102 protein-coding genes and 1 other RNA gene (2 of these 103 cut by a window edge) are annotated in these 114,487 nt (G+C 63.0%); 68 read left to right on the top strand and 35 right to left on the bottom strand.

What is annotated here, in order from left to right:
• The 6 genes from J3B00_RS24805 to J3B00_RS24780 all read left to right on the top strand — a co-directional run.
• On the top strand, positions 1-63 hold the final stretch of the coding sequence (locus J3B00_RS24805) for a DUF3649 domain-containing protein (protein WP_209873576.1). Its footprint begins 243 nt before the window's first position; only the last 63 of its 306 coding nucleotides appear in the window; its start codon lies off the left edge, out of view; it ends in the stop codon at positions 61-63.
• On the top strand, positions 60-1,634 hold the full coding sequence (locus J3B00_RS24800) for a PepSY-associated TM helix domain-containing protein (RefSeq protein ID WP_209873572.1): 1,575 nt from the start codon (positions 60-62) through the stop codon (positions 1,632-1,634). Before J3B00_RS24805 ends, J3B00_RS24800 begins: the two co-directional genes overlap by 4 nt.
• Positions 1,634-1,960, top strand: a complete 327-nt coding sequence (locus tag J3B00_RS24795) for a DUF3325 domain-containing protein (RefSeq protein ID WP_209873569.1) — start codon at positions 1,634-1,636, stop codon at positions 1,958-1,960. The genes J3B00_RS24800 and J3B00_RS24795 overlap by 1 nt, the downstream gene beginning before the upstream one ends.
• A 21-nt stretch (positions 1,961-1,981) precedes the next feature.
• On the top strand, positions 1,982-2,536 hold the full coding sequence (locus J3B00_RS24790; RefSeq protein ID WP_209873566.1) for an RNA polymerase sigma factor: 555 nt from the start codon (positions 1,982-1,984) through the stop codon (positions 2,534-2,536).
• Positions 2,536-3,519 (top strand): FecR domain-containing protein, encoded by a 984-nt coding sequence (locus J3B00_RS24785; protein ID WP_209873562.1) that lies wholly within the window; start codon positions 2,536-2,538, stop codon positions 3,517-3,519. Before J3B00_RS24790 ends, J3B00_RS24785 begins: the two co-directional genes overlap by 1 nt.
• 127 nt (positions 3,520-3,646) lie before the next feature.
• Positions 3,647-6,034: a TonB-dependent receptor gene (locus J3B00_RS24780; protein ID WP_209873559.1), complete on the top strand. Its 2,388-nt coding sequence runs from the start codon at positions 3,647-3,649 to the stop codon at positions 6,032-6,034.
• Between the two features lie 182 nt (positions 6,035-6,216).
• On the opposite strand, the gene J3B00_RS24775 is transcribed toward J3B00_RS24780, so the two are convergent.
• Complete coding sequence (locus J3B00_RS24775) at positions 6,217-7,092, bottom strand: AraC family transcriptional regulator (protein ID WP_209873556.1); 876 nt, start codon at positions 7,090-7,092, stop codon at positions 6,217-6,219.
• A 137-nt stretch (positions 7,093-7,229) separates the two neighbouring features.
• Here J3B00_RS24775 and J3B00_RS24770 point away from each other — a divergent pair, with 137 nt between their 5' ends.
• On the top strand, positions 7,230-8,132 hold the full coding sequence (locus J3B00_RS24770) for a DMT family transporter (protein ID WP_209873553.1): 903 nt from the start codon (positions 7,230-7,232) through the stop codon (positions 8,130-8,132).
• 193 nt (positions 8,133-8,325) lie between these two features.
• Here the strand turns inward: J3B00_RS24770 and J3B00_RS24765 are convergent, their stop codons facing one another.
• Together J3B00_RS24765 and J3B00_RS24760 are read right to left on the bottom strand one after the other, a co-directional pair.
• The gene (locus J3B00_RS24765; RefSeq protein WP_209873550.1) at positions 8,326-9,300 is read right to left on the bottom strand and encodes a D-glycerate dehydrogenase; all 975 of its coding nucleotides are present in this window, start codon (positions 9,298-9,300) and stop codon (positions 8,326-8,328) included.
• A 193-nt stretch (positions 9,301-9,493) separates the two neighbouring features.
• A complete protein-coding gene (locus tag J3B00_RS24760) occupies positions 9,494-10,441 on the bottom strand; it encodes a LysR family transcriptional regulator (RefSeq protein WP_209873547.1) in 948 nt (315 codons plus the stop codon).
• Between the two features lie 182 nt (positions 10,442-10,623).
• On the opposite strand from J3B00_RS24760, the gene J3B00_RS24755 reads away from it, so the two are divergent.
• From J3B00_RS24755 to J3B00_RS24740, 4 genes are read left to right on the top strand one after another with little or no spacing between them, the layout of a single operon-like run.
• Positions 10,624-12,150 (top strand): efflux transporter outer membrane subunit, encoded by a 1,527-nt coding sequence (locus J3B00_RS24755; RefSeq protein WP_209873544.1) that lies wholly within the window; start codon positions 10,624-10,626, stop codon positions 12,148-12,150.
• A complete protein-coding gene (locus J3B00_RS24750; RefSeq protein ID WP_209873541.1) occupies positions 12,147-14,324 on the top strand; it encodes an FUSC family protein in 2,178 nt (725 codons plus the stop codon). Before J3B00_RS24755 ends, J3B00_RS24750 begins: the two co-directional genes overlap by 4 nt.
• Entirely contained in the window at positions 14,314-14,514 is a 201-nt protein-coding gene (locus J3B00_RS24745) for a DUF1656 domain-containing protein (protein ID WP_209873537.1), read from the top strand. Before J3B00_RS24750 ends, J3B00_RS24745 begins: the two co-directional genes overlap by 11 nt.
• 10 nt (positions 14,515-14,524) lie before the next feature.
• On the top strand, positions 14,525-15,385 hold the full coding sequence (locus J3B00_RS24740; protein ID WP_209873534.1) for an HlyD family secretion protein: 861 nt from the start codon (positions 14,525-14,527) through the stop codon (positions 15,383-15,385).
• A gap of 61 nt (positions 15,386-15,446) precedes the next feature.
• On the opposite strand, the gene J3B00_RS24735 is transcribed toward J3B00_RS24740, so the two are convergent.
• Positions 15,447-15,911 carry a universal stress protein gene (locus J3B00_RS24735; protein ID WP_209873532.1) on the bottom strand — a complete coding sequence of 155 codons (465 nt, stop codon included), beginning with the start codon at positions 15,909-15,911 and terminating at the stop codon, positions 15,447-15,449.
• 279 nt (positions 15,912-16,190) lie between these two features.
• Between J3B00_RS24735 and J3B00_RS24730 the strand changes: the two genes are divergently transcribed.
• From J3B00_RS24730 to J3B00_RS24710, 5 genes are all read left to right on the top strand, one after another.
• Complete coding sequence (locus J3B00_RS24730) at positions 16,191-17,099, top strand: LysR family transcriptional regulator (RefSeq protein WP_209873528.1); 909 nt, start codon at positions 16,191-16,193, stop codon at positions 17,097-17,099.
• Between the two features lie 217 nt (positions 17,100-17,316).
• Positions 17,317-18,858, top strand: a complete 1,542-nt coding sequence (locus J3B00_RS24725; RefSeq protein ID WP_209873517.1) for an MFS transporter — start codon at positions 17,317-17,319, stop codon at positions 18,856-18,858.
• Between the two features lie 28 nt (positions 18,859-18,886).
• Positions 18,887-19,948: an HlyD family secretion protein gene (locus J3B00_RS24720; protein ID WP_209873514.1), complete on the top strand. Its 1,062-nt coding sequence runs from the start codon at positions 18,887-18,889 to the stop codon at positions 19,946-19,948.
• A complete protein-coding gene (locus J3B00_RS24715) occupies positions 19,945-21,417 on the top strand; it encodes an efflux transporter outer membrane subunit (RefSeq protein ID WP_209873511.1) in 1,473 nt (490 codons plus the stop codon). The genes J3B00_RS24720 and J3B00_RS24715 overlap by 4 nt, the downstream gene beginning before the upstream one ends.
• A gap of 28 nt (positions 21,418-21,445) precedes the next feature.
• Positions 21,446-21,949 carry an SDR family NAD(P)-dependent oxidoreductase gene (locus tag J3B00_RS24710; RefSeq protein WP_209873507.1) on the top strand — a complete coding sequence of 168 codons (504 nt, stop codon included), beginning with the start codon at positions 21,446-21,448 and terminating at the stop codon, positions 21,947-21,949.
• Positions 21,950-21,972: 23 nt separating this feature from the next.
• Here the strand turns inward: J3B00_RS24710 and J3B00_RS24705 are convergent, their stop codons facing one another.
• From J3B00_RS24705 to J3B00_RS24640, 14 genes are all read right to left on the bottom strand, one after another.
• The gene (locus J3B00_RS24705) at positions 21,973-22,797 is read right to left on the bottom strand and encodes an SDR family oxidoreductase (protein WP_209873504.1); all 825 of its coding nucleotides are present in this window, start codon (positions 22,795-22,797) and stop codon (positions 21,973-21,975) included.
• 153 nt (positions 22,798-22,950) lie between these two features.
• Positions 22,951-23,415, bottom strand: coding sequence for a multidrug transporter (locus J3B00_RS24700; RefSeq protein WP_209873501.1), 465 nt, complete (start codon positions 23,413-23,415; stop codon positions 22,951-22,953).
• A gap of 179 nt (positions 23,416-23,594) precedes the next feature.
• Positions 23,595-25,049, bottom strand: coding sequence for a mannose-1-phosphate guanylyltransferase/mannose-6-phosphate isomerase (locus tag J3B00_RS24695; RefSeq protein ID WP_209873498.1), 1,455 nt, complete (start codon positions 25,047-25,049; stop codon positions 23,595-23,597).
• 32 nt (positions 25,050-25,081) lie between these two features.
• A complete protein-coding gene (locus J3B00_RS24690) occupies positions 25,082-25,738 on the bottom strand; it encodes an alginate O-acetyltransferase AlgF (protein WP_209873495.1) in 657 nt (218 codons plus the stop codon).
• A gap of 17 nt (positions 25,739-25,755) precedes the next feature.
• Complete coding sequence (locus J3B00_RS24685; RefSeq protein WP_209873491.1) at positions 25,756-26,913, bottom strand: alginate O-acetyltransferase; 1,158 nt, start codon at positions 26,911-26,913, stop codon at positions 25,756-25,758.
• A 13-nt stretch (positions 26,914-26,926) separates the two neighbouring features.
• Positions 26,927-28,384, bottom strand: a complete 1,458-nt coding sequence (locus J3B00_RS24680; RefSeq protein WP_209873487.1) for an MBOAT family protein — start codon at positions 28,382-28,384, stop codon at positions 26,927-26,929.
• Between the two features lie 222 nt (positions 28,385-28,606).
• Positions 28,607-29,710, bottom strand: coding sequence for a mannuronate-specific alginate lyase (locus tag J3B00_RS24675; protein ID WP_209873484.1), 1,104 nt, complete (start codon positions 29,708-29,710; stop codon positions 28,607-28,609).
• Positions 29,711-29,718: 8 nt separating this feature from the next.
• Complete coding sequence (locus J3B00_RS24670) at positions 29,719-31,164, bottom strand: alginate O-acetyltransferase (protein WP_209873481.1); 1,446 nt, start codon at positions 31,162-31,164, stop codon at positions 29,719-29,721.
• Positions 31,165-31,177: 13 nt separating this feature from the next.
• Positions 31,178-32,737 (bottom strand): mannuronan 5-epimerase AlgG, encoded by a 1,560-nt coding sequence (gene algG, locus J3B00_RS24665; protein ID WP_209873477.1) that lies wholly within the window; start codon positions 32,735-32,737, stop codon positions 31,178-31,180.
• A 16-nt stretch (positions 32,738-32,753) separates the two neighbouring features.
• Complete coding sequence (locus J3B00_RS24660) at positions 32,754-34,232, bottom strand: alginate export family protein (RefSeq protein ID WP_209873474.1); 1,479 nt, start codon at positions 34,230-34,232, stop codon at positions 32,754-32,756.
• Positions 34,229-35,656, bottom strand: coding sequence for an alginate biosynthesis TPR repeat lipoprotein AlgK (gene algK, locus J3B00_RS24655; protein ID WP_209873471.1), 1,428 nt, complete (start codon positions 35,654-35,656; stop codon positions 34,229-34,231). The genes J3B00_RS24660 and algK overlap by 4 nt, the downstream gene beginning before the upstream one ends.
• 220 nt (positions 35,657-35,876) lie before the next feature.
• On the bottom strand, positions 35,877-37,043 hold the full coding sequence (locus J3B00_RS24650) for an alginate biosynthesis protein Alg44 (protein WP_209873468.1): 1,167 nt from the start codon (positions 37,041-37,043) through the stop codon (positions 35,877-35,879).
• A 37-nt stretch (positions 37,044-37,080) separates the two neighbouring features.
• On the bottom strand, positions 37,081-38,562 hold the full coding sequence (locus J3B00_RS24645) for a glycosyltransferase family 2 protein (RefSeq protein WP_209873465.1): 1,482 nt from the start codon (positions 38,560-38,562) through the stop codon (positions 37,081-37,083).
• 62 nt (positions 38,563-38,624) lie between these two features.
• Entirely contained in the window at positions 38,625-39,941 is a 1,317-nt protein-coding gene (locus J3B00_RS24640; protein WP_209873462.1) for a UDP-glucose/GDP-mannose dehydrogenase family protein, read from the bottom strand.
• 984 nt (positions 39,942-40,925) lie between these two features.
• On the opposite strand from J3B00_RS24640, the gene J3B00_RS24635 reads away from it, so the two are divergent.
• From J3B00_RS24635 to J3B00_RS24605, 7 genes are all read left to right on the top strand, one after another.
• On the top strand, positions 40,926-41,351 hold the full coding sequence (locus J3B00_RS24635) for a hypothetical protein (RefSeq protein ID WP_209873459.1): 426 nt from the start codon (positions 40,926-40,928) through the stop codon (positions 41,349-41,351).
• Positions 41,352-41,465: 114 nt separating this feature from the next.
• The gene (locus J3B00_RS24630) at positions 41,466-42,239 is read left to right on the top strand and encodes a hypothetical protein (RefSeq protein WP_209873456.1); all 774 of its coding nucleotides are present in this window, start codon (positions 41,466-41,468) and stop codon (positions 42,237-42,239) included.
• Positions 42,236-42,901, top strand: a complete 666-nt coding sequence (locus J3B00_RS24625) for an ABC transporter ATP-binding protein (protein WP_209873453.1) — start codon at positions 42,236-42,238, stop codon at positions 42,899-42,901. The genes J3B00_RS24630 and J3B00_RS24625 overlap by 4 nt, the downstream gene beginning before the upstream one ends.
• On the top strand, positions 42,891-44,069 hold the full coding sequence (locus J3B00_RS24620) for an ABC transporter permease (protein ID WP_209873449.1): 1,179 nt from the start codon (positions 42,891-42,893) through the stop codon (positions 44,067-44,069). The genes J3B00_RS24625 and J3B00_RS24620 overlap by 11 nt, the downstream gene beginning before the upstream one ends.
• Entirely contained in the window at positions 44,062-45,525 is a 1,464-nt protein-coding gene (locus tag J3B00_RS24615) for a TolC family protein (protein ID WP_209873447.1), read from the top strand. The genes J3B00_RS24620 and J3B00_RS24615 overlap by 8 nt, the downstream gene beginning before the upstream one ends.
• Positions 45,518-45,910 (top strand): biotin/lipoyl-binding protein, encoded by a 393-nt coding sequence (locus tag J3B00_RS24610; protein ID WP_209873445.1) that lies wholly within the window; start codon positions 45,518-45,520, stop codon positions 45,908-45,910. Before J3B00_RS24615 ends, J3B00_RS24610 begins: the two co-directional genes overlap by 8 nt.
• Entirely contained in the window at positions 45,907-46,122 is a 216-nt protein-coding gene (locus J3B00_RS24605; protein WP_209873443.1) for a hypothetical protein, read from the top strand. The genes J3B00_RS24610 and J3B00_RS24605 overlap by 4 nt, the downstream gene beginning before the upstream one ends.
• A gap of 132 nt (positions 46,123-46,254) precedes the next feature.
• On the opposite strand, the gene yaaA is transcribed toward J3B00_RS24605, so the two are convergent.
• A complete protein-coding gene (gene yaaA, locus J3B00_RS24600; RefSeq protein ID WP_209873440.1) occupies positions 46,255-47,034 on the bottom strand; it encodes a peroxide stress protein YaaA in 780 nt (259 codons plus the stop codon).
• Between the two features lie 136 nt (positions 47,035-47,170).
• Here yaaA and J3B00_RS24595 point away from each other — a divergent pair, with 136 nt between their 5' ends.
• Complete coding sequence (locus J3B00_RS24595; RefSeq protein WP_209873436.1) at positions 47,171-48,310, top strand: polysaccharide deacetylase family protein; 1,140 nt, start codon at positions 47,171-47,173, stop codon at positions 48,308-48,310.
• Between the two features lie 306 nt (positions 48,311-48,616).
• Entirely contained in the window at positions 48,617-50,011 is a 1,395-nt protein-coding gene (locus J3B00_RS24590) for a PhoH family protein (RefSeq protein WP_209873433.1), read from the top strand.
• A gap of 166 nt (positions 50,012-50,177) precedes the next feature.
• Here J3B00_RS24590 and J3B00_RS24585 read toward each other — a convergent pair whose 3' ends face one another.
• A complete protein-coding gene (locus tag J3B00_RS24585; RefSeq protein ID WP_245362945.1) occupies positions 50,178-52,532 on the bottom strand; it encodes a TonB-dependent receptor in 2,355 nt (784 codons plus the stop codon).
• Positions 52,533-52,899: 367 nt separating this feature from the next.
• Between J3B00_RS24585 and moaC the strand changes: the two genes are divergently transcribed.
• Genes moaC through moaE form a run of 3 tightly spaced genes read left to right on the top strand, consistent with a single transcriptional unit; the run spans position 52,900 to position 54,064 of the window.
• On the top strand, positions 52,900-53,370 hold the full coding sequence (gene moaC / locus J3B00_RS24580) for a cyclic pyranopterin monophosphate synthase MoaC (protein WP_209873427.1): 471 nt from the start codon (positions 52,900-52,902) through the stop codon (positions 53,368-53,370).
• Complete coding sequence (gene moaD / locus J3B00_RS24575; RefSeq protein ID WP_209875152.1) at positions 53,370-53,615, top strand: molybdopterin converting factor subunit 1; 246 nt, start codon at positions 53,370-53,372, stop codon at positions 53,613-53,615. Before moaC ends, moaD begins: the two co-directional genes overlap by 1 nt.
• A 2-nt stretch (positions 53,616-53,617) precedes the next feature.
• Positions 53,618-54,064, top strand: coding sequence for a molybdopterin synthase catalytic subunit MoaE (moaE, locus tag J3B00_RS24570; RefSeq protein ID WP_209873424.1), 447 nt, complete (start codon positions 53,618-53,620; stop codon positions 54,062-54,064).
• A 942-nt stretch (positions 54,065-55,006) separates the two neighbouring features.
• Here moaE and rhlB read toward each other — a convergent pair.
• Both rhlB and J3B00_RS24560 read right to left on the bottom strand, forming a co-directional pair.
• The gene (gene rhlB, locus J3B00_RS24565; RefSeq protein WP_209873421.1) at positions 55,007-56,440 is read right to left on the bottom strand and encodes an ATP-dependent RNA helicase RhlB; all 1,434 of its coding nucleotides are present in this window, start codon (positions 56,438-56,440) and stop codon (positions 55,007-55,009) included.
• A 101-nt stretch (positions 56,441-56,541) separates the two neighbouring features.
• Positions 56,542-57,198 (bottom strand): alpha/beta fold hydrolase, encoded by a 657-nt coding sequence (locus J3B00_RS24560; protein ID WP_209873418.1) that lies wholly within the window; start codon positions 57,196-57,198, stop codon positions 56,542-56,544.
• A gap of 336 nt (positions 57,199-57,534) precedes the next feature.
• Here J3B00_RS24560 and J3B00_RS24555 point away from each other — a divergent pair, with 336 nt between their 5' ends.
• From J3B00_RS24555 to J3B00_RS24540, 4 genes are all read left to right on the top strand, one after another.
• Positions 57,535-58,563 (top strand): amino acid ABC transporter substrate-binding protein, encoded by a 1,029-nt coding sequence (locus J3B00_RS24555; protein WP_209873413.1) that lies wholly within the window; start codon positions 57,535-57,537, stop codon positions 58,561-58,563.
• 68 nt (positions 58,564-58,631) lie between these two features.
• Positions 58,632-59,810 (top strand): amino acid ABC transporter permease, encoded by a 1,179-nt coding sequence (locus J3B00_RS24550; RefSeq protein ID WP_209873410.1) that lies wholly within the window; start codon positions 58,632-58,634, stop codon positions 59,808-59,810.
• Between the two features lie 10 nt (positions 59,811-59,820).
• Complete coding sequence (locus tag J3B00_RS24545) at positions 59,821-60,918, top strand: amino acid ABC transporter permease (RefSeq protein WP_209873407.1); 1,098 nt, start codon at positions 59,821-59,823, stop codon at positions 60,916-60,918.
• 10 nt (positions 60,919-60,928) lie between these two features.
• Positions 60,929-61,693: an amino acid ABC transporter ATP-binding protein gene (locus tag J3B00_RS24540; protein ID WP_186553836.1), complete on the top strand. Its 765-nt coding sequence runs from the start codon at positions 60,929-60,931 to the stop codon at positions 61,691-61,693.
• 36 nt (positions 61,694-61,729) lie between these two features.
• Here the strand turns inward: J3B00_RS24540 and algW are convergent, their stop codons facing one another.
• Positions 61,730-62,890 (bottom strand): Do family serine endopeptidase AlgW, encoded by a 1,161-nt coding sequence (gene algW / locus J3B00_RS24535; protein WP_209873403.1) that lies wholly within the window; start codon positions 62,888-62,890, stop codon positions 61,730-61,732.
• 216 nt (positions 62,891-63,106) lie between these two features.
• On the opposite strand from algW, the gene J3B00_RS24530 reads away from it, so the two are divergent.
• From J3B00_RS24530 to cysN, 3 genes are all read left to right on the top strand, one after another.
• Positions 63,107-63,865, top strand: a complete 759-nt coding sequence (locus J3B00_RS24530; protein WP_209873400.1) for a Nif3-like dinuclear metal center hexameric protein — start codon at positions 63,107-63,109, stop codon at positions 63,863-63,865.
• Between the two features lie 168 nt (positions 63,866-64,033).
• Positions 64,034-64,951, top strand: a complete 918-nt coding sequence (cysD, locus tag J3B00_RS24525) for a sulfate adenylyltransferase subunit CysD (RefSeq protein WP_209873385.1) — start codon at positions 64,034-64,036, stop codon at positions 64,949-64,951.
• Between the two features lie 16 nt (positions 64,952-64,967).
• The gene (gene cysN, locus J3B00_RS24520) at positions 64,968-66,869 is read left to right on the top strand and encodes a sulfate adenylyltransferase subunit CysN (protein ID WP_209873380.1); all 1,902 of its coding nucleotides are present in this window, start codon (positions 64,968-64,970) and stop codon (positions 66,867-66,869) included.
• A gap of 213 nt (positions 66,870-67,082) precedes the next feature.
• Here the strand turns inward: cysN and J3B00_RS24515 are convergent, their stop codons facing one another.
• Entirely contained in the window at positions 67,083-67,562 is a 480-nt protein-coding gene (locus J3B00_RS24515; protein ID WP_209873377.1) for an Lrp/AsnC family transcriptional regulator, read from the bottom strand.
• Between the two features lie 127 nt (positions 67,563-67,689).
• Between J3B00_RS24515 and J3B00_RS24510 the strand changes: the two genes are divergently transcribed.
• Positions 67,690-68,880 carry a methionine gamma-lyase gene (locus tag J3B00_RS24510; protein ID WP_209873374.1) on the top strand — a complete coding sequence of 397 codons (1,191 nt, stop codon included), beginning with the start codon at positions 67,690-67,692 and terminating at the stop codon, positions 68,878-68,880.
• 204 nt (positions 68,881-69,084) lie between these two features.
• Here the strand turns inward: J3B00_RS24510 and J3B00_RS24505 are convergent, their stop codons facing one another.
• Complete coding sequence (locus J3B00_RS24505; protein ID WP_209873371.1) at positions 69,085-69,522, bottom strand: DUF1043 family protein; 438 nt, start codon at positions 69,520-69,522, stop codon at positions 69,085-69,087.
• Positions 69,523-69,675: 153 nt separating this feature from the next.
• Here J3B00_RS24505 and J3B00_RS24500 point away from each other — a divergent pair, with 153 nt between their 5' ends.
• From J3B00_RS24500 to zapE, 3 genes are all read left to right on the top strand, one after another.
• Positions 69,676-70,311 (top strand): alpha/beta fold hydrolase, encoded by a 636-nt coding sequence (locus J3B00_RS24500; protein ID WP_209873368.1) that lies wholly within the window; start codon positions 69,676-69,678, stop codon positions 70,309-70,311.
• 25 nt (positions 70,312-70,336) lie between these two features.
• The gene (locus tag J3B00_RS24495) at positions 70,337-71,686 is read left to right on the top strand and encodes a tryptophan--tRNA ligase (RefSeq protein WP_209873365.1); all 1,350 of its coding nucleotides are present in this window, start codon (positions 70,337-70,339) and stop codon (positions 71,684-71,686) included.
• Between the two features lie 83 nt (positions 71,687-71,769).
• Positions 71,770-72,864 (top strand): cell division protein ZapE, encoded by a 1,095-nt coding sequence (gene zapE, locus J3B00_RS24490; RefSeq protein WP_209873362.1) that lies wholly within the window; start codon positions 71,770-71,772, stop codon positions 72,862-72,864.
• A 132-nt stretch (positions 72,865-72,996) separates the two neighbouring features.
• On the opposite strand, the gene J3B00_RS24485 is transcribed toward zapE, so the two are convergent.
• Together J3B00_RS24485 and J3B00_RS24480 are read right to left on the bottom strand one after the other, a co-directional pair.
• Positions 72,997-73,893, bottom strand: a complete 897-nt coding sequence (locus tag J3B00_RS24485) for a GlxA family transcriptional regulator (RefSeq protein WP_209875149.1) — start codon at positions 73,891-73,893, stop codon at positions 72,997-72,999.
• A 249-nt stretch (positions 73,894-74,142) separates the two neighbouring features.
• Entirely contained in the window at positions 74,143-75,183 is a 1,041-nt protein-coding gene (locus tag J3B00_RS24480; RefSeq protein WP_209873357.1) for an NADP(H)-dependent aldo-keto reductase, read from the bottom strand.
• A 260-nt stretch (positions 75,184-75,443) separates the two neighbouring features.
• On the opposite strand from J3B00_RS24480, the gene rplM reads away from it, so the two are divergent.
• The 7 genes from rplM to J3B00_RS24445 all read left to right on the top strand — a co-directional run bounded on the left by rplM (position 75,444) and on the right by J3B00_RS24445 (position 80,312).
• Positions 75,444-75,872 carry a 50S ribosomal protein L13 gene (rplM, locus tag J3B00_RS24475; protein WP_209873343.1) on the top strand — a complete coding sequence of 143 codons (429 nt, stop codon included), beginning with the start codon at positions 75,444-75,446 and terminating at the stop codon, positions 75,870-75,872.
• Positions 75,873-75,886: 14 nt separating this feature from the next.
• Positions 75,887-76,279, top strand: coding sequence for a 30S ribosomal protein S9 (rpsI, locus tag J3B00_RS24470; RefSeq protein WP_119138553.1), 393 nt, complete (start codon positions 75,887-75,889; stop codon positions 76,277-76,279).
• 262 nt (positions 76,280-76,541) lie between these two features.
• Positions 76,542-77,135, top strand: coding sequence for a ubiquinol-cytochrome c reductase iron-sulfur subunit (gene petA / locus J3B00_RS24465; protein ID WP_209873340.1), 594 nt, complete (start codon positions 76,542-76,544; stop codon positions 77,133-77,135).
• On the top strand, positions 77,135-78,346 hold the full coding sequence (locus tag J3B00_RS24460) for a cytochrome bc complex cytochrome b subunit (protein WP_209875147.1): 1,212 nt from the start codon (positions 77,135-77,137) through the stop codon (positions 78,344-78,346). The genes petA and J3B00_RS24460 overlap by 1 nt, the downstream gene beginning before the upstream one ends.
• Entirely contained in the window at positions 78,346-79,125 is a 780-nt protein-coding gene (locus J3B00_RS24455; RefSeq protein WP_209873336.1) for a cytochrome c1, read from the top strand. Before J3B00_RS24460 ends, J3B00_RS24455 begins: the two co-directional genes overlap by 1 nt.
• A gap of 121 nt (positions 79,126-79,246) precedes the next feature.
• Positions 79,247-79,870 carry a glutathione S-transferase N-terminal domain-containing protein gene (locus J3B00_RS24450; RefSeq protein ID WP_209873333.1) on the top strand — a complete coding sequence of 208 codons (624 nt, stop codon included), beginning with the start codon at positions 79,247-79,249 and terminating at the stop codon, positions 79,868-79,870.
• 10 nt (positions 79,871-79,880) lie between these two features.
• Positions 79,881-80,312 carry a ClpXP protease specificity-enhancing factor gene (locus J3B00_RS24445; RefSeq protein WP_209873330.1) on the top strand — a complete coding sequence of 144 codons (432 nt, stop codon included), beginning with the start codon at positions 79,881-79,883 and terminating at the stop codon, positions 80,310-80,312.
• A 1,454-nt stretch (positions 80,313-81,766) separates the two neighbouring features.
• On the opposite strand, the gene J3B00_RS24440 is transcribed toward J3B00_RS24445, so the two are convergent.
• The 5 genes from J3B00_RS24440 to J3B00_RS24420 all read right to left on the bottom strand — a co-directional run bounded on the left by J3B00_RS24440 (position 81,767) and on the right by J3B00_RS24420 (position 85,489).
• Positions 81,767-81,985: a YgdI/YgdR family lipoprotein gene (locus J3B00_RS24440; RefSeq protein ID WP_209873327.1), complete on the bottom strand. Its 219-nt coding sequence runs from the start codon at positions 81,983-81,985 to the stop codon at positions 81,767-81,769.
• 61 nt (positions 81,986-82,046) lie between these two features.
• Entirely contained in the window at positions 82,047-82,625 is a 579-nt protein-coding gene (locus J3B00_RS24435) for a BON domain-containing protein (RefSeq protein WP_209873323.1), read from the bottom strand.
• Positions 82,622-83,215 (bottom strand): phosphoheptose isomerase, encoded by a 594-nt coding sequence (locus tag J3B00_RS24430; protein ID WP_209873320.1) that lies wholly within the window; start codon positions 83,213-83,215, stop codon positions 82,622-82,624. The genes J3B00_RS24435 and J3B00_RS24430 overlap by 4 nt, the downstream gene beginning before the upstream one ends.
• An 88-nt stretch (positions 83,216-83,303) precedes the next feature.
• Positions 83,304-83,675: a YraN family protein gene (locus tag J3B00_RS24425; protein ID WP_209873317.1), complete on the bottom strand. Its 372-nt coding sequence runs from the start codon at positions 83,673-83,675 to the stop codon at positions 83,304-83,306.
• Entirely contained in the window at positions 83,675-85,489 is a 1,815-nt protein-coding gene (locus J3B00_RS24420; protein WP_209873313.1) for a penicillin-binding protein activator, read from the bottom strand. The genes J3B00_RS24425 and J3B00_RS24420 overlap by 1 nt, the downstream gene beginning before the upstream one ends.
• A 187-nt stretch (positions 85,490-85,676) precedes the next feature.
• On the opposite strand from J3B00_RS24420, the gene rsmI reads away from it, so the two are divergent.
• The 18 genes from rsmI to lpxC all read left to right on the top strand — a co-directional run bounded on the left by rsmI (position 85,677) and on the right by lpxC (position 105,124).
• Positions 85,677-86,552 (top strand): 16S rRNA (cytidine(1402)-2'-O)-methyltransferase, encoded by an 876-nt coding sequence (rsmI, locus tag J3B00_RS24415; RefSeq protein WP_209873310.1) that lies wholly within the window; start codon positions 85,677-85,679, stop codon positions 86,550-86,552.
• A gap of 75 nt (positions 86,553-86,627) precedes the next feature.
• Positions 86,628-86,987, top strand: an RNA gene (gene rnpB / locus J3B00_RS24410) — RNase P RNA component class A.
• A gap of 309 nt (positions 86,988-87,296) precedes the next feature.
• Complete coding sequence (gene mraZ / locus J3B00_RS24405; protein ID WP_209873307.1) at positions 87,297-87,752, top strand: division/cell wall cluster transcriptional repressor MraZ; 456 nt, start codon at positions 87,297-87,299, stop codon at positions 87,750-87,752.
• A 2-nt stretch (positions 87,753-87,754) separates the two neighbouring features.
• A complete protein-coding gene (gene rsmH / locus J3B00_RS24400) occupies positions 87,755-88,696 on the top strand; it encodes a 16S rRNA (cytosine(1402)-N(4))-methyltransferase RsmH (RefSeq protein WP_209875144.1) in 942 nt (313 codons plus the stop codon).
• Complete coding sequence (ftsL, locus tag J3B00_RS24395; RefSeq protein ID WP_209873303.1) at positions 88,693-88,986, top strand: cell division protein FtsL; 294 nt, start codon at positions 88,693-88,695, stop codon at positions 88,984-88,986. Before rsmH ends, ftsL begins: the two co-directional genes overlap by 4 nt.
• Positions 88,986-90,734, top strand: a complete 1,749-nt coding sequence (locus tag J3B00_RS24390; RefSeq protein WP_209875141.1) for a penicillin-binding protein 2 — start codon at positions 88,986-88,988, stop codon at positions 90,732-90,734. The genes ftsL and J3B00_RS24390 overlap by 1 nt, the downstream gene beginning before the upstream one ends.
• Positions 90,734-92,221, top strand: a complete 1,488-nt coding sequence (locus J3B00_RS24385; protein ID WP_209873300.1) for a UDP-N-acetylmuramoyl-L-alanyl-D-glutamate--2,6-diaminopimelate ligase — start codon at positions 90,734-90,736, stop codon at positions 92,219-92,221. Before J3B00_RS24390 ends, J3B00_RS24385 begins: the two co-directional genes overlap by 1 nt.
• Positions 92,214-93,581, top strand: a complete 1,368-nt coding sequence (gene murF / locus J3B00_RS24380) for a UDP-N-acetylmuramoyl-tripeptide--D-alanyl-D-alanine ligase (protein WP_209873297.1) — start codon at positions 92,214-92,216, stop codon at positions 93,579-93,581. The genes J3B00_RS24385 and murF overlap by 8 nt, the downstream gene beginning before the upstream one ends.
• Positions 93,581-94,663 carry a phospho-N-acetylmuramoyl-pentapeptide-transferase gene (gene mraY / locus J3B00_RS24375; protein ID WP_209873294.1) on the top strand — a complete coding sequence of 361 codons (1,083 nt, stop codon included), beginning with the start codon at positions 93,581-93,583 and terminating at the stop codon, positions 94,661-94,663. Before murF ends, mraY begins: the two co-directional genes overlap by 1 nt.
• A gap of 6 nt (positions 94,664-94,669) precedes the next feature.
• Positions 94,670-96,016 carry a UDP-N-acetylmuramoyl-L-alanine--D-glutamate ligase gene (murD, locus tag J3B00_RS24370; RefSeq protein WP_209873291.1) on the top strand — a complete coding sequence of 449 codons (1,347 nt, stop codon included), beginning with the start codon at positions 94,670-94,672 and terminating at the stop codon, positions 96,014-96,016.
• Positions 96,016-97,227 (top strand): putative lipid II flippase FtsW, encoded by a 1,212-nt coding sequence (gene ftsW, locus J3B00_RS24365; RefSeq protein WP_209875138.1) that lies wholly within the window; start codon positions 96,016-96,018, stop codon positions 97,225-97,227. Before murD ends, ftsW begins: the two co-directional genes overlap by 1 nt.
• The gene (murG, locus tag J3B00_RS24360; protein WP_209873288.1) at positions 97,217-98,296 is read left to right on the top strand and encodes an undecaprenyldiphospho-muramoylpentapeptide beta-N-acetylglucosaminyltransferase; all 1,080 of its coding nucleotides are present in this window, start codon (positions 97,217-97,219) and stop codon (positions 98,294-98,296) included. The genes ftsW and murG overlap by 11 nt, the downstream gene beginning before the upstream one ends.
• Positions 98,289-99,743: a UDP-N-acetylmuramate--L-alanine ligase gene (gene murC / locus J3B00_RS24355; protein WP_209873285.1), complete on the top strand. Its 1,455-nt coding sequence runs from the start codon at positions 98,289-98,291 to the stop codon at positions 99,741-99,743. Before murG ends, murC begins: the two co-directional genes overlap by 8 nt.
• Positions 99,740-100,696 (top strand): D-alanine--D-alanine ligase, encoded by a 957-nt coding sequence (locus J3B00_RS24350; RefSeq protein WP_209873281.1) that lies wholly within the window; start codon positions 99,740-99,742, stop codon positions 100,694-100,696. The genes murC and J3B00_RS24350 overlap by 4 nt, the downstream gene beginning before the upstream one ends.
• A gap of 5 nt (positions 100,697-100,701) precedes the next feature.
• On the top strand, positions 100,702-101,571 hold the full coding sequence (locus J3B00_RS24345) for a cell division protein FtsQ/DivIB (RefSeq protein ID WP_209873277.1): 870 nt from the start codon (positions 100,702-100,704) through the stop codon (positions 101,569-101,571).
• Between the two features lie 14 nt (positions 101,572-101,585).
• Entirely contained in the window at positions 101,586-102,848 is a 1,263-nt protein-coding gene (gene ftsA, locus J3B00_RS24340; protein ID WP_209873274.1) for a cell division protein FtsA, read from the top strand.
• 55 nt (positions 102,849-102,903) lie between these two features.
• Complete coding sequence (ftsZ, locus tag J3B00_RS24335; protein WP_209873271.1) at positions 102,904-104,100, top strand: cell division protein FtsZ; 1,197 nt, start codon at positions 102,904-102,906, stop codon at positions 104,098-104,100.
• Between the two features lie 112 nt (positions 104,101-104,212).
• The gene (gene lpxC, locus J3B00_RS24330) at positions 104,213-105,124 is read left to right on the top strand and encodes a UDP-3-O-acyl-N-acetylglucosamine deacetylase (RefSeq protein ID WP_119143503.1); all 912 of its coding nucleotides are present in this window, start codon (positions 104,213-104,215) and stop codon (positions 105,122-105,124) included.
• 561 nt (positions 105,125-105,685) lie between these two features.
• Here the strand turns inward: lpxC and J3B00_RS24325 are convergent.
• Positions 105,686-106,147, bottom strand: coding sequence for a DciA family protein (locus J3B00_RS24325; protein ID WP_209873267.1), 462 nt, complete (start codon positions 106,145-106,147; stop codon positions 105,686-105,688).
• A gap of 384 nt (positions 106,148-106,531) precedes the next feature.
• Here J3B00_RS24325 and secA point away from each other — a divergent pair, with 384 nt between their 5' ends.
• From secA to J3B00_RS24305, 4 genes are all read left to right on the top strand, one after another.
• On the top strand, positions 106,532-109,273 hold the full coding sequence (gene secA / locus J3B00_RS24320; RefSeq protein WP_209873264.1) for a preprotein translocase subunit SecA: 2,742 nt from the start codon (positions 106,532-106,534) through the stop codon (positions 109,271-109,273).
• Between the two features lie 125 nt (positions 109,274-109,398).
• Positions 109,399-110,616, top strand: a complete 1,218-nt coding sequence (gene argJ / locus J3B00_RS24315) for a bifunctional glutamate N-acetyltransferase/amino-acid acetyltransferase ArgJ (protein ID WP_209873260.1) — start codon at positions 109,399-109,401, stop codon at positions 110,614-110,616.
• A 67-nt stretch (positions 110,617-110,683) separates the two neighbouring features.
• The gene (locus tag J3B00_RS24310) at positions 110,684-111,316 is read left to right on the top strand and encodes a glutathione S-transferase (RefSeq protein WP_209873257.1); all 633 of its coding nucleotides are present in this window, start codon (positions 110,684-110,686) and stop codon (positions 111,314-111,316) included.
• Positions 111,313-112,257, top strand: a complete 945-nt coding sequence (locus tag J3B00_RS24305; RefSeq protein ID WP_209873255.1) for a Nudix family hydrolase — start codon at positions 111,313-111,315, stop codon at positions 112,255-112,257. Before J3B00_RS24310 ends, J3B00_RS24305 begins: the two co-directional genes overlap by 4 nt.
• Positions 112,258-112,403: 146 nt before the next feature.
• On the opposite strand, the gene J3B00_RS24300 is transcribed toward J3B00_RS24305, so the two are convergent.
• Positions 112,404-112,970, bottom strand: a complete 567-nt coding sequence (locus J3B00_RS24300; protein ID WP_209873252.1) for a cob(I)yrinic acid a,c-diamide adenosyltransferase — start codon at positions 112,968-112,970, stop codon at positions 112,404-112,406.
• Between the two features lies 1 nt (position 112,971).
• Positions 112,972-114,487: the 3' portion of an ATP-binding protein gene (locus tag J3B00_RS24295; RefSeq protein ID WP_209875135.1), read on the bottom strand. It continues 515 nt past the right edge of the window; the window shows 1,516 of its 2,031 coding nt (coding positions 516-2,031); the start codon falls outside the window, past its right edge; the stop codon is at positions 112,972-112,974.

The raw sequence follows: 114,487 nt of genomic DNA, 5'->3' as shown, positions 1-114,487 counted from the left end.
CTGCTGCCGAGCCTGCTGCTGGGGATGATCAATGGCTTGGCCTATTGGATGAAAAACCCATGAAAGAAGGCTTCCGCCAGGCCATGGCCTGGTTGCACACATGGACTGGGCTGATCTTCGGTTGGCTGCTGTTCGCCATCTTCCTGACCGGCACGATGTCGTATTTCAAGGAAGAGATCAGTCACTGGACCCAGCCCGAGATCCGCAGCCACCAGCTTGATCCGGTCGCCAGCCTGGGCCTGGCCCAGCGCTACCTGCAAGCCAACGCCGGCGATGCCAGCAGCTGGTTCATCCGCCTGCCCAATGAGCGTGAAGCCGCGCTCAACGTCGGCTGGCGGGCCAAGGACGCCGTTGGCCGGCGAGGCTTCACCAACAAGTCACTGGACGCCGGCGACGGTGAGGTGGTCGAGGCGCGCGACAGCCGCGGCGGCGACTTCTTCTACCGCTTCCATTTCCAGCTGGAGATGCCCCATCCATGGGGCCGTTGGCTGTCGACGTTCTGCGCGTTCATCATGCTGCTGGGGTTGGTGACCGGCATCATCACCCACAAGAAGATCTTCAAGGAGTTCTTCACCTTCAGGCCGGGCAAGGCCCAACGTTCGTGGCTGGACGGCCATAATGCGATTGGCGTGCTGGTGCTGCCGTTCCACCTGATGATCAGTTACAGCAGCCTGGTGCTGTTCATGTACATGGTCATGCCCGCCGGAATCCTCGCCAGCTATGGCAATGTCGGTGGTTATTTCAATGATCTGTTCGGCCGTGACGAGCCGGCCAAGATCAGTGGGGTCGCCGCGCCCATGAAGCCGCTGCCGGAGCTGTACGCCAAGGTGCAGACGCTCGCGCCCGGCGCGCGGATGGGCTTCATCCAGGTACAGAACCCCGGCGACAGCACGGCGCGGGTCACCTTTGCCCAGTCCGCCGCCGATCACGTCGCTTACCGGCGTAGCGCCAACTGGACGTTCGATGGGGTTACGGGCGAGTTGGTCCGCGAGGGCACCCCAGAGAGTGCTGCAATGCTCACCGCATTCAGTTTCGCCGGCCTGCACATGGGCAACTTCGCCGGGCCCTGGCTGCGCTGGCTGTACTTCATCTTCGGCATTGCCGGTACCGCGGTAATCGGCACCGGCCTGGTGATGTGGCTGGGCAAGCGCCAGCTCAAGCACGCCAAGAGCGCGAGCATGCCGGGCGAGCTGCGCCTGGTCGAAGTGCTCAACATCGCCAGCATGAGCGGCCTGCTGCTTGGGGTGGCCGCGTTCTTCTGGGCTAACCGGTTGTTGCCGGTGGGCCTTGAGGGGCGGGCCGACTGGGAGGTCAATGCGTTCTTCCTGGCCTGGGCCTTGTCAGTCCCGCACGCCGTGCTGCGGCCCGGGCGCAAGGCCTGGGGCGAGCAGCTGGCGCTGGGCGCGCTGGCCTTTGCCCTGTTGCCGCTGCTCAATGCCGTCGTCACCGGGCAGGGCCTGGATCAGTCGATTACCGCCGGTGACTGGGTCATGGCCGGCTTCGACCTGACTGCACTGGGTACAGGCCTGTTCCTCGCCTGGGCTGCCGGGAAGATGCTGCGCCCACCGAAACCCGTGGCCAAGCGCGCAGCGCGTGCGGCCAAGACCTGCGCCGAAGCGGCCGAGGTGAACTGATGTTGAGCACTGCCCTGATCGGTTTCGCCGGCTTCGCGGCGCTGTGCCTGGCGATGGACAAGCACTTCAGCGAGCTGCTCCCGCGCAAGCCCAGCCCGCTGCAGTTGCGCATACTGCGCATTGCCGGCTGGATGCTGTTGACCCTGTCGCTGGTGCTCGCCGTGCACCAGCAGGGGTGGGCACTGGGCCTGGTGGAATGGATGGCGGTACTCATGGCCGGAGTGACCCTGTGGGTCTTCGGCCTGCCCTATCAGCCGCGTCTGCTGCTGGGTATGGCGGCGCTGAGCGTGGTCCTCGGCCCGCTGTTGGCCGCGTTCGGCGTGTAAGGCGTGAGCGAGCCGGCGGACATGAGCAAGCCTGAGGGCGATCCCGCCGCTGGCCGGGCGCGCTTCGTGCAGGTGTTCCTCGCTCAGCGTGGGCGCATGGAGGCTCTGGTCAGCCGCCGGGTAGGGTGTCACGCCACCGCGGCAGACCTGGTCCAGGAATTGTTCCTGCGCTTCTGGCGCCGCCCCGAGGTCAAGGTCGAGGCGCTCGACACCTACCTGCTGCGCTGTGCCGGTAACCTTGCGATCGACCATCTGCGCAGTCAAGGCAGCCGGGAACGCGTCGTCGAAGGCTTGGCGCCAGGCGCCGACGAGGCCGTCGGCCAGGCCCTCGAGCAGGCGCTGGAAGTCGACCACGACCTGCAACGCATCGAAGCGGCGTTGCGCGCCTTGCCGGAGCGCACGCGGCAGATCTTTCTCCTCAACCGCATCCACGGCTGCACCTATGGCGAGATCGCCAAGGCCATGCAGCTGTCCCAGAGCGCCGTGGAAAAGCATATGATGCGCGCCCTCGAAGCGTGCAAGGCGAGTGTTGCCGAGCCCGTATCCGCCATGCGCAGGCCAGGGAGCGCCGTTTGATGAGCCGTACCGACCCGATCACCGCCGATCCTGAGCAGGCGGCCCTGAGCTGGCTGAGCCGGATCAATCAGCATCCCGCCGAGGCGCAGGGTGCCGCATTCAAGCGCTGGTTGCTGGCCGATCCTGCCCATCGCCAGGCGTATGCCCAGGCCCAGGCGCTGTGGCGCTTGAGCGAGGGGCCGGCGGCGAAGCTGGCGCTTGAACACCAGGCCAGCTTGCAGCCGTACCTGGACGCCATGCGCCAGGCCCCGACGCCGCGCCCATGGTTGCGCCGCGGTGGGGCCTTGGCCGCGGCAGCCTGTCTGGTGCTGGCGCTGGGTAGCCTTGGCGGCTGGCAGCCGCAGCTGTGGGTTGAGGACCTGCAGGCCGACTACATCAGCAGCGGTCAGGTGCGGCAGGTGACCTTGGCTGATCAGTCGCAGATGACCCTTGATGCAGGCAGCGCGGTGGCCATCGATTTCGCCCAGGGTGAGCGTCGGGTGCGTCTGTTGCGCGGGGCGGCGTTTTTCCAGGTGACGCATACCGGTCAGCCTTTTTTGGTGGAGGCCGCCGGTGGCGAGGTGCGTGTGCTCGGCACCCAGTTCGAGGTGCGTGATCAGGACGCGGGAGCCCAGGTCACGGTGCGCAGCGGGCGGGTCGCGGTGTCCCCAGGCCCGGGGCAGGCGGCCCGCGAGCTGACGGCCAACCAGCAAGTGGCGTATGTCGAGGGTGTGGCCGGCGACACCCTGGCGGTAGACAGCGACAGCCGCTTGGCCTGGCGTCAGGGCTGGCTGAATTACTACCAGGTGCCGTTGGCGCAGGTGGTTGACGACTTGCGCCGCTATTACCCCGGGCGGATTGTGCTGCTTGATGCTGAACTGGGGCAGCGCAAGGTCAGTGGCAGCTTTCCGGTCGCGGAGCCGCTGGTTGCGCTGGATTCGCTGGGCAAGGTGATGGGTTTTTCGCGCAATACCCTGCTGGGGCGTCTGACGCTGCTGAAGTGAAGCCAGTACGGCAAACATTTTTCCACTATTTTTCACCGGACGTGTGAGGTATCAGGACGTGGCATCCGTGTAGTGAGTGAAATTGCGATTCATTCGCAGGCAATCACCCCCTCACAGGTCAGCGTCCATGCACTTCACCCCGCCTTGCGTTCCCCTCTGGCTCGGCCTTGGCGCCCTGTCCGTCGTCGTCGCCCCCATGGCCAGCGCCGCGCAGCAGGCCCAGGTCTACAGCTTCGCCCAGCCGAGCCAGCCGCTGGCCGCGGCGCTCAATGCCTTCAGCCGCACCACCGGGCAGAGCGTGGTCTACACCGTTGAGCTGACAACGCTGCAGGCGCCGGCCCTGGAGGGTTCGTTCAGCGCCGAGCAGGCCCTGCAGCAACTCATCGGCAACGCCGCGCTGAGCTGGCGTCGGGTCGATTCGCGCACGCTGACCCTGGAACCGGTCGACACCTCTGGCGCGCTGAACCTGCAGGCCACCAACGTCAATTCGCAGATGGACAGCTTCAGCTACCAGCCACCGGCGAGCGCGTCGATCATGCGTGGCCAGGGCCCGAGCCAGGACATCCCACAGGCGATCAACGTCGTCCCGGCCCAGGTCATCCGCGACCAGGCACCGCGCAACCTTGACGATGCCCTGACCAACGTCAGCGGCATCACCCAGGGCAACAACTTCGGCGGTACCTCCGACACCGTGATGAAGCGCGGTTTTGGCGACAACCGCGACGGCTCGATCATGCGCGATGGCATGCCGCTGGTGCAGGGCCGCAGCCTCAACGCCAGCAGTGAGCGGGTCGAAGTGCTCAAGGGCCCGGCCTCGCTGCTGTATGGCATCCAGGACCCAGGCGGGGTGATCAACGTGGTCAGCAAGCGCCCGCAACTGGAGCAATACAACGCGCTGACGGTACGTGGCTCGACCTATGGCAGCGGCAAGAACGGCAGCGGCGGCGGCTTCGACAGCACCGGCGCGCTCGGTGACAGCAAGCTGGCCTACCGCTTGATTGTCGATCACGAAGACGAAGACTACTGGCGCAACTTTGGCGTGCACCGCGAATCGCTGGTGGCGCCGTCGCTGGCCTGGCTTGGTGAGGACACCCAAGTGGTGCTGTCTTACGAGCACCGCGAATTTGTTTATCCGTTTGATCGCGGCACCGCCTTCGGCAGCGACGGCCACGCCCTCAACATCCCGGCCACGCGCCGTCTCGACGAGCCGTTCAACGACATGCAAGGGCGCTCCGACCTGTATCGCCTGGAGGTCGATCACCAGCTCAGCGACGACTGGAAAGCGCACTTCGGCTACAGCTTCAACCGCGAAACCTACGATGCCAGCCAGGTGCGCGTCACCGGCGTCAACGAGGCCGCCGGCACCCTGACCCGCAGCATTGATGGCACCCACGGCTCGCTGAGCCGCGACCAGTACGCGACCTTCAGCCTCAACGGCAACGTTGAAATAGCGGGCCTGCGCAACGACCTACTGGTTGGCGTCGACCATGAGGACCGCAAGATCTTCCGTGCCGACCTGATCCGCCAGACCGCTACCTCCACTTTCAGCTACGTCAATCCGGTCTACGGCCAGGAAGTCGAAGGCAGCAGCGTGCGCGCCAGTGACAGCGACCAGACCGACAAGCTGCGCACCGACTCGCTGTTTTTCCAGGATGCACTGCACCTGGATGATCACTGGATCCTGGTCGCTGGCGCGCGCTTCCAGCAATTCGATCAGTACGCCGGGCGCGGCCGGCCATTCAAGGCCAATACCGACACCAGTGACCAGGCCTGGGTGCCGCATGCGGGCGTGGTCTACAAGGTCGATGAGCAGCTTTCGTTTTATGGCAGCTACAGCGAGTCGTTCAAGCCTAACTCGAGCATTGCGCCGCTCACCGGCGGCCTCGTGCTCGACTCATCGATCGCACCGGAGCAGGGTAAATCGTGGGAGCTGGGCGCCAAGCTGGACATGCCCGGCGCGATCACCGGTACCTTGGCGTTGTTCGATATCACCAAGCAGAACGTGCTGGTGGCCAACTTCGATGCGGCCAGCGGCGATACCCTGTACAGCAGCGCGGGCGAGGTCCGTTCGCGCGGTGTCGAACTGGACCTCACCGGCCAGCTCAGCGAGCGTTGGAGCGTGATCGGCAGCTACGCCTATACCGATGCCCAAGTCACCAAGGACCCCGAGCTCAAGGGCAACGGTTTGCAAAACGTGGCGCGCAACAGTGGTTCGCTGTCGGCGGTGTTCGACTACGGCAGCCTGTTCGGCGGCGACCGCCTGCGCATTGGCGCCGGTGCGCGTTATGTCGGCGAGCGGGCCGGCAACGCGACCAATACCTTCGACCTGCCGGCCTACACCGTGGCTGATGCCTTCGCCAGCTACGAGACCAAGCTGGATGAGCACAAGGTGCGTCTGCAACTGAACGTCAAGAACCTGTTCGACAAGGTTTACTACAGTTCGGCGGTGAACCAGTATTTCGTCGCCCTCGGCGATGCGCGCCAGGTGAGCTTGTCGAGCACCTTCGAGTTCTGAATGAACGGGGTTGGTTGAGTGGTTTGAAGGTGTTCAAGGCTTGAGATTGCTGGGGCCGCTTTGCGGCCCTTTCGCGACACAAGGCCGCTCCCACAGAAGCTCGCGCGGTCCCTGTGGGAGCGGCCTTGTGTCGCGAAAGGGCTGCGCAGCAGCCCCCGGCGATAGTGGCATTTTATAAAAGCTTAGTGAGCAAAAGCCGCCCGGTACTCCCCAGGCGTCGCCCCCAGTGCCTGGCGAAACCGATTACTGAAATGGCTGGCGCTGGCAAACCCGCAGAGCAGGGCGATCTGCACCAGGGGCAGGTCGCCCAGGCGCAACAACTGACAAGCCCGTTGCAGACGCCGGGCCAGCACGAATTGGTGCGGCGGCAGGCCGAAGCTGGTGCGGAACATCCGCGCGAAGTGGTATTCGGACAGGTTGCAGCGCAACGCCAGCTGGCCAAGGGTAATCGGCTGGTCGAGATGCGCTTCGATGTAGTCGACCAGTTGCCGGCGCAGGCTCGGCGCCAGGCCACCTTTGAGACGCAAGCCCTGGCGCTGGCCAGCCTGGCAGAGCACGGCATGGTCGACGATGTCATGCGCCAGGCTGCTAGCCAGCAAGCGCTCGCCGGGCTCGTCCCAGGCCAGGCCGATCAGTTGCCGGAAGCGCTGGGCCTGTTGTGGGTCGTCGAGAAACGTCGCCTCGTGCAGCTGCATCTCGCGCGGTTCACGGTCGAGCAGGCGAATGCAGCCAAGGGCGAACTGCTCTTCGCCGATGTACAGGTGAGCCAGGCGGATCGGGCCATTGACCACCCAGTTCGACTCGTGGCCGGCCGGCATGATGCACAGTTTGTCGGGCGCGCCCTTGTCTGACGGGCGCTGGCGGCGGAAGGTGCCGGTACCGTCGGCGATATAGCACGACAACGTGTGATGGCTGGGCGCCTGGTAGTCGCGAGCGTCGTCACGGTTGCTCCACAACGCCGCAGCCAGGCCGTCGCCCAACTGCGCGCAGTGTTCCAGGCGGGCGTGGGGCGAGGCATGCATGGCATTGAAGACTTGCAACTGGCTGAGTGGCGGCATGGACGATTCCTCTGGAGGCCATCCTACTGCGCCGGCGTGGGCTTGGCAGCCGTTGCTGACGGAAAAGCGCAAGTTTGTGCAAGCCTGGCGAACGTTGAAGGCTCGACACTGGCCCCAAGCCTTCAGAGACTCCAGCCATGAACCTGTCACTTTACCTGCTCACCGTGCTCATCTGGGGCACCACCTGGATCGCCCTGAAGCTGCAATTGGGCGTGGTCGCCATCCCGGTCTCGATCGTCTACCGGTTCGCCCTGGCCGGGTTGATCCTGTTCGCCATTCTTCTGCTCAGCCGGCGCCTGCAACCGATGGACCGGCGCGGTCACCTGATCTGCCTGGCCCAGGGCCTGTGCCTGTTCTGCGTCAACTTCATGTGTTTCCTGACTGCCAGCCAGTGGATCGCCAGCGGCCTGATCGCCGTGGTGTTCTCGACCGCGACGCTGTGGAATGCGCTCAATGCGCGGATTTTCTTCGGCCAGCGGGTCGCCAGCAACGTGCTGGCCGGCGGCGCGCTGGGGTTATTGGGGTTGGGCTTGCTGTTCTCGCCGGAGTTTGCCGGCCATGCCACCAGCCGTGAAACCCTGTATGGGCTGGGCCTGGCGCTGCTCGGTACGCTGTGTTTCTCGGCCGGCAACATGCTGTCGAGCATGCAGCAGAAAGCCGGACTCAAGCCGATGACGACCAATGCCTGGGGCATGGTCTATGGCGCGGCGATGCTCTCGGTGTATTGCCTGGTCAGCGGCATTCCGTTCGCCATGGAATGGAATAGCCGTTACCTCGGCTCGTTGTTGTACCTGGTGATTCCGGGGTCGGTGATCGGCTTTACTGCCTACCTGACCTTGGTCGGGCGCATGGGGCCGCAGCGTGCGGCGTATTGCACCGTGCTGTTCCCGCTGGTGGCGCTGAACGTGTCGGCGTTTGCCGAAGGGTACCAATGGACCGCTCCGGCGCTGGCCGGATTGGTGGCGGTGATGGCCGGCAATGTACTGGTGTTTCGCAAACCGAAGGTGAGCAGGGTGGTTGGGGCAGTTGTAGTGAGATAGCCAACGCAAGTCGGATCGCGGCACCGCCGCTCCGATGCTGTTCACTTAAGAATGCCGGGGCTGCTGCGCAGCCCATCGCGACACAAGGCCGCTCCCACAGAGACCGCGTATAGCCAGAGACTGTCGCGGTTTGTGTGGGAGCGGCCTTGCGTCGCGATGGGCCGCAAAGCGGCCCGCCGTTAACAACGACCGATCAGTGCTTCCACACCTGCGGATTGACCAGGTCTTGCGGTCGTTCACCCAATAGCGCCGCACGCAGGTTGTCCATCGCGCGGTTGGCCATGGCCTCACGGGTCTCGGCAGTGGCCGAGCCGATATGGGGCAGGGTCAGGGCATTGGGCAGGGTGAACAGCGGTGACTCCGCCAGCGGTTCCTTCTCGTACACGTCCAGCCCGGCCCCACGAATGGTGCCGGCCTGCAGCGCCTCGATCAGCGCCGCCTCATCCACCACCGGCCCGCGGGCAATGTTGATCAGGTAGGCACTCGGCTTCATCAGTTTCAGCTCACGGGCACCGATCAGCTTGCGCGTGGCATCGGACAACGGCACCACCAGGCAAACGAAGTCCGACTCGGCCAACAGTTGCTCCAGGCTGCGGTACTGGGCGCCGAGCTCCTGCTCGAGGGCCTGCTTGCGGCTGTTGCCGGCATACACGATCGACATGTTGAAACCGAAGCGACCACGCCGGGCCACGGCCGCGCCGATATTGCCCAGGCCGACGATGCCCAGGGTCTTGCCGTGTACGTCACTGCCGAAGCGGTCAGGGCCGACGCTGGCCTGCCACTGGCCGGCCTTGGTCCAGGCGTCCAGCTCGGCGGTGCGCCGGGCGCAGCCCATGATCAACGAGAAGCCAAGGTCGGCGGTGCTTTCGGTGAGCACGTCGGGGGTGTTGGTCAGGGCGATGCCGCGCTCGTTGAAATAGTCGACGTCATAGTTGTCGTAGCCAACCGAAACGCTCGACACCACTTCCAGCTTGGCCGCGCCTTCAAGCTGCGCCCGGCCGAGCTTGCGCCCCGCGCCGATCAGGCCGTGGGCCTCAGGCAAGGCCTCGTTGAACTGGGCGGCGATATCGCCCTGCTTGGGCGACGGGACGATCACGTTGAAGTCGTGCTGCAGGCGCTCGGCCATGGCCGGGGTGATGCGGCTGAAGGCCAGGACGGTCTTTTTCATCGGCAACTCTCTGCAAGGCTAGGCATGTATGCCAACGCCAGGAGCGGACAAGCCCGCAGTTGCAGGGTTGAATGCAATCCCTGTGGGAGCGGCCTTGTGTCGCGATGGAGGGCGAAGCCCTCCCAATCCTGGCTGGCGCGGGATCAATGGATAGCAACCTACCATTGTCCCCCGCCCCAATGCAGCAGCTTTTTCAGTTGCTGATCAGCAACTCGTGGGTTTTCAGGTCTGCCTCATGCGCCGCCAGAATCTCCGGCAACGAGTTGCGCAAGTATTCGACCCACGTCTTGATCTTGGCATCCAGGTACTGTCGCGACGGGTAGATCGCATACAGGTTGAGCTCCTGCAGGCGGTAGTCGGGCATGACCCTGACGATGCTGCCATCGCGCAGGCCATCGATCGCCGAATAGATCGGCAACACGCCCACGCCCATGCCACTGCGAATTGCCGTTTTCATCGCGTCGGCCGAATTGACCTGGAACGGCGAGCTGGTGATGTTGACCAGCTCCTGGCCCTCGGGCCCGTCAAACAGCCACTTCTCCAACGGAATCACCGGGCTGACCATGCGCAGGCAAGCGTGCTTGAGCAGGTCGCTCGGCTTTTGCGCGATGCCATGCTTGGCGACATATTCCGGCGAGGCGCAGACGATGCTGTAGGTGATGCCCAAGCGCTGCGAGACGAAACCGGAGTCGGGCAGCTCACTGGCGAGCACGATCGACACGTCGTAGCCCTCGTCGAGCAGGTCCGGCACGCGGTTGGCCATGGTCAGGTCGAAGGTCACGTCCGGGTGCGACTCACGGTAGCGAGCAATCGCGTCTACCACAAAATGCTGGCCGACGCCGGTCATCGAATGCACCTTCAGTTGCCCGGCAGGCCGCGCGTGGGCATCGCTGGCTTCGGCTTCGGCTTCCTCGACATAGGTCAGGATCTGCTCGCAGCGCATCAGGTAACGCTTGCCCGCTTCGGTCAGGGCGATGCGCCGGGTGGTGCGGTTGAGCAAGCGCGTTTGCAGATGGGCTTCCAGGTTGGAGACCGCCCGCGACACGTTGGCGGTGGTGGTATCCAGCTGCGCAGCGGCGGCGGTGAAGCTGCCAAGCTGGGCGACGCAACTGAAAGCACGCATGTTTTGCAGGGTGTCCATGGGTCACTCTCGTGATAGAGGCCGAAATTGTGACATGAAGTTACGGTTTTGTTGCTTCGACCAAAGCCGGATTATCGCTGTTTTGGTAACAAAGATTCGCAGGAATATGCGCTTATCGCCAGTGCGGCGGCCCCCTAGAATTGCCCGGCCTCATCCACCTCTTTCCTCGGGAAATCGCAGCTGTGCCGCGTCGCATCATCAGAGCGCTGAACGCGCTCAGTGCCTGTGCCCTTAGCCTGTCCCTGGCAGGCTGTATCGGAACCTGGGGCATCGCCCCGCAAAGCAAGACGCTGCCCGCCAATACCCTGACCACCGACCAAGCGATCCGCGAGGCCGCCAGCGACGCCCATTGGCCCGACCAGCAGTGGTGGCAGGGTTATGGCGACGCCCAGCTCGACCGCTGGGTCGCCCTGGCCCTGGCCGGCAGCCCGAGCCTGGCCATGGCCGCAGCGCGAGTGCGTGAAGCCAAGGCCATGGCCGGTGTCATCGAGTCGGCCGAACAGCTCCAGGCCAATGGCCAGGCCTCGCTCAAGCGGCACAACTGGCCGGAGGATCAGTTCTACGGCCCTGGCGCGCTGTCCGGTAGCAACACCTGGGACAACAATGCCGCGCTCGGCTTGAGCTACGCCCTCGACCTGTGGGGCCGTGAGCGCAATGCCAGCGAACAGGCGCTCGACCTTGCTCACATGAGCGCGGCCGAAGCGCGCCAAGCCCAGCTCGAGCTGGAAAACAACCTGGTCAAGGTCTACATCCAGCTGGCTCTGCACTTTGCCCAGCACGACATCGTCAGCGCCGAACTCGCCCAGCAAGAGCAGATTCTCGCCCTGGCCAAGCGTCGCCTGGACGGCGGTATCGGTACGCATTTCGAGGTCAGCCAGGCCGAAGCACCGCTGCCCGAGACCCATCGCCAACTGGACGCACTCACTGAAGAAATCGCCCTGGCGCGCAATCAATTGGCCGCGCTGGCAGGCAAAGGCCCGGGTGAGGGCGCGCAGATCCAGCGCCCGAGCCTGACCCTCGCTGCGCCGCTCAAGCTGCCTTCAGCGCTGCCCGCCGAGCTGGTAGGCCAGCGCCCCGACGTGGTTGCCAGCCGCTGGCAAGTCGCGGCCCAGGCGCGTGGCATCGACGTCGCCCATGCCGGTTTTTTCCCCAACGTCGACCTGGTCGGCGGCCTGGGCTTCATGGCCACTGGCGGCGGTGCGCTGGAATTCATCACCGGGCGCAAGTTCAACTACAACGTTGGCCCGGCCATCAGCCTGCCCATCTTCGACGGCGGGCGCCTGCGCGCGCAGCTGGGCGTGGCTTCGGCGGGCTATGACGTGGCCGTGGCGCGCTACAACCAGACCGTGATCGGTGCGCTGAAAAACATCTCCGATCAGTTGATCCGCCGTGAGTCGATGAACGAGCAGGCGCATTTTGCTGCCGAGTCGGTGGCCGCCGCGCAAAAAACCTACGACATTGCCCTGATCGCTTTCCAGCGTGGCCTGACCGACTACCTCAATGTACTCAATGCGCAGACCTTGCTGTTCCGCCAGCAGCAGCGCCAGCAGCAGGTCCAGGCCGCTCGCCTGACCGCCCATGCTGAGCTCGTCACCGCGCTGGGGGGCGGCCTGGCGGCCGGTAACGACAGCCCTGCCGAACAACGCCAGGCCGCGCCGAAAACACCGGCAACCCTGGCCGTGTTCGATCAGCCGGACGTTACCCGATGAGCACTTCGAGCCTGACGTTGCGCTGGCTGCACAGCCTGGAATGGCGGCGCGGCTTCTTTGCCTGGGCGCGCACCGACGGGGTGACCTGGGTGTACATCTTCAAGGTCCTGGTCGCCGCGTTCATCACCCTCTGGCTGGCCATGCGCCTGGAGCTGCCGCAGCCGCGCACGGCGATGATCACCGTGTTCATCGTCATGCAGCCGCAGAGTGGTCATGTCTTCGCCAAGAGCTTCTACCGGGTCCTTGGCACCTTGGCCGGCTCGGCGATGATGGTCGCGCTGATTGCCTTGTTTCCGCAAAACAGCGAGCTGTTCCTGCCCAGCCTGGCGCTGTGGGTAGGGCTGTGCTCGGCCGGTGCCATGCGCTACCGGACGTTTCGCGCCTACGGCTTCGTGCTGGCCGGTTACACCGCGGCGATGATCGGCCTGCCGGTGCTGGAGCACCCCGATCAGGCGTTCATGGCGGCGGTGTGGCGGGTGCTGGAGATTTCCCTCGGCATCCTCGTGTCGACCATGGTCAGCGCCGCGATCCTGCCGCAGTCGGCCAGTGCCGCCATGCGCAACGCGCTCTACCAACGCTTCGGAGTGTTCGCCGGTGTGGTGGTCGAGGCGCTGCGCGGCGACAGCCAGCGTGATCGCTTCGAAACCAGCAACGTGCGCTTCATCGCCGAAGCGGTCGGCCTGGAAAGCTTGCGCAATGTCACCGCCTTCGAAGACCCGCACATGCGCCGGCGCAGTGGCCGCCTGGTGCGTATGAACAGCGAATTCATGGCGATCACCACCCGCTTCAATGCCCTGCATCGCCTGCTCGAACGCTTGCGCGCGCGGGGCCCGCTGCAGATTGTCGGCGCCATCGAACCGGGTCTCAAGACCCTCGCCGCACTGCTTGAGCCCTATGTCGGACGAGCCCTGACCGACGCTGATGCGCTGCGCCTGACGCTCGAGCTGGGCGCCTACAAGGACGGCTTGCAGGCGCAGGTGCGCACGTTGCGTGCCGAGTACCTCGAAACCGGCCCCAGCGACAGCGACTTGCTCGATTTCCATACGGCCTTCGAACTGCTCTACCGCTTCATCGACGAGATGTTCAGCTACGCCGAAACCCATGCTTCGCTGGCGGCGCACAAGCACCAGCGCGAGCAGTGGGACGAGCCCTATGTGTCACAGACCAGCTGGCTGGTGTCGTTGGCCGCCGGTGTGCGGGCCTCGGCGGTGCTGCTCTTGCTTGGCAGCTACTGGCTGCTCACTGACTGGCCCAGCGGCGCAATGATGACCCTGATCGCCACGGTCACCGCTGGCCTTTCGGCGGCGTCGCCGAACCCCAAGCGCATGGCGTTCCAGATGGCCTGCGGGACCTTGATCGGCGCCTTCATCGGCTTCTTCGAGACGTTTTTCGTGTTCCCCTGGATCGACGGCTTCGCGCTGCTGTGCATGGTTCTGGCGCCGGTGTTCGTGCTCGGCGCGTTCCTCTCTTCGCGTCCGGCCTACGCGGGGTATGGCGTTGGCCTGCTGGTGTTTTTCGCGATCGGCTCGGTGCCGAACAACCTCACTGTGTACAACCCCTACACCTTCATCAACGACTACATCGGCATGGTCATCGGCATGCTGGTCTGCGCTGCGGCCGGGGCGATCATCCTGCCGCCGAACAGCCGCTGGCTGTGGAGCCGACTGCAGCGCGACTTGCGCGAGCAGGTGCTGTTCGCCATCGGTGGGCGCCTGCGCGGGCTCGGCTCGGCCTTCGAAAGCCGTACCCGCGACCTGCTGCACCAGGCCTATGGCCTGGCGGCCGGCAAGCCGCAGGTGCAGAGCGAACTGATGCGCTGGATGTTCGTCGTGCTCGAAGTTGGCCACGCCATCATCGAACTGCGCAAGGAACAGGCCCGCGCCCCAGTGCACCCGGCCTACGCCGAGTCGCAGCCCTGGCGCCAGGCGATCCGCGTGATGGGCCGGGCGCTGGCGCGGTTGTTCCTGCAGCCCAACGCCAGCAACCACGAGCGTGCGCTGGTCGCGGTTGACCACGCGATCAGCCGCGTGCAGGCCACCGACGAGCCGTTTGCGCGCCACTTCGACACCTCGGTGCTGCGCCGCACGCAGAGCTACCTGCACTTCATCCGCTCCTCCCTGCTCGACCCACAATCGCCATTGGCCCCGGCGAAAGGACTGCCCCATGCCCCGTGAGATCGCCTTCCATGGCGTGTACATGCCGACCATGACCTTGATGTTCCTGTTTGCCGCAGGCCTGGCCTGGGGCCTCGACCGTTTTGTCGCCAGCGTGGACGGCTACCGCTTCTTCTGGCACCCGGCGTTGCTGCGGCTGTGCCTGTTCATCTGCCTTTTCGGCGCCATGGCGCTGACCGTCTACTGGTGAGAAACCCTCGATGAAAAAGTTCTTCAGCCTGATCGCCACCTTGCTGGTGCTGCTTGCCGCGGTGGTGATCGGCCGCCAGTTGTGGCTGCATTACATGACCACCCCCTGGACCCGCGACGGCCGCGTGCGTGCCGACATCATCAACGTCGCCGCCGACGTGCCTGGCTATGTCACTGATGTGCCGGTGCGCGACAACCAGCGGGTGAAGAAGGGTGATGTGCTGATCCAGATCGACCCCGAGCACTACCAGGTCGCAGTCGACCAGGCCAAGGCGCTGGTGGCCTCGCGCAAGGCGACCTGGGAGATGCGCAAGGTCAACGCCAAGCGCCGCGCCGACATGGACAACCTGGTGATCTCCCGCGAGAACCGCGATGACGCCAGCAACATTGCCAACTCGGCCCAGGCCGATTATCAGCAGGCGCTGGCGCAACTGGCGGCAGCCGAGCTCAACCTCAAGCGCACGCGGATCATCGCCACGGTCGATGGCTATGTGACCAACCTCAATGTGCACCGCGGTGACTATGCGCGCACCGGTGAGGCGGTGATGGCGGTGGTCGATGAGCAGTCGTTCTGGGTGTATGGCTTTTTCGAAGAGACCAAGCTGCCGCATGTGAAGGTCGGTGACCAGGCCGAGCTGCAGATGATGAGTGGCGAGCGGATCAAGGGCCATGTGGAGAGCATCGCGCGCGGTATCTATGACCGCGACAACCCGCAAAGCCGCGAGCTGATTGCCGATGTGAACCCCACCTTCAACTGGGTGCGCTTGGCCCAGCGGGTACCGGTGCGGATTCACATCGATGAAGTGCCGGAAGGTTTTTTGCTGGCGGCGGGCATGACCTGCACTGTGGTGGTGAAGCCCGGCGAGGGTTGATCCGGATCTGGTGGTGCCCGTACGAGGGGCGCGCAGCGGCCCCCGGCGAGCTCAAGCCAGATTAAATTTCAAACGACTTTGCGATGGCTGCCACCAACACTGGAATCTGCACCCGATCAAGCACCTTTGAGCTGATCGACGGATCCAGCAGCCGGCCCAATCGCGACAGGTGACGGTGGCCCATGATGATCAGCTCGCAGTCCAGCGCCTGGGCCTGGTCGACGATGGCCTTGACCGGCTCGGCAGCGACGGTGCCGCCTTGGGCTGTGAAACCGGCATCACGCAGGCTTTGCAGCGTTTGCGCAACGGCGCGCTCGGCGAGCTGCTGTTCGTCGCAGGCGGCGGGGTATTCGCTGAGCTCACCGTCGGTGTAGGGGGCGGGTTGGCCGTGCACGGCGAAGGTCGAGTCGATGGCCAGGAGCACGTGCAGTTGGTGTTCATCGGGGCGGCAGTAGCGCTGGGCCAACGCCAGCAGGGCGCTGGTGGCGGGGGAGGCGTCGATGGCGATCAGGACGGGGCGGGGCATGCAGGCTCCTCGGTCGGGGCTGGATTGAGGTAGGCAGTGCGGGCCTCTTCGCGGGGCAAGCCCGCTCCTACAGGATCGGTGTTGATCATCAAGGCCGTGGGCACACTGGCCCCTGTAGGAGCGGGCTTGCCCCGCGAAGAGGCCAGCACTGGCACAGCGTTATTAAAGGCCCAACCCGCTCCCGGAATAAATAGCCCACCACGCACGGCGTCGTTGCGTCTGGCGCAATCATCCGACCTGTTAACATCACCGTTCCCACAGCTGTCACGGTAAACGGCCATGCAACTCCCGGACATGAACCTGCTGGTCGCCCTCGACGCCCTGCTCGATGAAGGCAGCGTAGTCGGCGCGGCGCAGCGCATGAACCTGAGCCCGGCAGCCATGAGCCGGACCTTGGGGCGCATCCGCGATGCGCTGGACGATCCGATTCTGGTACGGGCCGGTCGCGGCCTGGTGCCGACACCCAGGGCGTTGGCCCTGCGAGATCAGGTCAGCCAGCTGGTCGAGCAGGCCGGGCAGGTGTTTCGCAGCGCCGAGAGTGTTGACCTGCAGCGCCTGGATCGGGCGTTCAACATCCGCACCAACGACCTGTTCATCGCCCTGTATGGCGCCCAGCTGCTGCGCATGATGCATGAGCAGGCGCCGCGTACGGTGCTGCGTTTTGTCCCGGAAAGCGGCGGCGGCGATGACGACACAGTGCTGCGTGATGGGCGCACTGACCTGGTCATCAGTTCGAGCATCGACCTGCCGCCGGAGATCAAGATCCAGACCCTTTTTCACACTTACTATGTCGGCCTGGCGCGGCGTGATCACCCGATTTTCGATGGCGAGATCACCCCGGCGCGCTTTGCCGAGTACCCGCAGATCAGTGTGTCGCGGCGTGGCCGGGCCAACGGGCCGATCGACGTCGAGCTGGCCAACTTCAAGGTGGAGCGGCGGGTGGCCTTGATTACGCCGAGTTTTCACTCGGCGCTGTTCTCGCTGCCGGACTCGGACCTGATCCTGCCGATGCCGGCGAATATCCTCAACAGTGTGTCCAGGCTGGGGCTACCGCTGCGTTCGTTCGAGATTCCGGTGCCGTTGGAGCGGGTCAACGTGATGCAGGCGTGGCATCCCCGCTTTCACAGCGACCCGGCCCATCGGTGGTTGCGGGAGACCTTGAAGGCGTGTTGCCAGGTAGATCCGTAGGCTGTCAGGGACGGCCTCTTCGCGGGGCAAGCCCGCTCCTACAGGATGGATGGGCAAACTGGCCCCTGTAGGAGCGGGCTTGCCCCGCGAAGAGGCCACCACTGACACGCACGGATTGCGTCCAGCGCAATCTAAACCTACCGATAAGTCAGTTTTCGTAAGCATTCAATCTTTTTAAACTCCCTCCAGCCAATTTGTTGCTGGAGATGTCCGCCCCATGACTGCACTTACCGCCCCACCTGCCGCGCTCAGCGCCGCCCCTGCGGCCGCGGGTCCTGCGCAAACGGCGTTTGGCCTGCGGGTAGTGGTCGGGCTGTTCGGTGTGCTGCTGGCGGTACTCTGCGCCGGTCTCAACGAGTCAGTGACGAAGATCTCGCTGAATGATATCCGCGGCGCAATGGGTATCGGTGCCGATGAAGGCGCCTGGCTGCTGGCGGTGTACGCCGCCGCTTCGGTGTCGGCCATGGCCTTCTCGCCGTGGCTGGCGACGACCTTCTCGCTGCGCCGCTTCACCCTCTGTGCCATTGGCCTGTTCGCCGTGCTCGGCCTGCTCCAGCCGTATGCGCCCAACCTGCACAGCCTGATGCTGCTGCGCATTCTCCAGGGCCTCGCCTCGGGCGCCATGCCGCCCATGCTGATGAGCGTGGCGCTGCGCTTCCTGCCGCCGGGAATCAAGGTCTACGGCCTGGCCTGCTATGCCTTGACCGCCACCTTCGGGCCCAACCTCGGCACACCGTTGGCAGGCCTGTGGACCGAGTACGTCGGCTGGCAGTGGGCGTTCTGGCAGATCATCCTGCCGTCACTGCTGGCCATGCTCTGCGTCGGCTGGGGCCTGCCGCAAGACCCTCTGCGCCTGGAGCGTTTCCAGCAGTTCAACTGGCGCGGGGTGGTGCTCGGCTTGCCCGCCATCAGCTGTATCGTCCTCGGCCTGTCGCTGGGCGATCGCTGGGGTTGGTTCGACTCGCCGCTGATCTGCTGGTTGCTTGGCGGCGGCCTGCTGTTGCTGGTGCTGTTCATGTACAACGAGTGGTCCGAGACGGTGCCGTTCTTCCAGCTGCGCATGCTCTCGCGGCGCAACCTGAGTTTCGCCTTGGTGACCCTGGCCGGGGTCTTGATCGTGCTCTCCGGCGTGGGCAGCATCCCCTCGGCCTACCTTGCGCAGATCCAGGACTACCGCCCGGCGCAGACCAGCCCGCTGATGCTGCTGGTGGCCATGCCGCAACTGATCGCCCTGCCGCTCACCGCTGCGCTGTGCAACCTGCGCGCGGTGGACTGTCGCTGGGTACTGGCGCTGGGCCTGGGCATGTTGGCGGTGTCGTGCGTGGGCAGCAGCTTGCTGACCTCCGCGTGGATTCGCGACAACTTCTACGGTTTCTACCTGCTGCAGGTGTTCGGCCAGCCGATGTCGGTGCTGCCACTGCTGATGCTCTCGACCAATGGTATGAGCCCGCAGGAAGGCCCGTTCGCATCGGCCTGGTTCAACACGGTAAAAGGCCTCTCGGCAGTGATCGCAGGTGGCCTGCTCGACGCGCTCGGCACCCTGCGCCGGCATTTTCATTCCAACCACCTGGTGGACAGCCTGGGCAACGCGCCGTTGATCGACGATCGCGCCGCCGGCCTTGCGCAACGCATTCATCAACAGGCCCTGGTGCTGACCTCGGCCGATCTGTACCTGGTCATGGCCTGCGTCGCCGTGGCCCTTATCTGCCTTATTCCTTTCGTGCCCACTCGGGTCTACCCACCGCGCGCGGTGGCCTGAACCCCTGGATGACTTCGAGAACAGTAAAATGACCAACAATCGCAAGACGCTCGTCATCGGCTCGGTGCTCGCCGTGGCCGTGCTGGCCGGCCTGGTAGGCCCGTGGATGCTCGGCAGCGACCATCAGCAACGCACCAATGATGCCTACGTGATCGCCGACTACACCGTGGTCGCGCCCAAGGTCGCCGGGTTTATCAAGGAAGTCCTGGTCGAGGACAACCAACAGGTCAAGGCCGGCCAACTGCTGGCGACCATCGACCCGCGCGATTACCAGGCGGCGCTGGACGCTGCCGATGCCCAATTGCTGGTGGCCAAGGCGCAGAGCGCCGATGCCCGTGCCACCCTTGAACGCCAGGCATCGTTGATCGCTCAGGCCGAGGCGGCAGTCAAGGCCGCCCAGGCTGAATCGGCGTTTGCCGAGCATGAAGTCAGCCGCTACAGCCGCCTCGCCGAACAGGGCGCCGGCACCGTGCAGAACGCCCAGCAGGCGCGCAGCCGCGTCGACCAGGCGCGGGCGCGTCTGGCCAATACCCAGGCGGCGTTGCTCGCCACGCGCAAGCAGGTGGATATTCTCAGCGCCCAGGTGGCCAGCGCCGATGGCCAGCTCAAGCGCGCCGAAGCCGGCGTCGAGAAAGCCCAGCTCGATCTCTCCTACACCCGCATCACCGCGCCGGTGGACGGCATGGTCGGCGAGCGCGCCCTGCGCGTGGGCGCCTACGTCAACCCGGGCGCGCGCCTGCTGTCGGTGGTGCCGTTGGAGCAGGCCTATGTGGTCGGCAACTTCCAGGAGACGCAACTGACTCACGTGCAACCCGGTCAGCCGGTGAGCATCAGCGTCGACACCTTCTCTGGGGAAACGCTCAAGGGCCATGTCGAAAGCATCGCCCCGGCTACCGGTGTGACCTTCGCCGCGGTCAAGCCGGACAACGCCACCGGCAACTTCACCAAGGTCGTCCAGCGCATTCCGGTAAAGATCGTCTTCGATGACGGCCAGCCGTTGCTGCAGCGCTTGCGCGTCGGCATGTCGGTGGTTGCGACCATTGACACCCAGGGCGACACGCTCGAAGGCAAAGAGGTCAGCGCACGATGAACGCGTTAGCCCGCATCAGCCCCTTGCTGCTCGCCGTGACGCTGGCAGGCTGCACCCTCGGCCCGGATTTCGAGCGCCCCGCCAGCCAGTCGCCGCAGGCCTGGGCAGCGCTGCAGGGCAAGGCTGCCGCGAGCCAGCCGGTGGCCGAGCCGTTAGAGCTGCGTTGGTGGGACAGTTTTCACGATGCCAAGCTGAGTGCGCTGATCCAGCGCGTTGCCGAGCGTAACCTTGACCTGCAGATGGCCAGTGCCCGCCTGCTGCAAAGCCGTGCGCTGCGCGGCACGATTGCCGCCGACGAGGCGCCTTCGGTGGATGCCAACGCCGGTTACAGCCGGGCGCGCAACAGCGCCGAAGGCTTGAGCGACCCGTCCGGACATTCCGGCAAGTCGGCCTTCAACCTCTGGCAAGGCGACCTGGTCGCCGGCTGGGAGCTCGATCTTTGGGGTCGAGTAAGACGCCAGGTCGAGGCCGCCGATGCCTCGGTAGAAGTCGCCGAGAATGATCGCCGTGGCGTGCTCCTGGCATTGCTGTCGGAAACCGCTGGCAACTACATCCAGCTGCGCGCCGTGCAGCACACGCTTGAGGTTACTGAAGATAACCTCAAGGTTGCCCGGCACAGTTTGCAGTTGTCCCAGGACCGTCAGGCCGAAGGCGTCGCGACGCGGCTCGATGTTGCCCAGGCTGGCGCTCAGGTTGCTTCGATCGAAGCGCGCCTGCCTACCTTGCAGGCACGTCGCGATGACTTGATCAACGCCCTCAGCCTGCTGGCTGCCGAGCCGCCGCGCAGCCTGCAGGCTGAGCTGCTGGCCGGTGGCGAGCTGCCGACGCCGGCGCAGAAATTTGCCATCGGCGTGCCGTCGGAACTGGCGGAGCGGCGTCCGGATATTCGTCAGGCCGAGGCCCGTCTGCATGCGGCGACGGCCAGCATCGGCGTGGCCAAGGCGGATTTCTACCCGAGCATTCGCTTGTCCGGCAGTGTCGGTTTCCAGGCCATGCAGTTGTCTGATTTTGGCGCGTGGGATTCGCGCCGGTTTGCCTTTGGCCCGCAGCTGTCGCTGCCGATTTTCGAAGGTGGCCGGCTCAAGGGCACGCTGCAGTTGCGCGAAGCCCAGCAGCAGGAAGCAGCACTCAACTACCGCAAGGTGGTGCTCGGAGCCTGGCATGAGATCGACGATGTACTGCGCCTGTACAACGCCAGCCAGTTGCGCCGTGATCACCTGGCCGAGGCGGTGCGCGAGAACCGGATTGCCCTCGAGACCGCTCAGCGTCAGTACGTGGAAGGGGCGGTGGACTTTCTCAATGTGCTGAGCGTGCAGTCGGCATTGCTGGCCAGTGAGGAGCAGTGGATTGACAGCTCGGCGGCCGTTGCGCAGGCCATGGTTGGCTTGTACAAGGCGCTTGGGGGTGGCTGGCAGGCCTTCGCTGAGCAGCCGAGCGCAAAGCCGGCAAACGCGCCTCATACCCTGTAGGTGCGGCGTCTCGAACGAGGAGCAAACGATGCCCATCTCCCTCAACGGCAAGCGCGCGATCGTCAGTGGCTCCACCGCCGGCGCTGGCCTGGCCATTGCCATCAGCCTGGTCGAGGCCGGCGCCGAGGTAGTGCTCAACGGGCGTACCCAGGCGCGGGTCGATGAAGCCCTCAGGCGCGTGCGGGAAAAACTCCCGGCCGCGCGCATCATTGGCATTGCCGCCGACCTGAGCACCGAGCAGGGCACTCAGACCCTGATCGAGCGGATGCCGCATACCGATATCCTGGTCAATAACCTCGGCATCTTCCACGCCAACCCCTCGCTCGCCGCGCAGCTGTCGGCGCATTACGCCGAGGGCATGGCGCAGCGCAAATGGGGCAGGTTGGTGTTTCTTTGCGCCGGCTCGACAATGCTGGCGGTGGCGAATCGGCTAGCCGAAACCTTGGCTGACAGCGGCCTCAGGGTCGAGTCGCTGCTAGCGGGGCCGTCAACGGCGTTGAAGGTGGTTGAGCTGGCATTGGGCCAGATCTGAGGGTTGATGGCTGTGCTGCAGCCTCACAGCGGCCGCAGTAAACCAAAGCGCTTGCGCAAGACCTTGTCGAGCAACCGTTGTGGCAGCAACCGCGCCAGCAACGGCAGCGCCGTGCTGCCATTGCCCAAGCGCACCAGCACAGGCACCGGCGTCTTGCGCGCGGCTGCCAGCACCCCTTGGGCAAATTCGGCTGCCGGGGTCGGCTTGTCTTGCGAAGCCCGCGCCCGCGCCTGGATGTATTCGCGCAGCGGCCACCACGGCGACTCTGCTGCCAGCACCTGGTCCGCCTGCTGCTGAGCGTTACTGGCAAACTGCGAGGCAATCGCCCCCGGCTGCACTTCCATGACGCGGATGCCAAACGGCGCCAACTCCAGGCGCAGCGCGTCGCTCAAGGCATGCACTGCTGCCTTCGAGGCGCAGTAGGCACCGGCGAACGGTGTCACCAGCACGCCGGACACACTGCCGATATTCACCACCAGTCCGCGGTTACGGCGCAGCAGCGGGAACAGCGCGCGGGTCACCCCGACCACGGCGAACACATTGGTCTCGAACTGTTGGCGCATGGCCTCGACGCCGCCATCGAGCAGCGGCCCCATGGCGCCGTAGCCGGCGTTGTTGATGAGGATGTCGAGGCCGCCGTGGCGGTCCTGCAGCTCTTCGGCCAGACGGGCCAGCTCATCGCCGTTGTTGACATCCAGTTGCCGTGCGGCAAATCCCGCAGCGGCCAATTGCGCGACATCTTCGGGCTTGCGCGCCGTCGCCCAGACTTCATGGCCAGCATCGCGAAAGGTGTTGGCCAGGGCGCGGCCGATGCCGCTGGAGCATCCGGTGATCAGAACGGTGGGCATGGGAGAGGCCTGTTATCAGCTGAAGTTTGTGTCGTCTGTCATGGCCTCTTCGCGGGGCAAGCCCGCTCCTACAGGTACCGCGCCGTGCCAGAGGTAAGCGCAATCCCTGTAGGAGCGGGCTTGCCCCGCGAAGAGGCCATGACCGGCAACCCATCAATTGGCGAATGTACCCTGCAGATGTTCCGCGCGAAACTCCAGCGTCTGCGGCCGATACCCTGAGCGCAGCGGCGGCAATGGCAGGCAGTCGCTCCACTCAGTACCCGGCTGCAAATCGCCAGGGCCACGGTAGCGCGGTGCACTGTAGGTGTTCTCGGCAAGGTTGACCGAATCGCCCGGCGCATACGCGCCCACGCGCCAGCGCAGTTCGGTCAGCGGGGCCTTGTTGGTGTTTTTCATGGTCACGCGCAGGGGGCGGTCGGCGGGGCATTGATCCGGGGCGTAGGTCAGGCGCAGGTCAAGGCGGGCCAGCTGTGAGGATTCGCGGGTGTCTTGCCAGGCGACGAACAGGGCGACCAGGCCCAGGCCGCAGACGGCAGCGAGGGAAATCGGCAAGGCCTTGGCCGGGTAGCGCAGGAGCAGGACCAGCCAGGTGAGAATGAGCAGGGCGCCGATGATCATTTTGGGGGGACAAGCCTAGGTTGGGCGGGTTTGACCATCCTAGCTGGTAATTGGGGTGGGCTCAAAAGCTGGGAGGGCTGCGCCCTCCATTCGCGACACAAGGCCGCTCCCACAGCGAGTGCGCATATTCTGTGGGGGCGGCCTTGTGTCGCGATGGGCCGCAGAGCGGCCCCAGTGGTTTATTGGGCGATGGTCTTCACCGAAATGCCGCGTTCGATCGGCGTCGCGCTGCGGCCGTAGACGTCTTCGAAGCGCTCGATGTCATCCTCACCCAGGTAGCTCCCGGACTGCACTTCAATGATCTCCAGCGGGATCTTGCCCGGGTTGCGCAGGCGGTGCACCGAGGCAATCGGGATATAGGTCGACTGGTTCTCGGTGAGCAGGAACACGTTCTCGTCACAGGTCACTTCGGCTGTGCCGGATACCACGATCCAGTGCTCGGCGCGGTGGTGGTGCATCTGCAGCGACAGGCTGGCGCCCGGCTTGACGGTGATATGCTTGACCTGGAAGCGCCCGCCCATGTCCACCGAGTCGTACGAGCCCCATGGGCGATACACCTCAAGGTGGTTCTGGGTCTCGCTGCGGCCTTGCTTGTCGAGGGTGTTGACCATCTGCTTGACGCCTTGGACCTTGTCCTTGTGGGCGATCATCATGGCGTCCTTGGTTTCGACCACGACGATGTTCTCCAGGCCGATCACCGACACCAGCTTGCCGTTGCCGTGGATCATGCAGTTGCGGCTGTCCTGCACCACCACGTCGCCCTTGGTGACGTTGCCGTGGACGTCTTTCTCATGCACGTCCCACAGCGACGACCAGCAACCGACATCGCTCCAGCCGGCCGACAGTGGCACGACACAGGCGCGCTGGGTCTTTTCCATCACCGCGTAGTCGATCGAGTTGTCCGGGCAGCAGGCGAAGGTGGCTTCGTCGATGCTCAGGGTGTCGCCGTCTTCGACGCTGCGCTCCAGGGCCATCAGGCAGGTGTCGTAGATGTCCGGCTCGTGCTTCTTCAACTCTTCGAGGAAGCGGCTGGCGCGGAACAGGAACATGCCGCTGTTCCAGAAGTAACCGCCGGCTCGGACAAACTCGGTAGCGCGCTTTTCATCCGGCTTCTCGACGAACTGCGCCACCCGCGCCACGCCCTCGGGGAGCAGCGCGTCCTGGCTGGAGCGGATGTAGCCATAGCCGGTTTCCGGCTTGGTTGCCGGCACGCCGAACAACACCATCTCGCCGCGCTCGGCGGCCACCGTGGCCAGGGCCAGGGCGCGCTGCAGGGCCTTCTGGTCATCGATCACGTGGTCGGCCGGGAGCACCAGCATCAACTCGTCGCTACCTTCATTGACCAGCTTCATCGCGGTGATTGCTACCGCCGGCGCGGTATTGCGCCCGAATGGCTCCATCAGGATCGCCTGGGTCTGCAGGTTGAGCGCGCCGAGCTGCTCCTGGACGATGAACTTGTGGTCTTTGTTGCAGACCACGATCGGCGCCTGCATGCCGTCGAACACCAGGCGTTCGAGGGTTTGCTGGAACAGCGTGTGTTCACCGGTCAGGGCCAGGAACTGCTTGGGGAACTGCTTGCGCGACAGAGGCCACAGACGCGAACCGCTACCACCAGAAAGAATTACCGGAATCATGATGTTTCTCCAAAGGTTGATAGAGGCAGTGATCAGTTGCTAGCCACAGGACGAGTTACCCACACCGGCGCCAGGCTGCTGCCCGAACCGGTGACGTAGAGCACGGCGGCTTCGCCGCGCTCGAGGGCGACGGGTTTCACGTCGCCGACTTTCTTGTCGCCTTGGTACAGGGCCAGGTTGACCTTGACCGGATTGATTTCACGCTCGCCGCGGCCGTTGGCGGCCACCGGCTTGACCACTTCGGTCTTGCCGTCGGCGGTCTTCAGGGTCAGCGACTGGTCAGTGAGGTTTTGCACGCGGACCAGGGCTTTCTGCTTGTTCTTGAACGGTGGTTCTTCGATCAGCTGCGGGTTGCCGCCGCTGTTGTTGACCAGGGTGTAGTACTTGTCGGAGGCGAGTTTGACCGGCACCGACTTACCGGCGACCTGGGCGGTGTAGTCGCCGCCCGGGAGGAAGCTGAAGTCGCTGCTCGCCTGGGCGCCGACCTGCTTGATCTGGGTGTTGCCGACGCTGGCGGCGGTAGGTGCGCTGCTGGCGTTGTACAGGCGTACGAAGGTCGAGCCTTTCGGCGCGCTCGGGCCGTACAGCGCCGCGTCGGCACCGGCGAAGGCCTGCACCGAGGCCAGCGCCGAGAGGGAGAGCCCGGCGGCGAGGGTGAGGGCTTTGGCAAAAGATGGCTTGGTGGTCATGTGCGTGTTCCTCTCTTTCAATGGTTCGCCCGGTTGGACGACAGGGCCAGGTTTTCTTCGGATTTACGGGTGTTTTTCAGTTGGGCGATCCACTGCGGATCAAACCCGCTGAGGTCGTTTTTCATCGGCAGATAACGTTCGGGGAATTCCCACACCACCACTTGTGGCGCGGCGTTCTTGAAGGCGTCGCTTTGCAGGTACTTGAGCATTGGCAGCAACGGCCCGTGGCCGTCTTCGGCGTAGTTGGCGACGTCGCTGTGCAGCGCTTGCTGCAGGGCACCGAGGAAGTTCCAGTGCGGGTTGGCGCTGTAGCTGGTGCCGACCAGCGCCACCGGGATCTGGCTGTCGGCGAACAGCGCGTCGTCGCTCTCGGCCGCGGCCTGAGCCGGACGGGTGGTGCGCTGCTGGAGGTTGTCCGGCGTCGGCAGCAGGTTGCTGAACAGCGGGTCGAGTGGCAGGAAGTTGGTCAGGTCGCCTTTATAGGGCGTGGTGCTGCCGGCCTCGGTGATGTACGCCTGCGGCTCGCCACTGAGCAGGCTCTGGCGCGCCACGGCGGCAGCCACGGTCTGCGCTGCGACCTCGGCACCGAGCGGTGTCCAGTGCGTGTCGGTGCGCAGGAACACCTGGCCGCGGGCCTTGGCCTCGGCCATCGGCGCCTGCAGGTCGGGAGCGAACACGTTGGCCTGGCGGGCCTGGGCGTGGAACTGGTTGAACAGGTCGGCGTGGAGGCTGGCCGGCGCCTCCTGGCCGATGTACTCGGAATAGATCCGCGCCTTGGCCGGGATGATCGCCAGCACCAGTTGGCTGCCCTGGCGCTGCAGGGTGTCGCGCACGCCGCGGATCAGCGCGAGGTTTTCCTGCATCAGTTGCTCGGCGCCGGCGGTGGGCTTGAACTCTTCATCGCTGAACAGCCACTGCTCGCGGCCCAGCACGACGCCGGGGCGGCCTTCGTTGAACAGCTTGAAGTCGAGCGCGGCCCAGAGGTTGGTGCCGATCCGCTTGATCGGGAACTGCTCGTCGTAGTGGGTCTCGGCGGCCTTGGCCAGCTTGCCGTTGAGCACGGTCATCTGCTCGGTGCGCTGGAAGCTCGAGGCGCCGCTCAGTGACCACACGCCCAGGCCGGTGAGCAGGCCGAGGAAGGTCAGGGAGTAGGTGATGCGTAATGTCCGGGTCATGGTCGTCCGTGCCTCAGAACTGGAAGTAGAGGAATGGCGAGTAGCTCTGCGCCGAGAGCTTGAGCACCGAGGCGACAAACAGCAGCAGGACCAGGGCGCGGGTCATCACCCGGGTCCAGTCGAGGCCGAGCGAGCCGTCAGCGTTGACTTGCACAGGGGTAGCCTTGGGCGTCGGCTTGGCATTGCGGTAGAAGTCGCGCAGGCCGAAGAACGCCAGGGTCGCGTAGGCGACAAACATCGTTGCCACTTGCAGGCCGGTGAGATTGGCCCGGTTGAGTTCCGACAGCTGCCAGTCGCCGAAGCTGAACATGGCGCCGTACATACGGCCGGCGACGTGCAGGTTCTCGGCGCGGAAGATCACCCAGCCGACCACCACCAGGAGGAAGGTGAAGGCCCATTTGACCGGGTTGAAGCGCTGCGGGTTGGTGTCCAGGCCCAGTGCGCGTTCGATCGCCAGCCACATGCCGTGCCAGGCGCCCCAGATGATGTAGGTGAAGTTGGCGCCGTGCCACAGGCCGCCCAGCAACATGGTCAGGAACAGGTTGCGGTAGGTATTGAAGGTGCCTTTGCGGTTGCCGCCCAGGGTGATGTACAGGTAGTCACGCAGCCAGGTCGACAGGCTGATGTGCCAGCGCCGCCAGAACTCGGTAATCGACTGGCTGATGTACGGCTGCTTGAAGTTCTCCATGAAGCGGAAGCCCATCATCAGGCCGAGGCCGATGGCCATGTCGCTGTAGCCGGAGAAGTCGAAGTACAGCTGCGCGGTGTAGGCCAGTGCGCCCAGCCAGGCATCGCCGGTGGTCGGGTTCTGCAAGGCGAAACAATGGTCGGCGACCACCGCCAGGGTGTCGGCGATGAACACTTTCTTGATGAAGCCCTGCATGAAGCGGGTGCAGCCTTCGGAGAACTTGTCCAGGGTGTGGGTGCGGTTGTTGAACTGGTCGACCAGGTCCTTGAAGCGCAGCACGGGGCCTGCGATCAGGTGCGGGAAGATCGCCACGAACGCCGCGAAGTCGATCAGGTTGCGGGTGGCCGGGGTATCGCCGCGGTACACATCGATGATGTAGCTGATCGACTCGAAGATGTAGAACGAGATACCGATCGGCAGCAGCACGTGGGTGATGATGAACGGCTCGAGGCCGAACGAGGCGATGATCGCGTTGAGGCTGTCGACGCCGAAGTTGGCGTACTTGAAGTAGCCGAGGATCGCCAGGTCGACACCGACGCCGAGCAGCAGCCAGCGCTGGGCCGGCTTGGTGCGCACGCCGGCGGCACCCACCTTGAGGCCGATCCAGTAGTTCCACAGTGTGACCCCGGCGAACAGGGCGAGAAAGTCCACCCGCCACCAGGCGTAGAAGATGTAGCTGGCGACCAGCAGCAGCAGGTTGCGATAGCGTTGCCCGCTCAAGTAATACAGGCCGAGGAAGATCGGCAAGAACAGGAACAGGAACACGTTTGACGAGAAGACCATCCCGGTTCTCCTGATGGTTGTACGTAGCCGGGGCAGCAGCCCCCCAAACCCCCCAGCGACATGCTGGAGAAACCTTTTCACTCACTATCCCTGGCGAGGGCTTCGCCCTCGATCGCGACCCAAGGCCGCTCCCACAGGTTCTCCGTTGTGTCAGGTCCTGCGCGGAACCTGTGGGAGCGGCCTTGGGTCGCGATGGGCCGCGCCGCGGCCCCTGGGTCGACGCTATTGCTTGCTTGCCGCACTCGGGTCATAGACCCGGGTCAGGTTGCCGCCGAGGCGGAATGTGTCGAATGGCTGCATACCGCGCTTGCGCTGCAGGGTGTCGCTGTTGCACGCATAGAGGCTGCAGTACGGCTCCATCCACGCGTACTTGCTGTCGACCTTGAGGTCTTTCATGTCCTGCTTCTCGCCGTTGCGGGTCTTGAACGCGCTGGGGTCTTTCGACCCGGCCAGAACCCGTTGGGCCAGGCGCTGCAGGGCGTTGTTGTTCTCACCGCGTACGTCGACGCCATTGACCTGAGCGAAGCTGGCGATCATCGCCAGCGGCGGCAGGGCATAGTTGTGATAGGCCAGCGCGCGCTGCTTGCGCTTGAGCTCGTTGGGCAAGAAGCCCTGCTCGTCGACCTGGTTGGCGCCGACCCGGTATTCCTTCACTGCCCAGTCGAACAGGTCGCGGCGGTCGGTGGCAACGGCGGTGGCCATCACCGACCAGGCCGCCCAGTAGCTGTGGTTGTTGATCTTCTCCAGTGGCAGGTCGCTCCAGTCACGCACGGTCTGCTCGGCCAGGCGGGCAAACCATTTTTCGATGACTTCGGCCTCGGCCTGGTGCGCGGCCAGCGGCTGCGAGTTGGAAAACTTCAGCCGCAGCCACGAGCCGCTCATGCTGCCCAGCGCCCATTTGCGCATGGACTTGCCGGTGTGGTTGTAGTCGGTCGACATCAAGGCGTCGGCGCGGGCCCAGGTGCCGAGCCAGGTCAGCGCGCAGTCGAGCTGGGCCGGACGGCCGTCGCGCATGTACTGGCCGACCATCTTGCTGATGCCTTTCTCCAGCGTGGTGATCTGCGCGGTGGAGTCGCGGAAAGCTTGTTCCGAGTCGACGTTGAGGGTCGCGCGGGCCTTGTCCGAGCCTTCGTACTTGCTGCGAAACTGCAGCGCACCGGTGTACGGCTGCGGCGCGGCTTCACAGCGGAACTTGCCGTCTGTGGTCTTGAGCTTCTCGATCCCGCCGTAGTAACCCTGCGGCGGCACCAGCGCGGCATGCGCGGCGCTGCCAAACAGTGCCAGGGCGAGCAGGGCGGGTGCGAAGGTTCTGCCTGTCTTGGTCATGATTCGCCTCACTGGCCAGCGTGCGCGGTGTGCGCGGGGCTGGCGAAGTTGTTGCGTTTGCAGAGTTTGGCCTCGACTTTCTGCGTGCCTTTTTCCGGCCCTTGGACTTCCAGCGCCAGCAGGTTCTGGGTGGCCCAGTCCTCGTCTTCACGCAGCTGGAAGACGAAGCGGCCGTCGGTGTCGGAGGTCTCCGGTTTCTCGATCTTGATGTCCTCGTGGCGGCCATTGAGGTACCACAAGGTGGCCTGCAGGACCTTGACCGAGGTGTCTTCGAACTTGATGTCCATCTGCAGGTTGCGGTTGACCAGGTCTTTGATCACGCCGCCTTTGCCATTGACCATCAGCTCGTTGGTGCCGGGCTTGAGCGTGGCGCTGGCGCTCAGCTGCGCCGGGCGATCGTCGCAACCGTTGTCGAGCAGGCCGAGGATCTGCCGCCAGATGGTTTCCTGGTCGAGGCGATACAGCGGCGAGAACTCCCAGATGAGGATCTTCGGCGGGTTCTTCTGGAATTCTTCGCTGCCCAGGTACTGGATCATCGCGCCTTCCAGGCCACCACCGGGGAAGGCGACGTTGAGCACGTCGGCGCCGATGTACTGCTCGAGGAAGCCCGAGAAGTTGTAGTTCTTGCCGCTGTGGCTGGTGCCGACCAGGGTGATTTCGGCATTGCCGCCGTCACCGAACAGGTCGTCGCCGCCGCCGGCCGAGCCTTTCGGTTCGGTGGCGAACTGGTCCATGTACTGCACCGCGTAGCTGGTGTTGCAGAGCTGGCCGGCGACGTTGTGCAGGGTGCCGGTCTTGCCCATGCGGCCCGACTTGTGGGTCTCGAATTCCTTGCGCGGGATGCCCTCGAAGGCGGGCATCTTGTGCACCGTGTCAGCCACGATTTTTGCCGCACGCTCGGCGCCGTAAGGGGTCCAGTGCTGGTCGCCACGGAAGTAGAAGTCTTTGCCCTGGTCGGCGGCGGCCAGTTGCTCGTTGGTCAGCGGGGTCAGGTCAGGCACGTTGTAGCCCATCTTGGCGAAGCGCTGGAGCATGGCCTGATAGTTGGCTACGGCTTTTTGGTAATCGAAGGCGGCTTTTTCTTGCGGCTTGAGCATGTTGCGGTTCACCAGACCGCGGGTTGGCTGGTAGACCACTACCAGCTCGACGCCGCGCTTCTTGAACGCGTCGTGTACCTGCTGCAGGCGCTGGTAGCCAGCGGCGCTGGTGTCGAACTCGGTGCGCAGGTCTTCGCGGGTACGGAACAGCCAGTCGCCCTGAGCCTGCACCAGCGTGGTGAAGTTCTGCTGGTAGCGGGTGGTGTAGCGGCTGGCGTCGTGCGCTTCGGGGCACAGCTGGCAGCAAGGCTCGGCGCTGAAGCTCGGTGCCTGCACTTGATCGGCGCGCACGCCCTGGCTGATGGCCAGGAGGGCGGCGGACAGGCCGAGCAGTTTCATCAGGTGTGGGGTGGTCATGGTCATCGCTTCCTTAATCGATCATTTCGGTCTGGCGTTCGACCGGGTCGATCAGCACGGCCTTCTGCTGGCGCACCAGCAGGTCGAGGATTTCGTCCTGGCGCTCGCCGAGCACGCCGTTGAGGCTGATGCCATTGGACTTGCGCGGGGCGAGCATGGCGACCTTGTACAGCTCGACCGACAGCGGCGAGTCGATCGACAAGGGGCCGGAGCCGTTGGCGGTCAGCTCACCGCCAACGACGATCAGCGAGACCTTGGTGTCAAACGGGTCGAGGGCGATGTCGCGGTCGGTGTCGGACAAATCCTTGATGTGCCCGTAGACCCCGACCAGGCCGTTGGCCATGGCGATGTTCTCGTACAGGCGGATGTTGACGCTGTTGCGCACGCGAATGCCGTGGCGACGGTTGTTGATCAGCTTGTTGCCCCAGATCAGGTTGTCGCCGCTCTCGTACAAGGTGATGCCGTCGGTGTGGTTGCGGTAGATCTCGTTGTAGGCGATCAGGTTGTTGACGCTGTTACGGTCGATCACCACGCCGGAGAGCTTGTTGTCGTAGCTCTTGTTGTTGAAGATCCAGCTGTCGTTGACCTCACGCGAAACGATGATGCCGTGCTTCTTCTTGGTCCCGTGCACCGTGTTGCCGGCGATGATCAGCCGGTGCGAGCGGTCATGCGGGTCGATGCCGTAGACGATGTTGTCGCGGTAGGTGCTGTCCTTGACCACGAAATCGCTGGTCTCGTAGCAGTAGAAGCCGTACCACATGTCGCTGAACTCGGAGCCGATGATCCAGCCGGTCGGCTCGGGGCGGCCCATGCGCTTGGCCATGTTCGGCGTGTACTGCGAGATGCTCACGCCGTACGACTTGGACTTGGCGTAGCCGAAGCTGGCCATCTTGCTGTTGACGATGTAGGTCTCGGTGCCGCCCCACGACAGCAGGAACGGACGAAATTCCTTGGGCGAGCGGAAGGTCGCCGGGCCGTTGTCCTTCTCGCGCCAGCCAGTAACCTGGGTGTCGCTGACAAACAGCTTGCCGTCGTTGACCATGAACGCACCGCCCTCCTGGGACAGGCGCAGCTCCTTGACCTTGCCGTCGATCTCGAGAATGCCCTTTTGCCCGACCACGATCGGCAGGCGCGCGAGAAACACCCCCGGCGAGACTTCGCGCAGGTAGCGGTCAGGCACCTGCTTGCTCAGCTGGGCCATGTCGACGTGGCCATCGTCGATGAAGATCGCCTGGGGAATACCGTGCTGGCGCTGGACCCATTCGGCGGCCTTGTTGTCGCCGCCGATGAACTCCTTGAGCGACTCTTCCTGAAGCATGCGGCGCACGCTGACCTTGCCTTTGCGACTGCGCTCGATCTTGTTCTGCACCGCTTGCGCGGTGTAGCCGGAGAGGTCGGGGAGCTTGGGCGGGTCCATGTGCAGCGGCTCGACCGGTGCGCTGGAAACGGTGTAGGTCTTGGCCTGCTGCAGCTCCTTGGCCTTGACCGCAGGCTCGGCCGCGACGGCAAGGCCGGCGGCCAGCAGCAAGGCGCTGGCGAGTAAGCTGTGGCGAAGATGCGGGTGCAGGTTCATGGTTTCCTCTCCCGGCTCAGAAGCGCCAGATCACGTCGACAAAGGCGCGGTGCATGTACGAGTCCGCTTCCTTGCCATAGGCGTCGCCCGGCTTGAACACGCCGGCACGCAAGCGCACCAGGGCCGAGGGTTCGTCGATCGACTGGCTCAGCGAGGCTGGCAGCAGGCCTTGCTTGAAGTACTTGGTGACAACCACATCCATCTCCTGGCCGAGGTCTTTTTCGCCATTGATCAGCGGACGGTTGATGCCGTTGTCCTCGACCACTGCGTTGATGCCGCTGGAGCCGATGTTCTGCTGGCCGTCGACGCGCCAGAACTTGTGGTAGATGAAGCTTGCGTCGTAGTCCTCGCGCAGCTGCCAGGAGGCGAACAGGGTCGCCGCCTGGAGGTTGCCCAGTTCGCCGCGGAAGGCTTCGCCGAAACGGTGTACGCGCGAGCGGGTGCCGGTGAAGTTGGAGCGGTTGCTCTCAAGGCCGGTCTGCTCGAAGTTGTTCGAACCGTCGCTGCCACCGCCGCCGCTGCCGCGGGCATAGGCGGCGCCGACCTGCCACTGCGGGTCGAGGCGCAGGCGGATACCGAGGTCGGTGGCCCAGGCATTGACATCGCCGCTCTGCTTGCCGGTGGCGACCTGGTCTTCGCCGACCAGCTCGCTGCTGAGTTTGTCGCGATTACCGGTCAGCCAGGTCAGGCTGCTCCAGTAGTTGACGGTGTGCTCGTTGCGCCAGTTGTAGGCGTCGCTGTTGGCTTCCAGGCCCAGCCAGGTGAGGTCGCCGGTGCGGGTCTTGTCGAGCGCGTCGACGGTCTCGCCGGGGTTCTTCAGGCTACCGCTGTCATGGCTGTGGTGGGCGCGCAGGCCGACCCAGTGGCCGGGGGTCCATTGCGCAGCGACGTTGCCGTACAGGTGGGTGCGGTCTTCGTCTTCCGGGGCCAGCTCGGTGAGGTCGGTACGGTACTCGCTGAAGCGCTGGGCGACGCCGACGTCAGCCTTGAGCAGGGTGGTGTCGAAGGTCCAGTTGAGCGCTTCGATATTGGTGTCGCGCCACATGCCGTCGTCGTTGCGCAGGCGCTGGCGACCGAGGCGCAGGTATTCGCCCGGGTATGGCGTGAAGCCGTTGTAGCCAACCCAGAACTCGCGCAGCGCGAGGTAGTTCTTGTCGGCCTTGCGGCTGTCGTCAGCGGTGTCGATGGTGCTGCCATCGTCGGATTGGCGCAGGGTGTCGGTTTCGATGGTGTCGGTGGCGGCCACGGCCTGGCCCATGGCGAAGGCGTTCCAGTTGCCGCGCTCGCCGTACACCCACGGGCGCAGGTCGAGGCCCAGGCCGTTGACGTCACCGCCGGAGCGCGTGCCCAGGTCGCGGTCGTCTTCGGACTGGCCGGTAATCTTCACGTCCAGGCCGAAGTTTTTTTCGGCGGTCATGTCGGCCAGGGTCGGGCACGACCAGAGCAAGGCGAAGCTCAGGCCGATGCCGGCTTTCACGAAAGGGTTGAGCGTCATAGGGAAGCATCCTCGGCGTCTTCATCGTCTTGCAGGGCTTCGATGGCCATGGCGCTGTTGCCACCCTGGGCCATGCTGCCGCGCGCCTGCTGCTCTTGCGCGAGCAGGCGTTCGGCCTGGCTGCGCTGGTCAGGCGTCAGTTGCTGATCGAGTTGTTGCAGCATTTCGCTCGACTGCTGCGTCGGGTTGGCCTGCGCCAGTTTGGCGAACACCCAGGCATTACCAGGGTTCTGGCGGATACCGTGGCCTTCGCTGTAGAGCTGGGCGAGGGCGTAGTCGGCGCTGAGCTGGCCGCCACGGGCGGCGCTGAGCAGGTGGTCGACGGCCTTCTGTGGCTCGACCGCGCCGAGGTAGCCGCGGCGGTACAGCTGGCCCAGGTAGTAGTGGGCGCTGATTTCGCCGGCGTCGGCGGCCGCCTGCAGGTGGGTTTCGGCCTTGTGCGCATCGGCGGGCAAGGTCTTGCCTTCGTAGTAGAGGCGGCCCAGCAGCAGTTCGGCGCGGGGTTGTTCGGCGGCGCGGCCTTTGTCGATGTAGGCGAGCAACTGGTCGGTGTCGCCCAGCTCGGGGAAGTCGTAGAGCAGTTGGGCGAGGCTGACCCAGGAGGCCGGGTTGGCCGGCGCGACCTGTTCGAGCAGGTCCTTGGCGGTTTTTTCGTCGGTCTGGCCGAGGCTGCGGTCGGCCAGTACGCGGGCGACGCTGTCGACCCGGCTGGCAGCGACGGCGCCGCGTGCATGGCCGGCCTTGAGCTGGTCGAGCAGGGCGTTGCGTTGCTCGGCCTGGTTGCGCTTCTGGTACACCGTGGCCAGCTCGACATAGCAGATGTCGGTGCTGTTGATGGCAGCCTTGCAGATGGATTCGACGTCGTCCAGGTGCTGGTCGTAGGTGCCTTGGGTGCGGTACAGGAGGATCTGCGCCAGGCCCGCTTCGGGGTTGCCGGCGGCACGCCATTGTTCGATCTGCTGCTGGGCGTTGACCTTGGGGAAGCTCTGCGGGTACTGCAGGTACAACATGGCCAGCGGGATCAGGGTGTTGCCTTCGCCCTGCTTGGCGGCGAGCTTGAGCAGGGTTTCGGCTTCTTCGCGCTCGGCCTGGGTGCTGTCGGGCTTGGCCACCAGCAGGCGGCCGAGGCGTGCCTGGGCGCGTGGCGAAGTGGCGGCGGCAGCGCGGTAGGTGGCCTCGGCCTGCTTGAGCTGGGCCGGGTCACGCGAGGCGACCTTGATGTCGGCCAGGCCCACTTGGGCGTCGCTGTAGCCGAGGTCGGCCAGTGCCTTGTAGTTGCGTTCGGCAGTAGCGGTGTCGCCGCGCTTCATGGCCTCGTTGGCCAGGCGCTGGTCGGGCAGGCCCGCGCAACCGGCGAGGGAAATCGCCAATGCCAGCGAGCACCAGGTGAATGGCCGAGCGCTGCGCGCTCGTTCGCGGGACAAGCCCGCTCCTACAGGGGCTGCGGTGTCTGTGGCATTGCGGTGCGCCGCTGGTTCTGCGGGGGCTGTGGTGGCCGTGGCATTGAGGTGCGCTGCCGGTCCTGCGTGGGCCGTGGTGTTTGTGGCATTGGGATGCGCCGCCGCTCCTGTAGGAGCGGGCTTGACCCGCGAACGAGGGCGCAGCCCTCGCATTGGCACTAGGCTATTCATCGGCGTGATCCTCTTAGAGCCCACGGGCCGCGGCTTTGTTGAGCAGCCAGTCGAGCGACGGACCACGGTCACTGTTGACCGCCGCCGGGCGCCCGGCCAATTCGGCAGGCAAGGCACCGTCAGGCTTGATCTGTACGCGAATGTCGGAGGCGAGGTCTTCGCTGTTGAGGCTGGCACTGCTGACGATCTGACCGGTACGCATCTCGTCTTCGCCGGCGACCTGGAAGTTGACCCGAGTACCCGGCTTGACCTCATCGAACTGGCGATAGCTGAAGCGCGCTTCGACCATCGGGTTGGTGGTCCGCGGGATCAGCTGGAAGATCGCCTGGCCCTTGCTGGCGTACTGGCCGTCGTCCACCAGTTGGCGCGCCACGACGCAGTCACATGGGCTGGTCAGGGTGCCGGCGAGTTGCTTGCCGAACAGTTCTTCGACCTTGGCCGGCTCCAGCTGCGAGTCGTCCAGGTGGCCCTTGAGCATGTCCAGCATGCTCGTACTGAAACTCGCCAGCGGCGCGCCCTTGTCGATCAGGCCGCCGACCTCGGCCAGGCTCTTCACCGTGCCGTCGCGGGGCATGGTCACGCTGGTGGTGGGCACCGCAACCACGCCGGCTTCGGCATGGCTGACGAAGTACATGCCGTACAGCGACTTGGCGACAAAGCCAAAGGCGGCGATACCGACCACGAACACGCCAAGCGTCACCGTCACCGCCCGCAGGCGGCCAAAGGCGCTGAGGCCGGAGCCGCCGTCCTTCTGCTTGCGCGCTTTGGTGAAGTTGTCGCGCTGCAGGGTGCTGAGCACGTCGCCGGCGGTAATCAGCTCGCCCGACAGGTGCGAGGTGATGATGTGGCGCAGGGTGGCGATGTCACGTTGTTCCAGGTTCTGAAACTCGGCACCGGTACGGCCGGTGCTGGCGTCGCTGGAGCGCACGAGGAACTCGATGTCCATCGACAGGCCGAGGTTGTCGACCACGAATTGCAGCCGGCCACGGCGTATTTCGCCGATCGGCAGCGCCTGCTTGGCATGGAACGACAGGCCGCCGGCGGACAGATCGTCGACCTTGACCTCATGCGGTTCACGGTTGCCGTCCAGGTAGCGCAGCTTGGCGGGGATACGGACCCGGGCGTGCTGGCGCTGGGCTTCGGACTCATGCACGACATTGACGTTGACGGCGGTATTCATGGCGATTTCGTTCCTGTTGAATCTGATCCGGGGTGGCTCACACGACCATGAACAGCACGGCGACGAAGATGCTCGCGGCCGAGAAGGTCATGGTCCGCGAGGACCAGGTGTTGAACCATTGTTGAAAGCTGGCAAGGTCACGCTTGAGGGCAGTTGGCTGGCGGGTCCAGGACTGCTTGTCGAGGCGGAAGAACACGTAGATCTTCATCACCGCGCCGACGATCTGGTTGTAATAGAGGATCAGCGGATAGGCCGGGCCGACGTTGTGCCCCGAGCACAGCAGCATGATCGTCAGGATCAGCCGGGTAATGCCGATCCACAGCAGGTACACCAGCAGGTAGGCCATGCCGAACTTGAGGCTGGCGATCACCGCCACGGTCAGGCCGAGCAGGCTGGTCCACATCGACACGCGCTGGTCGAACAGCACCACGCCGGTGAACAGCCCCAGACGCTTGAGGCCCAGGCCCAGTGCGCGCGAGTTCTGCCGCAGGTTGTTGCCGTACCAGCGGTACATGAGCTTGCGGCTGGCCTTGAGAAAGCTTTTTTCCGGCGGGTGCTCGACCGTGTTGATCGCTGCGTCTGGCACGTAGAAGGTGTCGTAGCCCAGGCGCATCAGGCTGAACCAGCTGGACTTGTCGTCGCCGGTGAGAAACTTGAAGCGGCCCAGGCGCCAGTGCATCAGCGAGTCGCTTTCGACGTCGGCAATGAACTCGGGGTTGGTCACCACGCTGGCGCGGAACATCGACATGCGCCCGGTCATGGTCAGCACGCGTTTGGACAGGGCCATCGAGCACATGTTGATGTGGCGCTGGGCGAAGCGCAGCTTGTGCCACTCGCTCATGATGTAGCCGCCGCGCACTTCGCAGAATTCGTTGGTGGTCAGGCCACCGACATTGGGATACAGCTTGAACCACGGCACGGTCTTGCGCACCACGCCGTCACCGAGCACGGTGTCGCCGTCGATCACTGCCACGACCGCATGCTGGTCGGGCATCATCCGCGAGATGGCGCGGAAACCAAAGGCCAGGCCGTCGCGCTTGCCGGTACCGGCAATGCGCACGAAATCGAGGGTGACGTGCGCCGGCGGGTTGTATTTGGCCCATAGGCTTTTCACCAGCAGCTCGTCGGACTTCTCCACCAGCGAGCAGACCACGGTGGTCGGGTAGCCGCAGTTGATCGCTTCACGGATCACCGAGCTGTAGACCTGGGCGGTGGTCAGCGCATCGATGCGAAAGCTGGTGACCATCAGGTACACGTGCGACGGGTCGGCCGCGGCACCCAACTTGCGTACCTTGTTGCGCAGGTACGGGTAGACGCCGTAGAGGAAGATCATGCCGCGGATGAAATGGGTGGCGCCCATCGAGTAGCGCCAGATGCCGACAGCGCCGACCAGGAAGATGAAGTGCTTCGACTGCGAGTCGAAGATGTCGCTGGGCAGGGCCAGGGCGATCAACATGAGCAGGCTCATGTACAGCAGCCACCCGGCGCACTGCAACAGCACTGTCTGGAACCTTTGCATGTTCGGCATCCGTCGCGAAATTCAGTAGAGAGCGGGGCCTGGCGGCCCCGCGTCAGGCTGGCTTACCAGCAGATGCCTTCGGTACGGCTGGTGGTGCAGGTCGGCTTGCTCATGAAACCGACCAGGTCGATCACTTGCTTGCCTTCCGGGGCGCGGTCGGCGAGGGCGCGGAACTGCTCGTCGCGGTTGCCCAGGATGATGATGTCGGCGTCGTTCACCACCTGCTCGAAGTTGGCGTTGAGCAGCGACGAGACGTGGGGGATCTTCGACTCGATGTAGTCTTTGTTGGCACCGTGGACACGGGCGTACTCGACGTTCTGGTCGTAGATGTTGAGCTGGTAGCCTTTGCCGATCAGGCGCTCGGCCAGTTCCACCAGCGGGCTTTCGCGCAGGTCGTCGGTGCCGGCCTTGAAGCTCAGGCCGAGCAGGGCGATCTTGCGTTTGTCATGGCTCTCGATGATGTCGAAGGCGTTTTGTACCTGCGACTCGTTGCTGCGCATCAGCGAGTCGAGCAGCGGTGCCTTGACGTCCAGGCTCGAGGCCCGGTAGGTGAGGGCGCGCACGTCCTTGGGCAGGCACGAACCGCCGAAGGCGAAACCTGGGCGCATGTAGTACTGCGACAGGTTGAGGACCTTGTCCTGGCAGACCACGTCCATCACTTCGCGGCCATCGACGCCGACTGCCTTGGCAATGTTGCCGATCTCGTTGGCGAAGGTGACCTTGGTCGCGTGCCAGACGTTGCAGGTGTACTTGATCATTTCGGCCACGGCGATGTCCTTGCGGATCACCGGTGCGTCGAGTTCTTCGTACAGCGCTTGCAGGACGTCGCCGCTGGCCTTGTCCAGTTCACCGATGACAGTCATCGGTGGCTGGTCGTAGTCCTTGATCGCGGTACTTTCACGGAGGAACTCCGGGTTGACCGCGACGCCGAAATCGACCCCGGCCTTCTTCCCCGAGCAGTCTTCGAGGATCGGGATCACCACGTTCTTGACGGTGCCCGGCAGCACGGTGCTGCGTACCACGATGGTGTGGCGGCTGTCTTTGTCGCGCAGGACATAGCCAATCTCGCGGCACACCGACTCGATGTACTCCAGGCCCAGGTCGCCGTTTTTCTTGCTTGGCGTGCCGACGCAGATCATCGACACATCGCTGGCGCGGATCGCTTCGGCGAAGTCGGTGGTGCCACGCAGGCGGCCATTGGCGATGCCCTGCTGCAGCAGCTGCTCCAGACCCGGTTCGACGATGGGCGACTTGCCCTTGTTGATCAGGTCGATCTTGGTGTCGGACACGTCCACACCAATCACTTCATGGCCCCGTGCCGACAAGCAACCTGCACAGACTGCACCCACATAACCCAAACCAAAGATGCTGATACGCATCGCATTCACCTCGTGTGTTTATCACGCCAGCCCCTCCACGGAAGAGCCGACCGGGTAGATTAACCAGCAGTATTCGGGCGCACGGTGTCGTGGCGAATAGACACTTCACCGAGCGCAGGCATGAATAAATCCGGAGCGCAAAAAAGTGTGCACTCACAAATGGCAGTCAAAGGCCGATAATTAAAAGGCGTGCCCTGAATTGCAGCCGTCTTTATTGCAGGACGCTACTTGGCGAACTGCTGTGCTTGTTTTTTCAAGTGAATAAATCCTTTGAAATCAACCACTAGGACGATTAAAGGGGCGCGTCGGTCCTCCTGGTGACAGGGCGCTCCGGCTGTTGCCGTGTGCACCTGTCTAATTGTCCTTGGGCAAGTATTGGTACCTGCCGTTGTTACCTGTAAGTCATCTCGCACGTTCAACGCTCGTGAATCGTTACGGGTGCTATGAGCGGCAGTCGCTGGGAGAAGTTCCTGAACGGGTTCGTGCAGAATGAATGATTTCTAAATATTTATTCAGGGTTTAATACTTTCATTCTGATGGCACCGGGGAGTGCCATCCCTGTATATAAAGGGCGAAAATGGGGTGGGATAGTTTTATGCCAGCATGAGGAAAATTTTCTCAAAATTCGTCAAAAAACTACGAACGGTCTTATGGCGTTTGGCGATCAACGGGTGTTTGTCGATTTTCTGGCGCCGTCTGCTTGACGTGCTGGCGAAATGAATCTTCGGGCTCAAGGCCCTCTTTACATCCCGAAACACTCCAAGACCCTTGGAAAACTAAGGTTTTTGATCTGCGGCCCGTTACAGAGGGTGGACGCCCTGCGGGAGTCGCCCTCCAACGATGGATCGTGATGGGCAGCCCTGGACCCAACGTCACCCGCGGCCTCCTGTGTGCATGGCTTACCCTACGAGAGGGGGGCGATGGCACGGCAGGCCAGCGTGCGGCTGGTCTGCTTCAACCTCAAGCACAGGGAAAACACCCTCGATGATCCTCATTGCCACTGTCTCGCTGGTTGCCGCCGGTATGGCGCAGGCCGGGCCTCCGGTAAATGTGACCTTCAAGAATATGGGGACGGAAAAAGCGGTCCTTAAATTAGTGACCAGCAATGAGTCCAGCACCTACCAGATTGCGAACCCGAAACCGCTGCAGGAAGTTCCTGTTGGGACGAGCAGTGCCTTCACCGTTCAACGCATAATCAGTCCAGATGTCAACGCCGCCATGGTGCGATACACCATGGGCCGTAAAACGTGTGCGTTCGGCACTACGTTCCAAGTTCGGGTTATGCAGGGCGGCATAAAAAAGCCTGAATGGACCAAAACCGCGACGCCAAGTGGCGGCGCAACCTGTACCGCCACTATTACAACCATCGCAGCCGATAATTCGTGGCGAGCTGAATTCACAATGAAATAATTAGCGGCGAAAGAGTTGAAGTTATGCGTTCTGTCTCGCCTGCGTGGCAGGGCGCTACTTATAACAACTGTTAACGCGCGGGTGAATTTTTCGAACCTGACGGGTGGTCTTGTGATGGATATTAAAGTGCAGCAGCGGATGGTCGGGCATGTCGCTGAAACGCCAGCGGGTACAGCAATTGTAGCTGCCAAGGCTACGCCGCTCAGCCCTTCAAGCCTAGGCAGTGAGGCCTCGGAAAGGCTGTCTTCGCTTGCGCAGAGGCTTAGTGCGGCCGCTGAGCGTGCGGCGCTGAGGGATAGTCAGTTGAGTCGAAAAGAACTGGCCGAAGTGGCGGCATCGATCAAGGAAAGAATATATGGAGCAAGCTATGACTTCAGCAAGATTGCCCATGATGCCCACGTTCCTGAGACCGAGGATTCACAGTGGCTGGAGAGCGCCCGGCAAGCGACTGATTTTCTCAACGGACGAGGACAAAACCCCTTTGAAGGGATGGGGCAGGAACAGTTGAGCTTGATAGCTTATGACGAGGGAGGGTCGTTCACCGTCAACGAACGAAGAGCGGCGATGATGGAAACGGGTAGGCAGTACGGTAACTGGTCTAAGTACATCACCCAAAAAATGTGGGATGAACATCAGCAGACCGGCAAGAGTACACAAGGCCTTAAAGAAATACTGAGTTACTACAAGTCGTTGCCGCCGATTGAAGAAGCGCAGTTTGGCAATTATGAGGCGCAGCTCCTGTTGCAGATCGCACAACAGGAAGTCGACTGGCCGGAGTTCAATACCTCCCTGATCGACATGATCGCAAATGAATGGAAGCCCTGGGCGGAACTGGACCGCAGTCAGTCGATGGCCGACGGCGATGCCGACGAGGGAGAGCCGTCATGACCGACAGCGTCGTGCTCAGACAGGTGTCGCGCAGCATTGGCGGCCTGCCCATCCTCGATGATATTTCCCTCACCGTCCCCCACGGTCAGACCTGCGCCATCATCGGCCCGTCCGGCTCTGGCAAGAGCACCCTGCTCAACCTGATCGGCCTGCTCGACCGCCCTTGCCAAGGCCAACTGCTACTCGACGGCCACGACATGACCGATGCCAGCCCCGCGCAGCGAGCGATCATGCGCAACCGCAGCCTCGGTTTCGTGTTCCAGAGCTTCCACCTGTTGCCGCGCCTGAGCGCGCTGGACAACGTCGCCTTGCCGCTGTGCTACCGCGGCATCCACCCGTCGCAAGCACGGCTTGCTGCCCAGTGCCAGCTGGAGGCGGTCGGCCTGCACGCGCGGCTGGCGCACCGCCCGGCGCAGCTTTCCGGTGGCCAGCGCCAGCGGGTGGCGATTGCCCGAGCGCTGGTCGGTGAACCGCGCCTGCTGCTCGCCGACGAACCGACCGGCAACCTCGATGAACGCAGCGCGAGCGACATTCTCGAGCTGCTCAAAACCCTCAACCGGGAGCGCGGCCTGACCTTGCTGATGGTCACCCATGACCCGGCCATGGCGCGGCAGATGCAGCGCTGTGTCCAGGTTCGCGAGGGGCGCCTGGATGCCGCCTGAGGTCTACGGGCCGCGCTGGGCGCAGCGGCTGGGTGAAGCACTGAGCAGCCTGCGCCTGCTTGGGGGGCGGGCGGGGCTGGCGCTGCTGGGCATTGCGGTGGGCTGCGCCGCCGTGGTGGCCTTGCTGAATGTCGGCCACAGCGCGGCCATGCATAGCCAGCAGGTGTTCCAGGGCATGGGCAGTGAGCTGATGATCGCCACGCTGTCCGCGACGGCCGACACTGAGGAGGGCCCTGCGCAAGCCCTTGTGCTGACGGCGTTGCCGGCGGCTATCCGCGCGGCCGCACCATTGGCCATGGCGTCCGCCGAGGCACGCCTGGACGGGCGCAGCGAGGCGTTGCTGGCGGTCGGCAGCTCGGCGGCGTTGGCCACGGTGCTCGGCTTGTCTGCCCGACACGGGCGCTTGTTCGTCGAGCAGGACGGGCACAGCCCGCATGTGCTGTTGGGGGCCACCGCCGCGCGGCAGCTGGAGGCCAAGGTCGGCGACCGGCTGCAAGTGGGCCGCTACCTGTTCGAAGTGATCGGCGTGCTCGCGCCACACGGTTACAACCCCATGCTGCCGGTGGCCGTCGACGATGCGCTGCTGATGCCGCTGGCGGGGATGCGCCGTCTGGCGTCGGCGGCGCAGGTCAGCGCCGTGCTGGCCCTCGCTCGCGATGCAGCGAGGTTGCCCGACGCCGCTGCAGCGCTTGGTGATTACCTGCGCGCGCAGCTGCCGCGCATGGCGGTCGAGGTGCAGTTGCCGCAGCAATTGCTCGAGGCCATGGCCCGCCAGTCGCAAGTATTCACTTGGCTGCTGGCGGGGCTCGGCGGTATCGCCTTGCTGGTCGGCGGGGTAGGCGTGATGAACGTGATGATCATGAACGTCAGCGAGCGCCGGCGCGAGATCGGCGTGCGCATGGCCCTCGGCGCGCGGCCGTCGGACATTGCCTGGCTGTTTCTGCTCGAGGCGCTGTTGCTGGCGGTCGCCGGGGCGCTACTCGGCGCGCTGGTCGGGCTGCTGGCGGCGGGGGTATTCGCCTGGTTGTCGGGGTGGCGCTTGAGCCTCGACCCGCTGTCACTGCCACTGGGCGTGGGCAGTTCACTGCTGATCGGGGTGTTCTTCGGCCTGCAGCCGGCGCTGTCGGCGGCGCGCCTGCAACCCGTCACGGCGCTGCGTGATGAATAGCCGGACGTTGCTCTTCTGTGCGCTGGGCCTTCCCGCTGCGGCCCTTGCCGAGCAAGCCTTGCAGCCGGTGCGCCCGACCCAGGCAGGCCCGGTGTCGGCGAACGCCGTGGCCGCGGCCCAGGCGGCCCAGGTGCAGCTGGCCCTGAGCGATGCGATTGCCCTGGGCCTGCGCGATAACCGCGGCATTCGCAGCGCTTACCTGGAGCGCATCGCGCAGAAGTTCGACCTGCGGGTGGCGCACGATCGCTTCGCCCCGCAGCTGTCGATCAAGGCCCGCTACCAGGGCAACCGCAACCAGGGTGATCGCTACCGCCAGGGTGAGTTGGCGCCCTCGGCCAGTCTGCTGACGCCTTACGGTACCCGCCTGAGCCTGGACTGGGCTTATGACCACACTCGCGCGGATGGCGCTGGTCCGCGCTATCGCGACGGTGCCAGCCTGGTGATCATCCAGCCGCTGTTGCGTGGCGCTGGCCCGACTGTGGCGGCTGCGCCATTACGTCAGGCGCAATGGGCGGAGCAGGCCAATCGCCTGGCCCTCAAAGACACCGTGGCGCAGACGATAACCACCATCATCACGCTCTATCGCGAGCTGTTGCGGGCTCAGGAGCAACTGCGGATCGCCGACGATGCGTTGCAGCGCGCCCGCCAGTTTGTCGAGGTCAACCGCGCCCTGATCGGCGCCGGGCGGATGGCCGCGTTCGAGATCGTTCAGGCCGAGGCCGACGTGGCCAGCCAGGAGCTGGCGCTGGAAGGCAGCCGCAATCAGTTGCATGCCAGTCGTCTCGCACTGCTGCAGGCCCTGGCGCTGGATCTGGCCACGCCGCTGTGGGCCAGCGAGCAGCCGCAGGCCCGGCAGGTGAAAGTCGATGCCAATCAGGCGCTGGCCCGGGCCGAAGCGCTGCAGCCGGCCTATCTGATGCAGGTGATTGCCGACCAGCAGGCCAACCTCGACCTGCGTGTTGCGCGTGACGCGCAACGCTGGGACCTGTCGTTGGTCGGCGGCGCCAGCCAGGCCCGCGAGCGTCCGGGTGACGGCAAGGCCTGGGAGCATTACCTCGGACTGCAGCTGGAGATCCCGATCACTGACCTCAGTCGTCGTCAGGCTCTGATACGGGCGCAGGTGGCAGTCGACAGCGGCCAGGTGCAATTGGCCGAATCCCGCCAGCAGTTGCACCGTGAAGTGGCCAATGCCGTGCGTGTGCTTGAGGTCGGTTGGCGTCAGTTGGAGATCGCCGAGCGGGCGTTGGCGCTGTCGCGACGCAAGCTGAAGATCGAGCAGGAGAAGCTCGCAGTCGGCCGTTCGAGCAACTTCCAGGTGTTGAGCTTCGAGAGCGACCTGCGCAGTGCTCAGAGTGCACAGCTGGATGCCCTGATCGCCTACCTCAACGCCCAGAGCGACCTCGATCTGACCTTGGGCACCACGCTGGACAGTTGGGATGTGGCACTCAATGACTAGACGCTGGCTGCGGGTGTGTTCGGTACTGCTCATTGTCGCTGCCGGGTTGGCCCTGTGGCGCGCGTGGCAGCCCTCCACCGCGACACCTGAGCCAGGCCGTTGGCTGCCTATCCAAGCGCAATTGCTCGAGCGCCGCCTGGGCGTGGTCGGGCGGATCCAGGCCGCCCGGCAGATCACCGTGGCGGCGCCGTTCGAGGGGATGGTCGAGGCGTTACTGGTGAGCACGGGTGAGCGGGTCGCTGCGGGGCAGTCGCTGGCAATACTTGGCACAGTGCAACTGGATATTCAACTGCGTCAGGCCGAGGCCGAGCTGCTCACCCGTCGGCGGGCGTCGAGCTCGACGCACAGCCGGACCCGCTGGCACTTGGTGTACGACTGGGGATGAGCGCCCAGGTACTGGTGGTGGTGTATCGCAATGAGCAGGGGCTGGCGGTGCCGATCGAGGCATTGCGCGTGGGCGAGCAGGGCGAGCGCTATGTTCTGTATCGGGCGGGCGCTGATCAGCCGGCGCGCAGGGTGGAGGTCGGCGTGGGGGCGGCGGTGATCCAGGGCATCGAGGTGCAGGGATTGGCTGCGGGGTATGTACTGATTCAGTGACGCTGGGGTCGCTGCTATTCGCGGGGCAAGCCCGCTCCTGCAGGGGCGGTGGCGCTCACAAGGTCGCGGCGCTACCCGATCCTGCAGGAGCGGGCTTGCCCCGCGAAGGGGCGCAGGGCGGCCCCAACTGCGTCAATCTTCGGGATGATCGCGCAAGAACACCAGATGATCCGGCTTCGACTGCTCGGCACTGTAGTAATACCCCTGCACATCGAACTGCTTGAGCCGCTCAGGATCGTTGACCTTCTCCTGAATCACGAAGCGGCTCATCATGCCGCGCGCTTTCTTGGCATAGAAGCTGATGATCTTGTACTGGCCGTTCTTCCAGTCCTTGAAGTCGACATTGATGATTCGCGCGTTCAGGGCGCTGCGCTTGACCGCGCTGAAGTACTCGTTGCTGGCCAGGTTGAGCAGCACGTCGTCACCTTGATCGGCCAGCGCCTGGTTCAGCCATTCGCTGATACGCGTGCCCCAGAACGCATAGAGGTCCTTGCCGCGGGCGTTGGCCAGTTTGGTGCCCATTTCCAGCCGATACGGCTGCATCAGGTCGAGCGGGCGCAGCAGGCCGTAGAGGCCGGAGAGCATGCGCAGGTGCTCCTGGGCGTAGCTGAAGTCGTCTTCGCTGAGGCTTTCGGCGTCGAGCCCGGTGTACACGTCGCCCTTGAATGCCAGCAGCGCCTGCTTGGCGTTGGCCGGGGTGAAATCTGGGGTCCAGCTGCCAAACCGCGCGACGTTGAGACCGGCGAGCTTGTCGGAGAGGTGCATCAACTCGCTGATCTGTGCAGGGCTGAGCTCGCGCAGCTGGGTGATCAGTGTCTGGGAATCGTCCAGGTACTGCGGCAAGGTAAAGCGCTGCGTCACCGCAGGGGTGTCGTAGTCGAGGGTCTTGGCGGGGGAAATCACCGTCAGCATCGGGTCGGCTCCTTGGATCGTAAGGGCCGATTCTACGGGTTGGGCCGGGCAAGTCCAAACTATGCCGACGATAGTCAAAGAACATCGGCCGGGCTCGCGTTATAGTGCGCCTTACGCTGTTGCGGAGAGTTTGATCGTGCGCATTGCCTTTGTCCTGCTGGCCGGCCTGCTGAGCCTGACCGCCGAGGCCGCTCCACCGTTGCAGGCCAGCCTTGATCGCAGCCTGTGGCCTGAGCAACTGGACAGCCCGGCGCTGTTCGATGTCGCCTCGCGGGCGGAAATTCTCTCGTTTGCCCAGGTCCTGCAAGAGAGCGAAATGCTCGATGAGCCGGCGCTGGCAGCGCGTCTGCAGCTCAGGCAGATCAATTTGACGGTGGTTCGCGCCGTGCGCGCACGCATGTGGCAGCGGCTGTGGGAAAACTACCAGCAGGCGCTGCGCAGTTGCGCGCAGGATGCGTCGTTCTGTTATCCGGTCGAAACCATGGCCGAGCTGCGCACCCAGGCCGCCACGTTCAATGCCGATGTGGGTGAGTTCTACGCCGGCTGGATCGAGCCGAGCCGCATCTTCCATTTGCGTTATCTCTACGAACAACTGCGCAAGGCCGCGTTGTTTCCGCAGACCAGCAGCGAGATCGAGCGGCTGTCCAGCCGCGAGCGCAATGGCGACGAGCTCAATGACCGGATGTTCCTGCTGACCTTTGTCGGTGGCCCTGGCGCTGAAGGCAGCAGCACCGACAGCCTGACCGAATACCTGCGCCGGCAAAAGCTGGGCGGCACCTTTTTCGTGCTGGGCAACCGTCTGCAGCAGCGCCGTGATAGCCCCAGCAGCAACCTGCGCGACCTGTACGACGGGCAATGCGTGGGTATCCAGGGCTGGGAGTACCGCTCCCACGCGCAGTGGCAGGGCTGGCAAGATTCGCTACGCCGCAGCCAGGCGCGGGTCCAGGCCGACCTCCCTGAGCAGTATGTGCCCCTGTTCCGCCCGCCCTACGGCCAGCGACGCGCAGATGGCGAGGCGTTCATGGCCAGCCAAGGCTTGCAGGTGTCGCTGTGGGATATCGATGCGCTGGACGACAGCGGTTTGACCGCGCAGGCGTCGGCCCAGCGAGTAGTGACCCTGATGCTGTTGTGGCGCAAGGGGGTGATTGAGTTTCACGACACTCAGCCCAATGCGCAGTCGGCATTGGAGTGGCTGCTGCAGAGCACTGCGCAGAGCGGGATCGGCTGGGAAGACTGCCAGGAATACGCGCGTCAGGATGCCAGCGGGGGCTCTTGATAGAGTGGATCTGGTGAGAAAAACACGGATTGATCTATGACTTTAGTCCTCAGATCACCCTGCGCCAAGCTCCATTAGGCAATCGGAAAAATAAACTTCATCGATACGTAAAAAAGCTTTTTTTGGTCATGCTTTTTACTGTATGAAAGAACCAGACAGCCGATTCCTGCAGCACAGGTGGCGTCATCCAGACCCTCCTTGCCAGGTGTGCTTCCCGCCCGTAACAACGCGGATACGGGAAGAACGGCGTCACTCTGGCGGCGCAGCAGTTACGCGCCGCGTGGTTCTGACACAAGGTGCCCGAGTATGGATGACCATGGACGCAACCCTTCCTCCACCAAGCCAATCCTTTATGTGCTCGATACCAATGTCCTGATTCACGATCCCAACGCCTTACTCAACTTCGAGGAGCACCACGTCGCCATTCCGATGACGGTGCTGGAGGAACTCGACAAGCTCAAGACGGGCAAGCAGACCATCGCCGCCGACTGTCGCCAAGCCATTCGCCTGATTGACCAGACCCTTGCAGACGCCTCGCCCGCAGATGTCGAGCAGGGCGTGCCGATCCAACGTGGCAAAAGTGGCCCCAAGGGCTTCCTGTCGATCCTGATGAGCCCGCGCAGCGAGCCCAATCGCCTGCTGCCGGAGAACCTGGCCGACAACATCATCATCAACCAGCTGCTTGAACTGCGCGCGAAACGCGCTGATCTCGACGTGGTGCTGGTGACCAAAGACATCAACATGCGCCTGAAGGCGCGCGCCTGCGGGATCGCTGCCGAGGATTACAGCACCGACCAGTTGGTCGATGACGTATCGCTGCTGTCCAAGGGCTACCACTCTGTCACGGGTTCCTTCTGGGACCGCGTCAGCAAGGTCGAGACCCGTCAGGAGCGGGGCCGTACCTGGCATCGGGTGCAATTGACCGACAATTTGCCGGCCGTGCATGTCAACGAGTTCATCATTGACGAGCAGGGCTTCGTGGGTTGGATCAAGGGCATCCGTGACAATGAGTTGCTCCTGCTCGACCTGCACCAGGAACCACTGCTGCATCAGGAAGCCTGGGGCCTGAAACCGCGCGACATTCATCAGAGCCTGGCGCTGTTCGCCCTGCTCGACCCGGACATCCACCTGGTCAACCTGACCGGCGCGGCGGGTTCGGGCAAGACCATCCTGGCCCTGGCTGCGGCCATCGAACAGACCATGGTCAGCAAGCGTTACCGGCGCATCATCGCCACCCGCAGCGTACAAGGGCTAGACCAGGAGATCGGTTTCCTGCCGGGGACCGAAGCCGAGAAGATGGAGCCGTGGCTGGGCGCCATCACCGACAACCTCGAAGCCTTGCACATGGACGATGAGAGCACCCATGGCAGTGTCGAGTACATCCTCGAACGCGTCCCGCTGCAGTTCAAGTCGCTGAACTACATTCGCGGGCGCAGCTTCCAGCAGAGCCTGATCCTCATCGATGAATGCCAGAACCTTACCCCGCACCAGATGAAAACCATCATCACCCGTGCCGGTTCTGGGTCCAAGGTGGTCTGCCTGGGCAACCTGGCGCAGATCGATACGCCTTACCTGTCTGCGACCAGCTCCGGTCTGACCTACCTGACCGAGCGCTTCAAGGACTTCCCGCATGGCGTGCACATCACCCTGCAAGGGGTACCGCGCTCGGTGCTGGCCGAGTATGCCGAGTCGCATCTGTAGGGGCTTTTGCCGCACGCCTGCTCAGTCAGGTGTGCGGCTGGTCCGGCCTCTTCGCGGGGCGAGCCCGCTCCTGCAGGATCGAGGGTGTTCGCTAATACTGTGAGCGACACTAATCCTGTAGGAGCGGGCTTGCCCCGCGAAGAGGCCGCTACAGTCAGCCACTTCCTCAGAAATCGTAGGCGATCTTGCTGTACCAGTAACCACCACCGGGATAGAACGGCGGGTTGCCATAAGGCGCCAGGCCGAGATTGCTGTACACCGCATGGTCATCAGGCCGCTCGTTGAAGATGTTGGTGCCACCCAGGCTGACCGTCAGGTGCTCGGCGAATGTGTAGCTCACATCCAGGTCGGTGATCCATTTCGCGCCGAAGCTGCGGTCGCCCGTCGGGTTAACCGCCAGGGTCTTGACCGAGCCATATCGGGTGGTCTGCAGGTTGACCGCCAGGTCGACGATTTTCCAGTTGGCGCCGATGATCCATTTGGTCTTCGGTGAGGCTTCGGTGAGGTCACCCTCGCGGTCACGCCCCACCAGGCCCACTCCCGAATTGGCCAATGCTGCCGGGGTGTCGCGGGTGCCTTCGATGGTGGTCTTGTTCCAGTTGAACGCCAGGCTCCAGCGCACATCGCCCCACGCATCCAGCGGCGTGCTGTGGTCGGCGACGATATCCAGGCCGCGGGTGCGGGTGTCGAAGGCGTTGGTGTAGTAGTTGACCCACGTGCCGCTGGACACGCCTTGCGCGGCCAGGATGCTGTTGATGACGCCGTTGCCTTGGTCGTAGATGTTGCTGGTCAGGGCGATGCGGTCATCGATGTCGATCAGGTAGGCGTCGGCGGTGATGCTGGTGCGCGGCGCCGGTTGCCAGGTCAGCCCCAGGCCGAGGTTACGCGACTTCTCCGGCTTCAGGTCATCGCCGCCCAGCGCCTGGGCCAGGCTGCTGCCAGACGGGGTCAGGCGCGTCACTGCCGGCACCACGTTGCCGTTCACGTCAGTGGCCACGCGGTTGTCGGCAACGGTGTAGCCAATCTGCGTCAGCGATGGCGCGCGGAAGCCGGTCCCGACAGTGCCGCGGACCGCCACGGTGTCGGTCAGTTCGTAGCGGGAGTTCACTTTCAGGCCAAAGGTGTTGCCCGAGTCATCGTCGTAATGCTCGACCCGCCCGGCGACGTCGAGAAACCAGCGCTCGCTCAGGTCAAAGCCCAGGTCCAGGTAACCGGCATAGTTGTTGCGAATCAGGTTGACCTCATCTTCCGGGCGAATGGTCACCGCCGCCTGCGCGCCAGAAGCCGCCGGGTAGCTGCCAGTAACATACGCCTCGGGGTCACCGGCGAAGGTGCTGAAGCGCTCCCAGCGATGCTCCAGACCAGCCGACACCTGCACCGGCGAGGTCAGGTTGAACAGGCTGTCGTAGCGGCGAGTGATGTCCAGGTTGTTGACCCACTGCTCAAAGCGGAAGGTTGCCAGGTTGTCGAATTTGGTCGGCGAAGCGGTCCCCAGCGACGGGTTGATGTTGAGGTCACTTGAGTGATGGACATTGTTACGGCCGTAGGTGGTGCTGAGGTCCCAGTTCCAGTCAGCCACCTGCCCCTTGCCGCCGAACAGGAACTGGTAATCGCGGTCCTTGATGTTGTTCAGCGGGTAATAGCCATCGGGGAACACTTCAGGCACCGCGGCGGTTCCGGTCGGCAGGCGGAAGTAGTTCGCCGCTTCGGCATCGCGTTCGCCATAGGTGGAAAACGAGTACAGGGTGAGGTCGTCCAGCGGCAGCTCGGCGTTGTAGGCGACGTTGAACGCTTTGAGGTCGGGGTCGCCGTTCTTGATTGCTTCGCGGTCCCAGGCCGCTTCCTTTGCCGGATCACGGAAGGCCCTGACGCTGGCGTCGGCCTTGTCGTTCCATGAGGCATTACCACGCTTGCGAGCGTCGGCAGAGAGGTGGAAAAAGCCGCCTTCACCCAGTGTGAAGCCTTGGTCGCCGGCCAGCTTGATGGTTTCACCTTCGCCGGAAAACAGCTTGCCGTAGCTGCTTTCGAGATGCCCGCCAGCGCTGTTGGACTTGAGGATGATGTTGATCACCCCGGCCACCGCATCCGAGCCGTACTGAGCCGCGGCACTGTCCTTGAGCACTTCGATATGGTCAACCGCACTGACCGGGATCAGGTCGATGTCGACCGCATTGGCGCCACTGTTGTCGATCGAGCCGCGCTGGCCGGTGGCGCCGTTGTGGCGGCGTTTGCCATTGACCAGTACCAGGGTGTAGGCGGGGCCGAGGCTGCGGTTGCTCAACGGGCGGGTCACCGAGTTGTAGCCGGCGATGTTGGTGCCGAAGTTGAACGAGGGCAGCAACTTGGAGATGGCCTCGGACAGTTCGGCGCGGCCGGTCTTGAGCAACTGTTCGCTGTTGATCACGTCGATGGGCGCCGGGCTGTTGGCGACGGTTCTCTCCTGGCCGCGCACCCCGGTAGAGATCACCGTCACGGTGCTCAGGGTGGGGTCGTCGGTGGCGGCCTTGACAACGCTGGGCATGGCCGCCAGCAGCAGGGAGCTGGTCAGCAAGGACAAATGAAGTTTTTTGCTGGGTACTGCGGAGGCAATCGTGGGCATGCGAGTAAAGTCCATTGAGCCTGGCACTGGCCCGTGGCGCGGGTACAGCTTCGAAAGCGTTGTTGGGATGAAATGACGGTCTGCGAGTGAAGTTATTACTATAAAAAGACGAAGTGAAAGGCTTTTTTGGAATATGCTAATTATCAGCCATTGGTATTTTATGATTTTATAAAATCACAAATATTTATTATGCGGTGGGGCCGTTGAAGCGCGCCTCTGCGCGCAGTTTTTCCTGCTAAATCCTGACCTGCGGGTTTACACTCTGTGTTCCCTTCACAGGAGCAGAGCAGTGCTGACTCATCTCGATTCCCAGGGGCGCGCCAACATGGTCGACGTCACTGAAAAAGCCGTGACTGAACGCGAGGCGGTGGCTGAGGCGCGTGTGCGCATGTTGCCGCAGACCCTGCAGATGATCGTCGACGGCGAGCACCCCAAGGGTGACGTGTTCGCCGTGGCGCGGATTGCCGGCATCCAGGCGGCGAAAAAGACCAGCGAGTTGATCCCGCTGTGCCACCCGTTGATGCTGACCAGCGTCAAAGTCGAGCTGAGCGCCGAGGGGGCCGACGCCGTGCGCATCGTCGCCCGTTGCAAGTTGGCCGGGCAGACCGGGGTCGAGATGGAAGCGCTGACGGCGGCCAGCGTTGCCGCGCTGACGATCTATGACATGTGCAAGGCCGTCGACAAGGGCATGGTCATCGAGCAGGTGCGCTTGCTGGAGAAGATCGGCGGCAAGAGTGGCCATTACCAGGTGCAGCCATGATCAACGTCGAGGTGGTGTATTTCGCCCGTTACCGCGAGCTGCTTGGCAGCGATGGCGAGCGCCTGCAGGGTGAGTTCGCGACGGTTGAGGATGTACGTGAGGCGCTGCTGGCCAAGGGCGGTGCTTATCAGGTGTTGGCCGAACAGAACCTGATGTGCGCGCGCAATCAGGACTTGTGCCGCCTTGCAGAGCCGCTGGAGGAGGGCGATGAGGTGGCGTTCTTCCCACCGGTGACTGGAGGCTGAACATGGCAGTGCGAGTGCAGCAGCAGGCGTTCGACCCGGGCGCTGAAGTCAATGCCATGCATGCCGCCAATGTCGGCGTGGGGGCGGTGGTCGCTTTTGTCGGCTATGTGCGTGATTTCAATGATGGCCGGGACGTGGCCGGGATGTTCCTCGAACACTACCCGGGGATGACCGAGAAGGCCTTGGTCAAGATCGTCGTCGAGGCCGAGCAGCGTTGGCCGTTGCTCAAGGTCGAGGTGCTGCATCGGATCGGCGCGTTGCAGCCAGGTGAGCCGATCGTGTTTGTCGGGGTGGCGAGTGCTCACCGGCAGGCGGCGTTCGATGCCTGCAACTTCATCATGGATTACCTGAAGACCCGGGCGCCGTTCTGGAAGAAGGAGAATACCCAGGACGGGCCGCGCTGGGTGGAAGGCAAGCAGTCTGATCAGGATGCTGCCGAGCGCTGGTAAAGACGGTTGAGGATTGTTGGGGCGACATCGGAATAACGATGGGATTGGGCATTTTGGGGGGATCTGTTGGCTTGGCTGGCTTAGGGATTTTGGGCTTATCCATTTGATGTGGTGGCGCTTCTGGCCCCTTCCGCCCTTACGGCGGGTCACATTTTTTCTTGGAAAAAAGTAACCAAAAACCGCCTGCTCCTGCATCCGGCCCTCCGCTGCGCTGCGGGTCTCCTCGCTCCGGTCTTGCTCCGGGAGGACCGCGCTGTACGGCCCCTCCTGGGCCTCAGCGCTTTCCGGCCATCCATGGCCTCCACCTCCCTGCGCAAGACCTCCACTCGGCCTCCTGAAGTCGCGAAGTTACGAGCGGCGTCTGGGCTGGCGTTGTCTTCGATAGTGGCATGGGTGGTGGATATTCGGACCTCTTCGCGGGGCAAGCCCGCTCCTACAGGGTTGGCGCAGATTTTGAATTTGCGCAATACCTGTAGGAGCGGGCTTGCCCCGCGAAGAGGCCGGTACTGCCAATGCAAATCGCAGGGCGCAGCCCTGCCAGCGACCCCACAAATCCGCTGGTAAATAAACAAAGCGAGAGCGCAGCGATTCGCCTGCCGTTGCCCTGGCTGTTGATCTTGATCTGGCTCTTGATCTACCAGCGACTTCAGGAGGCCGAGTGGAGGGCTTGCGCAGGGAGGTGGAGGCCATGGATGGCCGGAAAGCGCTGAGGCCCAGGAGGGGCCGTACAGCGCGGTCCTCCCGGAGCAAGACCGGAGCGAGGGTACCCGTAGCGCAGCGGAGGGCCGTATGACGGAGCGGAGACCTTTTTGGTTACTTTTTGGGGCGTTTGCCAAAAAGTGACCCGCCGTAAGGGCGGAAGGGGCCAGTAGCAGCACCCCATCAAATGGATAAGCCCCCAACCTACAAGCCCAAGCCCAAGCCCAAGCCCCAGTTCAAAGATCAGGAATGCTTGCGCGGTACCGCCTGCAACAGCTCATCCGGCGGCATCTCGCACTTGATCTTGCGCCCCAGCAGCGTCTCGATCGCCGGCAACTGATACGAGTCATCCTCGCCAGCAAAGCTGATCGATATCCCCGCAGCCCCAGCCCGGCCAGTACGGCCAATCCGGTGCACGTAATCGTCGGGGTCTTCCGGCAGGGTGAAGTTGATCACATGGCTGATGCCATCGATATGAATCCCACGCCCCGCCACGTCGGTCGCCACCAGCACGGTGATGCGTCCTTCGCGGAAGTTCTCCAGCGTACGAATACGCTTGTGCTGCGGCACGTCGCCCGACAGCTGAGCAGCATTGATGCCGTCGCGCACCAGGCGCTCTTCGATGCGCCGTACTTCGTCCTTGCGGTTGGCAAAGACCATCACCCGTTCCCACTTCTGCTGGGTCACCAGGTTGTACAGCAACTTGTACTTGTCGCTGCCGGCCACGGCATACACATGCTGCTCGACAGTCTCACTGGCAACGTTCTCCGGTTCGATCTCGACAATCGCCGGGTTGGTGGTCCATTGCTTGGCCAGGTTCATCACGTCGTCGGTAAAGGTCGCGGAGAACAACAGCGTCTGGCGCTCGCTCTTCGGCGGGGTCTGGCGAATGATCTGCCGCACCTGGGGAATGAAGCCCATGTCGAGCATGCGGTCGGCTTCGTCCAGCACCATCACTTCGACCATGTCCAGGTGCACTTCGCCACGCTGGTGGAAGTCCAGCAGGCGCCCTGGGGTGGCCACGAGGATGTCGCAGTGCCGCGCTTCAAGGGCCTTGAGCTGCTTGTCGAAGTCCATGCCGCCGACAAAGGTCATCACGTTCAGGCCGCTGTACTTGGTCAGGTCGGCGGCGTCCTTGGCAATCTGCACCACCAGCTCACGGGTCGGCGCGATGATCAGCGCGCGCGGCTCGCCCATGTAGCGCTCTTTGGGCGGTGGCGTCTGCTGCAGCTGGGAAATGATCGAGATCAGGAAGGCCGCGGTTTTACCGGTACCGGTCTGGGCGCGGCCGATGGCGTCCTGGCCACGCAGGGTGTAACCCAGCACTTGCGCCTGGATTGGCGTGCAGTAGGGGAAACCCAGGTCCTGGATGGCATGCATCAGTTCGTTGGAGAGCTTGAAGTCGTGGAAGCGGGTCTTGCCTTCCTGGGGTTCGACGACGAAATCTTCCGGTTTCCACAGGCTGGCCTGTGGCTTGGGCTTGCGCTCGCGACGCGGCTTGTCCTGGACAGGCTTGTCGACGCGGGGGCTGGCAGGGGGCTCAACCTGGGGGCTGGCCTTGGCCTCGGGAACCGGCGGCTGAGCCGCGGGCACGGGCATAATCACGTGGGCATCGGGTTCGACGGCCTGAGGCACGGCGTCTCCCTTGCCGAATATTTTTTTCAGTGCCTTGAGCACGGTCATCTCATCAATTGATTAAGGAATGTACGCCGGGCAGTGTAATGCAAGAATCAGGCGCGGCGTAGCGGAATGCACAGGCAACTACAAGCGGGCCGGGCTCAGCGCAGGCGCTCGCTCAACCAATCATGGATATCGCTCAGCTCTGCCACGACGACTTCGTGTTCCATGGGGTATTCCTGCCAGCGTGCGGCGACGCCCCAGGTATTGAGGTACTCAAAGGCGGTGCGGCCCATGGATGGGATCACCACCGGATCATGCACGCCATGCAGGCACAGCGCCGGGGTGCGTTCCTGGCAGGCGGTCAACTGGTGGCCTTCGCTGAACGTTGGCGCGTAGGTAGACAGCGCAATCACACCGCCCAGCGCTTCTTGCCACTTTATATAGGCAGTGTGCAGCACCACCGCACCACCTTGGGAGAAGCCGGCGAGGATGATCCGCGCCAGGTTGATGCCCTTGGCCTGCTCGGCCTTGATCAGCGCGATGATCTGCTCGGCCGACTCCTCCAACTGGGTTTCGTCGATGGCCCGGGCCGGGGTCATGGCCTTGATGTCGTACCAGCTGGGCATCGCATAGCCACCATTGATGGTGACCGGCCGGGTTGGCGCCTGGGGCATGACGAAGCGTGTGCTGAGCAAGCGCTCCTGGAGAAATTCGGCAACCGGTAGGAAGTCGTAACGGTCGGCACCCAGGCCGTGCAACCAGATCACACAGGCGTCAGCGGTGTTCTGCGGTTCGAGAATCAGCGGGTTGGTCATGACTGCTCCGAAAATGTGCGCGCGTACGTAATGAGTGCGTGAAAAAAAGGCATCGGTGGGTAATGCCAGAAGAAGATGTCGCAACTCTACAACTTTTGCCACTTGACGGCGGCTTAAACGCTTAAGCCTGCGACTGTGGTACGCGCTTTGCTATGAATCGAGTGATGCGAAGGGTTTCACCTGCAACGGTAACACCCCTAGCGCGGATCCAAGGCTGTCATAGAACAGCCCATTGCGCCAATTGACCCAATAACAAGCCAACAAGGGTCGGATGCGCCTCAAAAGGGTGCGGTGCGATTCCGGCTCGATACAACAAGAGCGATTTGGAGGTTGTGAATGAAGATGTTGAAAACCACCCTGGCAGTCCTGACTGCTGCCGCCACGCTGGGCTCGGTGGGCATGGCCCACGCCGGTGCCACGCTGGATGCGGTAAAGAAGAAGGGCTTCGTCCAGTGTGGCGTGAGTGATGGCCTTCCCGGTTTCTCGGTACCTGACTCCACCGGCAAGATCGTCGGCATCGATGCCGATGTCTGCCGTGCTGTCGCAGCTGCCGTGTTCGGCGACGCGACCAAGGTCAAGTTCAGCCAGCTCAACGCCAAGGAGCGCTTCACCGCGCTGCAGTCCGGCGAAGTCGACGTACTCTCGCGCAATACCACCTGGACCAGCTCCCGTGACTCGGGCATGGGCCTGGTGTTTGCCGGCGTCACCTACTACGACGGCATCGGTTTCCTGGTCAACAAGAAGCTCGGCGTCTCCAGCGCCAAGGAGCTCGACGGTGCCACGGTGTGCATCCAGGCCGGTACCACCACCGAACTGAACGTCTCCGACTACTTCCGCGCCAATGGCCTGAAGTACACTCCGATCACCTTCGATACTTCTGACGAGAGCGCCAAGTCGCTCGAATCCGGCCGCTGCGATGTGCTTACCTCGGACAAGTCGCAGCTCTACGCACAGCGCTCCAAGCTGGCTGGGCCGACCGATTACGTGGTACTGCCTGAGACCATCTCCAAGGAGCCGCTCGGCCCGGTCGTGCGCAAGGGTGATGAAGAGTGGTTCAGCATCGTCAAGTGGACCCTGTTCGCCATGCTCAACGCCGAAGAGGCGGGCATCACCTCGAAGAACGTCGAAGCCGAAGCCAAGTCCACCAAGAACCCGGACAACGCACGTCTGCTCGGCGGCGACGGTGAGTACGGCAAAGACCTCAAGCTGCCCAAAGACTGGGTAGTGCAGATCGTCAAGCAAGTGGGCAACTACGGCGAAGTGTTCGAGAAGAACCTTGGCAAGGGCACTCCGCTTGAGATCGACCGTGGCATGAACGCCCTGTGGAACAACGGCGGCATCCAGTACGCGCCACCTGTGCGCTGATTGGCGGCACCCTGCGGCGGCATCCCGCCGTCGCAGGCTGTTCTGATCCCTTTTTTCCGGGGCACTTCATGCAAAATAGAATCGGCGCACAGAAGGGTTTTTCCCTGAGCGATCCTCGTGTGCGCGCTTGGCTGTTCCAGATCCTCACGGTGCTGTTCGTGGTCGGTCTGGGCTGGTACCTGTTCCACAACACCCAGACCAACCTGCAACACCGGGGCATCACCTCCGGCTTCGACTTCCTTGAACGCAGCGCCGGCTTCGGCATCGCTCAGCACCTGATTCCCTATGTGGAATCCGACAGCTATGCGCGGGTGTTTGTCATCGGCCTGCTCAACACCTTGCTGGTGACCTTCATCGGCATCGTTCTGGCGACCTTGCTCGGGTTCATCATCGGCGTGGCGCGGCTGTCGCCGAACTGGATGATCAGCAAGCTGGCCACGGTGTACGTGGAGACCTTCCGCAACATACCGCCGCTGCTGCAGATCCTGTTCTGGTACTTCGCGGTGTTTCTGACCCTGCCTGGGCCGCGCGGCAGCATCAACATCGACGATATGTTCTTCATCAGCAACCGCGGCCTGAACATGCCCGGCGCAACCATGTCCGAGGGTTTCTGGCCATTTGTGCTCGCCGTGGCAGTGGCGATCATCGCGGTGGTGCTGATGGTCAAGGTGGCCAACAAGCGCTTCAACGACACCGGCGAGCCGTTTCACAAGTTCTGGGTCGGCCTGTTGCTGTTGCTGGGTATCCCTGGAGTTTGCGCGGTGCTGTTCGGCAGCCCGGTACACTGGGAAATGCCCCAGCTCAAGGGCTTCAACTTCGTTGGCGGCTGGGTACTGATCCCGGAGCTGCTGGCATTGACCCTGGCCCTGACTATCTATACCGCGGCATTCATTGCCGAGATCGTCCGTTCCGGGATCCGTTCGGTCAGCCATGGCCAGACCGAAGCAGCCCGTTCGCTTGGCCTGCGCGAAGGCCCGACCCTGCGCAAGGTGATCATCCCCCAGGCCCTGCGGGTGATCATTCCGCCACTGACCAGCCAATACCTGAACCTGGCGAAGAACTCGTCGCTGGCGGCCGGTATCGGCTACCCGGAAATGGTCTCGTTGTTCGCCGGCACGGTACTCAACCAGACCGGCCAGGCGATCGAGGTGATTGCCATCACCATGAGTGTCTATCTCGCCATCAGCATCAGCATTTCGCTGCTGATGAACTGGTACAACAAGCGCATTGCGCTGATCGAGCGGTGAGGATACGACCGTGAATGCCCACGTTTTCAAACCCGATATGCCGCCACCGGTCAAAACCGTCGGCGTGCTCGCATGGATGCGTGCAAACCTGTTCTCCAGCTGGCTCAACAGCCTGCTGACCCTGTTCGCCCTGTACCTGGTATGGCTGATCGTGCCGCCGCTGCTGCAATGGTCGCTGATCGATGCCAACTGGGTCGGCACGACCCGCGCCGACTGCACCAAGGATGGCGCCTGCTGGGTGTTCATCCAGCAACGTTTCGGCCAGTTCATGTATGGCTACTACCCACCTGAGCTGCGCTGGCGGGTCGACCTGACGGTATGGCTGGCGGTGATCGGTGCTGCGCCACTGTTCATCAAGCGCTTCCCGCGCAAGGCGATCTACGGCCTGGGCTTCCTGGTGCTGTACCCGATCCTTGCCTATCTGCTGCTGCATGGCGGCAGCCTGGGCCTGGCCACGGTGCCGACCAACCAGTGGGGCGGGCTGATGCTGACCCTGGTGATCGCAACTGTCGGCATCGTCGGGGCATTGCCATTGGGCATCCTGCTGGCACTGGGACGACGCTCGAACATGCCCGCGGTGAAGGTGGTCTGCGTGACCTTCATCGAGTTCTGGCGCGGCGTGCCGTTGATCACCGTGCTGTTCATGTCGTCGGTAATGCTGCCGCTGTTCCTGCCTGAGGGCATGAGCTTCGACAAGCTGCTGCGGGCCATGATCGGCGTGATCCTGTTCCAGTCGGCGTACATCGCCGAGGTGGTGCGCGGTGGCCTGCAGGCCATTCCCAAGGGCCAGTACGAGGCCGCTGCGGCGATGGGCCTGGGCTATTGGCGCGCCATGGGCCTGGTGATCCTGCCGCAGGCGCTCAAGCTGGTCATCCCCGGCATCGTCAACACCTTCATTGCCCTGTTCAAGGACACCAGCCTGGTGATCATCATCGGCCTGTTCGACCTGCTCAACAGCGTCAAGCAGGCGGCAGCTGACCCAGCCTGGCTGGGTATGGCGACCGAGGGCTACGTGTTCGCGGCCCTGGTGTTCTGGATTTTCTGTTTCGGTATGTCCCGCTACTCCATGCACCTGGAGCGCAAGCTGGACACTGGCCACAAGCGTTAGGAGTTTCGAAATGAGTGAAGCGATCAAGCAGCCTGCTGGCCCCGAAGGCATCATCCAGATGCAGGGCGTGAACAAATGGTATGGCCAGTTCCACGTGCTCAAGGACATCAACCTCAACGTCCGCCAGGGCGAGCGCATTGTCCTCTGCGGGCCTTCGGGCTCGGGCAAGTCGACCACCATCCGCTGCCTCAACCGCCTGGAGGAGCACCAGCAGGGGCGCATCGTGGTCGATGGTGTCGAGCTGACCAACGACCTCAAGCAGATCGAGGCGATCCGCCGTGAGGTGGGCATGGTGTTCCAGCACTTCAACCTGTTCCCGCACCTGACCATCCTGCAGAACTGCACCCTGGCGCCGATGTGGGTGCGCAAGATGCCCAAGCGCAAGGCCGAGGAAATCGCCATGCACTATCTGGAGCGGGTACGGATTCCGGAGCAGGCGCACAAGTTTCCCGGGCAGTTGTCCGGTGGTCAGCAGCAGCGTGTGGCGATTGCCCGCGCGCTGTGCATGAAGCCGAAGATCATGCTCTTCGATGAGCCGACCTCGGCGCTCGACCCGGAGATGGTCAAAGAGGTGCTGGATACCATGGTCGGCCTGGCCGAAGACGGCATGACCATGCTCTGCGTGACCCACGAGATGGGCTTTGCCCGGACGGTGGCGAACCGGGTGATCTTCATGGACAAGGGCGAGATCGTCGAGCAGGCGGCGCCGGATGACTTCTTTGATCGGCCGCGCAGTGACCGGACCAAGTTGTTCTTGAGCCAGATCTTGCATTGATGCAACTGGGGCCGCTTAGCGGCCCCATACCTCACATCACTTCTCTTCGGTCTTGGCCACCGGCGCCGGTGGCGGCCGCAGCCCTACCTCGGCAATCAGCTTCAGCTGCTGCCCGTTGCGCATGACCTCGATGGCCACCTTGTCGGTCGGCTTGATCCGCGCCACCTGGTTCATCGACTTGCGGCCATCACCGGCCGGCTCGCCGTTGATGCTGAGGATCACGTCACCCAGCTGCAACCCGGCACGCTGCGCCGGGCCATCACGGAAGATCCCTGCTACAACGATTCCGGGACGTCCCTCCAGGCCAAACGACTCTGCCAGCTCTTCGCTCAGTGGCTGCACTTCGATGCCCAGCCAGCCGCGGATCACCTGGCCATGCTCGATGATCGACTTCATCACCTCCAGTGCCAGCTTGACCGGGATGGCGAAACCGATGCCTTGCGAGCCACCGGACTTGGAGAAGATCGCCGTGTTGATGCCGACCAGATTGCCGTTGGCATCGACCAGCGCGCCACCCGAGTTGCCGGGATTGATCGCGGCATCGGTCTGGATGAAGTCTTCGTAGTTGTTCAGGCCCAGCTGGTTACGGCCGGTGGCACTGATGATCCCCATGGTCACCGTCTGGCCAACCCCGAACGGGTTGCCGATGGCCAGCGAGACATCGCCGATATGAATGTTGTCAGAGCGGCCGATGGTGATCGCCGGCAGGCTCTTGAGGTCGATCTTGAGCACCGCGAGGTCCGTTTCCGGGTCGCTGCCGATCACCCGTGCGAGGGTCTCGCGGCCATCCTTGAGGGCCACCACGATCTGGTCGGCGCCGCTGGTGACGTGGTTGTTGGTCAGCAGGTAACCTTCCGGGCTCATGATTACCGCCGAGCCCAGGCTCGACTCCCAGCGGCGCTGCTTGGGCAGGTTGTCGCCGAAAAAACGGCGGAACTGCGGGTCTTCGAATAGCGGGTGAGCGCTCTTGTTCACCACCTTGGTGGTGTACAGGTTGACCACCGCTGGCGCAGCGAGGGTCACGGCATCGGCATAGGACACCGGGCCCTGCATGATCTGCGTGGTCTGTGGGGCCTGTTGCAGGTTGACGTCCTGGCTGGGCAGGCCGACCCACTCGGGGAAGCGCTGGATGACCAGCAGGGCAATCAGCGTGCCGGTAAGCAGTGGCCAGCCAAAGTAACGCAGAACCTTGAGCATCGAATGAATCCTGGGAGTAGGGCAAGGGCCGTTGCAGAGCGGCCCGGGACGCAAGCGCGCGCGATCATACACCGGAACAGGACGATCGGCGACGGCTGGACTGGCTGTCCCCCAGGCGACTGCCGCCGGTTTCCCCGAAGCCGGCGACGGCCCATAATGGCCGCCATTATACGGGCGTTGAGCCCGCCGAACGTGCAGATTTCGAGGAGATTTTCCATGGCCGTCGCCCTCAGCACCCTGGTCGAGGAAGCCGAGCGCTATCTGTCCAGCGCCAAGATCCAGGATTACTGCCCCAATGGCCTGCAGGTCGAAGGGCGCCCCCACGTCAGCCGCATCGTCACAGGCGTCACCGCCAGTCAGGCGCTGCTCGACGCCGCCGTCGAAGCCGAGGCTGACCTCGTGCTGGTGCACCACGGCTACTTCTGGAAAGGTGAGAACCCGTGCATCACCGGCATCAAGCAGCGTCGTTTGAAGACCTTGCTCAAGCACGATATCAGCTTGCTGGCGTTCCATTTGCCGCTGGATGTGCACCCGGAAGTTGGTAACAACGTGCAGTTGGCGCATCAGCTGGGGATTACCGTCGAGGGCCCACTGGACCCGAACAACCCAAAGGTAGTCGGCATGGTCGGCTCCCTTGATGAAGCCATGTCGGCGCGTGATTTTGCCCGTCGCGTGCAAGACGCCTTGGGCCGCGAGCCGCTGTTGGTTGAAGGTGAGCAACTGGTGCGGCGTATCGGTTGGTGCACTGGCGGCGGTCAGGGCTACATCGACACGGCGATTGCCGCTGGGGTCGACCTGTTCATCAGTGGCGAGGCATCCGAACAGACCTTCCACAGCGCGCGGGAAAACGGCATCAGCTTCATCGCCGCCGGGCACCATGCGACCGAGCGCTATGGTGTGCAGGCATTGGGCGATTACCTGGCGCGGCGGTTTGCCGTGGAGCACCTGTTCATCGATTGCCCGAATCCGATCTGATCGGTGTGGTGGGGCCGCCCAGCGGCCTCAACCAGCCCAAACCCTCAGTCATATGGTTAGACCGTTTCGATCTAGCCACCCTCCTAAATAGAAGCAGTCGCTGTGATAGAGTGGCTCGCTCGAACACGGCCCGCTGGCCGTCCATAAGATCGTTTTACGTGAGTAGCCATGGTCGACAAACTGACGCACTTGAAACAGCTGGAGGCGGAAAGCATCCACATCATCCGCGAGGTGGCCGCCGAGTTCGATAACCCGGTGATGCTGTACTCGATCGGCAAGGATTCCGCCGTGATGCTGCACCTGGCGCGCAAGGCCTTCTTCCCGGGCAAACTGCCGTTCCCGGTGATGCACGTCGACACCCAGTGGAAATTCCAGGAGATGTACAGCTTCCGCGACAAGATGGTCGAGGAAATGGGCCTGGAGTTGATCACCCACGTCAACCCTGAAGGGGTGGCGCAGGGCATCAACCCGTTCACCCATGGCAGCTCCAAGCACACCGACATCATGAAGACCCAGGGCCTCAAGCAGGCGCTGGACAAGCACGGCTTCGACGCCGCCTTCGGTGGTGCTCGCCGTGACGAAGAGAAGTCCCGGGCGAAGGAACGAGTGTACTCGTTCCGTGACAGCAAGCACCGCTGGGACCCGAAAAACCAGCGCCCTGAGCTGTGGAACGTGTACAACGGCAAGGTCAACAAGGGCGAGTCGATCCGGGTCTTCCCGCTGTCGAACTGGACCGAGCTGGACATCTGGCAGTACATCTACCTCGAAGGCATCCCGATCGTGCCGCTGTACTTCGCTGCCGAGCGTGAAGTCATCGAGAAGAACGGCACCCTGATCATGATCGACGACGAGCGCATCCTCGAGCACCTCAGCGACGAAGAGAAAGCCCGCATCGTCAAGAAGAAGGTGCGTTTCCGTACCCTCGGCTGCTACCCGTTGACGGGCGCGGTGGAATCGGAGGCCGAGAGCCTGACCGATATCATTCAGGAAATGCTCCTGACGCGCACTTCCGAGCGCCAGGGCCGTGTCATCGACCACGATGGCGCCGGCTCCATGGAAGACAAAAAACGTCAGGGCTACTTCTAATTTTCAGGGTTACTCCATGTCGCACCAATCCGATTTGATCAGCGAAGACATCGTCGCTTATCTGGCTCAGCACGAGCGCAAAGAACTGCTGCGTTTCCTCACCTGTGGCAACGTGGATGACGGCAAGAGCACCCTGATCGGGCGCCTGCTGCACGACTCCAAGATGATCTACGAGGACCACCTCGAAGCGATCACCCGCGACTCGAAAAAATCCGGCACCACCGGCGAAGAAGTCGACCTGGCGCTGCTGGTCGACGGCCTGCAGGCCGAGCGCGAGCAGGGCATCACCATTGATGTCGCCTATCGCTACTTCTCCACCGCCAAGCGCAAGTTCATCATCGCCGACACCCCGGGCCATGAGCAGTACACCCGCAACATGGCTACCGGCGCCTCGACCTGCGACCTGGCGATCATCCTCGTCGATGCCCGCTACGGCGTGCAGACCCAGACCCGTCGGCACAGCTACATCGCCTCGCTGCTGGGCATCAAGCACATCGTCGTCGCGATCAACAAGATGGACCTCAAAGGCTTTGACGAGCAGCTGTTCGAGTCGATCAAGGCTGACTATCTGCAGTTTGCCGATGCCATCAACCTGACCCCGAGCAGCCTGCACTTCGTGCCGATGTCGGCGCTCAAGGGTGACAACGTGGTCAACCGCAGCGAGCGTTCGCCGTGGTACAGCGGCCAGACCTTGATGGAAATCCTCGAGACCGTCGAAGTCGCCGCCGATCGCAACTTCACCGACCTGCGTTTCCCGGTGCAGTACGTCAACCGCCCGAACCTGAACTTCCGCGGCTTCGCCGGTACCCTCGCCAGCGGCGTTGTGCACAAGGGCGATGAAATCGTCGTGCTGCCGTCGGGCAAGAGCAGCCGGGTCAAGTCCATCGTCACCTATGAAGGTGAGCTGGAAAAAGCCGGCCCAGGCGAAGCCGTTACCCTGACCATGGAAGACGAGATCGATATCTCCCGTGGCGACCTGTTGGTACATGCCGACAACGTCCCGCCGGTGACCGACCAGTTCGATGCCATGCTCGTGTGGATGGCTGAGGAGCCAATGCTCCCGGGCAAGAAATACGACATCAAGCGCGCTACCAGCTACGTGCCGGGCTCGATAGCCAGCATCACCCACAAGGTCGATGTGAACACCCTCGAGAAAGGCACTGCCAGCGCGCTGCAGCTGAACGAGATCGGCCAGGTCAAGGTCAGCCTCGACAGCGCTATCGCTCTGGATGGTTACGAGAGCAACCGCACCACCGGTGCATTCATCGTCATCGACCGCCTGACCAACGGCACCGTCGGCGCCGGCATGATCATCGCCCAGCCTGTTCTGCCGCATGGCAGCACCGGCCACCATGGCAAGCAGGCCCACGTTGCTACTGAAGAGCGTGCACTGCGCTTCGGCCAGCAGCCAGCTACCGTACTGTTCAGCGGCCTCTCCGGCGCGGGCAAGAGCACCTTGGCCTATGCCGTGGAACGCAAGTTGTTCGACATGGGCCGTGCGGTCTACGTGCTCGACGGCCAGAACCTGCGTCATGACCTGAACAAGGGTCTGCCGCAGGACCGCGCCGGTCGCACCGAGAACTGGCGTCGTGCCGCCCACGTGGCGCGCCAGTTCAACGAAGCCGGCCTGCTGACCCTGGCTGCCTTTGTTGCTCCGGATGCCGAAGGCCGCGAACAGGCCAAGGCACTGATTGGCAAGGAGCGTCTGCTGACCGTTTACGTCCAGGCATCGCCGATTGCCTGCCGTGAGCGTGATCCGCAGGGCTTGTATGCCGCCGGCGGCGACAACATCCCGGGTGAAAGCTTCCCGTTCGATGTGCCGCTGGATGCCGACCTGGTGATCGATACCCAGAGCACCGGTGTAGAAGAAGGCGTCAAGCAAGTGCTGGATCTGCTGCGCAAGCGCGGCGCGATCTAAGCGCTGGTGTTGCCTGATAAACCCCGCTTCGGCGGGGTTTTTTGTGCGCGCGACCAAGGGGTAGGTAGTGGCAATACCTGCCTCTTCGCGGGGCAAGCCTGCTCCTACAGGTTTTGCGCTACCTTCGGCAGGTACAGCGCCAGTCTTGAAAGCCGCGCATAACCTGTAGGAGCGGGCTTGCCCCGCGAACAGGACCGAGTGTCCACCAAGGCCTCATATGTGCTTTTCCGACACCGGAATCACCCGCCGTTCCTTCACCGCCTTGTACGAAAAACTCGAGTAGATCTCCTTCACCCCGGGCAACCGCTGCAACACCTCGCGGGTAAATTCCCCAAACGATTCCAAGTCCCTCGCCAGAATCTCCAGCAAGAAGTCATATCGCCCGGAAATGTTGTGGCACACCACGATCTCGGGAATTTCCAACAGCCGTTTCTCGAACGCCAGGGCCATCTCCTTGGTGTGCGAATCCATCATGATGCTGACAAATGCGGTCACGCCAAACCCTAGTGACTTGGGGGAGAGGATGGCCTGATAGCCGGTGATGTAGCCGTTGTCCTCAAGCAACTTGACCCGCCGCCAGCAGGGCGAGGTGGTCAGCGCAACCTGGTCGGCGAGCTCGGATACGGTGAGGCGGGCGTTGTCCTGCAAGGCTGCGAGCAGGGCGCGGTCGGTGCGGTCGAGGCCTGAAGGCATGTTTTGCCCTCCTGAGTCGGTAATTATTGTTTTTGTTCCAAGAGTCACCCGCTTGCGTGGGCTACTTTGGAAAAATCCCCGGTGGTCATTGGCATAAGCTTATTACAAACCACACGAGGCTGTTGCCATGCGCGACTGCGACAATAATTCAGGGTTTTCCACGCGGGCGATCCACCACGGTTACGACCCGCAGTCTCACGGCGGCGCCTTGGTGCCACCGGTTTACCAGACGGCGACTTATGCGTTTCCTTCCGTTGAGTACGGTGCTGCATGCTTTGCCGGGGAAGAGCAGGGGCACTTCTACAGCCGTATTTCCAACCCGACCCTGGCCCTGCTGGAGCAGCGCATGGCCTCGCTGGAGGGCGGGGAGGCCGGTCTTGCGCTGGCGTCGGGGATGGGCGCCATCACATCAACCTTGTGGACCCTGCTGCGCCCCGGCGACGAGCTGATTGTCGGGCGCACGCTGTATGGCTGTACCTTTGCTTTCCTGCACCACGGCATCGGCGAGTTCGGCATCAAGGTCCAGCATGTCGACCTCAACGATGTGCAGGCCCTGCGCGCTGCGATCACGCCGAAGACGCGGATGATCTACTTCGAATCACCGGCCAACCCCACCCTGCAACTGGTCGATATCGCTGCGGTGGTAAGCGTTGCCCGCGAGCAGGCGATCCTGGTGGTGGTCGACAACACTTTCTGTACGCCCTATTTGCAGCGGCCACTGGAGATAGGCGCGGACCTGGTGGTGCATTCGGCGACCAAGTACCTCAGTGGCCATGGCGACATCACGGCGGGCCTGGTGGTCGGTCGCAAGGCGTTGGTTGATCGGATACGCCTGGTAGGGCTGAAGGACATGACTGGCGCCGTGCTGTCGCCGCACGATGCCTCATTGTTGATGCGTGGGATCAAGACGCTGGCCCTGCGCATGGATCGGCATTGCGCCAATGCCGCGCAGGTGGCGGCATTCCTGGATGAGCAGGCTGAGGTCGAGCTGTTGCACTACCCTGGACTGCCTAGCTTCCGTCAGTACACATTGGCGCAGCGGCAGATGCGTTTGCCGGGCGGCATGATTGCGTTTGAGCTCAAGGGCGGTATAGAGGCCGGCAGGCGTTTCATGAATGCTCTGCAGCTGTTCAGCCGGGCAGTGAGCCTGGGGGATGCCGAGTCGCTGGCGCAGCATCCGGCGAGCATGACGCATTCGAGCTATACGCCGCAGGAGCGGGCGGAGCATGGTATCTCTGAGGGGCTGGTGCGGTTGTCGGTGGGGCTGGAGGATGTGGACGATCTGATTGCGGATATTGGGCAGGCGTTGCGAGCCTGAGGTGCGGGGATTGGGTGTGACAATGGCGGCCTCTTCGCGGGGCAAGCCAGGCGGACGGCAAGCCCCTGTAGGAGCGGGCTTGCCCCGCGAACACCGGCGCAGCCGGTGCCATACACAGCGGTCTGCCTCGCGGCAATAATGCCCCTGACCCCGCCAGCAAAACCAAAAAAGGCCTCTCACGAGGCCTTTTTCAGTACATCCAGATCAGCGCTTGAGCCCGTAGCTCTCGTCGAGCATGCCCGGCGAGTTGGGCGTCTTGGGCGCGTAGTCACGCGGCACTTCGGCTGTGTCTTTCGGCGGGGTCAGGCGGTCACGGGGACCCTGCGCCGCTTCCGAGTGCAAGGCGGCCAGCAGACGCTGACGGGTCAGTTCGTCGAGGGCCAGGCGGTTGGCGCCATCGGCCAGGTGATCCTGGACATCCTGGTAGCTCTGGGTCAGTCGCTGGACCAGGGCTGCCGTGCTGTTGAAGTGGGTGACCACTTCGTTCTGATAACTGTCGAAACGCTGCTGGATATCATCCAGCTGGCGTTGGGTGCTGCTCGGGGCAGCGTTGGGCAGCAGGCGGGCCACGACGAAGCCGACGACTACACCGACGACCAGGGCCAGGGTCGGCAACAACCAAACAAGGAGCGAGAGTTCCACGAGTCCTTCCTCTATAAACGGCTTTGCTTTACGTTAACGGCTCAGACCTGCGCTGTATACCGCGAGCGATCGCAAATATATCAGAACAGAATTCATCAGCTAGACGAGTCGACCCTTCCCGAGGTCACGGACCCGAGGTCACGGAGTACTACCTTGCTTATCCGCGAAACCCCTTTGTTCATCGATGGCCCCTGCGGCCAACTGGAAGCCCTGCAGTTGGACGTCGCCGATGCGCGCGGCATCGTGCTGATCTGCCACCCCAATCCGGTCCAGGGCGGCACCATGCTCAACAAGGTGGTTTCGACCCTGCAGCGCACCGCCCGCGATGCCGGTTACAGCACGTTACGCTTCAACTACCGCGGTGTCGGCCAGAGCGCCGGCAGCCATGACATGGGCGCGGGCGAAGTGCAGGACGCCGAAGCGGTGGCCGCTTGGGTGCGCGCGAACCATCCGCAGCTGCCGCTGGTGCTGATGGGCTTCTCGTTCGGTGGGTTTGTCGCCGCCAGCCTGGCCGGCCGCCTGGAGGCCCAGGGCGAGACGCTGCAGCAGCTGTTCATGGTTGCCCCTGCTGTCATGCGCCTCAATGATGACTTCCCACTGCCGCAGCGCTGCACGCTTACGGTGATCCAGCCGGATGCCGACGAAGTGGTCGATCCGCAGTTGGTATACGAATGGTCCGACAGCCTGTCGCGCCCCCATGAGCTGCTGAAAGTGGCAGAATGCGGACACTTTTTCCATGGCAAGCTGACCGATCTGAAAGATCTGGTGCTGCCGCGTCTCTCGAACTGAGCCAAGCCTGATCAAGCGATTACCCATGACTACGCGCATTCTTACCGGTATCACCACCACCGGCACCCCGCACCTGGGCAACTACGCCGGCGCCATCCGCCCGGCCATCCTCGCCAGCCAGCAGCCCGGTGCCGACTCGTTCTACTTCCTGGCCGACTATCACGCGCTGATCAAGTGCGACGACCCGCTGCGCATCCAGCGTTCGCGCCTGGAAATCGCCGCCACCTGGCTGGCCGGCGGTCTCGATCCGGACAAGGTGACGTTCTATCGTCAGTCGGATATCCCCGAGATTCCCGAACTGACCTGGCTGCTGACCTGCGTTGCCGGCAAAGGCCTGCTCAACCGCGCTCATGCCTACAAGGCCTCGGTGGACAAGAACCTGGAAAACGGCGAAGACCCGGACGCCGGCGTGACCATGGGACTGTTCAGCTACCCGGTGCTGATGGCCGCCGACATCCTCATGTTCAATGCACACAAGGTGCCGGTTGGCCGTGACCAGATCCAGCACGTGGAAATGGCCCGCGACATCGGCCAGCGCTTCAATCATCTGTTCGGCCAGGGCAAGGACTTCTTTGCCATGCCGGAAGCGGTGATCGAAGAGAGCGTGGCAACCCTGCCAGGCCTGGACGGTCGCAAGATGTCCAAGAGCTACGACAACACCATCCCGCTGTTCTCCAGCGCCAAGGACATGAAAGACGCCATTTCGCGCATCGTCACCGATTCGCGTGCACCGGGCGAAGCCAAGGATCCCGACAACGCGCACCTGTTCACCCTGTTCCAGGCCTTCGCCACCCCAGCGCAAGCGGCCGAGTTCCGTGAAGAGCTGTTGCAGGGCATCGGTTGGGGTGAGGCCAAGCAGCGCCTGTTCCACTTGCTCGATAGCCAACTGGCCGCGCCGCGCGAGCACTATCACCAGTTGATCGCACGCCCGGCCGATCTCGAGGACATCCTTCTGGCCGGCGCCGCCAAGGCGCGTAAAAGTGCCACGCCGTTCCTTGAGCAACTGCGCGAAGCGGTCGGTCTTCGCTCGTTCCGCAGCAGTGTGCAAAGCACCGGTGAAGTGAAGAAAAAGGCCGCCAAGAACGCCCGCTTTGTCAGCTTCCGCGATGAAGACGGCAGCTTCCGCTTCCGCCTGCTGGCGGCCGACGGCGAGCAGTTGCTGCTCTCGCGCAGCTTCGCCGACGGCAAGAGCGCCGGCGCGGTGAGCAAGCAACTGCAGCAGGGCGGTGAGGCCGACGTACGGGTCGACGGCTTGGGCTTCGCCCTCTGGCTGGAGGGCGAGCAGGTTGCCGACGGCCCGCAGTTCGCCGACGCCCAGGCCCGTGACGCCGCCGTGCTGGCCCTGCGTACTGCACTCCAACCGCAACAGGACTGAGGCATTTCGCCGCAAGTCTGATTGCCATTATGCGGGCCCGTCGCTACAGTGACGGCCCGCTTTTGTTACCTCGCTAACGAATTATGACGCCCTTAGAACGATATCAAGCAGATCTGAAACGTCCCGATTTCTTCCATGACGCGGCGCAGGAAACAGCGGTGCGTCATTTGCAGCGTCTGTACGACGATCTGGTCGCGGCGCAGAACAACAAGCCCGGCATGTTCGGCAAACTGTTCGGCAAGAAAGACCAGACGCCGGTCAAGGGTCTGTATTTCTGGGGCGGGGTAGGCCGGGGCAAGACCTACCTGGTCGACACCTTCTACGAGGCGTTGCCGTTCCAGCAGAAGATGCGTACTCACTTCCACCGCTTCATGAAGCGCGTGCACGAAGAGATGCGCACGCTCAAGGGTGAAAAGAACCCCCTGACCGTGATTGCCAAGCGCTTCTCCCAGGAAGCTCGGGTGATCTGCTTTGATGAATTCTTCGTCTCCGACATCACTGACGCGATGATCCTCGGCACGCTGATGGAAGAGTTGTTCAAGAACGGCGTCTCGCTGGTGGCAACCTCCAACATCGTTCCGGACGGCTTGTACAAGGATGGCTTGCAGCGGGCGCGTTTCCTCCCGGCAATCGCCATGATCAAGCAGTTCACCGACGTGGTGAACGTCGACAGCGGCGTCGACTATCGTCTGCGCCACCTGGAGCAGGCCGAACTGTTCCACTTCCCGCTCGACGCCGCCGCCCACGAAAGCCTGCGCCAGAGCTTCAAGGCGCTGACGCCGGAGTGCACCCAGGCTGTCGAAAACGACGTGCTGGTGATCGAGAACCGCGAGATCCACGCACTGCGTACCTGCGACGACGTCGCCTGGTTCGACTTCCGCGCCCTGTGCGACGGTCCACGCAGCCAGAACGACTACATCGAGCTGGGCAAGATCTTCCATGCGGTGCTGTTGAGCAACGTCGAGCAGATGGGCGTGGCCACCGATGATATCGCCCGGCGCTTCATCAATATGGTCGACGAGTTTTACGACCGTAACGTCAAGCTGATCATCTCGGCCGAAGTCGAGCTCAAGGACCTGTATACCGGTGGGCGCCTGAGCTTCGAGTTCCAGCGGACCCTGAGCCGGTTGCTGGAGATGCAGTCGCACGAGTTCCTGTCGCGCGCGCACAAGCCGTAGCCATCACGCTAATCCTGTAGGAGCGGCGGTTCGACTTGACCCGCGAAACCTGCACAGCCGGTGCCATACACCACGGTGGCTGGACCGGCCTCTTCGCGGGGCAAGCCCGCTCCTGCAGGGATCTCAGAGCCTTCAGGCTTCCTGCATGAACTGCTGGCGATACTGGTTCGGCGACAGCTCGGTGTGCTGGCGGAACAGGCGGGCGAAGAAGCTGGCATCGTCGTAACCCACCTCGTAACTGATGGTCTTGATGCTCTTGCGTGTGCTCGACAGCAGCCCCTTGGCCGTCTCGATGCGCAGCCGTTGCAGGTAGTGCAGGGGCTTGTCACCGGTGGCGGTCTGGAAGCGGCGCATGAAGTTGCGGATGCTCATGCCGTGATTGCGGGCCACGTCTTCAAAGCGAAACTTGTCGGCGAAGTGTTCTTCCAGCCAATGCTGGATCTGCAGGATGATCAGGTCCTGGTGCAGCTTCTGCCCGCCAAAACCCATGCGCCCCGGGGTATAGCTGCGCTGCACCTCATACAGGATGTCGCGGGCAACCGTACGGGCGACGTTGGCCCCGCAGAAGCGCTCGATCAGATAGATGTACAGGTCGCAGGCCGAAGTGGTACCGCCGGCGCAGTACAGGTTGTCGGCGTCGGTCAGGTGCTTGTCCTGATTCAGGCGTACATTGGGGAAGCGCTCGGCGAAGCTGCTGAAGAAGCGCCAGTAGGTGGTCGCCTCCTTGCCATCGAGCAGGCCGGCTTCGGCCAACCAGAACACGCCACTGGCTTCACCGCAGAGCACAGCGCCACGCGCATGCTGCTCACGCAGCCAGGGCAGGACCTGGGGGTAGTGTTGCTTGAGATTGTCGAAGTCGTCCCAGAAGGCTGGGAGGATGATCACATCGGCGTCGCCCAGGCCGCCGTCGACCGGCACCTGCACATTGCTGAAGCTGTCCACGGGCTGGCCGTCAGGGCTCACCAGGCAGATCTCGAACATCGGTTGCAGGCCCAGGCCCAGCTGTTTGCCGTAGCGCAGGCTGGCCAGGTGGAAGAAATCCTTGGCCTGCATCAGTGTCGATGCGAACACGTTGTCGACAGCCAGAATGCTGACGCGCCGCAGTGAAGCGGAGGGTTGGGTAAACATCATTGTCATTGTTCTTATAGGGTAGAGTGGTCAATCACCGGCTGGATCGTCTTATTTTTTGGCGATTGTGTCTACCCCGCTGGATTGGCGCCGCTTGAGTCTTGCTCGCGGGAGCGCACATGCGCCCTCCCGCAAGTCTTCAGGCAATGATCAAGGCGCCGGATTAGGCTGATCCTGGTGCACGGCCTCGATCGCTGCCAACAGCTCATCGCTGAGCTGCAACTCGGCGCTCGCCAGGTTGCTCTCCAACTGCTCGAGACTGGTCGCGCCGATGATATTGCTGGTCACGAATGGCTGCTGGGTCACGAACGCCAGGGCCATCTGCGCCGGATCCAGGCCGTGATCACGCGCCACCTGCACATAGCGGCTGCAGGCGGCAACCGTCTGCGGGTTGGAGTAGCGGGCAAACCGGTTGAACAGGGTCAGGCGGCCGTTTTCGGGGCGCGCGCCGTTTTCGTATTTGCCCGAGAGCATGCCGAACGCCAGTGGCGAGTAGGCCAGCAGGCCGCATTGTTCGCGGATCGCGACCTCGGCCAGGCCGACCTCGAAGCTGCGGTTGAGCAGGTTGTAAGGGTTCTGGATCGACACCGCCCGCGGCCAGCCGCGGCTTTCCGCCAGGTGCAGGAACTTCATCGTGCCCCAGGGCGTTTCGTTGGACAGGCCAATGTGGCGGATCTTGCCGGCACGCACTTGCTCGTCGAGCACCTCCAGGGTTTCTTCGAGGGGCGTGAAGTGGTCCTGGGGCAGGTGCTGATAGCCCAGCTTGCCGAAGAAGTTGGTGCTGCGCTCCGGCCAGTGCAACTGGTACAGGTCGATGCGATCGGTCTGCAGGCGCTTGAGGCTTTCATCCAGCGCAGCAACGATGTGCTGGCGGTTGTGCTTGAGCTGGCCGTCGCGGATATGGCTGATGCCGTTGCCGGGGCCGGCGACTTTGCTCGCCAGGATCCAGTCGTCACGATCGCCGTTGGCCTTGAACCAGTTGCCGATGATGCGCTCGGTGGCCGCGTAGGTTTCCGGGCGGGGCGGCACCGGATACATCTCGGCGGTGTCGATGAAGTTGATTCCGCCGGCCTTGGCCCGGGCGATCTGGGCGAAGGCCTGGGCCTGATCGTTCTGCTCACCCCAGGTCATCGTGCCCAGGCACAGGGCGCTGACGTGGAGGTCGGTACGGCCTAGCTTGCGGTGTTCCATGCGGGTGGCGCTCCTTGGGGAAATAAATCCCATCAAATCAGGTTGAAATTTTTTCCGCAATCTGGATAATTCTGCCCCTCTCCGTTCTGCGGAAGTGATGCACCGCTTTACGAGAGTAACCCCGCCGAATATTGGACGTGCCCGACCCGAGCCCCCAATAGCGTCCGTATCCGGCTGCGCGCTTGCTTGTCAAGCTGTGCACTATCCAGTAAGATTCGCCGTCTATTTTTCGCTGGGCGGCCTCTGAGGCTTTAGAGATAATGAAAACTTTTACTGCTAAACCAGAAACAGTAAAGCGCGACTGGTTCGTCGTCGACGCCGCTGGTCAGACCCTGGGTCGTCTGGCTACCGAAATCGCACTGCGCCTGCGCGGCAAGCACAAAGCTGAATACACCCCTCACGTTGACACCGGCGACTACATCGTCGTTATCAACGCCGAGCAGGTACGTGTCACTGGTGCCAAGTTTACTGACAAGATGTACTACTCCCACTCCGGCTTCCCAGGTGGCATCAAGGAAATCAGCTTCGACAAGCTGATCGCCAAAGCCCCTGAGCGTGTCATCGAGACCGCGGTCAAAGGCATGCTGCCTAAGAACCCGCTGGGTCGCGACATGTACCGCAAGCTGAAAGTGTACGCGGGTGCAGCTCACCCACACACTGCTCAGCAGCCTCAAGAACTGAAGATCTAAGGGGATAGTTCATTATGTCGGCGACTCAAAATTACGGCACTGGCCGTCGCAAGACCGCAACCGCTCGCGTTTTCCTGCGTCCGGGTACCGGTAACATCTCCATCAACAACCGTCCTCTGGACACCTTCTTCGGTCGCGAAACCGCTCGCATGGTTGTTCGCCAGCCGCTCGAGCTGACCGAGAACGTTGCCAAGTTTGACATCTACGTCACCGTTTCCGGTGGTGGTGTCAGCGGTCAAGCCGGTGCGATCCGTCACGGTATCACCCGCGCTCTGATGGCCTACGACGAAACCCTGCGCCCGGCTCTGCGCCGCGCTGGCTTCGTTACCCGCGACGCTCGTGAAGTTGAGCGTAAGAAAGTGGGTCTGCGTAAAGCACGTAAGCGTCCTCAGTACTCCAAGCGTTAATTTCGCTTCGGCAGTCGAGAAAAGCCCGGTTCCTTGGAACCGGGCTTTTTTTATGTCTTGAACTAACCTGTCAGCATGTCGGTGACGCGGCACCATATAGACGCAGATCAAGCAAAGCGAGGGTTGTAGCCCGGCCAGGGGGTAATCACCTTGTCAGCGTGTGGATTTGTTTCTTACCATGGCGACCACTTTTCAACGCCACAGACTTAACTAATTAAAGGCCTGATTCAACAGGCCATAGCAGCTGATGGGAGAGGACTGAATGAGTAATGACGGCGTCAACGCAGGCCGGCGCCGCTTCCTCGTAGCCGCCACGTCCGTGGTGGGTGCAGCGGGGGCTGTGGGGGCTGCGGTACCGTTCGTGGGGTCATGGTTTCCCAGTGCCAAGGCGAAGGCCGCAGGTGCACCGGTGAAGGTCAACATTGCCAAGGTTGAGCCGGGCCAGCAGATGGTGGCGGAGTGGCGGGGTCAACCAGTCTTCATCGTGCGGCGAACGGAAGAGATCCTCGGGAATCTCAAGAAAATCGTCGGCGAGCTTTCCGATCCAGAATCAAAAGCTTCGGTGCAGCCGACTTACGTCGACCCGCAAGTACGTTCGATCAAGCCTGAAATCCTCCTCCTGGTCGGCCTCTGCACTCATCTGGGTTGCTCGCCGACGTTCCGTCCTGAAGTGGCGCCCGTCGACCTTGGTCCAAAGTGGGTAGGCGGCTATTTCTGCCCGTGCCATGGCTCCCATTACGACCTCGCTGGCCGTGTCTACAAGTCGCAACCGGCGCCTCTCAACCTGCCAGTGCCGCCGCACTCATATGAGACGGACGACATCATTGTCATCGGCGTCGATCAGGAGAACGCATGATGAGCAAGTTCATGGAGTGGATTGATGCGCGCTTCCCGGCGACCAAGATGTGGGAAGACCACCTGAGCAAGTATTACGCGCCGAAGAATTTCAATTTCCTGTACTTCTTCGGCTCCCTGGCGTTGCTGGTGCTGGTCAACCAGATCGTCACCGGTGTCTGGCTGACCATGAGCTTCACCCCCTCGGCGGAGGAGGCGTTTGCCTCGGTCGAGTACATCATGCGTGACGTCGAGTACGGCTGGATCCTGCGCTATCTGCACTCGACCGGCGCCTCAGCGTTCTTCATCGTGGTCTACCTGCACATGTTCCGTGGACTGATGTATGGCTCGTACCAGAAGCCGCGGGAGCTGGTCTGGCTGTTCGGCATGCTGATCTACCTGGCGCTGATGGCCGAGGCGTTCATGGGCTACCTGTTGCCCTGGGGGCAGATGTCTTATTGGGGTGCCCAGGTGATCATCTCGCTGTTCGGCGCCATTCCGCTGATTGGTGATGACCTTACCCAGTGGATTCGCGGTGACTACCTGATCTCCGGGATCACCTTGAACCGCTTCTTTGCCTTGCACGTGATCGCCTTGCCGATCGTGATCCTGGGCCTGGTCGTGCTGCATATTCTGGCCTTGCACGAAGTCGGTTCGAATAACCCTGATGGCGTCGACATCAAGAAGAAAAAGGACGAGAACGGCATCCCCCTCGACGGTATTCCGTTCCACCCGTATTACACCGTCAAGGACATTGTCGGCGTGGTGGTGTTCCTCTTCGTGTTCTGCGCTGTGGTGTTCTTCTTCCCGGAAATGGGTGGTTACTTCCTGGAAAAACCCAACTTCGAGCAAGCGAACGCGTTCAAGACGCCCGAGCATATTGCGCCGGTCTGGTACTTCACGCCGTTCTACGCGATCCTGCGTGCGGTCCCTGACAAGCTGTTCGGCGTCATCGCCATGGGCGCCGCCATCGCTGTGCTGTTCGTGTTGCCCTGGCTCGACCGCAGCCCGGTACGCTCCATGCGCTACAAGGGCTGGCTGAGCAAGATCTGGCTGCTGGTGTTCTGCGTGGCCTTCGTGATTCTCGGTGTGCTGGGGGTGTTGGCGCCTACGCCGGGGCGGACCCTGCTGTCGCAGGTCTGCACCGTGCTGTACTTCGCCTACTTCCTGCTGATGCCGTTCTACACCAGGATCGAGAAGACCAAACCGGTTCCGGAAAGGGTGACTGGCTGATGAAAAAGCTGATTGCAGTATTGTTCCTGGCAGTGATGCCTGCCTTGTCCTTTGCCGCGGAACACGGCCTGGAGCTGGACAAGGTCGATATCGATCTGGCCGACAAGGCCGCCATGCAGGACGGTGCACGTACCTTCGCCAACTATTGCATGGGTTGTCACAGTGCCAAGTTTCAGCGCTACGAGCGCGTTGCCGATGATCTGGGCATCCCGCATGAGCTGATGCTGGAAAACCTGGTGTTCACCGGTGCCAAGATCGGCGACCACATGAAGATCGGCATGCAGCCAGGTGACGCCAAGACCTGGTTTGGTGCGGCGCCACCTGACCTTACCCTGGTGGCGCGGGTGCGCGGCAACGATTGGCTGTATTCGTATCTGCGCAGCTTCTACGAGGACAAGTCGCGCCCTTATGGGGTCAACAACAAGGTCTTCCCCAATGTCGGCATGCCGAACGTGCTGGTCGGTCTGCAGGGCAATCAGGTGATTGGCTGCAAACAGGTGCAGAGCGTGGTCAAGGGCAAGAAGCAGTATGACCCGTTGACCGGGAGTCCTTTGACCCATGAAGCGTGTGACCAGCTGACCATCGAGCCGAAATCCGGTACCCTGACGCCCGAGCAGTTCGACGAGAAGGTCAAGAACCTGGTGACCTTCCTGGCCTATTCGGCCAACCCGGTCAAACTGGAGAGCCAGCGCATCGGTACTTACGTGTTGCTGTACCTGGCTTTCTTCTTCGTGTTCGCCTACTTGCTCAAGCGCGAATACTGGAAGGACGTGCACTGATCACGCAGTAGTTTCTGGTTAGTTGAACGCGCCCTGGGGCGCCCCCCGCGACAGTGGAGGGGTCTCCCAGGGCGCGTTTGCATTTCAGTTTCGCAAGCATCCCCATGCGAGGAGGCGCTTCATGGGCGTAACCAACAGGTTAGCCTGCTATTCCGATCCCGCTGATCACTACTCTCATCGCGTGCGCCTTGTGCTCGCCGAGAAGGCGATCAGCGTGCAGATCATTGACGTCGATCCTGGGCGTCTGCCACCCAAGCTGGTTGAAGTGAACCCTTATGGCAGTGTGCCAACCCTGGTCGACCGGGATTTGGCACTGTACGAATCGACCGTGGTCATGGAATACCTCGATGAGCGTTATCCACACCCGCCGCTGATGCCGGTATATCCGGTCGGGCGTGGCAACAGTCGCTTGCTCATGCACCGGATCCAGCGTGACTGGTGTGCGCTGGCTGATGTGCTGCTCGACAAGCGCAGTGCTGACGCTGCGCGTACGCAAGCGCGCAAGGAGCTGCGTGAGAGCCTCACCGGTGTTGCGCCGTTATTCGGCGAAATGGCCTGCTTCATGAGTGATGAGCAAAGCCTGGTCGATTGTTGTCTATTGCCCATACTCTGGCGTTTGCCGGTAATGGGTATCGAATTGCCGCGGCAAGCCAAGCCGCTGCTTGATTATATGGAGCGACAGTTCGCCCGCGAGCCTTTCCAGGCGAGCCTGTCTGCTGCTGAACGTGAAATGCGCAAGCTTTAAGGAGCCGTTGATGAACTCCAGTCGCCCCTATCTGGTTAGAGCACTGTACGAGTGGATCGTCGACAACGATTGCACGCCCCATATGCTGGTCAATGCCGAGTATCCGGCGGTCCAGGTGCCGCAGGGCTTTGCCAGTGACGGTCAGATTGTCTTGAATGTCTCGCCCAGTGCGGTGCGTAACCTGCACATGGACAATGAGGCGGTGAGCTTCGAGGGCCGCTTTGGCGGTGTTGCTCACTCGCTGTATGTGCCCGTGAGCGCGATCCTGGGCATCTACGCTCGGGAGAATGGCCAGGGTATGGTCTTTGAGCTGGAGCCTTCGCTGATGGAAGACGAAGCGTTCGAGGATGAGGCTGTGGAGCCGGATGATGATGGTCCGCCGGAGGGGGGTGGGCAACCGCCGCGTCCGACTGGGCGGCCTAGTCTGAAAGTGGTCAAGTAATGAGAAAAGGCGATCTGCAGAGGTCGCCTTTTTTTTATTGGTCTTTTGGGTTGTCTGGGGGCGCGATGGGGTGGGTTTTGTAGGTTGGGGGCTTATCCATTTGGTGTGGTGACTTTTCTGGGCCCCTTCCCCCCTTACGGCGGGTCACTTTTTTTCTTGGAAAAAAGTAACCAAAAACCGCTTGCTCCTGCATCCGGCCCTTCGCTGCGCTGCGGGTTCCCTCGCTCCGGTCTTGCTCCGGGAGGACCGCGCTGTACGGCCCATCCTGGGCCTCAGCGCTTTCCGGCCATCCATGGCCTCCACCTCCCTGCGCAAGACCTCCACTCGGCCTCCTGAAGTCGCTGGTAGATCAAGAGCAAGATCAAGATCAACAGCCAGGGCAACGGCTGGCGAATCGCTGCGCTCTCGCTTTGTTTATTTATCAGCGGAATTGTGGGGTGGCTGGGCAGGGCTGCGCCCTGCGATTTGCATTGGCAGTGCCGGCCTCTTCGCGGGACAAGCCCGCTCCTACAGGTACTGCGCCGAATTCAAATTTGCGCAGATCCTGTAGGAGCGGGCTTGCCCCGCGAAAAGGCCCGAATATCCACCACCCATGCCACTATCGAAGACAACGTCAGCCCAGACGCCGCCCGTAACTTCGCGACTTCAGGAGGCCGAGCGTAGGTCTTGCTCCGGGAGGACCGCGCTGTACGGCCCATCCTGGGCCTCAGCGCTTTCCGGCCATCCATGGCCTCCACTTCCCTGCGCAAGACCTCCACTCGGCCTCCTGAAGTCGCTGGTAGATCAAGAGCCAGATCAAGATCAACAGCCAGGGCAACTGCTGGCGAATCGCTGCGCTCTCGCTTTTGTTTATTTACCAGCGGATTTGTGGGTTGGCTGGCAGGGCTGCGCCCTGCGATTTGTATTGGCAGTACCGGCCTCTTCGCGGGACAAGCCCGCTCCTACAGGTATTGCGCAAATTTTGAGTTCGGCGCAAATCCTGTAGGAGCGGGCTTGCCCCGCGAAGAGGCCCGAATATCCACCACCCATGCCACTATCAAAAACAACGCCAGCCCAGACGCCGCCCGTAACTTCGCGACGTCAGGAGGCCGAGTGGAGGTCTTGCGTAGGGAGGTGGAGGCCATGGATGGCCGGAAAGCGCTGAGGCCCAGGATGGGCCGTACAGCGCGGTCCTCCCGGAGCAAGACCGGAGCGAGGGAACCCGTAGCGCAGCGGAGGGCCGGATGCAGGAGCAGGCGGTTTTTGGTTACTTTTTTCCAAGAAAAAAAGTGACCCGCCGTAAGGGCGGAAGGGGCCAGTGGCGCCTCCACATCAAATGGATAAGCCCACAATTCCTAAGCCAGCCAGCCAAACCAAAAGATCATTAGAAACTTTCTTATGGTGGGGCAGTGCCCGCCCGTTCGCGGGCAAAATCGGATCGCCGCACCGCCACTCCCGGAGGTTCGGCGTGGGCCTCAGAGTTCGCTGATGGTGCGAACCTGATCCTTGTTGATCCGGCTGCGCTTGCCATCCAGCTGCTCGTACTCATAAAACCCCGAGGCGCGATCATAATGCGGTTGATCGATCGCCTGGATCTCACGGCCATCGTTCATGATGATCAAGCTCGGCGTGGAGCAGCCGGCCAGGGTCGCGCAGGCGCCGATTAACAGCGCGGGCAGCAGGTACTTGGTCATGGGGTATTTCCTGAATCACGAGAGGAGGGCGGGCACGCTCAGCGCGCCCGCCAGGTGCGGCTTAGTCGATGTATTCGAACAACTTGACGATTTTCTGTACGCCTGACACGCCTTGAACCACGTTGGTTGCAGCATTGGCTTCGGCTTGGGTTACCAGGCCGAGCAAATAGACGATACCGTTCTCGGTGATCACCTTGATGCGCGAACCCGGAACGTTGGCATCACCGAGCATCTGCGTCTTGATCTTGGTAGTCAGCCACGCATCGTTGTTACGGGCGAGGATCGACGACGGTTGGATCACCTGGATCTCGTTGTGCACCTTCTTGACCCGTTGCACCTGGCCAGCGGTTTGCTCGGCGAGGCTTTTGAGGTCGGCGCGCGGGGTCTGCCCGGCCAGCAGGACAACACCGTTGTAACTGCTGACGACGATGTGCGAGCCCTTGTCCAGATCTGGGTTGGCCTTGGCGATGTTGACCGACACCTTGGTCTCGATCAACGAGTCGTCAATCTTGCTGCCGATGGTACGGGTGCCGCGATCATCCTCGATGGGATTGTCGCGGGTCGAGGTCAGTACCGAGCTGCAGCCGGAGATGCTCAGGCACAGGGTCAGGGCCATCAGGCCGAAACGCTTGGGGATCATTCTTCACTCCCGAACAGTTGGCTGTCGATCAGATCGCACAGGCAGTGGATCGCCAGCAGGTGGACTTCCTGGATGCGCGCGGTAACCGTCGACGGTACGCGAATCTCCACGTCTTCAGGCAGCAGCAGCGAGGCCATGCCTCCGCCGTCGCGCCCGGTCATAGCTACGACAATCATTTCGCGGTCATGTGCGGCCTGAATCGCTTGTATCACGTTGGCCGAATTGCCGCTGGTGGAAATCGCCAGCAGGACATCGCCAGGCTGACCCAGTGCACGAATCTGCTTGGAGAAGATTTCGTTGTAGCTGTAGTCATTGGCGATCGAGGTGATCGTCGAGCTGTCGGTGGTCAAGGCGATCGCCGGCAGGCTCGGCCGCTCACGCTCGAAGCGATTGAGCAACTCCGAAGAGAAATGCTGGGCGTCGCCGGCCGAGCCGCCGTTGCCGCAGGCGAGCATCTTGCCCTCGTTGAGCAGTGCATTGACCATGACCAGGCTGGCCTGCTCGATGTGCGGTGCCAGGATGTCCATTGCCTGTTGCTTGGTGTCGATGCTGGCCTGAAACAGCCGGCGAATTCGGGATTGCATGTCCATCTGGTGTGACCTTAAGAGGGGCGGTGGCCCGCGCAGCGCGCAACAAGGACCAGCCCGCGAAACATAGAGCAAAAAATTCGGAATGGGTTCAGCATTCGAAGGCGTTTTTCAGCCATTGCAGCGGTTGGCCTGCATGGCCAGCGCCTTGCAGGGCGACTACATCGAAGCGGCAGGGAAAGTTGGCCCAGCGGGACTCCTTGAGCAGGAACAGATTGGCGGCTAGCGCCAGGCGTTTCTGCTTGCGCCGATCAATACTGCCGAGAGCGCCGCCGAAGTTCGCATGCAGCCGATAGCGGACTTCGACGAATACTACTGTATCGGCGTCGAGCATGACCAGATCAAGCTCGCCGCCCTTGCATCGCCAGTTGCGCGTCAGTAGCTGAAAACCTTGCCCCTGAAGGTATTCGAGGGCCTGGTTTTCAGCGGCCTGTCCGGCGCTGGTGGACGATGCCTCAAGCATCAGCGCGGGGTGTCCGGCAGGCGCTTGACCTGACCACCGCTGAACTCTGCCCACGGCAGTTGGCGTTCGATGCGCTGGTTGGGGTTCATGCTCAGGCTGCCGGAAAGCCCTTCGACGCGGTTGTCGGGCAGGGCCTTCAGTTGGCCCAGGCGTGGCGCCAGGCTATAGGCATCAACCCCCATCGCATACAGGCGGCCAAGGCTGCCGGCCGCTTGTGGCCACTGCTGGACAACTTGCTGGCGCAGGCTGTTGCTGGTGTCGAGCAGCCAAGGCGTTTCGCAGAAGCGAATGCCGTTCATGTCGTTGTACTGGTTGACGTCACCGCTGGCGCTGTACAGGTTCGAGGTGGCGTAGACCGGCACGTCACCGGCGTACTGGAAGTTCAGCGTCGGCTTGATCTGCTGGGCCTGCTGTGGGGTCGAGGCGAGGAAGAGGAAATCGATGTCCTGGCGACGTGACGGCTGTGCGGCGATGTTGCCGCCCACGGTGCTCTGCAGGCTCTTGGCGCGACCTTCGCTCTGGCGCAGCTGGAACAGCTCGGCGATCTGTTGGGCCAGGGCAACCGGCTGGGCGATGCGCTCAGCGGCCAGCAGGGTGCCGCCATTGCTTTCCCAGTCGCTGCGGAAAGCGGCCAGGACGCGGTCGCCCCACTCACCACTCGGTACCAGGGCGACGGCGCGGACCTTGCCGTCGGCGCGGGCGCGGCGCGAGACTTCGCGCGCTTCGTCTTCTGCGGCCAAGCCGAACTGGAACAGCTGCGGCGGCGCTTTCTGGCCCGCGTCGGCATAGTTCAGGGCAAGGGTGGTGATCGGCAGCTGCGGGTAGGCAGCGAGCTTTTTCACCAGCGGTTTTTCCAGCGGGCCGATGACCAGTTGCACGCCACTGGCCTGGGCCTGGCGGTAGAAGTCATCCAGCGAGCTGATACGCGAGCTGTCGAACACCTGCACGGCAGGTGCGGGTTGACCGGATTGCTGGGCCTGGAAGTGGGCAGCCATGAAGCCGTCGCGCAGGGCGCGGGCAACACCGGCCAACTGGCCTTCCTGGGGCAGCAGCAGGGCGATCTTGGTCAATGGCTGGCTGGCCAGCTCCTTGAGCTTGACCAGGGCGCTCGGCAGTTGCTGGGCGGCCGGGTGATCGGCGTGCTGACTGCGCCAGGTGTCGATCGCAGCCTGCTGCTGTTCGAGGGTGCCGGCGCTTTTCACGGCCAGGGCCAGGCTGGTCCAGCCAGCCAGGACATCGGTGCCGCCAGCTTGCAGTTGCTCGGCCGGCAATGCGGCGACCAGCGACCAGATCGCATCGTTGTTGGCGGTGGCGGCCTGGCCGCTGAGCAGCGGCGCAAGCAGCACCCGCTGTTGCGCAGCCGGGAGGGTCTGGCCGTCGGCCTCGAGGGCGGCAGCGTGGACGCTGTAGGTGCGCACCTGCTGCTCCGGCGGCAGCTCGCTCAGGCGCTGCAGACTGGGGTGGGCGAGAGCGCTGAGGGCGGCCTTGGGCTGGTTGCGGCTCATGGCCAGTTCAGCGCTCAGGGTGCTGGCGAACACTTGCTGCGCAGGCTTGAGCGGCTCCAGCGGAACCTGCTCGAGGATGCGTGCGGCGCGTGGGTAGTCCTTCTGCGTGTAGGCCAGGTCGGCGGCGCTCAGGCGCAGCAGGGCGGCGTCCTCCGGCGACTTGCTGGTTGCCGCTTTTTCGAGCAGTTGCTCGATGCTGGCATCCGGGGTGCGCGGGAGTTCGCCCAGGCTGGATGAGGGCGAGCTGGCGCAGGCCGCCAGCAGGGCAGCGAGGCAGAGGGCTGAAAACAGCCGCAGGCAAGCGATCATGTAAAAGTCCTGTTACTCGATCAAGTTGGCCGGCAATTGTACCCAACCACTGGCCGGGGCGCGATGTTGCTGACGCGGAACCTTCACTATAGGTCGCCTGGAGCCGAGCGCGGGTGAAGTTCATTGCGCCCTATTGCAAAGGCTCGGGCTACAATGGCGCCTTTGATCCGAAAGACAGGTGCGCGCAGTGACAGATGTAGCAGGGGCTTCGAAATCCACCACAGGTACGCTGTACGTGGTCGCAACGCCCATCGGCAACCTCGATGACATCAGTGCGCGGGCCCTCAAGGTGCTGGCCGATGTTGCCCTGATCGCTGCCGAAGATACCCGCCACTCGGTGCGCCTGATGCAACATTTCGGTATTGGTACGCCGCTGGCCGCCTGCCATGAGCATAATGAGCGTGACGAGGGCAGTCGCTTCATCACCCGGCTGTTGGCCGGTGACGATGTGGCGCTGGTATCCGACGCCGGCACCCCGCTGATCTCCGACCCGGGTTACCACTTGGTGCGTCAAGCGCGGGCGGCCGGGGTGCAGGTTGTGCCGGTGCCGGGGGCGTGTGCGCTGATCGCTGCGCTGTCGGCTGCCGGGCTGCCGTCTGACCGGTTTATCTTCGAGGGCTTCTTGCCGGCCAAGACGGCCGGACGCCGTGCGCGGCTGGAGCAGGTCAAGGAAGAGCCGCGCACATTGATCTTCTATGAAGCGCCGCATCGCATTCTCGAGTGCCTCGAGGACATGGCGGCGGTCTTTGGCGGGGAGCGTCCGGCACTGCTGGGGCGTGAGCTGACCAAAACGTTCGAGACCCTCAAGGGCCTGCCGTTGGCTGAACTGCACGCCTTCGTCGCCGCCGACAGTAATCAGCAGCGGGGCGAGTGCGTGGTCCTGGTCGGCGGCTGGAGCGCCCCGGCAGACGAGCAGGCAATCAGTGCCGAGGCGCAGCGGGTGCTGGATCTGCTGTTGGCCGAACTGCCGCTGAAGCGGGCAGCGGCCTTGGCTGCGGAAATTACCGGGGTGCGCAAGAACCTGCTGTATCAGGCGGCCCTGGAAAAACAGAAAACCCAGTAAGCGCAGGCGATTCAGACGATTTAGTCTGCTATATCACTTGTTCTTGGGCGCGCGTGCCGTTAACCTTGTCGGCGGAGAGTCGATTGGACAGTCGCTGCCTTCTTTTGTTCCGCAAAAGAGGGGGGAGGAAAGTCCGGGCTCCATAGGGCAGAGTGCCAGGTAACCCCTGGGAGGCGCGAGCCTACGGAAAGTGCCACAGAAAATAACCGCCTAAGCACTTCGGTGCCGGTAAGGGTGAAAAGGTGCGGTAAGAGCGCACCGCACGTCTGGCAACAGTTCGTGGCTAGGTAAACCCCACTCGGAGCAAGACCAAATAGGGTTCCATTAGGCGTGGCCCGCGTCGGAACCGGGTAGGTTGCTAGAGGCGTCCAGTGATGGCCGTCGTAGAGGAATGACTGTCCTCGACAAAACCCGGCTTATAGATCGACTCTCCACCTTTTCCCCTCCCTGCTTGAATCGATAGCAGGACCGCGTTGGTAATACCGAAAAAATCTTACTCCTCATAAATTACATTAACTTCACACTCTATCCATCTGAGTGCATACGGTTTTTCGTCCCGTAATCCCTAGCTATTACTCCTTTATCATCGCCTTGTTGAGCTAAATCTCCGCCATGTAAGGGATTTCCCTACGAGCGTGCCTTGACGGTGTGGCGGGCGGATTCCTATAGTGTGCGCAAGTGGCAGAAAGTGGGATGAAGTGGGTTTTCTGACACAAAAACGCTAATATTGTGGGGATCACAGCCGTGTTCCGCGGAGCCAACGCCGTCAGCCTCGATGCAAAGGGCAGACTCGCCATGCCGAGTCGGTACCGTGACGAGCTTGATTCGCGATGCCGCAGCCAGCTGATCGTCACCATTGACGCGGTCGACCCCTGCTTATGCGTATACCCGCTCGATGAGTGGGAACAGATAGAAGCCAAGTTGCGTGCCTTGCCGTCGTTGCGTGAGGAAAACCGCCGCCTTCAGCGCTTGCTGATCGGTAACGCGGTTGACCTGGAGCTCGATGGCAGTGGTCGTTTTTTGGTACCGCCCCGCCTGCGTGAGTACGCCAAGCTCGACAAGAAGGCGATGTTGGTGGGGCAACTGAACAAATTCCAGCTGTGGGATGAGGATGCCTGGAACGCGGTTTCGGCAGCCGATCTTGCAGCTATTCAACAACCGGGCGCCATGCCCGATGAATTGCGTGACCTGATCCTGTGACCATAGATAGCGGCTTCAACCACATCACCGTGCTGCTCGACGAAGCTGTCGAGGCACTGGCCCTGCGCGCCGACGGTTGCTACGTCGACGGCACCTTCGGCCGCGGTGGGCACAGTCGTCTGATCCTCAGTAAATTGGGGCCGCAGGGGCATCTGCTGGGGTTCGATAAAGATCCTCAAGCGATTGCCACGGGGCAAACGCTGGCGGCCGAAGACGGCCGCTTCGTCATTGTGCAGCGCAGCTTTGCTGAAATGGGCGATGAGTTCGCCGAGCGCGGCCTGGCAGGCAAGGTCAGCGGGGTACTGCTTGACCTGGGCGTCTCTTCGCCGCAGCTCGACGATGCGTCGCGTGGTTTCAGCTTTCTGAATGACGGCCCGCTGGACATGCGCATGAACCCTGGCCAGGGCATCAGCGCTGCCGAGTTCATCGCCAGCGCACCCGTCGAAGAAATCGCCCGCGTGTTCAAGGAATACGGCGAAGAGCGTTTTTCCGGACGGATGGCGCGTGCGGTGGTCGAACGCCGTGTGATCAAACCGTTCGAGCGCACCGCCGACCTGGCCGAAGTGCTCAAGGTCGCCAACCCGGCCTGGGAAAAAGGCAAGAATCCGGCGACCCGGGCCTTCCAGGGGCTGCGCATCCACGTCAACAACGAACTGGGCGACCTTGAAACCGGCCTGGAAGCCGCCCTCGAGGCGCTGGAAATCGGCGGTCGCCTGGTGGTGATCAGCTTCCATTCGCTGGAAGACCGCATCGTCAAGCTGTTCATGCGCAAGCTGGTCAAGGGCGAGGCAGACAACCTGCCGCGCAACCTGCCGGTGCAGCACAAAGTCTTCGAACCGAAAGTACGCCTGATCGGCAAGGCGCAGTTCGCCTCTGACGCAGAACTCAAAGCCAACCCGCGGGCGCGTAGCGCTGTCATGCGGGTGGCGGAGAAATTGCGTTGAGCCGGCTATTCGCCAAACCGCTGCCAGGCGGAAGCTTCCTGATGCTTCTGCTGTTTGTCGCCGTGCTGGCTTCGGCGATCGCTGTTTCCTATAGCGCGCACTGGAACCGTCAGCTGCTCAACACCCTGTTCGGTGAACTGAGCGAGCGCGACAAGGCCCAGGCCGAATGGGGGCGGCTGATTCTCGAGCAAAGCACCTGGACCGCCCATAGCCGTATCGAAAGCCTGGCTACCGAGCAATTGAAGATGCGTGTGCCCGCCGCAGACGAAGTGCGGATGGTGGCGCCATGATGAAACTCGAGGGGGCGCTCTATCCTTGGCGGTTCCGCGTCGTGATCGGCCTGCTGGCGTTGATGGTCGGCGCGATCTGCTGGCGCATCATCGACCTGCAGGTGGTTGACCGCGCCTTCCTCAAAGGGCAAGGCGATGCACGCAGCTTGCGCCATATCAACATACCTGCGCACCGCGGGCTGATTACCGACCGTAACGGCGAGCCTCTGGCGGTCAGTACCCCAGTGACCACGCTGTGGGCCAACCCCAAGGAAATGCAGCCCTACAAGGACCGCTGGGCGCAACTGGCCGCCGTGCTCGGGCAAAACCCGCAGCAGCTGACCGAGCGTCTTACCCAGCAGGCCAGCAAAGAATTCATTTATCTGGTCCGCGGCCTTACCCCGGAGCAGGGCCAGCAGGTGCTCGACCTGAAGGTCCCTGGCGTGTATGGCATGGAAGAGTTCCGCCGCTTCTACCCGGCCGGTGACGTCACCGCGCACATGGTCGGCTTCACCGACCTCGACGACCACGGTCGTGAAGGGGTCGAACTGGCCTACGACGAGTGGCTGGCCGGAGTCCCCGGCAAGCGCCAGGTGATCAAGGACCGGCGCGGCCGGCTGATCAAGGACATCCAGGTCACCAAAAACGCCAAGGCCGGTTCGACCTTGGCGTTGTCGATCGACCTGCGCCTGCAGTACCTGGCCACCCGCGAACTGCGCAACGCCATTGCCGAGCAGGAAGCCAAGGCCGGCAGCCTGGTGATCATGGACGTCAAGACCGGCGAAGTGCTGGCGATGGTCAACCAGCCGACCTACAACCCGAACAATCGCCGCAGCATGTTCCCGGCGGCCATGCGTAACCGGGCGATCATCGACGTGTTCGAGCCCGGCTCCACGGTCAAGCCGCTGTCGATGAGCGCAGCCCTGCAGAGTGGCCGCTGGAAGCCGACCGACAAGGTCGAGGTCTACCCGGGCAGCCTGCAGATTGGTCGCTACACCATCAAGGACGTGTCGCGCAGTGAAGGGCCGGTCCTCGACTTGACCGGCATTCTGATCAACTCCAGTAACGTCGGCATGAGCAAGATCGCCTTCGACATCGGTGGCGAAGCCATCTATCGGGTCATGTCGCAGCTGGGTCTTGGCCAGTACACCGGCCTTGGGTTCCCTGGCGAGCGCGTCGGCAACCTGCCGAACCACCGCGAGTGGCGCAAGGCTGAGACTGCGACCCTGTCGTATGGCTACGGCCTGTCGGTGACTGCCCTGCAACTGGTGCATGCCTACGCCGCGCTGGCCAACGACGGCAAGATGGTGCCGCTGAGCATCGTCAAGGTCGACAAGGTCCCTGAGTCCACTCAGGTCGTACCGAAGGAAACCGCCGAAACCATTCAGGGCATGCTTCAGCAAGTGATCGAGGCGCCGCGTGGCGTCTATCGCGCGCAGGTGCCGTTCTATCACGTGGGCGGCAAGTCTGGTACCGCGCGTAAGGCCACGGTCGGCGCCAAGGGCTACACCGAAAACGCCTACCGCTCGCTGTTCGCCGGCTTCGGTCCGATGAGTGACCCGCGTTACGCCATTGTTGTGGTCATCGACGAGCCGAGCAAGGGTGGCTACTTCGGTGGCCTGGTCTCTGCGCCGGTATTCAGCAAGGTCATGTCGGGCACCCTGCGCTTGATGAACGTACCACCAGATAACCTGCCGCCGCCTGCCCCTGTCGCCCCTGTTGCGCCGCAGCAGGTGAATGCCGCCGTAGCCAAAGGAGGGCGTGGTTGATGACGATGCCACTGAGCAAGCTGTTCGCCCATGCCAGCCGCGATCCGCTGATCCGCGAATTGACCCTGGACAGCCGCGCCGTGCGTCCGGGTGACCTGTTCCTGGCTGTGCCAGGCGCCAAGGTCGACGGCCGTGACCATATTGCCGATGCCCTGGCCCGTGGCGCTGCCGCGGTCGCCTATGAAGAACAAGGCGCCACCGTGTTGCCGCTGACCGACGTGGCGCTGATCCCGGTCAAGGGCCTGATTGGCCAGCTGTCGGAGATCGCCGGGCGTTTCTATGGCGAACCGAGTCGTCAGCTGAACCTGATCGGTGTGACCGGCACCAACGGCAAGACCAGCGTCACCCAGTTGCTGGCGCAGGCACTTGATGTGCTGGGGCAGCGCTGCGGGTTGATCGGCACCCTGGGTACCGGTTTCTACGGCGAACTGCAGAGCGGTCGGTTGACCACGCCGGACCCGATTGCCGTGCAGGCAACCCTCTATGACTTGAGGAAGAGCGGCGCCAAGGCTGTGGCCATGGAAGTGTCTTCGCACGCCCTGGAACAGGGGCGGGTTGCCGCGCTGGCCTTTGATATTGCGGTGATGACCAACCTCTCGCGCGATCACCTTGACTACCATGGCAGCATGCAGGCCTACGAAGCGGCCAAGGCCAAGTTGTTCGCCTGGCCCAACCTGCGCAGCCAGGTGGTCAACCTCGATGATGGCTTCGGTCGTCGCCTGGCGGCCGACTTCGCTCGCCTGCCGACTGCCGATCACGTCGAGACCCGTCTGCTCAGCTACAGCCTGGAAGACCCCGAGGCGTCGCTGTTCTGCCGTGAAGCCACGTTCGACGACGATGGCGTACGCGCCATTCTGGTAACCGCGCAGGGCGAGCGTACCCTGCGTAGCCAACTGCTCGGTCGCTTCAACCTGAGCAACATGCTCGCTGCGGTAGCGAGCCTGTTGGCGCTGGACTACTCGCTGGATGAAATCCTCAAGGTGACCTCGCAGCTGCAAGGGCCGGTTGGCCGTATGCAACGCCTGGGCGGTGGTGACAAGCCGTTGGTGGTGGTCGATTACGCGCACACCCCCGACGCGCTGGAGAAGGTCCTCGAAGCGCTGCGCCCGCACGCGCATGGCAAGCTGCTGTGCCTGTTCGGCTGCGGCGGCGACCGGGACCGCGGCAAGCGTCCGTTGATGGCTGAAGTGGCTGAACGCCTGGCTGATCGCGTGCTGGTCACCGACGACAATCCGCGCAGCGAAGACCCCGCGCTGATCTTCGACGACATCCGCCCGGGTTTCGCCCAGCCGGGTGACGTCGAGTTCATCAGTGGCCGCGGCGCGGCCATCGCCCATCTGATCGCCAGCGCAGCGGCCGACGACGTTATCGTCCTGGCTGGCAAGGGTCACGAGGATTACCAGGAAATCAACGGCGAGCGTCACGATTTCTCCGATCTGGTCGAGGCCGAGAAGGCACTGGCTACCTGGGAGGCTGCACATGCTTGAGCCCATGACCCTCAGCCAACTGACCGCGCCGTTGCAGGCGCGGCAGGTGGGCGCCGATATCAGCTTCTGCGGTGTCAGCATCGACAGCCGCACAGTCGCTGGCGGTCAATTGTTCGTGGCCCTCACTGGCCCACGTTTCGATGGCCACGATTACCTGGCCGATGTCCAGGCCAAGGGCGCCGTAGCGGCGCTGGTGGAGCGCGAGGTGGCCGGTGTCGACCTGCCACAACTGGTAGTCGCCGATTGCCGCCTGGCGCTGGGCCAGCTGGGCGCACTGAACCGCGCGCTGTTCGACAAGCCCGTCGCCGCCATTACCGGCTCCAGTGGCAAGACCACGGTGAAAGAGATGCTTGCCTGCATCCTGCGCACCCGTGGCCCGGTGCTGGCCACGCGTGGCAACCTCAACAATGACCTGGGTGCGCCGCTGACCCTGCTGGAGATTGCTGCCGAACACAGTGCGGCGGTGATCGAGCTGGGCGCTTCGCGCATTGGCGAGATCCGTTACACGGTTGGCCTGACCCAGCCGCAGGTCGTGATCATCAACAACGCCGGTACTGCGCACGTAGGCGAGTTCGGCGGTCCGGAAAAAATCGTCGAAGCCAAGGGCGAGATCCTCGAAGGCCTGGGTGAGGGTGGTACGGCCGTCCTCAACCTGGACGACAAGGCGTTTGCCATCTGGCAGAAGCGTGCCGGTAGCCAGCGCATCCTCAGTTTCGCCTTGAACAACCCTCAGGCCGATTTCCACGCCAGCGACATCGGTCGCGACGCGCGTGGTTGCCCTGCCTTCACCTTGCACGGCCCAGGTGGCTCGGTGCCGGTGCAACTGAACCTGCTCGGTACGCATAACGTCAGCAACGCCCTGGCCGCCGCCGCCGCTGCCCATGCCCTGGGCATCAGCCTGCCCGGCATCGGCGCTGGCCTGAATGCTGTGCAGCCGGTCAAGGGCCGCACCGTGGCGCAGATTGCGGCAAACGGTGTGCGGGTCATCGATGACAGTTACAACGCAAATCCCACCTCGATGTGCGCCGCCATTGATATACTCGCCGGCTTTTCCGGTCGCACCGTTCTGGTGCTCGGGGATATCGGCGAACTGGGGCAATGGGCGCAGGAAGGACACCGGCAGGTGGGCGACTACGCCCGCGGCAAGGTTGACGCCCTGTACGCAGTGGGCAGCAACATGACCCATGCGGTTACCGCGTTCGGCGCCAATGGCCGTCATTTCGCAACTCAAGCTGAGCTGATCGACGCTGTAAGCGGCGAGAGCGCCAGCGACACCACTATCTTGATCAAGGGCTCGCGCAGCGCTGCGATGGAAAACGTCGTGGCGGCATTGTGCGGTGCCAGCGGGGAGAAACATTAATGCTTTTGCTGTTGGCTGAGTATCTGCAGCAGTTCCACAAAGGCTTCGCGGTCTTCCAGTACCTGTCCCTGCGCGGGATTCTCGGTGTACTGACCGCGCTGTCGCTGTCGCTGTGGCTGGGCCCTTGGATGATTCGTACCCTGCAGATCCGTCAGATCGGTCAGGCTGTGCGCAACGACGGTCCACAATCGCACCTGTCCAAGTCGGGTACGCCGACCATGGGTGGCGCCTTGATCCTGTCGGCCATCGCCATCAGCACCTTGCTTTGGGCTGACCTGAGCAACCGCTATGTCTGGGTCGTACTGATCGTGACCCTGCTGTTTGGTGCCATCGGCTGGGTCGACGACTATCGCAAGGTAATCGAAAAGAATTCGCGTGGCCTGCCGAGCCGCTGGAAGTACTTCTGGCAGTCGGTGTTCGGCCTGGGCGCGGCGATCTTCCTGTACATGACTGCACCGACCAGCGTCGAAACCACGCTGATCGTGCCATTCGCCAAGGACGTCACGATTGCCTTGGGTATCGGCTTCGTGGTGCTGACCTATTTCGTCATCGTCGGCTCGAGCAACGCGGTCAACCTGACCGACGGCCTCGATGGCCTGGCGATCATGCCCACCGTGATGGTCGGGGGTGCGCTGGGCATCTTCTGCTACCTGTCGGGTAACGTGAAGTTCGCCGAATACCTGCTGATCCCTTACGTACCCGGTGCCGGCGAACTGATCGTGTTCTGCGGCGCCCTGATCGGTGCCGGGCTGGGCTTCCTCTGGTTCAACACCTATCCGGCCCAGGTCTTCATGGGTGACGTCGGTGCACTGGCACTGGGCGCCGCGCTGGGCACCATCGCCGTGATCGTGCGCCAGGAAATCGTCCTGTTCATCATGGGTGGCGTGTTCGTCATGGAAACCCTGTCGGTGGTTATCCAGGTCGCGTCGTTCAAGTTGACCGGCAAGCGCGTATTCCGTATGGCGCCGATTCACCACCACTTTGAACTCAAGGGTTGGCCTGAACCACGGGTGATCGTCCGCTTCTGGATTATCACCGTGATCCTGGTGCTGATCGGCCTTGCAACCCTGAAACTGAGGTAGACGAGCGTGTCACTGATCGCTTCCGACCAATTCCGCATCGTTGTCGGCCTCGGCAAGAGCGGCATGTCCCTGGTTCGCTTCCTGGCGAGCCGGGGCATTGCCTTTGCGGTCGCCGACACTCGCGAGCAACCGCCGGAACTGGACACCCTGCGCCGTGACTACCCGCAGGTGGAAGTACGCTGTGGCGAACTCGACGTGGACTTCCTCTGCCGCGCCAACGAGTTGTACGTGAGCCCGGGTCTGGCCTTGGCCACCCCGGCCCTGCAGCAAGCAGCCGCGCGTGGCGTCAAGCTGTCCGGCGACATCGAGCTGTTCGCGCGTAACACCAAGGCGCCAATCATTGCCATCAGTGGCTCGAACGCCAAGAGCACGGTGACCACCCTGGTCGGTGAGATGGCGGCCAAGGCCGGCAAGCGCGTCGCGGTTGGCGGCAACCTGGGTACGCCAGCGCTTGACCTGCTCGACGACAGCGTCGAGCTGTACGTGATGGAACTGTCCAGTTTTCAGCTGGAGACCACCGATCAGCTCAATGCCGAAGTGGCCACCGTGCTCAACATCAGCGAAGACCACATGGATCGCTACAGTGGCCTGCCGGCTTATCACCTGGCCAAGCACCGCATCTTCCGCGGTGCCAATCAGGTCGTGGTGAACCGCCAGGACGCCCTTAGCCGGCCGTTGCCGGTTGAAGGTCGCCCGTGCTGGAGCTTTGGCTTGAACGCGCCAGACTTCAAGGCCTTTGGCCTGCGTGAAGTCGACGGCGAGAAGTGCCTGGCATTCGAGTTCCAGACCCTGATGCCGGTGCGCGAGCTGAAAGTCCGCGGCGCTCACAACCAGAGCAACGCCCTGGCGGCGCTGGCCCTCGGCCATGCCGTGGGTTTGCCTTTTGAGCCGATGCTCGAGGCCCTGCGCGAGTTCGGCGGCCTGGCCCATCGTTGCCAGTGGGTGCGCGAGCGCAATGGCGTCAACTGGTACGACGATTCCAAGGCTACCAATGTCGGTGCCGCGCTGGCGGCCATCGAAGGCCTGGGCGCCGATATCGACGGCAAGCTGGTGTTGATCGCCGGTGGCGACGGCAAGGGTGCCGACTTCTCGGCCCTGCGCGAGCCGGTCGGCCGTTATTGCCGCGCCGTGGTTCTGCTCGGTCGTGATGCCGAGCGACTCGCTCAAGCCTTGGGCGAGGGCGTGCAGCAGGTTCGTGTGCAGACCCTCGACGAGGCCGTGCAGCAGTGCGCAGCGCTGGCGCAATCCGGCGACGCGGTATTGCTCTCGCCGGCCTGTGCCAGCCTCGACATGTTCAAGAACTTCGAAGAGCGTGGGCGCCTGTTCGCCCAGGCGGCGGGAGGTCTGGCATGATCTTCGGCATCCTCAAGCCGTACCCGTCGCCGCTGATCAGTGGCCGTGGCATCGATCTCGACTTTGCCTTCCTCGCTGGCTGCCTGGCGCTGCTTGGCCTGGGCCTGGTGATGATCACCTCGGCCTCGTCGGAAGTGGCTGCGGTGCAGTCGGGCAACCCGCTCTATCACATGTTCCGCCACCTGATTTACGTCGCTCTGGGCCTGGTGGCCTGTGGCATGACCATGATGGTGCCGATCGCCACCTGGCAGCGCATGGGCTTCCTGATGCTGCTCGGTGCCTTTGGCTTGCTGTTCCTGGTGCTGGTGCCGGGTATTGGCCGTGAAGTGAACGGTTCGATGCGCTGGATCGGCTTCAGCTTCTTCAACGTGCAGCCGTCGGAGATCGCCAAGGTCTTCGTGGTCATCTACCTGGCCGGTTACCTGGTGCGTCGCCAGCAGGAAGTGCGCGAGAGCTGGATGGGCTTCTTCAAGCCGTTCATCGTCCTCCTGCCAATGGCCGGCCTGCTGCTGATGGAGCCGGACTTCGGCGCCACTGTGGTGATGATGGGCGCCGCGGCGGCGATGCTGTTCCTTGGCGGGGTGGGGCTGTTCCGCTTCTCGCTGATGGTGGTCCTGGCGGTGGTCGCGGTGTTTGTCCTGGTCCAGGCGCAGCCCTATCGAATGGCGCGTCTGATCACCTTTACCGACCCGTGGTCGGATCAGTTCGGCTCCGGCTACCAGCTGACCCAGGCGCTGATCGCCTTTGGTCGTGGCGAGTGGCTGGGCGTTGGCCTGGGCAACAGCGTGCAGAAGCAGTTCTACCTGCCTGAGGCGCACACCGACTTCGTCTTCTCGGTTCTGGCCGAAGAGCTGGGTGTGGTCGGTACGCTGTGCACCGTGGCGCTGTTCGTGTTCGTCACCGTGCGGGCGCTGTACATCGGCCTGTGGGCAGAAAAGGCCAAGCAATACTTTGCCGCCTACATGGCGTTTGGCCTGGCCTTCCTGTGGATTGGTCAGTTCCTGATCAACATCGGGGTGAACGTCGGCCTGCTGCCGACCAAGGGCCTGACCCTGCCTTTCCTCAGTTACGGCGGCAGCTCGCTGGTGATCTGCTGTGCCTGTGTCGGGCTGCTGTTAAGGATCGAGTGGGAGAGTCGCACCCACCTGGGCAGCGAAGAGCATGAATTCAATGAAAGCGATTTTGCCGAGGAGACCACTCATGGCCGCTGACGGCAAAAACGTCTTGATCATGGCGGGCGGCACCGGTGGCCATGTGTTCCCGGCGCTGGCCTGCGCCCGTGAGTTCCAGGCGCGCGGCTACAGCGTGCACTGGCTAGGCACCCCGCGTGGGATCGAGAACGAACTGGTCCCGCAAGCCGGCTTGCCCTTGCACCTGATCCAGGTCAGCGGCCTGCGTGGCAAGGGCAAGCTGTCGCTGCTCAAGGCGCCGTTCACCCTGATCAAGGCCGTGCTGCAGGCGCGCACGATCATTCGCCAACTGAAACCGGTCTGCGTGATCGGCTTCGGCGGCTATGTCACCGGGCCAGGCGGCGTGGCTGCCAAGCTCTGCGGTGTACCGCTGGTGATCCACGAACAGAATGCCCGCGCGGGTACCGCCAATCGCCTGCTGGTGCCGCTGGCGGCGCGTGTCTGCGAAGCTTTCCCGGACACTTTTGCCGCCAGCGACAAGCGCCGGACCACCGGCAACCCGGTACGCCCGGAACTGTTCCTCGAGGCCCAGCGTGCGCCCCTGAGCGAGCGCCGTGCGCGGCTGTTGGTACTCGGCGGCAGCCTGGGTGCGGAACCATTGAACAAATTGCTACCTAAGGCCCTGTCGGAGGTGTCTGCAGCGCTACGCCCAGAGGTGTTTCACCAGGCTGGCAAGCAGCATGCACCGATCACCGCCGAGCGTTATCGCGAAGCCGGGGTCGAGGCTCAGGTAGAGCCCTTCATCAAGGACATGGCCCACGCCTATGGCTGGGCCGACATGGTGGTATGCCGGGCCGGTGCCCTGACCGTCAGCGAACTCGCGGCGGCAGGCCTGCCCTCGATGCTGGTGCCTTTGCCCCACGCCATCGACGACCACCAGACCCACAACGCCCATTATCTGGCTCGGGAAGGCGCTGCCTTCCTCATGCCACAAGCGACAACTGGCGCAGCGCAGCTCGCTGAACGCCTGAACGAGGTGCTGATGCAACCCGAGAAACTCAACACCATGGCTGGCACCGCACGGCGCCTGGCCAAGCCTGCCGCAACCAGCACCGTGGTCGATATCTGCCTGGAGGTGGCCCATGGTTGAAACCCAGAAAGCCATGCCCCAACCGAAAATGGGCCGTATCCGCCGTATCCACTTCGTCGGTATCGGCGGGGTAGGCATGTGCGGCATCGCCGAAGTGCTGCTCAACCTCGGTTACGAGGTGTCTGGCTCCGACCTGAAAGCGTCGCCGGTCACCGAGCGCCTGGAGTCGTTTGGCGCAGAGATCTTTATCGGCCACCGTGCCGAGAACGCTGCCAGCGCCGATGTGCTGGTGGTGTCCAGCGCGATCAACCCGGCCAACCCGGAAGTCGCCACCGCCCTCGAGCGGCGCATTCCGGTAGTGCCACGGGCCGAGATGCTCGCCGAGCTGATGCGCTATCGCCACGGCATCGCCGTCGCCGGCACCCACGGCAAGACCACCACCACCAGCCTGCTGGCTTCGGTGTTCGCCGCCGGTGGCCTGGATCCTACCTTCGTCATCGGTGGTCGCCTGACCGCGGCCGGCACCAATGCCCAGCTGGGCGCCAGCCGCTACCTGATCGCCGAAGCGGACGAGAGCGACGCCAGCTTCCTGCACCTGCAGCCGATGGTCGCCGTGGTCACCAACATTGATGCCGACCACATGGCCACCTACGAGGGTGACTTCAACAAGCTGAAGAAGACCTTTGTCGAGTTCCTGCACAACCTGCCGTTCTACGGTCTGGCAGTGATGTGCCTGGACGATCCGGTGGTGCGCGAGATCCTTCCGCAGGTCAAACGTCCGACTGTCACCTATGGCTTCAGCGAAGAGGCCGATATTCGCGCCATCAACGTGCGCCAGCAGGGCATGCAGACCCACTTCACCGTGCTCCGTCGCGACTGCGAGCCGTTGGACGTGTCGGTCAACATGCCGGGCAACCACAACGTGCTCAATGCCCTGGCGACCATCGCCATTGCCACTGACGAAGGCATCACTGACGAGGCCATTGTTCAGGGGCTGTCGGGCTTCCAGGGCGTTGGCCGACGCTTCCAGGTCTACGGCGAACTGCCGGTCGACGGCGGCAGCGTGATGCTGGTCGACGACTACGGCCACCACCCGACCGAAGTCGCGGCGGTAATCAAGGCCGTACGTGGCGGCTGGCCGAGCCGGCGCCTGGTGATGGTCTACCAGCCGCACCGCTACAGCCGCACCCGCGACCTTTACGACGACTTCGTGCAGGTCCTGGCCGATGCCAACGTGCTGCTGCTGATGGAAGTCTACCCGGCCGGCGAAGAGCCGATCCCGGGTGCCGACAGCCGCCAGTTGTGCCACAGCATCCGTCAGCGCGGTCAACTCGACCCGATCTACATCGAGCGCGGCGTCGAGCTGGCGCCGCTGGTCAAGCCGCTGCTGCGCGCTGGCGACATCCTGCTGTGCCAGGGTGCCGGTGACATCGGCGGCCTCGCCCCACAACTGATGAAAAGCCCACTGTTCGCCGGCGCCGTCGCCAAGCAGGAGAAGTCCAAATGACCAGCGCCTACGACACATTGCACTCGACCCTGGACGTCAAGGCGTTCGGCCGCGTCGCGGTGCTCTACGGCGGCAAGAGCGCCGAGCGTGAGGTATCGCTGAAGTCGGGCGCTGCGGTAATCGAGGCGCTGACCGCTGCCGGTGTCGACGTGGTCGCCATCGATGTTGCTGACGATCTGCTCACGCGCTTGCAGAGCGAGCAGATCGACCGCGCGTTCATCATCCTCCACGGCCGCGGCGGTGAAGATGGCAGCATGCAAGGCCTGCTCGAGTGCCTGGGGATTCCCTATACCGGCAGCGGCATCCTCGCGTCGGCCTTGGCCATGGACAAGCTGCGCACCAAGCAAGTGTGGAAAAGCCTCGGTATTCCGACCCCGCACCATGCCGTGCTGGGCAGCGCAGACGATTGTGTTAGAGCCGGTACGGAACTGGGCTTCCCGCTTATCGTCAAACCCGCCCATGAAGGTTCAAGTATCGGAATGGCCAAGGTGAACAGCGTTGAAGAGCTGGTCGCCGCCTGGCAAGACGCCGCCAAGTACGACTCGCAGGTGCTGGTCGAGCAGTGGATCCACGGCCCGGAGTTCACCATCGCCGTGTTGCGTGGCCAGGTGTTGCCGCCGATCGCCCTCGGCACGCCGCATGTGTTCTACGACTACGACGCCAAGTACCTGGCCAATGACACCCAGTACCGCATTCCGTGCGGCCTGAACAGCGCCAAGGAACAGGAACTGATCGAACTGACCGCGCGCGCCTGCGATGCCATCGGCATCGAAGGCTGGGGCCGGCTGGACGTGATGCAGGACGAGCAGGGCCGGTTCTGGCTGCTTGAAGTCAACACCGCACCAGGCATGACTGATCATAGCCTGGTACCCATGGCGGCCCGCGCGGCCGGCCTGGACTTCCAGCAGCTGGTGCTGGCGATCCTGGCTGCCAGCGTCGACACCCGAGGTTAACCATCATGCAAGGCGCGATGCTTCGACATCAGCAACCCGCTCCCGGCCGTAACAAGCCGGTGCCCCGTGGCGCCAGCCGAATGGTGGCCCAGGAGCCGATGTCGGCGCGCCTGCCGAAGGCCAACTTCAGTGTGTTCAAGCGTCTGCTGTGGCCGGTGCTGCTGGTCGCTGCAGGTTTTGCTGCCTACGAAGGTGCGATCCGCCTGATGCCCTACGCCGACCGGCCGATCACCAAGATCGCCGTGCAGGGCGACCTCAGCTACATCAGCCAGCAGGCGGTGCAGCAGCGCATTGCGCCGTTCACCGCAGCCAGCTTCTTCAGTGTCGACCTCAGCGCGATGCGCGCCGAGCTCGAGCAGATGCCCTGGATCGCCCATGCCGAAGTGCGGCGGGTGTGGCCGGACGAAGTGGTGATCCGCCTCGAAGAACAACTGCCAGTGGCACGCTGGGGTGCCGAAGCCTTGCTCAACAACCAGGGCCAGGCATTCACCCCGCGCGAGCTGGCCAATTATGAGCACCTGCCGCAGCTGTTCGGGCCGCAGCGCGCTCAGCAACAAGTCATGCAGCAGTATCAGGTATTGAGCCAGATGCTGCGCCCGATGGGCTTTTCCATTGCTCGCCTGGAGCTGCGCGAGCGCGGCAGCTGGTTCCTGACCACCGGTGCCGGTAGCGCCGGTCCTGGCATCGAGCTGCTGTTGGGGCGCGACCATCTGGTGGAAAAGATGCGCCGTTTCATTGCCATTTACGACAAGACACTCAAAGAGCAGATCACCAATATCGCCCGCGTTGATCTGCGTTACGCCAACGGATTGGCTGTTGGCTGGCGGGAACCGATTGCACCGACGACGGCCCAACCCGCCGTTGCGAAGAATTAGAGAGAGGCAGGACCATGGCAAACGCGCATAGCGGCAAAATGATCGTCGGGCTCGACATTGGCACCTCCAAGGTGGTGGCGCTGGTGGGTGAAGTCGGCGAAGACGGTACCCTGGAGATTGTCGGTATCGGCACCCACCCGTCCCGCGGCCTGAAAAAGGGCGTGGTAGTCAACATCGAGTCGACCGTGCAGTCGATCCAGCGCGCTGTCGAAGAGGCCCAGCTGATGGCTGGTTGCCGGATCCACTCGGCGTTCGTCGGTGTTGCCGGTAACCATATCCGCAGCCTGAACTCCCACGGCATCGTCGCCATCCGTGATCGTGAAGTCAGCGCCGCCGACCTCGAACGGGTGCTCGATGCTGCGCAGGCAGTGGCCATCCCGGCTGACCAGCGGGTGCTGCACACCCTGCCGCAGGACTACGTGATCGACAACCAGGAAGGCGTGCGCGAGCCACTGGGCATGTCGGGGGTGCGTCTGGAAGCCAAGGTCCACGTGGTGACCTGCGCTGTCAACGCCGCGCAGAACATCGAGAAGTGCGTGCGCCGCTGCGGCCTGGAAATCGACGACATCATCCTCGAGCAACTGGCTTCGGCCTACTCGGTGCTGACCGATGACGAGAAAGAACTGGGCGTGTGCCTGGTGGACATTGGCGGCGGTACCACCGACATCGCCATCTTCACCGAAGGCGCGATCCGCCACACCGCGGTGATCCCGATTGCTGGCGACCAGGTCACCAACGACATCGCCATGGCCCTGCGCACGCCGACCCAGTACGCCGAAGAAATCAAGATCCGCTACGCCTGCGCCCTGGCCAAGCTGGCCGGTGCCGGCGAAACCATCAAGGTGCCAAGCGTCGGCGACCGTCCGCCGCGCGAGCTGTCGCGCCAGGCCTTGGCCGAAGTGGTCGAGCCGCGTTACGACGAGCTGTTCACCCTGATCCAGGCCGAGCTGCGCCGCAGCGGCTACGAGGACCTGGTGCCTGCCGGCATCGTCCTGACCGGCGGCACCGCGAAGATGGAAGGCGCCGTTGAACTGGCCGAGGAAATCTTCCACATGCCGGTACGCCTGGGCGTACCGCACAGCGTTCGGGGGCTCAGCGACGTGGTGCGCAACCCGATCTATTCCACCGGTGTGGGCTTGCTCACCTACGGCCTGCTCAAGCAGTCCGAAGACCTGATCCTGACCGGTAACAGCAACAGCAGCAACAACAGCTATGGCGATGAACCGAAGGCTCCAGTGCTTGAGCGATTCAAGCGTTGGGTCCAGGGCAATTTCTAAGTTTCAAAGCAGTAGTGGTAGGCGCGACAACTAGAGAACTGTAAGGAGAGGGAAAATGTTCGAGCTCGTAGACAACGTCCCGCAAAGTCCGGTCATCAAGGTGATCGGCGTCGGTGGTGGCGGCGGTAACGCCGTCAATCACATGGTCAAGAGCAGCATCGAAGGCGTGGAATTCATCTGCGCCAACACCGATGCTCAAGCGCTGAAAAGCATCGGCGCGCGGACCATTTTGCAACTGGGTACCGGCGTGACCAAGGGTCTTGGCGCCGGCGCCAATCCGGAAGTCGGTCGTCAGGCCGCGCTGGAAGACCGTGAGCGCATTGCCGAAGTGCTGCAGGGCACCAACATGGTGTTCATCACCACTGGCATGGGTGGCGGTACCGGTACCGGTGCGGCGCCGATCATCGCTGAAGTAGCGAAGGAAATGGGCATCCTCACCGTCGCCGTGGTGACCCGTCCGTTCCCGTTCGAAGGCCGCAAGCGCATGCAGATTGCCGATGAAGGCATCCGCATGCTGGCTGAGAGCGTCGACTCGCTGATCACCATCCCCAACGAGAAGCTGCTGACCATCCTGGGCAAGGATGCCAGCCTGCTGTCCGCCTTTGCCAAGGCTGACGACGTGCTGGCCGGCGCCGTGCGCGGTATTTCCGACATCATCAAGCGTCCGGGCATGATCAACGTCGACTTCGCCGACGTACGTACCGTAATGGGCGAGATGGGCATGGCCATGATGGGGACCGGCTGCGCCAGCGGTCCTAACCGTGCGCGCGAGGCTACCGAAGCGGCCATTCGCAACCCGCTGCTCGAAGACGTCAACCTGCAGGGTGCACGCGGTATCCTGGTGAACATCACCGCAGGTCCTGACCTGTCGCTGGGTGAGTACTCCGATGTGGGTAGCATCATCGAAGCCTTTGCCTCGGACCACGCGATGGTCAAGGTCGGCACGGTGATCGATCCGGACATGCGCGACGAGCTGCACGTCACCGTGGTCGCTACTGGCCTGGGTGCGCGCATCGAGAAGCCGGTGAAGATCGTCGACAACACCCTGCAGACCGCGCACGCGGCCTACGAGGCGTCTAACCCGGCACCTGCCCGTCAGGAGCAGCCAGCGGTCAACTACCGTGACCTGGAGCGTCCTACCGTGATGCGCAACCAGGCTCATGCAGGCGCCGCCGCGGCAGCTAAACTGAACCCTCAGGATGACTTGGACTACCTGGATATCCCGGCATTCTTGCGTCGCCAGGCTGATTAATGGAATTTATCAGGGGTATAAAGGTGATTGGTATTCAGCAAAGGTCGGGTCTGTTATCATCCCCAGCCTTTGTTGATACCAGTTCGCAATTTGCGCTGAAGCGGCCAATGCCATGATTAAACAACGCACCCTGAAGAATATTATCCGTGCCACAGGTGTCGGCCTGCACTCCGGTGAGAAGGTCTATCTGACCCTCAAGCCTGCGCCTGTGGATACCGGCATCGTCTTCCGCCGCGCCGACCTCGACCCTGTGGTCGAGATCCCGGCTCGCGCGGCCAACGTCGGCGAGACAACCATGTCGACGACGCTGGTCAACGGTGACGTCAAGGTCGATACGGTCGAGCACTTGCTCTCCGCCATGGCGGGTTTGGGCATCGATAACGCCTACGTCGAGCTCTCCGCCTCGGAAGTGCCGATCATGGATGGCAGCGCCGGACCTTTCGTATTCCTGATTCAGTCTGCCGGCCTGGAAGAACAGGACGCAGCCAAGAAGTTCATCCGCATCCTGCGTGAAGTGACAGTGGAGGATGGCGACAAGCGCGCTACCTTCCTGCCTTTCGAAGGGTTCAAGGTGAGTTTCGAGATCGACTTCGATCACCCGGTCGTCAGCGGCCGGACCCAGAGTGCCAGCGTCGACTTCTCCAGCACCTCGTTCGTGAAGGAAGTCAGCCGCGCGCGGACCTTCGGGTTCATGCGTGACATCGAGTACCTGCGCAAGCACAACCTCGCGCTGGGCGGCAGTGTTGAAAACGCTATTGTTGTCGATGAGACCGGTGTGCTTAACGAAGACGGCCTTCGCTATGAAGACGAATTCGTCAAACACAAGATCCTCGACGCCATCGGCGACCTGTATCTGCTGGGTAACAGCCTGATCGGCGAGTTCAAGGGCTTCAAGTCCGGACACGCGCTGAACAACCAGCTGCTGCGCAAGCTGATTGCAGAGACCGATGCCTGGGAAGTGGTCACTTTCGAAGATGCCAGTACGGCACCGATCTCTTATATGCGCCCTGTTGCGGCGGTGTAAGTTCGAACACTCTCTAGTTCATTAAGGCCACCTTCGGGTGGCCTTTTTTATGGCCTTTTCGCGGGGCATGTCGGATCGCCGCACCGCCGCACCAACAGGATTGGCGCAGATTTTGGATTCGACGCAAAAACCTGTAGGAGCGGGCTTGCCCCGCGAAGAGGCCCGAATATCCCCCACACCTGCCACTATCGAAGACAACGCCAGCTCAGACGCCGCCCGTAACTTCGCGACTTCAGGAGGCCGAGTGGAGGTCTTGCGCAGGGAGGTGGAGGCCATGGATGGCCGGAAAGCGCTGAGGCCCAGGATGGGCCGTACAGCGCGGTCCTCCCGGAGCAAGACCGGAGCGAAGGGCCGGATGCAGGAGCAGGCGGTTTTTGGTTACTTTTTTCCAAGAAAAAAAGTGACCCGCCGTAAGGGCGGAAGGGGCCAGTGGTGGCACCACATCAAATGGATAAGCCCCAAAAACCAGCCCCAGCCCCAGAACCAGACAATCCGGGAAGAACCTTTATATGTCCGGGTGCTGGGTAAGGCGCGTGGCTCAGCAGCAAGGCATGCGCCTGGTCAGCGCGGTACTTTGGCCTTGCCATGCGCAGCCAGCCGCTCAAGTGCCGCCTTCAGCTTGGGATCACTGATCCCAGCGGCAGTATCGCGAATGCTCTCGGCAGCATCGCTGGACAGCTCAGCCGCGTGCCCGCTTCGCTTGGCCGGCGTCACCGGCGGCTGCACCTTGAACAGGATCCGGTGCAAATTGCCAAACGCCTCCAGCGCCAGCAACTGACGTTGCAAACGCTTTTGCTGATAACGCAGGCGCGTAGCCCAATGGCCATCGGTGACGACCAGCAGCAACACCCCATCGCGCCAGGACGCCAAGTGGCAGTGGGCGCGGGCGGCCGGCTGCAGTTGGCTTTCCAGCAGGCGCTGCAGGTGTGCCAGGCGTTCGGCCTGGTTCAGTAGCAGGCGCAAGGGCCGGGCTCCGCGCAAGAGCGCGGCCGGTGGCCGGGCGGGCGAAGGTTTGTAGGCCATGGGCGAATACGCAGGAAGTTACAGAATCGCCATGTTAACAGAAGGCGGGTTTTGCATTGGTCGCTGTGGCGTCCTCGCGGCTAAACCTGCTCCTGCAGGCCGCAGTAAACCTTGTGGGCGCGAGTTTGCCCGCGAAGAGGCCAGAGTCGATCAATAGGGCGAGAGTCATTCTCAATAGGTTTCATCTTCGCCACACCTTGAACTTGGGAAAAAAGTCCTTATGTTAGAGACGTCCCCACCCTAGCGCTGTGCCAGCATCGTGGAAATCCACCACTTTCCTCACCATCGTTTCCGGGTAGAATGCTCGTTCGCATGCGGCCCAAGGGCTGCTCGGGCGACTCATGGGGCCGCCCTCCATCCCTAAGTGTGGAAGATCCTGCCGATATGTTTGCGCCTTTGTTAAAGAAACTTTTTGGAAGCAAGAACGAGCGTGAGATCAAACGCCTGCTCAAGACGGTAACCACCGTCAATGCCTTCGAAGAGAAAATGTTGGCCCTCTCCGACGAGCAGCTGCGGGGCAAGACCGCAGAGTTCAAAGAGCGCCTGGCCAAAGGCGAAACCCTCGACCAACTGCTGCCTGAAGCCTTCGCCGTGGCCCGTGAGGCCGGCAAGCGCGTAATGGGCATGCGCCACTTCGATGTGCAGCTGATCGGCGGCATGACCCTGCACGAGGGCATGATCGCAGAAATGCGTACCGGTGAAGGCAAGACCTTGGTCGGTACCCTGGCCGTCTACCTCAATGCACTGTCCGGCAAGGGCGTGCACGTGGTCACGGTCAACGATTACCTGGCCCGCCGTGACGCCAACTGGATGCGCCCCCTGTACGAATTCCTCGGTCTGTCCGTAGGTATCGTCTCGGCCTTCCAGCCGCCGGAAGAAAAGCGCGCCGCCTATGCTGCCGACATCACCTACGGCACCAACAACGAATTCGGTTTCGATTACCTGCGCGACAACATGGCCTTCAGCGTCGAGGAGAAGTTCCAGCGTGAGCTGAACTTCGCCGTGATCGACGAAGTCGACTCGATCCTTATCGACGAAGCGCGTACTCCGTTGATCATCTCCGGCCAGGCTGAAGACAGCTCCAAGCTGTACATCGAGATCAACCGCCTGATCCCGCGCCTGACCCAGCACATCGAAGTAGTCGAAGGCCAGGTCACCCAGGTCACCCAGGAAGGCCATTACTCGATCGATGAGAAGACCCGTCAGGTCGAACTCAACGAGGCAGGCCACCAGTTCATCGAAGAGATGCTCACCCAGGCCGGCCTGCTGGCCGAGGGTGAAAGCCTCTATTCCGCGCACAACCTGGGCCTGCTGACCCACGTCTATGCTGGCCTGCGCGCGCACAAGCTGTTCCACCGCAACGTCGAGTACATCGTCCAGGACGGTCAGGTTCTGCTGATCGACGAACACACCGGCCGGACCATGCCGGGCCGTCGCCTCTCCGAGGGCCTGCACCAGGCCATCGAGGCGAAAGAAAACCTGAACATCCAGGCCGAGAGCCAGACCCTGGCCTCGACCACCTTCCAGAACTACTTCCGTCTGTACAACAAGCTGTCCGGCATGACCGGTACCGCCGACACCGAAGCGTTCGAGTTCGCCCAGATCTACGCCCTCAACGTGATGGTCATTCCGCCGAACAAGCCTCTGGCGCGTAAGGACTTCAACGACCTGGTCTACCTGACGGCCGAAGAGAAGTACCTGGCGATCATCGCCGACATCAAGGAAAGCATGTCCAGCGGCCGTCCGGTGCTGGTTGGTACGGCGACCATCGAGACCTCCGAGCACATGTCTGCGCTGCTCAAGGCCGAAGGCATCGAGCACAAGGTGCTCAACGCCAAGTACCACGAAAAAGAAGCCGAGATCATCGCCCAGGCAGGCGCGCCAGGTGCCCTGACCATCGCCACCAACATGGCCGGTCGTGGTACCGACATCCTGCTTGGCGGTAACTGGGAGTCCGAAGTTGCTGCTCTGGACAACCCGACTGCTGAACAGACCGCCCAGATCAAGGCCGACTGGCAGAAGCGCCACCAGCAGGTAATCGAGGCCGGCGGCCTGCACGTGATCGCCTCCGAGCGTCACGAATCGCGCCGCATCGACAACCAGCTGCGTGGCCGTTCCGGTCGTCAGGGTGACCCAGGTTCCAGCCGCTTCTACCTGTCGCTGGAAGACAGCCTGATGCGTATCTTCGCCTCCGATCGGGTGAAGAACTTCATGAAGGCACTGGGCATGCAGTCCGGTGAGGCCATCGAGCACCGCATGGTCACCAACGCCATCGAAAAAGCCCAGCGCAAGGTCGAAGGGCGCAACTTCGACATTCGTAAGCAGCTGCTCGAATACGATGACGTGGCCAATGAACAGCGTAAAGTGATCTACCACATGCGCAACAGCCTGCTGGCTGCGCAGAACATTGGTGACACCATTGCCGAGTTCCGCAAGGAAGTACTCGATGCCACCATCAGCCAGCATATCCCGCCGCAATCGCTGCCAGAGCAGTGGGACGTGGCCGGTCTCGAGGCTTCGCTGTCCAGCGACTTCGGTATCAAGTTGCCGATCCAGCAGTGGCTCGACGAGGACGATCACCTCTACGAGGAGACCCTGCGCGAGAAGCTGCTGACCGAGATCACCAGCGCCTACACCGAGAAGGAAGACCAGGCTGGCGAAGAGGCCCTGCGCACCTTCGAGAAGCAGATCCTCCTGCGCGTGCTCGACGACCTGTGGAAAGACCACCTGTCGACCATGGATCACCTGCGTCACGGTATTCACCTGCGTGGTTATGCGCAGAAGAACCCGAAGCAAGAGTACAAGCGCGAGTCCTTCACCCTGTTCCAGGAACTGCTGGAGTCGATCAAACGCGACGCCATCCGTGTGCTTTCGCACGTTCAGGTGCGCCGCGAAGACCCGATCGAAGAAGAAGCCCGCCTGCGCCGCGACGCCGAAGAGCTGGCCCAGCGCATGCAGTTCGAGCACGCGCCGGCGCCGGGCCTGGAAAGCGAGCCGAGCGAGGAGGGCGCCGAAGTTGCGGTCGCCGCTGCGCCGGTACGCAATGACCTGAAACTGGGCCGTAACGAGCCGTGCTGGTGTGGCTCGGGCAAGAAGTTCAAGCATTGCCACGGCCAGATCGAGTGATCGAGCTGTTCCTGCTGCACCCTGACAACTGAACTACTGCGCCGCGAAGGGCTTTGACCTTCGCGGCGTTGTTCCATCTCACGCCTGGCCGTATTTTCTGCGGCACATTTTTTAGGAGCGCATTCATGGCTGTTGGTCTTGGTCCTTTGCCCACCCTGCACCCGGTTCCCGGTTTCGAGCTCGGCATCGCTTCGGCGGGCATCAAGCGCCCTGGGCGCAAGGACGTGGTGGTAATGCGCTGCGCCGAAGGCTCCAGCGTTGCCGGCGTATTCACCCTCAATGCGTTCTGTGCCGCTCCGGTGATTCTTGCCAAGCAGCGCGTGCAGGGCAGCGTGCGCTACCTGCTGACCAACACCGGCAATGCCAACGCCGGTACCGGCGCACCAGGCTTGGCGGCTGCCGAGCGCACCTGCGCCAAGCTCGCTGAGCTGACCGGCGTCGATGCCCAGGCGGTCCTGCCGTTCTCGACCGGCGTTATTGGTGAGCCGCTGCCGGTCGAGAAGATCGAAGGTGCGCTGCAGGCAGCACTGGACGATCTGTCCGAGGATCACTGGGCCGAGGCCGCCACCGGCATCATGACCACCGACACCCTGCCCAAGGGTGCCAGCCGCCAGTTCCAATTCGACGGCCAGACCATTACCGTCACCGGGATCAGCAAAGGCGCCGGCATGATTCGCCCGAACATGGCGACCATGCTCGGCTACATCGCCACCGACGCCAAGGTCGCCCCAGCGGTGCTCAAGGATCTGATCCTCGATGGCGCCAACAAGTCGTTCAACCGCATCACCATCGATGGCGACACCTCGACCAACGATTGCTGCATGTTGATCGCCACCGGCAAGGCCAATGTGCCTGAAGTGACCGAGGCCGCCGGCGCGTTGTTCGACGCGCTGAAAAAGGCTGTGTTCGAGGTGTGCATGGAAGTGGCCCAGGCCATCGTCCGTGACGGCGAAGGCGCCACCAAGTTCGTCACCGTGCAGGTCAACGGCGGTGGCAACCACCAGGAATGCCTGGACGTCGGCTACGCCGTGGCCCACTCGCCGCTGATCAAGACCGCGTTGTTCGCTTCCGATCCGAACTGGGGGCGCATTCTTGCCGCCGTCGGCCGTGCCGGGGTGCCAGCGCTGGATGTCAGCCTGATCAACGTCTTCCTCGGTGACGTATGCATTGCCAGCAAAGGCGGGCGCAGCCCGAGCTATACCGAAGAGCAGGGCTCCAAGGTCATGGCCGAGGAAGAAATCACCATTCGCATCGAGCTTGGCCGTGGCCAGTGCAGCGAGACGATCTGGACCACTGACCTGTCCCACGAGTATGTGAAGATCAACGCCGAGTACCGGACCTGATCTGAATGGCTGGGGCTGCATAGCAGCCCCAGCCCCGCATTGCCAAAGATCTCAATGGAGCCGAACCATGAGTTATCACCTGATCATCGGCGACAAGTTGTATTCCTCCTGGTCGCTGCGCGCCGCCCTGGCCCTCGAACTGGCTGGCGAGCCCTACGAAGAAACCCTGATCAAACTCAAGCAAGCCGATACCCGCGCGCGCATTCTGGCGTTTTCTACCACGGGTAAAGTGCCGTTGTTGAAAACCGCGCATGGCGTGGTCGCCGACTCGCTTGCGATTGGCGAGTACCTGGCCGAGCAGCACCCGCAGGCTCAGTTGTGGCCAGCGGACGTTGCCGCCAGGGCTCAGGCACGTTCGGCGTGCGCACAGATGCACAGCGGCTTCATGGCCCTGCGCAGCACCATGCCGTTCGACCTTTCCCGCGATGAAGCGCTGGAACAGCTGCCGCTGGATGTGCAGATCGACATCGACCGCATTGTCGCGCTGTGGTCCGAATGCCGTCTGGCCAGCAAGGACAGCGGCCCGTACCTGTTCGGCAAGCCGAGCCTGGCCGACGCCTTCTTCGCCCCGGTGGCGGTGCGTCTGCGCACCTACCGGGTTGAAGTGCCGGCTGAAGCCGCCAGCTATATCGAGACCATTTACCAGTGGCCGGCCTTCCAGGCCTGGCAGCGGGCTGGACTGGCGGAGCGCGAAGCGTGAAACGGATTCATGTAGTGGCAGCCGTTATTCGTGGCGTCGATGGGCGCATCCTGATCGCTCGTCGTGCCGACACCCAGCACCAGGGGGGCCTGTGGGAGTTCCCCGGCGGCAAGCTGGAGGAGGGTGAGAGCGTCGAGGCGGCACTGGCCCGTGAGCTGCGCGAGGAGCTCGGTATCGAGGTCACGCAGTCGCGACCGCTGATCAAGATCAGTCACGACTACCCAGACAAGCAGGTCTTGCTGGATGTACGTGAGGTCGATGCCTTTAGCGGTGAGCCGCATGGTGCCGAGGGGCAACCGCTGGCCTGGGTCGCCCCGCGCGATCTTGACCAGTATGACTTCCCGCAGGCAAACAAGCCGATCGTTGCTGCCGCGCGTTTGCCGGACCAGTACCTGATCACCCCCGAGGGGCTAGAGGTACCGCAGATGCTGCGCGGCATCCAGAAGGCGGTGGCCAACGGCATCAGGCTGATCCAGCTGCGTGCGCCGGACATGTACGACCCCAAGTATCGCGACGTCGCGGTAGATGCGGCCGGTCTGTGTGCGGGCAAGGCGCAGTTGATGCTCAAGGGCCCGCTGGAATGGTTGGGCGACTTTCCCTCGGCGGGCTGGCACCTGACCGCTGCGCAACTGCGCAAGTACGCGGCCAATGGCCGACCGTTTCCGGCGCATCGCTGGCTGGCGGCGTCTTGCCACAATGCCGAGGAGTTGGCACTCGCTGAACAGATGGGGGTGGATTTTGTCACCCTGTCGCCTGTGCAGGCGACTCAGACCCATCCCGAGGCGCTGCCGCTGGGCTGGGACGAGGCTGAACGGTTGATTGCGAGCGCTGGTCGTCCGGTGTTCCTGCTGGGCGGCGTTGCTGCTGATCACCGCGAGCGTGCCTGGCAGGTGGGGGCGCAGGGTGTGGCGGGGATTCGGGCCTTCTGGCCTGAGATTTGAGTGGGTAGTTCCAGGCGCCGCATCGCGGCCCTTTCGCGACACAAGGCCGCTCCCACAGGTACCGCGCCAGCTTGAGGTTTAGTGCAAGACAGTTGCTCCCACAAGGTGGATCGGTGGGATAGGGCCGCAAAGCGGCCCCGGCGATCTCAAGCCTGCGGCTTGCTCGCAGGCTGCCACAACACCTCAGCCACCCCCTGTCGGCGGCCGATGATCCGCGCTGCGACAAACAGCAAATCCGACAGCCGATTGATATACGCCAACCCAACCCCCTGCAACGGCTCCAGCGCATTCAGCGCCTGACACCGCCGCTCGGCACTGCGCGCCAGGCTGCGGCAGACATGCGCCTGCGCTACCAACATCGATCCGCTGGGCAGAATGAAGTTTTCCAGCGGCCCCAGCTCTTCGTTCCACTGATCGATCACCGCCTCCAGCCGCTCGACCTCAGCCTGGCTCAGCGCCTGATAACTGGGCATTGCCAGTTCTCCACCCAAATCGAACAGCCGGTGCTGGCAAGGCGCCAAGACCTCGATCAGCTCTGCAAGCCCGGCCTCGCTCAACCCTGCGAGGAGTACCCCAAGCTGACTGTTGAGGCTGTCGACCTCGCCAATCGCCTCGATCCGAGGATGGTCCTTGGGCACGCGGCGGCCATCGCCCAGGCCGGTTTCGCCTTTGTCTCCGGTGCGTGTGTAGATCTTTGACAGGCGAAAGCCCATGTCATGCCTCCGTTTTCGTCGAGGCTGCTGGCACCGACGAGTTGAGGGGCAAGCGCAGGGTGAAGCAAGTGCCCTGGCCTGGGGTGGAGTGCACCTCCATCTGCCCCTTGTGGTTGTTGGTAATGATGAAGTACGAGACCGACAGGCCAAGCCCGGTACCCTGGCCGATCTCCTTGGTGGTAAAGAACGGCTCGAAGGTCCGCTTGCGCACGGCCTCGGGCATGCCGATGCCGTTGTCTTCGACCTGGATCTCGGCCCACGGTGGATTGAGCCGGGTGCGCAGGGTAATCCGCCCTGGCTCGCTCGGTTGCGGGCGCAGGTGGATGGCCTGGGCGGCGTTCTTCAGCAAGTTGAGCAAGACCTGTTCGAGCTCGTTGGCAGTGCACGGCACCGGCCCCAGGCGCGGATCGAACTGGCGGACGATCGCCTGGCCCTTGAAGTCGAAGCCCAGTGCCAGGTCGAAGTCGTTACCAGCAATTTCCAGCGCCTGATCGATCAACCCGGGCAGGTCGCAGGGGGCCAGTTGGCGGTTGCTCAAGCGGCTGAAACTGAGCATGTGGGTAACGATTTTTGCCGCCCGCGCTCCGGCTTGCTGGATACCGTCGAGCAACTGCGGCACCTCGCGACTTGCCAGGTAGTGGTTGACCACCCCCAGATCGATGCCCAGCTCGCTGGCCTGCTCCTGGTTGCGTGGCAGCTCTGGTGAAAGGCGCCTGCGGATGTTCTGCACGTTGTGCAGGATGGCACCCAGCGGGTTGTTGATCTCGTGGGCCATGCCTGCCGCCAGACCACCGACCGAGAGCATCTTCTCCGACTGCACCATCATCTCTTCCAGTGACAGCCGCTGGGTAATGTCGTCGATGCGGATCACCACGCCACGGCCGCCACCGCCCATCAGCGGGTAGAAGGTCAGGGCGTAGTGACGGGGCTCGTCGTCCTTGAGCCAGGTCACCCGCTCGATTTTCGCCACGCGGTGCTTTTCGACACTTTCCTTGAGCTGGGGCAGGAACGGTTTGAGCGGCTCGAAAGCGATGAAGATCGGCTGGTTCAGCGCCTCGTCCAGCGGCGTGCCGGAAAGCACCGTGGCTTCGTGGTTCCACTGGGTGACGTAGAGCTGCTCGTCGAGTGCGATCAGGGCAGAGGGCATCGAGTCGATGATGCTGTTGAGGTAGTTCTGAAAGCCGGTGAGCTTTTTTTCGATCTTGCTGCGCACCTGCACTTCCAGCTCCAGCTTGCGATTGGTATGGCGGGTTTCCTCGGCCAGCCCCTGGGCTTGGTCATAGGCCGTCTGGAATTCGTCGCGGGTGCGCTTGAGCTGGTGCTCGCGGGCCTCGATGCGCGAGAGCATGGTATTGAAGGCGTTGGCCAGGCTGCCGATCTCGTCGTCGTTGCCACGCTGGGCGCGCAGGGCATAGCTCTCTTCACGGGTGACCTGGCGACTGAGCTCTTCGAGCTGGTTGATCGGCTGGGTGATCAAGCGCTTGATCTGCCGGGCGACGACCAGCCAGAGCAGGATG

The sequence above is a fragment of the Pseudomonas sp. BP8 genome (assembly GCF_017875955.1).
In the GTDB taxonomy this organism is placed as follows: Bacteria; Pseudomonadota; Gammaproteobacteria; order Pseudomonadales; family Pseudomonadaceae; genus Aquipseudomonas.
Note: the sequence above shows the minus strand (reverse complement) of the source record. Positions and strands in the feature narration are given on the sequence as shown.

Coding starts and splice junctions, on each gene's coding strand:
- J3B00_RS24540 (WP_186553836.1), top strand. CDS start 60,929: ATGAGTGAAGCGATCAAGCAGCCTGCTGGCCCCGAAGGCATCATCCAG.
- J3B00_RS24605 (WP_209873443.1), top strand. CDS start 45,907: ATGAGCGCCCAGGTACTGGTGGTGGTGTATCGCAATGAGCAGGGGCTG.
- yaaA (WP_209873440.1), bottom strand. CDS start 47,034: ATGCTGACGGTGATTTCCCCCGCCAAGACCCTCGACTACGACACCCCT.
- J3B00_RS24740 (WP_209873534.1), top strand. CDS start 14,525: ATGAAAAAGTTCTTCAGCCTGATCGCCACCTTGCTGGTGCTGCTTGCC.
- mraY (WP_209873294.1), top strand. CDS start 93,581: ATGCTTTTGCTGTTGGCTGAGTATCTGCAGCAGTTCCACAAAGGCTTC.
- J3B00_RS24460 (WP_209875147.1), top strand. CDS start 77,135: ATGAGCAAGTTCATGGAGTGGATTGATGCGCGCTTCCCGGCGACCAAG.
- J3B00_RS24510 (WP_209873374.1), top strand. CDS start 67,690: ATGCGCGACTGCGACAATAATTCAGGGTTTTCCACGCGGGCGATCCAC.
- J3B00_RS24720 (WP_209873514.1), top strand. CDS start 18,887: ATGACCAACAATCGCAAGACGCTCGTCATCGGCTCGGTGCTCGCCGTG.
- J3B00_RS24695 (WP_209873498.1), bottom strand. CDS start 25,049: ATGATTCCGGTAATTCTTTCTGGTGGTAGCGGTTCGCGTCTGTGGCCT.
- J3B00_RS24430 (WP_209873320.1), bottom strand. CDS start 83,215: ATGGACATGCAATCCCGAATTCGCCGGCTGTTTCAGGCCAGCATCGAC.
- J3B00_RS24745 (WP_209873537.1), top strand. CDS start 14,314: ATGCCCCGTGAGATCGCCTTCCATGGCGTGTACATGCCGACCATGACC.
- J3B00_RS24425 (WP_209873317.1), bottom strand. CDS start 83,675: ATGCTTGAGGCATCGTCCACCAGCGCCGGACAGGCCGCTGAAAACCAG.
- murF (WP_209873297.1), top strand. CDS start 92,214: ATGCTTGAGCCCATGACCCTCAGCCAACTGACCGCGCCGTTGCAGGCG.
- petA (WP_209873340.1), top strand. CDS start 76,542: ATGAGTAATGACGGCGTCAACGCAGGCCGGCGCCGCTTCCTCGTAGCC.
- J3B00_RS24710 (WP_209873507.1), top strand. CDS start 21,446: ATGCCCATCTCCCTCAACGGCAAGCGCGCGATCGTCAGTGGCTCCACC.
- J3B00_RS24760 (WP_209873547.1), bottom strand. CDS start 10,441: ATGGACACCCTGCAAAACATGCGTGCTTTCAGTTGCGTCGCCCAGCTT.
- J3B00_RS24420 (WP_209873313.1), bottom strand. CDS start 85,489: ATGATCGCTTGCCTGCGGCTGTTTTCAGCCCTCTGCCTCGCTGCCCTG.
- J3B00_RS24385 (WP_209873300.1), top strand. CDS start 90,734: ATGACGATGCCACTGAGCAAGCTGTTCGCCCATGCCAGCCGCGATCCG.
- J3B00_RS24635 (WP_209873459.1), top strand. CDS start 40,926: ATGATCCTCATTGCCACTGTCTCGCTGGTTGCCGCCGGTATGGCGCAG.
- J3B00_RS24480 (WP_209873357.1), bottom strand. CDS start 75,183: ATGGAACACCGCAAGCTAGGCCGTACCGACCTCCACGTCAGCGCCCTG.
- J3B00_RS24640 (WP_209873462.1), bottom strand. CDS start 39,941: ATGCGTATCAGCATCTTTGGTTTGGGTTATGTGGGTGCAGTCTGTGCA.
- J3B00_RS24610 (WP_209873445.1), top strand. CDS start 45,518: ATGACTAGACGCTGGCTGCGGGTGTGTTCGGTACTGCTCATTGTCGCT.
- J3B00_RS24750 (WP_209873541.1), top strand. CDS start 12,147: ATGAGCACTTCGAGCCTGACGTTGCGCTGGCTGCACAGCCTGGAATGG.
- J3B00_RS24770 (WP_209873553.1), top strand. CDS start 7,230: ATGAACCTGTCACTTTACCTGCTCACCGTGCTCATCTGGGGCACCACC.
- murG (WP_209873288.1), top strand. CDS start 97,217: ATGGCCGCTGACGGCAAAAACGTCTTGATCATGGCGGGCGGCACCGGT.
- J3B00_RS24625 (WP_209873453.1), top strand. CDS start 42,236: ATGACCGACAGCGTCGTGCTCAGACAGGTGTCGCGCAGCATTGGCGGC.
- J3B00_RS24680 (WP_209873487.1), bottom strand. CDS start 28,384: ATGGTCTTCTCGTCAAACGTGTTCCTGTTCCTGTTCTTGCCGATCTTC.
- J3B00_RS24790 (WP_209873566.1), top strand. CDS start 1,982: ATGAGCAAGCCTGAGGGCGATCCCGCCGCTGGCCGGGCGCGCTTCGTG.
- ftsA (WP_209873274.1), top strand. CDS start 101,586: ATGGCAAACGCGCATAGCGGCAAAATGATCGTCGGGCTCGACATTGGC.
- J3B00_RS24660 (WP_209873474.1), bottom strand. CDS start 34,232: ATGACGCTCAACCCTTTCGTGAAAGCCGGCATCGGCCTGAGCTTCGCC.
- J3B00_RS24650 (WP_209873468.1), bottom strand. CDS start 37,043: ATGAATACCGCCGTCAACGTCAATGTCGTGCATGAGTCCGAAGCCCAG.
- J3B00_RS24730 (WP_209873528.1), top strand. CDS start 16,191: ATGCAACTCCCGGACATGAACCTGCTGGTCGCCCTCGACGCCCTGCTC.
- J3B00_RS24350 (WP_209873281.1), top strand. CDS start 99,740: ATGACCAGCGCCTACGACACATTGCACTCGACCCTGGACGTCAAGGCG.
- murC (WP_209873285.1), top strand. CDS start 98,289: ATGGTTGAAACCCAGAAAGCCATGCCCCAACCGAAAATGGGCCGTATC.
- J3B00_RS24670 (WP_209873481.1), bottom strand. CDS start 31,164: ATGACCACCCCACACCTGATGAAACTGCTCGGCCTGTCCGCCGCCCTC.
- J3B00_RS24620 (WP_209873449.1), top strand. CDS start 42,891: ATGCCGCCTGAGGTCTACGGGCCGCGCTGGGCGCAGCGGCTGGGTGAA.
- J3B00_RS24690 (WP_209873495.1), bottom strand. CDS start 25,738: ATGACCACCAAGCCATCTTTTGCCAAAGCCCTCACCCTCGCCGCCGGG.
- J3B00_RS24390 (WP_209875141.1), top strand. CDS start 88,986: ATGAAACTCGAGGGGGCGCTCTATCCTTGGCGGTTCCGCGTCGTGATC.
- secA (WP_209873264.1), top strand. CDS start 106,532: ATGTTTGCGCCTTTGTTAAAGAAACTTTTTGGAAGCAAGAACGAGCGT.
- J3B00_RS24685 (WP_209873491.1), bottom strand. CDS start 26,913: ATGACCCGGACATTACGCATCACCTACTCCCTGACCTTCCTCGGCCTG.
- J3B00_RS24775 (WP_209873556.1), bottom strand. CDS start 7,092: ATGCCGCCACTCAGCCAGTTGCAAGTCTTCAATGCCATGCATGCCTCG.
- J3B00_RS24550 (WP_209873410.1), top strand. CDS start 58,632: ATGCAAAATAGAATCGGCGCACAGAAGGGTTTTTCCCTGAGCGATCCT.
- rpsI (WP_119138553.1), top strand. CDS start 75,887: ATGTCGGCGACTCAAAATTACGGCACTGGCCGTCGCAAGACCGCAACC.
- algW (WP_209873403.1), bottom strand. CDS start 62,890: ATGCTCAAGGTTCTGCGTTACTTTGGCTGGCCACTGCTTACCGGCACG.
- zapE (WP_209873362.1), top strand. CDS start 71,770: ATGACGCCCTTAGAACGATATCAAGCAGATCTGAAACGTCCCGATTTC.
- J3B00_RS24725 (WP_209873517.1), top strand. CDS start 17,317: ATGACTGCACTTACCGCCCCACCTGCCGCGCTCAGCGCCGCCCCTGCG.
- J3B00_RS24735 (WP_209873532.1), bottom strand. CDS start 15,911: ATGCCCCGCCCCGTCCTGATCGCCATCGACGCCTCCCCCGCCACCAGC.
- J3B00_RS24590 (WP_209873433.1), top strand. CDS start 48,617: ATGGATGACCATGGACGCAACCCTTCCTCCACCAAGCCAATCCTTTAT.
- J3B00_RS24780 (WP_209873559.1), top strand. CDS start 3,647: ATGCACTTCACCCCGCCTTGCGTTCCCCTCTGGCTCGGCCTTGGCGCC.
- J3B00_RS24445 (WP_209873330.1), top strand. CDS start 79,881: ATGAACTCCAGTCGCCCCTATCTGGTTAGAGCACTGTACGAGTGGATC.
- J3B00_RS24345 (WP_209873277.1), top strand. CDS start 100,702: ATGCAAGGCGCGATGCTTCGACATCAGCAACCCGCTCCCGGCCGTAAC.
- moaE (WP_209873424.1), top strand. CDS start 53,618: ATGGCAGTGCGAGTGCAGCAGCAGGCGTTCGACCCGGGCGCTGAAGTC.
- rplM (WP_209873343.1), top strand. CDS start 75,444: ATGAAAACTTTTACTGCTAAACCAGAAACAGTAAAGCGCGACTGGTTC.
- J3B00_RS24800 (WP_209873572.1), top strand. CDS start 60: ATGAAAGAAGGCTTCCGCCAGGCCATGGCCTGGTTGCACACATGGACT.
- J3B00_RS24765 (WP_209873550.1), bottom strand. CDS start 9,300: ATGAAAAAGACCGTCCTGGCCTTCAGCCGCATCACCCCGGCCATGGCC.
- J3B00_RS24300 (WP_209873252.1), bottom strand. CDS start 112,970: ATGGGCTTTCGCCTGTCAAAGATCTACACACGCACCGGAGACAAAGGC.
- J3B00_RS24495 (WP_209873365.1), top strand. CDS start 70,337: ATGACTACGCGCATTCTTACCGGTATCACCACCACCGGCACCCCGCAC.
- J3B00_RS24630 (WP_209873456.1), top strand. CDS start 41,466: ATGGATATTAAAGTGCAGCAGCGGATGGTCGGGCATGTCGCTGAAACG.
- J3B00_RS24585 (WP_245362945.1), bottom strand. CDS start 52,532: ATGCCCAGCGTTGTCAAGGCCGCCACCGACGACCCCACCCTGAGCACC.
- J3B00_RS24705 (WP_209873504.1), bottom strand. CDS start 22,797: ATGCCCACCGTTCTGATCACCGGATGCTCCAGCGGCATCGGCCGCGCC.
- J3B00_RS24515 (WP_209873377.1), bottom strand. CDS start 67,562: ATGCCTTCAGGCCTCGACCGCACCGACCGCGCCCTGCTCGCAGCCTTG.
- J3B00_RS24560 (WP_209873418.1), bottom strand. CDS start 57,198: ATGACCAACCCGCTGATTCTCGAACCGCAGAACACCGCTGACGCCTGT.
- J3B00_RS24530 (WP_209873400.1), top strand. CDS start 63,107: ATGGCCGTCGCCCTCAGCACCCTGGTCGAGGAAGCCGAGCGCTATCTG.
- lpxC (WP_119143503.1), top strand. CDS start 104,213: ATGATTAAACAACGCACCCTGAAGAATATTATCCGTGCCACAGGTGTC.
- J3B00_RS24785 (WP_209873562.1), top strand. CDS start 2,536: ATGAGCCGTACCGACCCGATCACCGCCGATCCTGAGCAGGCGGCCCTG.
- argJ (WP_209873260.1), top strand. CDS start 109,399: ATGGCTGTTGGTCTTGGTCCTTTGCCCACCCTGCACCCGGTTCCCGGT.
- J3B00_RS24645 (WP_209873465.1), bottom strand. CDS start 38,562: ATGCAAAGGTTCCAGACAGTGCTGTTGCAGTGCGCCGGGTGGCTGCTG.
- algG (WP_209873477.1), bottom strand. CDS start 32,737: ATGAACCTGCACCCGCATCTTCGCCACAGCTTACTCGCCAGCGCCTTG.
- J3B00_RS24440 (WP_209873327.1), bottom strand. CDS start 81,985: ATGACCAAGTACCTGCTGCCCGCGCTGTTAATCGGCGCCTGCGCGACC.
- cysD (WP_209873385.1), top strand. CDS start 64,034: ATGGTCGACAAACTGACGCACTTGAAACAGCTGGAGGCGGAAAGCATC.
- J3B00_RS24795 (WP_209873569.1), top strand. CDS start 1,634: ATGTTGAGCACTGCCCTGATCGGTTTCGCCGGCTTCGCGGCGCTGTGC.
- J3B00_RS24455 (WP_209873336.1), top strand. CDS start 78,346: ATGAAAAAGCTGATTGCAGTATTGTTCCTGGCAGTGATGCCTGCCTTG.
- J3B00_RS24325 (WP_209873267.1), bottom strand. CDS start 106,147: ATGGCCTACAAACCTTCGCCCGCCCGGCCACCGGCCGCGCTCTTGCGC.
- J3B00_RS24715 (WP_209873511.1), top strand. CDS start 19,945: ATGAACGCGTTAGCCCGCATCAGCCCCTTGCTGCTCGCCGTGACGCTG.
- ftsZ (WP_209873271.1), top strand. CDS start 102,904: ATGTTCGAGCTCGTAGACAACGTCCCGCAAAGTCCGGTCATCAAGGTG.
- J3B00_RS24310 (WP_209873257.1), top strand. CDS start 110,684: ATGAGTTATCACCTGATCATCGGCGACAAGTTGTATTCCTCCTGGTCG.
- J3B00_RS24675 (WP_209873484.1), bottom strand. CDS start 29,710: ATGACCAAGACAGGCAGAACCTTCGCACCCGCCCTGCTCGCCCTGGCA.
- cysN (WP_209873380.1), top strand. CDS start 64,968: ATGTCGCACCAATCCGATTTGATCAGCGAAGACATCGTCGCTTATCTG.
- J3B00_RS24700 (WP_209873501.1), bottom strand. CDS start 23,415: ATGATCATCGGCGCCCTGCTCATTCTCACCTGGCTGGTCCTGCTCCTG.
- J3B00_RS24450 (WP_209873333.1), top strand. CDS start 79,247: ATGGGCGTAACCAACAGGTTAGCCTGCTATTCCGATCCCGCTGATCAC.
- J3B00_RS24435 (WP_209873323.1), bottom strand. CDS start 82,625: ATGATCCCCAAGCGTTTCGGCCTGATGGCCCTGACCCTGTGCCTGAGC.
- J3B00_RS24615 (WP_209873447.1), top strand. CDS start 44,062: ATGAATAGCCGGACGTTGCTCTTCTGTGCGCTGGGCCTTCCCGCTGCG.
- J3B00_RS24555 (WP_209873413.1), top strand. CDS start 57,535: ATGAAGATGTTGAAAACCACCCTGGCAGTCCTGACTGCTGCCGCCACG.